We start from the raw sequence: 115343 nt of genomic DNA on the forward strand, positions 1-115343 counted from the left end.
CGGATGCGGCTCAATGACGGCCGGGTACTGCCGGCCTTCATCGGGCAGGCGCTGCGCGGGGAAGACCTCACCGTCTTCGGTGACGGCTCACAGACCCGTTCATTCTGCTACGTGGACGACCAGGTGGAGGGCATCTACCGCCTGCTGCACAGTGATTACCCCTATCCGGTAAACATCGGTAACCCGGATGAAATCACCATCAAACAGTTCGGCGAGGAAATCATCAAGCTGACGGGCACTTCCCAGAAGCTGGTGTACAGGGAGCTGCCGGTAGACGACCCCAAGCAGCGGCGGCCGGATATCACCAAGGCCAGGGAGCTGCTGGGTTGGGAACCCAAGGTAGGCCGTGAGGAGGGGCTACGCATCACGTATGCGTATTTCAAATCCTTGCCAGACAAGGAAATCGAGCACAAAGACTTCACCTACTATAACAAACGATAAATGGCTGAAATATTAGTAACAGGGGGTACAGGCTATATTGGATCCCATACCGTAGTCGAGTTGCAGCAGGCGGGCTATACACCCGTGATCATCGACAATCTATCCAATTCGGACATCGGCGTATTGGAACAAATCCGTAAAATTACCGGCATCAAACCGGAGTTTCATCAGTTCGACCTTTGTGACGAGGCGGCAGTCAGGCAGTTCATTGCCGATCATCCCAGCATCACGGGGATTATTCATTTCGCCGCATATAAGGCCGTAGGAGAGTCTGTACGCGAGCCACTGAAATATTATCACAATAACTTTTTTTCGCTTATCAACCTGTTGAATGCCTATCAGGGCAAGCCTGTGAATTTCGTGTTTTCGTCCAGCTGTACAGTGTATGGTCAGCCCGATAAGTTGCCTGTCACGGAGGCAGCCCCCGTGAAACGGGCAGAATCCCCCTATGGGAATACGAAGCAGATCGCTGAAGAAATATTGGCTGAGACCGCTGCGGCCCTCAACAACTATAACATAATATCCCTCCGGTATTTCAATCCGGTGGGTGCCCATGAAAGTGCGCTTATTGGTGAGTTACCACTGGGCGTGCCGCAGAACCTGGTGCCATTCATTACACAGAGCGCCATCGGCAAGCGGGGCCCCATCACGGTATTCGGAAATGACTATAACACGCCGGATGGATCAGCCATCCGTGATTACATCCATGTGGTCGATCTGGCTAAAGCACATGTAGCAGCCATCAGGTTACTCGAAAAAGGCAATCCGAACGGCAACTACGATGTCTTTAATATCGGTACCGGCAGGGGCAATTCCGTGCTGGAAGTTATCAAGGCATTTGAGGGATCTACGGGTGTGAAGCTTAACTATCAGATAGGTCCCCGTCGTGCTGGCGACGTAGAACAGGTATGGGGCGATGTATCCAAATCGGCCACCGAATTGGGGTGGAAAGCGGAGCTGGGTATCGAAGAAATGATGCGTTCGGCATGGAAATGGGAGCAGTATTTGAAGGATAACCCCCTAAAGGATTAATTTTGCAAGGTGAAATAATTCAGGTAAGCTTCTTGCGCCTGAAAAATGTATGTCATAAATGAAGAAAATCATCATAACAGGTGGCGCCGGCTTCATCGGATCGCATGTGGTGCGCCGATTCGTAACGACTTATCCGGACTACCAAATCATCAATCTCGATAACCTCACGTATGCCGGTAATCTGGCCAATCTTCGCGATGTAGAAGATCGACCAAATTACCGGTTTGTCAAAGGGGATATCACCGATGCACAATTTATCGATGGTTTGTTTACCGCAGAACAACCGGATGCTGTCATCCACCTCGCGGCTGAATCGCATGTAGACCGCTCGATAAGCAACCCGATAGACTTTGTATTGACCAACGTGGTGGGCACAGTCGTGCTATTGAATGCTGCCCGGAAACATTGGCAGGGCGCTTACCCTGCGCATCGGTTTTACCATGTATCTACAGATGAGGTATACGGAGCTTTAGGCGATACCGGTATGTTCACGGAGGAGACCAAATACGATCCGCATTCCCCTTATTCGGCCTCCAAGGCTTCTTCGGATCATTTTGTACGCGCCTATCACGATACTTATGGTATTGATACCGTCATTTCTAACTGCTCTAACAATTATGGGTCGCATCATTTTCCGGAAAAGCTTATCCCGTTGGCAATCAATAATATCAAGGGCAACAAGCCCGTGCCGGTATATGGTAAGGGAGAGAATGTGCGCGATTGGCTGTGGGTGGAAGATCATGCTCGTGCAATTGATGTGATTTTTCACAAGGCGGCATCGGGAGAGACCTATAATATTGGCGGGCACAACGAATGGAAAAACATAGACCTCATTCGATTGCTTTGCAATATTATGGATCGCAAATTGGGGCGGGCAGCAGGTGAATCAGCCAAGTTGATTACCTTCGTGAAAGACCGTGCCGGCCATGACCTTCGCTATGCGATCGACGCAACAAAGCTGAAGCGGGATCTCGGTTGGGAACCTAGTTTGCAGTTTGAAGAAGGGCTGGAAAAAACAGTCGATTGGTATTTAGCCAATGAAGAGTGGTTGCAAGACGTTACCTCTGGGCACTATCAGCAATACTACGAAGAGCAATACACAAGCCGTTAACGCGATGGGATAATTCCGTTGCTGATGAGTAGGTTGGCGTCGACCTGCTTGTCTATCCGGATGTAACCCGGATAATTGATTTGTTTATTGCCTAATGCAAGCGTGGGTTTGATACTGAAGGTTAAGTTGATTTTTTCATCCGTTGCCCCGCTTTGTGCACGTTGGATAAATGAAAGCAGCTTATCCAGTGTCTGCTTGTCTGAAAGGAATTTATACACATTGGTCTGCAATTTTACCGGTACGGTGATTGTTTCCCCTGGGCGTATTGCTATCGGTAAATCCGAAGTGCCGTCAAGCACTTCCTTATCTTCGATCGCTATTTTATAGGCAAATTGGTTGATTCCGGCGAGGTTACTCGTCGGGTTGGTGATTTGGATATTCAGTATGCCCGAAAGTGGAACATCTCGGTTTAAGAACCCCAACGCTACACCGGGAAGGCGGCTTACATCTACCCGACCATTTGCAACAAACTTATTGATGTCCGTACCAGCCAAAAATACACTATCAGCAGATACAAACTCATAACGGCATTTTTCCAAGGCCTTCAATGCTTTGGCTTGTTTATCCAGCGTGCATGACGCGGTAAGAAACAATATGCCGATAATCATTAGCGAAGCCTTAATGATGCGGTTGGGCCAATCGGCTTTTACTGTCCAGCCATTTGTCCGTATTGTCTTGTCTTGTTTACGCAATGTCACGCTTTCCATACAATTTCCTATGCGTTTGCAAAATAGTAAAAAAGGAGCGATCTTTATCTATGATCGCCCCTTTTTACTAAAATTACCGGCTGCAATCCGCGGTCCAAGTGCCGCGGTCGTTCGTTACCAGCATGTTGAGTGAACTTGCTGTAATGGTAATGCCCGTGAGTCCGTCTCCAATACTGACATAGGTATTGTTATCGCCACTTTCGAAGCGCACACCGGTAAGATCCGGTATACCGCTACCGAAGACAAAGGTATAAGAATCACCGACTTTTGTTACCGTTACACGGCCATCTTCATCAGCGATGGTCCGCTCGTTGTCGTTGAAGGTTATTGTACCTTCGTAGGTGCCTACAAACAGGTCCCTATCAGCAGGATCAGTATCCTTGTCACATGAAACTAAAAACATCAAGGCAGCTATTACCAATCCTCCAAACATGATCATTTGATTTTTCATCTGTATAACCTTTCTTTTTTGTTTTACAGGAAAAAAGGCAAAGCTCATGCCACAGGGCCAGACTGCTCCCCGACTGCTGTTAGACTGCTGCGCGGCGCAGGGCTATCTAAGTGCCGTGGGCTGGCTGTCAGCTCGCTGTTTTGCGCGCCCTTACCGCAAGCCGACCGCAGGCTGATAGCCAACTGACTCCTCCGTGCTGCGGTGCGTTGTAGCTTCAGGTAGTCGGCGGTCAAACCGTGAAAGACGTATGAAAGTTTCGAAAAACAAATCGCACGGCTCAGCCTGCTTTTAAGCGGTCAAAAATCACGCTCGGTACTGGAGTGTTCAGTGTGTGTCTGCCTGATTCGTTTTCCATTCACGATAAAGAAATAAATCAGGAAGCCCAGTGCAATAAACGTACCTTCGATGCCATAGGGCAGGGGCGAATCGTATTCGTACGGCACATATTCGAGCACGATAAGTCCAATGCCCGCAAACAGCAGGATAAGCCCCCACTTCAGCGAACTTGCCTTATTGTCTGCTCTGCTGGAAAACAGCCCTTTGATGAATCGCTCGTCGGTGAGGCCTGAGGCGACAATACGCGAGCGCAGACGATATTTTAATATCGTTTCGATTATGTATGCGACAGTGAAGAATACGATTCCTGTCAACAGGATTGGTACAAGATGGACATTCATGTCAATTAAATTTTAATGTTGCCCGTGTGACGATTCGTAACCGAAGAAAGTTGCAATTATTTTAATTTTCTTTTTTTGAAACCTGTGGTTATCCGATATCGTCTAACGGGCAATGATGTATTCGGACCACGAACTGATTGCGAAAATTAATGCAGGGAACCTGCATGCATTCAGGTTGCTGGTTAGTATGAATGAGCGATTGGTGTTGAGCATGGTACGGCGGGTGATCAAGGACGAGGAAAACGTGAAAGACGTCTGTCAAGAGGTATTTATTAAGGTGTATAAAAATCTCAAACACTTCAAGCAGGAAAGCAAGCTTTCTACTTGGATTGCTCGGATTGCTTATCACACCAGCTTGGATTACCTTAAAAGTGCAAGGCATAGGGAGTCGCTCATTGACCGTACCGAAGACTACCGCGACACGCTCGCAAGCACAGCGCATCCCGGACAGACCTTGGATCAAAAAGAAATGCGTACTTTTATTTTGAAAATGATTGACCAGCTGCCGGAAAATTATCGGCTAGTGGTTAATCTTTTCCACATCGATGATTATTCTTATCAGGAAATTGTAGAAATCACGGGCTTGTCAGAAGGTACGATAAAGAGCCACTTGTTCCGGGCGAGGAAATTGCTAAAGGACAAATTGGCTTACCTGGTAAAATAGGAGAAGCTTATGAAATTGACAAATGAACAATTGAGCAAACTGCTACGAGAACAAGCCGGAGCCGAACAACGGCCGCTCACCGCAACAGATATTGATGCTTACACACAGCTCTTCGAATCGCTTGCTCAGGAAGCACTAGCGGCAAACCAGGAACAGCCCGTCGGGCTGTTGGATGAGGTGATGGCAGAAATCGTTCTGCTACAGGAAAAAAAGGATCGTCGTACGGATGCGCTTAACCTTATTTTGGGCGTCGGCTGTGGATTGATAGCGATAGCCGTGTTTTATTACGTGGTGGACTTGCCGCGGTTTAAAGCCGCCTTGCTTTGGTTGTGGGCTTATTTGCCAATCATTGGATTTGCAATCCTTGCGGTATGCGCCATCCAGTTTGCAGATCGGAAGTGGGTATGGAAAAGGTGATAGGGCTTCCCGGTATGTGCCCTTCGATGACATTTTTCAGTTTAATATCGCCAATTTTTTCCGTACCTTTGCCCCGTTTTTAGACGTGGGTATAGGTGACATTTTAGCGAGGTATCAGCAAAGCGACAATATACGCGCTTTAGCGAAGGCATTGCACGGCAAAAACCCGAGAATCCGGCTGCGCGGACTAATCGGGTCAGCAGATGCGATGGTAGCGGTGGCATGTTATCAGCTGCAGGAGCGCCCCATGGTTTTTGTGTTGCCCAACCACGAAGACGCTTCTTACTTTCTGAGTGATTTGGAAGGTTTGCTGGATAGACAAGTGTTATTTTTCCCAGCATCTTATCGCAAAGCCTTTGACTTCACGCAGACTGACAGTGCGCACGTCTTGCAGCGTGCCGAAACACTCAGCACGCTTAATCATACGACCGAACTGCCCAAAATGGTGGTCACCTATCCCGAGGCATTGGCCGAGAAGGTGATCAACCGGAAGGATTTGGAAAAGAATACGCTTGAAATCACCCAAAGTAGCAACCTGGATATCGAATTTATAAACGAATTTTTGCAGGAGTATGAGTTTGAGCGTGTAGACTTCGTATACGAGCCGGGGCAGTATGCCATCCGGGGTGGCATTGTGGATATCTTTTCGTTCTCCAATGATCTGCCCTACCGCATCGAGTTTTTCGGCAATGATATAGAAAGCATCCGCACATTTGATGTGGAGAGCCAGCTTTCGGTGAGCAAGATACATACCGTGACGATTGTGCCGAACGTCCAGGCCAAGTTCCTCACCGAGGGAAATATCTCGTTACTGGAATACATCTCGGCAGATTCAGCAATCTGGTTTGAAGATGTGCAGTTCACACTGGATGTGATGGCCAAAGGCTATAAGCGTGCAGGCGAGTTGTGGAAGGCTCTCCCTGATGCAGACAAACAGCAAAATCCGGAGTGGATAGACCCACGGTACAGTTTCATCGACGAGAAGAACCTCGCGGCTATGCTGCACGACTTTGCGGTGGTGGAGTTTGGTAAGCAGTTTTTTTACCAGCCAACCGAAACTATTGCGTTTGATCAGCGGCCGCAGCCGTCCTTTAATAAAGACTTCAGCTTGCTCATCCATAACTTTAAGGAAAACGAGAAAGCGCAGATCCAAAACTGTATTTTTGCCGACTCACCCAAACAAATTGAACGCCTACTGGCCATCTTGGAGGACTTGGATAAGTCGGTGACATTTACGCCTATCAATACGGCGTTGAGGGAAGGATTTTTGGATGTCGAGCTGGGGATTGCTTGTTATACGGACCACCAAGTATTTGACCGCTATTATAAATACAAGCGAAAAAAAGGATATGAGCGATCGCAGGCAATTACACTCAAAGAGTTGCGTGAGCTAAAACCGGGTGATTATATCACTCATATCGATCATGGCATCGGCAAATATGCGGGGTTGGAAAAAGTCGAGGTCAATGGAAAGATGCAGGAGATGATTCGACTGGTGTATGCCGACAATGACCTGCTGTATGTCAATATCAACTCGCTGAACCGTATTTCCAAATATACAGGCAAGGAAGGGACAGTGCCCAAAATGAACAAATTGGGGACTGATACGTGGGACAAGCTCAAGAAAACCACTAAAAAAAAAGTTAAGGACATCGCGCGGGATCTAATTAAGCTTTACGCCCAGCGCAAGGCACAGACCGGCAACGCCTTTAGCCCTGATACCTACTTGCAGACCGAGTTGGAAGCGTCTTTTATCTATGAAGATACGCCCGACCAAGAGAAGGCAACGGCAGATGTGAAGCGTGACATGGAATCGCCCCACCCGATGGATCGATTAGTGTGTGGTGATGTGGGCTTCGGCAAGACGGAGGTCGCCATTAGAGCAGCATTTAAAGCCGTAGCGGATAGCAAACAGGTGGCGGTACTCGTACCGACGACGATTTTGGCTATGCAGCATTACCGTACATTTTCCGAGCGGCTTAAGGGCTTTCCGTGCACGATTGACTATATCAACCGGTTTAAGACTACCAAAGAGATCAAGGAAACTTTGGCCCGGCTGGCCGATGGTAAACTGGATATTATCATCGGTACGCATCGCTTGGTGAGCAAGGATGTCAAATTTAAGGATCTCGGCTTAATGATCGTGGACGAAGAACAAAAGTTCGGGGTAGGCGTCAAGGAGAAGCTCAAGAAACTTCGTGCCAATGTGGATGCGCTCACACTCACCGCAACACCGATACCGCGTACATTGCATTTTTCGCTGATGGGCGCACGCGACCTGAGTATCATCAATACGCCGCCGCCCAATAGACAACCGGTGCAAACTGAGCTGCACGTTTTTAATGAGACCTTGATACAGGAAGTCGTTTCTTATGAAATTGAACGCGGTGGGCAAGTATTTTTCATCCACAACCGCGTGGCTGACCTGCCGCAGTTGGGCAATCTTATCAAGAAACTGGTGCCTGATGCCCGTGTAGGCGTGGCTCACGGGCAGCTGGAAGGCGATGCCCTGGAAGATGTAATGCTCAAATTTATCAATCACAACTACGACGTGCTGGTAGCTACTACCATCATTGAGGCCGGGCTGGATATCCCCAACGCCAATACGATCATCATCAACCATGCCCATATGTTTGGCTTAAGCGATTTGCACCAGATGCGTGGCCGTGTAGGGCGTACCAATAAGAAAGCGTTTTGTTACCTGCTGAGCCCGCCGCTTTCCACGCTTACTTCGGAGGCATATAAGCGACTCAGTGCGATTGAGGAGTTTTCCGAGTTGGGCAGTGGCTTCAACGTAGCCATGCGCGACCTCGATATCCGAGGCAGTGGCAACCTGCTGGGGGCTGAACAAAGTGGGTTCATCGCCGAAATTGGGTTTGAAATGTATCATAAGATATTGGATGAGGCAATACAGGAGTTGAAAGATGACGAGTTTTCGGATTTGTTCGATGACGTAAAGCCGCGCGAGTTCGTGCCGTTTACTCAAATTGATACCGATCTGGAGGTGCTTATTCCGGATGAGTATGTGACCAATGTCGCCGAGCGCTATAATCTGTACAACGAAATTGCTAAATTGGAAAACGAGCAGCAGCTCGATGCATTCAAGCAGTCGCTTCGGGACCGTTTTGGACCAGTACCACGCCAAGTGGAAGAATTGCTCAATACCTTGCGCCTCCAATGGTTGGGCCGGGAAATTGGATTGGAGAAAATCTCCTACAAAAACAATTTGCTGCGGGGTTACTTTGCTACCAATCCCGGCTATTTCGAAAGTGACCGCTTTGGTAAGGTGCTCCAGTTCGTGCAGCAAAACCCTACTATTTGCAACCTGAAAGAAGTAAAGGGCGCTCTCCGCATTGCCTTTGAGCATGTGCCTGATATAAATCACGCCATCGATATTTTGAGGGACATGGCAGCTTAAACGGAACTGTCGCCGTCACGTTGGTAATAGCGAGTATGACCACTGTCTCTGGGGGCTATGTGCCGGCGTAGTTCAGGCACGAGCATAAGTAATGCGCTTCCTGAACCGATTGACCAACAATAATCCCGCGATGAAACCGCCGATATGAGCGGCATAGGCTACGCCTCCGGCTTGCTCACCGCCTAAAGCGCCGAGGCCATTGCTGACCTGAAACAAAAACCATAAGCCAATCGCTACAATAGCTGGGACAGAAAAGACCAGGAAAAACATCCAAATGGTGATGCGTTTACGAGGAAAAAGTACCATATAACCCGCAAGGACGGCCGAGATTGCCCCTGACGCACCTAAACATGGGGTCAATAGATTCTGACCAAAAAACAGGGTGGTGAATACATGGCTTAGGCCGCTCAGAATACCGCATAACAAATAGAAAATCAAGTACCTGAAATGGCCAAGTCTATCCTCTACATTGTCTCCACATATCCAAAGGTAGAGCATGTTTCCGGCCAAATGCCCTATACCCCCATGCATAAACATGGCTGTAATGAGTGTCAAAAATACCGGTATATCGGTGCGTTGCAATCCGGGCATTTCAAAAGACGTGCCCGAAATCGGGTCAACGACGAGCTGGCTTTCCGTAACAATGTCTTTTCCTGTCAATATCTCTGCAGGGATAGTGGCATAGGAAAACGTGAACTGGATATTATAACCGAAACCTTGGAAAAAGACAAAAACAAAAATGTTTATGCCAATCAGTAAATAATTGATGAAGGGGAATGATCTCCGGTCGTGATTTTCGTCTCCTATGGGCAGTAGCATATAAAATGTCTAACAGGACGAAGATAAAGATTGTTTGTTTACGATATGCGATGGTGCTCATTTTTAATGAACTTTCGCGCATCAACGTTTGGGTGTTGATCTGAAGAAGGGTTTTGGTTGACTTTTTGACGTTATCATGAAAAATGGTGACATCGATTAAAATTCTTATTTGTATTATCGCAAAAAAACAAGTTATGACTATACAAGTTAATTCTGACAAAAACATCGAGGTAAGCGAAAGTTTTATCAGCAAGATTACGACGAGTTTGAATGATTCGCTATCACATTTTGCCGAATTTGTTACCCGTCTTGAAGTCTTTCTGGCTGATGAAAATAGCGGCAAACAGGGGAGTAACGACAAACGTTGTACGATAGAAGTGCGCATCAAGGGCTTGAACCCTGAAGCCGTAACGGCGACGGCAGACAACATTGATGTGGCGTTTAAACAGGCATCAGATAAAGTGATTCAGCTCTTAAGGACGCGTACGGATAAAATGAAGAGTCACTCGTAGCCCAGGTTGGTGCTTCTTCCCGATAGGGAGCCTCGGTGGTATTAATCATCAGGAAGAAGCTATACACGTACCCCTAGGGGAATATCGAAGTAATGGATTTCCTGTCAATACCCTTGGTCAGCCCGGCCGTTGGCATGGGTATTTGAGCTGTGAAGAGCCCGGTATACGAACGTTGTTCAGTTGAAGACCCACCCAAAAGCGATAGCATAGCGACCGGCGACAAATGTCCGTTAGACAAAACAGTACCGCCGGACGAATAAATTCTTTAAATTTGAATATGTCGTTTAAATAGCGGGTTCTTTTAACTGATTCATAAAACTATGGAACAACAACACGTCACTGGGGGTACGCTGTCTGGAATATTCAAAGATGAAAACAACATACCGGAAGCATACATTGTCCCTGAAATTCATCAGCGGGAATATTTATTAAATGGAAAGCTAGTGCCTTGGGACGGTGCTGTTACGAATATTTATTCTCCGATATGTATTCCTACTTCGAATGGACTTGAACGGAAATTATTGGGTAGTGTACCGGATACTAGTCCAAAGGAAGCTTTAGAAGCGCTGGACGCCGCTTTTGCCGCGTATGATAACGGGCTTGGTCAATGGCCGACGATGTCAGTGGAAGGGCGGATTCAATGCATGCAGCAATTCGTCTACCTTATGGTACAGCAACGTGACGTGGTCGTCAAACTGTTGATGTGGGAAATCGGAAAAACACTACCAGATGCAGCCAAGGAATTTGATCGTACGGTTGATTACATAAACGATACGATTGACGCATTGAAAGATCTGGACCGGGAGTCGTCACGCTTTCAACAAGCTGAGGGTACCATTGCCCAGATAAGACGGGCTCCGTTGGGGGTGGTGTTAAGCATGGGGCCGTTCAATTACCCACTGAACGAAATATTTACAACGCTTATACCGGCGCTTATCATGGGCAACACCATACTCTTTAAGTTGCCTAAGCACGGTGTTTTAGCCCATTATCCACTACTTAAGGCGTTTAAGGAAGCGTTTCCAAAAGGAACGGTGAACACGTTGTACGGCAAGGGCTCCGAAATTATTCGACCAATCATGGAAAGTGGCAAGGTCAGTGTGCTGGCCTTCATCGGATCAAGCAAGGTGGCCAACGGACTTAAAAAATTGCATCCAAAAGTAAACCGCCTACGTGCGATATTGAGTCTCGATGCAAAAAATGCTGCAATTGTGACTAGACATGCAGACATCGATGTAGCGGTAAGCGAATGCATATTAGGTGCACTTTCCTTCAACGGGCAACGTTGCACTGCACTGAAACTAATATTTGTTCAGAAAGAAATAGCAGCCAAGTTTGTCGAAAAGCTGAATGCCGCTGTGTCAGCGCTGAAGCCGGGATTGCCATGGGAGAAAGATGTGAAAATCACTCCCCTTCCTGAACCGAACAAACCGGCTTATCTCCGTGGGTGTATTGACGATGCGTTGGCTAAAGGTGCTCACGTAGTTAATGAAAACGGTGGGTATACCCAGGCCTCCTTTGTATTTCCCGCCGTGGTGTATCCCGTCAATGAAAAGATGAGACTATATCATGAAGAACAATTTGGCCCTGTGATTCCCGTAGTGCCTTTTGATGGCATCGAAGAACCTATCAAATACCAGGTAAATGCTTCGCACGGTATGCAGGTAAGCATATTCAGCGAAGATCCGGTTGAAGTGGCCAAACTCATCGATTCTTTTGTAAACCTTGTCAGCCGCGTGAACATCAACTGTCAGGCGCAGCGGGGACCCGACGTCTTTCCGTTTACAGGCAGGAAAGACAGTGCGGAAGGTACGCTATCGGTATTTGATGCCTTGCGGTCATTCTCGATACGTTCATTGGTAGCGACTAAAGTAACGGAGCCTAATAAACAACTGTTTAATGCCATTGTCCGGGAACATAACTCCAACTTTTTGAGTACGGATTATATTTTTTAGGGTTTCAGTTTGATCCGTAGGACGTACATGTCGTTGGTCACGTAGACGGTTTTTTCATCGGCAGATAAGGCCACATTGGATGCTGCTTCATCTAATTTTATTTTTCCGAGTACTTTTCCCGCTGAGTTGAATATCCATATGCCCCCGGGACCGCTCGCAAATACGGTCCCGTTTTTATTAATCTTCAGCCCGTCGGGAAGGCCTTTCAATCCATCCCGTTCATCAGTAGCACTATAAAATAAAGTGGGCGATGCCAATATATTATCTTCAGCATCAAGTACATACCAGTTGGCCGCATTGGGGTCGGAACAAGCGACCAGCAATTTTTTTTGATCGGGAAAAAACGCGATTCCGTTCGGCCTTGTGATGCTATCGGCCAATAGGATCACTTCACCATTCGGCTTTACTTTGTATACGCCGTTAAAGGGAATTTCTTTAGCTGGGTCGTCGTCATTTTGCGCTAGCAGTCCATAAGGAGGGTCAGTAAAAAACAGTTCGCCAACATGGTTATATACCGCATCGTTCGGACTGTTGAAGCGCTTGCCGTTGTAGGTGTCGGCCAACGTTGTAAACGTAGCTTCGGGCTGGTCTAGTCTTGCGTTCATTCTGGCCATCCGCCGATCGCCGTGTTGGCAAAGAACAAGGTTCCCTTCGTTATCCAGCAGTAAGCCGTTGCTGCCCGGCTCTTTGCGCTGACTGGGCTTCGACCCGGTATAGCCGCTGGGCCGCAAGTAAACTTCCGTGCCGTTTTCTTCCGTCCATTTATAAACCGTGTTGGTTGGCACGTCTGAAAACAACAGCATTTGCTCGCTTTCTACCCACAGTGGCCCTTCGCTCCAATCGAAGCCTTCCGCAATGATTTCAGCCTTTGCATCGGTGTCAATGATGGTATCCAATGCTGGGTCAACGCGTTCGATATGACCGGTGGTTTTGTATTTCATTCGTTCGGATTGTTTTGCATTGTTACAAGCCATTGCTATGGCTAAAACAGTCAAGATAAGAATCGGTTTCATCTTTTATTTAATTGTGTCGCCCCTCCGATGTATACGACTAGCTCAACAAAGGTAAGCAGTAAAACGTTAAGTAGGTAGAAACCAATGCCAATTGGCATGCAGCATGTAACATATCGGCGAACGCACGACCGCCGGAGATAAAAAAAAATACGATGGAGATTTTAACCTTCTTCTGTATCTTCGGTTTCGACTATCATTTTGCAATCGGAACAGGTGCATTCAACTGCCCCGGTTCCGGGATAATACCTTTCCCTGCAATCACAGCTTCCGGTACAATCGATTATGGTTGTATCCATAGCCGCCATTTCCACCCCGTTAGCACTGATTCCGTCCACTAAGGCCCTCACAACCATAAACGTGGACTCGATACCGTTGCTCCCTTCATAGGTGAAGGTCTGGATATCCACTTTTTCGTCCTTGAAATAGTCAACTTTTGTAACTGCAATTTTGTCGGACGGGGTACCAAAAGTATTTAGGAAGCTTTTTTTCGCCAAATCCTCGATGTTCCGGAATCCCTTGCTTAAGGTTTCATTTTCTGATTCCGTTATGGCCGCGGTGGTCACATGCATTTCACATGCAGTGCAGCTGCATTGGGACCAAGAATCATCGCCGTCACTCAAATCTAAGTCAATTTCCCCTTCAATCCGGCACCTATCACTTGTACATTGCCCCCTGCATGAAATTCCGGTCGATTGGTTGGTAACGAGGTTATCCCTGATTGCGATTTCCTTGGTATCACCATCATCAAGTTTGTAGGAGACCAAGTAAAACCTTGCATCAGCCGATTCGTAAAATTTCACTTCCTCGATTTGGGAAACCTTAGCTGATAGTTTGTCTTGGTCTAAATGGGTTTGGACTTTGTTGAGCAACCCCCTGTCATCAACCAAGAGGAAGTTGCTTGAAAGTTCGTTCAGGGAGATGATGTTGCCATCATCGGTTTGGTCACCTTCTTTGCTGCAAGCCAAACATGCAAGCATTGCGGCAATTGAGTAAATTAAGATTCGGTTTTCCATATACTATGTTTTTATGGGTTAATGGTAATTGTCTCACTGCCGGAATTTTTGGGCCACTTGTTACGTTAAATGCCAAGACTGCCGATAACAACAGTAAAGGTAACCAAAAAAAAAAAACACCAAGTGGTGACTTATTTGTAAAAATAAATTTTTTTTTATTTTTTTAGCTGCAATCCGCAGCGTTTATTAACTCCAAGTGAGGCAACATAATTCGACCGTCTTCCCCTGCATGGCCGTGGTCAATCAACAATTATATCAATATCGAAACAGGAGCGACGGAAAGAGCTTATGCAAAAGGCTTTTGGCGCTCCGAAACAATAAACTGTTTTGAAGAAAGTAGACTAATGTTTCCCGATTTGGGAACTAATGGCTGCCTTTGTATAGCATGAGGATATTTTCAGGAGTACGCTTGGCAACGGCATGCCATAGCGAGCAACCGTTAAAAGCATGGTATCAGGTGCGGAGTATGACAAAGATTGAAGCAACTAACCTATAAAGGATATGGAAATTAACCCCATCAAAACAGGGCAGGATTACCAAACCGCTATGCACGGTTGGAAGCCATCTTTGATGCAAAGCCGGGGACACCGAAAGGAGATGAATTGGAAGTGTTTGGGGGACTTATCGACATTGCTCCCTTTTTTGCTACCTATTTGCAAAACAAAAACGCAACCACTTGTTTTTCAAATGATTGCGTTTTAAACTGGCGGTCTGGACGGGACTCGAACCCGCGACCCCATGCGTGACAGGCATGTATTCTAACCAGCTGAACTACCAGACCTACTTCCCGTTTGGGACTGCAAATATAGCGTGTTTTCTCTATTTGCAAACATTTTTTTTAAAATAATTAGAGCGTTGCCCCCTCCTTCATTTTCTCTGCATTTTCTGCAAATTGAAGCGCATCAATAACCTCCTGAATATCACCATCCATGATGGCTGGAAGGTTGTACATCGTCAGCCCTATGCGGTGTTCGGTAACCCGACCCTGTGGAAAATTGTATGTCCGGATTTTTGCAGAACGGTCGCCGGTGGAGACCATGGTTTTGCGTTTAGCGGCAATATCGCCGTGTTTTTTCTGCACTTCAAGCTCATACAGTTTTGAACGCAGCATTTCCATGGCCAATTCACGGTTCGCCAGTTGCGAGCGCTCCACTTGGCAAACGACAACAATGCCCGTAGGTTTATGAGTGAGCTGTACCTTGGTTTCTACCTTATTTACATTCTGACCGCCTGCGCCGCCTGATCGAGATGTCTGCATCTCAATATCCGCTGGATTGATTTCTACATCCACTTCCTCCGCTTCAGGAAGTACAGCTACTGACGCGGCTGATGTGTGCACACGCCCTTGGGTTTCTGTATCCGGCACACGTTGTACCCGATGTACACCAGATTCATATTTTAGTTGTCCATAGACATCCTCGCCAGTTACTTTCAGGATCACCTCCTTGTAACCACCCGCAGTACCTTCGGTTACATCCATGACTTCTGCACGCCATCCTTTCTTTTCGAAATAGCGAGTATACATGCGGTAGAGGTCGCCGGCAAATAGCGCTGCTTCATCGCCCCCAGTACCACCGCGGATTTCAAGGATGGCATTTTTAGCGTCTTCCGGATCTTTCGGGATGAGCATCAAACGAATCTCTTCTTCCTTCGCCTCTTTTTGCTCCAAAAGAATATCCAGCTCTTCCTTAGCCATTTCGCGCAGCTCCTGGTCTTTCTCATTGGCAAGGATATCCTTATTGGTGTCGATGTTGCTGACCATATTCTTATAGATATGATACTGCTCTACGATTCTTCCCAAATCCTTGTATTCTTTATTGAGCTGAGCAAACCGTTTCATGTCGTTGATGGCTTCAGGACTGCTTAGTTCGCGCTCTACCTCTTCCCAACGATCTTTTATCGCTTTTAACTTTTCTAACATACGTAAAGTGTTTGGTGCTTGCGCTTCGCCTTAGCTCCTGCTTCACCCCAACAGTGCAACGAGGGCCGGGAAACGAAATCACAAAAATGTGTACAAAAGTACGCTTTTTTACCGGTTTTTTTAATGGATGAAAAATCGGCGGGATGCCAGACTTAATGCGGTGATACTGCCTTAAGCCCCACGATGGAACCGATAAGGGTAGTGATAAACACCAGTCGCCATAGTGTAGCTGGTTCTTTAAAGAATATGATTCCGACCAACACGGTGCCCACCGCTCCAATACCGGTCCACACGGCGTAGGCCGTGCCGAGCGGCAGCGTTTGGGTAGCCCGTATTAATAGGGCCATGCTTAAGGTAAGGCAAAGGGCAAAGCTGCCATACCACCAAACGGACTCCATGCCAGTTGTTGTCTTCGCTTTGCCGAGGCTTGCCGTAAAGCCCACTTCAAAAAGCCCGGCAATAATTAAGATGATCCAATTCATAATATACAATTATAGCGATGAGGTTAGCCATTTTTTTAATTCCAATCTTTCACCATCAAATACCGCATAGGTATTGTGGTTTATCCATTCGCCGAGGTTTACATACCTGCTGCCGTTGGGTAAGTCAACCTCTAAAGGCAGGTGGCGGTGGCCAAAGACAAAATAGTCGTAGTGCCGATTCGCAAGGATGGACTTGGCATATACAATCAACCACTCGTTGTCTTCCCCGAGAAATACTTCATCGGTTCCGGAAGCGGCACGGCTGTGGGCAGACCATCGCTGGGCGATACCTATTCCCAGATTGGGATGCAGCCGTGCAAAAAGCCATTGGCATGCTTTGCTTCTGAATATTCTCTTCAGTAGTTTGTACTTGTTATCGCCGGGACCTAATCCGTCGCCATGGTGCATGTAAAATGTTTTCCCTCCGCGCTCGATGATCAATTCGTTGTCAACGATGTCAGCGCCGATTTCATGTTTTAGATAACCAAACATCCACATATCGTGGTTGCCTTTGAAGAGTGTTACTTTGATACCCAGATCTGCCAGTTCGGCCAGCTTGCCCAAAAACCGGATGTAACCCTTGGGCACCACGGTAGCATATTCAAACCAGAAATCGAAAATATCGCCCATCAGGTAAAGTTCGGCTGCATCGGTTTTGATGGCGTCCAGCCAACGGACAATCCTGGATTCTCGTTCGCGCGTCGTCGAACGGGGATGAGCGCCTAGGTGGAAATCTGAAGCAAAATATATCTTGTCGCGTATCGCCATGTGCAGCCAAACATAGCTAAAAATGGATTCAAACGCAAAAAGATCAATCGCGGGCTTCCGTATGCCGGAATGCCGCCCGCTATTTGCAAATCAAGCACAATTTATCTACGTTTGTAGTAAAGGAATCCACGATGGATTTAAACCATTCCGTATGAACAAAAACGTCAACATCCTTGTGCTGGCCACACTGGTGACAGCCTGTCAAAACCAAAAGACCATTGATCCTGCCCCAGCGATTACATTACTACCCTATCCGGAGACTAGAAAAGGCGATGTGGTAACTAATCATTTTGGTGTCCCAGTGCCTGATCCGTACCGTTGGCTCGAAAATGATACTGCAGCCGATACGAAAACTTGGGTGGATGCAGAGAATGAAGTCACGAATAATTATCTCAAACAGATTCCCTACCGTGATGCAATTTATAAACGGTTGGAGAGACTATGGAACTATGAAAAATTCTCTGCACCGTTCAGGGAAGGGGATTATACTTATTTTTACAAAAACGACGGCTTGCAAAACCAAAGTGTTCTGTATCGCCAAAAAGGGGAAGACGGCGAAGTAGAGGTTTTCCTTGATCCCAATAAGTTTTCGACAGACGGCACAACTTCTTTAGCTGGTATCGCATTCAGCAAAGATGGAAGCTTGGTTGCTTACCAAATTTCGGAGGGCGGGTCCGATTGGACGAAGGTCGTAGCGATTCGGGCAGACGATAAAACCGTAATTGGCGACACCTTGGTCGATGTGAAGTTTAGCGGCCTTGCCTGGCGGGGTAATGAAGGATTCTACTACAGCAGCTACGACAAGCCGAAGGACGGAAGCACACTTTCTGGTATTACCGACCAGCATAAGCTGTATTTCCACCGGCTTAATACACCCCAAAACGAAGATATACTCATTTTTGGAGGATCCAGCACGCCACGACGTTATGTCGGCGGATACCTAACAGAGGATGAGCGGTTTCTCATTATTTCGGCAGCGAATACAACGAGTGGAGGGGAGTTGTATATTCAGGATCTATCCAAACCGGAAAGCCCAATAGTAAATGTGGTAGATAATTTCGAAAAAGACCATGCCGTTATCGATAATGACGGCAATAAGTTGTTTATTTACACTAATCTTAATGCGCCGAATGGGAAAATCGTCACGGTAAACGCGGAGGATCCCCGACCTGAAAAGTGGGTGGATTTGATTGCAGAAACGGATAACGTACTTAGCCCAAGGACCGGCGGTGGCAAGCTATTTGCACATTACCTCAAGGATGCCACATCTTTGGTGCAGCAATATGATCGGACCGGTAAGCTGGAGCGCACCATCGAATTGCCGGATGTGGGGTCGGTTGGCGGGTTTGGCGCTAAGGCGGAAGATAAGGAACTGTATTATTCGTTTACTTCTTACGTGTATCCGCCCACGATTTTTAAGTATGATATCGCATCGGGCAAATCGACATTATATAAAGCTTCGGGAGTGGATTTCGATCCAACCCAATATGAGTCCAAACAGGTGTTTTATACGTCCAAGGATGGAACCGAGGTGCCCATGATCATCACCCACAAAAAAGGGCTGGAATTGGATGGTAATAATCCAACCTTACTGTATGGATACGGTGGCTTCAACATCAGTCTTACGCCGTCATTCAGTACTTCAAACATTATTCTTCTCGAACAGGGTGGTGTATATGCCGTGGCCAACCTGAGGGGCGGTGGTGAGTATGGCGAGAAATGGCACCTTGCAGGCACTAAGCTCCAAAAGCAAAATGTATTTGATGATTTTATTGCGGCGGCCGAATACTTGATCAGCGAAAAATACACATCGCCGGAAAAACTTGGCATTGCAGGCGGTTCGAATGGCGGGCTGCTTGTGGGGGCTGCTATGACACAACGGCCTGAACTATTTAAGGTGGCTTTCCCTGCTGTGGGCGTGATGGACATGCTGCGTTATCACAAATTTACGGCAGGCGCAGGTTGGGCGTACGATTATGGTACGGCCGACGATAATGAGGAGATGTTCAGGTATCTCTATGCGTATTCACCTTACCACGCGCTAAGGGAAGGTACGGCCTATCCTGCTACGCTTGTTACTACGGCAGATCATGACGATCGTGTCGTGCCTGCTCATTCCTTTAAATTTGCGGCGCGCCTGCAAGCATACCATGCGGGATCAAATCCGGTATTGATCCGTATTGAAACCAAAGCAGGGCATGGGGCGGGCAAACCGACGGCCATGGTCATTGCCGAACAGGCAGACAAGTGGGCCTTTCTATTCCAGAATACTGGAACGCCTTATGTTGAGTGACATATGGGATGATGCTGGCAATGTATAAATATATATAACAACATGGAAATTCAACGGGACGATAACGGCAAAAAAGGCCTATTCAGGGCAATCATTGATGGCGAGGAAGTCGGTCTTATGACTTATACTTGGGCGGGCAGCAATAAGTTTATCATTGATCACACCGAGGTGAATCCTGACTTTTCAGGTAAAGGAGTAGGCAAGCAATTGGTGATGGCGGGCGTGTCTTTTGCACGGGAAAACGGTCTTCGCGTTATGCCGTTGTGTACTTACGCTAAACGTGTATTTGACAGGACGCCCGCGATAAGGGATATACTGTTTTAAGGCAGTAAGCTTAACGCTTACTGTTACTTCAGTCCCAGCGCCAGTCTCCTCCTAAACGTAACGCCTCTTCCAGGTTGTTGTCGACCATCAATTGCTTGACTTCAGCATCAGAAAGTCGCTTGACCGGGATTTCATTGGTATTGGCCAAACCATATACCAGCATACTGCAAAACCGCACCGTGTTTTTCATCTGCTGTTCGTTTACCAACTCAAAGACGTCACAATCCGCATGGTAGCAATTGAGTGCTTCGCGACTTAATGTGCTGCCGTCTGCCCCTCCTGTGGGAATGCCTTGCAACATAAACGGCTGGTGGTCGCTGTAAAGTCCAGCGGTAGCTGAAAACGTACCTTTAAACGTTGTGTCAATCCGAGCTGCGCTATGGCCGATTTCTTCAAATAGCGCCCTGTTTCCCTCAAGTGTTGCATAAAAGCCCTTTGGGTCGTTGGTCATGTCAAAATTGAGCATGAAACGGATTTGGTCGAGTGTGCCATTGCTCATAGCCTGTTGAACATAGGCCTTTGAGCCAAGTAGTCCCTGTTCCTCACCCATGAACAGCACAAATTCGATAGTGCGCTTCGGTTTGATACCCAAAGCCATAAACGTCCGCGCCATATCAAGTACCGAAAAAGCTCCTAAACCATTGTCTACCGCGCCTGGGGAGAGATCCCAGCTATCCAAATGGCCGCCCACTACGATTTTCTCATTGGGCAATTCGCTGCCGGTAATCCGGGCGATTACATTGCGGGCTTGCATCTTGCCTGCTTTATTCTTCATCTCGATGGTCGCCTCCTGCCGGCCTTCGGCAATGCGGGCTTTGAGCCTATTGCCCTCTTCAAGTCCAACGCATAGTGCGGGAATAGTCAGCAGGTCTCCGGTAATGGAGGCTGTCCCAGTGAGTAACGTGCCACCGGCCACACTATTAAATAGAATGATGCCCTTGGCTCCATATTTTATGGCAAGCGCAGCTTTGGCAGATCGGTGTAAATTTTTAGTGCCCTGGGGTGAATTGGGAAGCAAATGTAGTGCCGCAAGGACGATCTTTCCCTGAGCCCGCTCCGGATTGGCTGCATAGTCACTCTCCAATCCATTGCCCATATCCACCAGTTCGCCAGAGACCTGGGCGGACACAGGCGTGCTGGCCAATGCGACTGCTTTTACCGGTTGCAGATTTCCTGGCGACCCTACTCGCAGATCGAGACTTTCACGGGCCCAGCCGTTGATGGCGAATGGTTGAAAAGCCACCTCTTCAAATCCGTAGGCTTTAAGCAAGTCAAACACATATTGCTCGGCTTTGGCGCCATTGGGTGAGCCGGTGAGGCGGTGGCCGATTTGTTGTATCGACTCACCAAGACGGACATAAGCCTCGGAATGGCTCAACACTTCGGCATTAATCTGCCTGAATGCCGTTTCCAAGTCAGCCTGTTGCTGTGCAAATAAATTATGTCTGCTAAGCAGGCAGGTGAATAGCAGCAAGGTAAAGCTGCCTTTTTTCATTATATAACTGATACGCATGTGTTTGATTAGCTTTGACGCACGAATGTACGATTTTACTTTAAAACGCGTTTTTTCCAGCTTCATTTTTAGGGTGTTGCTTTTCTTTTTTAGGAAAAATAAGTGATGCGACCACGCTGACGGCTAATATCGAAATGATGATAATCAGTGAATGAGAAGTGGTGAAACCCCAGTCGTCAAGCCAGTGATGGAGCAGCATCTTCGCACCGATAAACACCAGGAGAAAGGAAAGCCCAGTTTTTAGGTAATGGAATTTGTGGATAATATTGACCAGCAGGAAAAACATGGAACGTAATCCCAGAATGGCAAAAATGTTGGAGAAAAAGACAATATAGGGATCTTTCGTGACGGCAAAAATAGCCGGAATGGAATCTACAGCAAATATCAAGTCGGTAAACTCGATGACCAATAGCACCAAAAAGAGTGGCGTGATGTATTTTTTTCCGTTTTCCCTGTGAAAGAACTTGCCGCCGACGAATGTAGGATACACGGAAAAATACCTAGAAGCAAATTTGACCACCTTGTGGTTTTTGGGATCAATTTCTTCCTCTTCGCTGCGATGTAAAAACATGTTAATTCCGGTGTAGACCAGGAAGAAGCCAAAAAGGTAAAGGATCCATCCAAACTGGCTAATCAACGCTGCCCCCAAAAAAATAAACAGGAAGCGCAGCACGATAGCACCAATGATGCCCCAAACCAATACCTTATGGTAATACTGTGCCGGCACCCCGAAAGAAGTAAAAATCAATACCATGACAAAGATGTTGTCTACTGATAAGGCGTATTCTACCACGTATCCGGTGATGTACTCGAGCGCAAGGTTCTTATTATACAACGCAAGGCTGGCTTCAAAATCACCTGGTATCAACCGGATATTATGGAGGTGTCGTTTTGTTATCTCCGTTAACCGATCGAAATCTTGGATATCATGGAGTTCGTAGCCCCATATCCGTAAAACCACGTAGAAGCCGAGGGCAAAGGTCACCCATATCGCACTCATTATCGCAGCTTGTCTAAAGCTCACCGGTTTATTACTTTTACTGAAGAGGCCCAGGTCTATGGCCAGCATTAGTATGATAAAAAGTAGAAAACCTCCAAAGAACAGGATTTCGTGACTCATGGTTATTTATTTCGTTCAGTTGTGTATCTTACAAGTTGCTCCAACCCGTCTCGATATGGACTGGACGGGAACTGGGCGAGGATGTCAAAGGCTTCCTGTTGATAGGTCAGCATTTGCGAAGTAGCATATTCCATGCCGCCATTGGCTTTGACAAAGGCGATCACTTCGTTCACCTTTTGATGATCTTCGTTGTGATTTTTTACTAAATTGATGATATAACGCTTTTCAGACTTGCTTACTTGTTTCAATGCATAAATCAACGGTAGGGTGATCTTTTTTTCTTTAATATCATTTCCCAACGGCTTTCCTACGTCATCAATCCCAAAGTCAAAAAGGTCATCCTTGATTTGGAAGGCTATGCCTACCTTTTCGCCGAACAAGTGCATTTTATTGACGGTTGAACCATCGGAACCTGCCGACGCCGCGCCGCATGCACAGCATGAAGCAATCAGGGAGGCGGTCTTTTGCCGGATAACCTCGAAATACACGGGTTCTTCTATATCCATGCGTCTGGCTTTTTCAATCTGGAGCAGTTCGCCTTCGCTCATTTGTTCAACGGCATGGGTAACGATTTCGAGCAATTTAAAATCGCTGTTGCGGATAGAGAGCGACAGTCCTTTGGCCAGCAAAAAGTCACCCACGAGCACGGCAATCTTGTTTTTCCACAATGCGTTTACTGAGAAAAAACCCCGCCGTACATTGGCATTATCCACTACGTCGTCATGCACCAGCGTTGCGGTATGCAAAAGCTCAACCAACGCAGCTCCCCGGTGTGTGGCGTCGTTGATGGCCCCGCAGAGCCCTGCCGAAAAAAAGACAAACATGGGGCGCATTTGTTTGCCTTTTCGTTTGACAATATAATGCGTGATACGATCGAGCAAAGGAACCGAACTGCGCATCGATTCTTTGAATTTGTCCTCGAAAATTGCCAATTCGGCGGCAATGGGTTTCTGTATTTCGCTTAGTTTGAGCATGTAAAACGGTCGGCAGCCACGGATAAAACCTGTTGATTAAAAACCGGCGCAAGATACTAAGATATTTTCATAACCTATAGCAGGGCTACCGATTCTTCCAACTCGTCATACCATTCCTGGCCATATTTGCGGATAAGCGGGTCTTTCAGAAACGTATACACGGGCATCTGGAGTTCCCGGCCAAGGGCACAAGCTGGTTGGCAAATGTGCCAGCGGTCATAGTGCAGTACGTCAAACTCAGGGTATGCCGTAGTACGGATAGGGTAGAGGTGGCAGGAAATAGGTTTTTTCCAACTGATTTCCCCTTTTTCGTACGCCTTTTCAATAGCACATTTGGTGATGCCGTTTTCCCAAGTCACATAGGCGCATTCTTTATGGCCATCTACACAAGGTGTCGTGAGATCGCCGTCGGCGTCGACGACGTGCGTGCCGAATTCTTCGACCGCGGCAATGCCCTTTTTCGTCATATAAGGTTTCACCTTGGGATAAATACCGTCCAGTACAGCCAATTCGTCTTCTTGCAACGGAGCACCAGCGTCGCCTTCCACGCAACATGCACCGCGGCACTTGCTCAGGTTGCATACAAATTCTTCTTTAACCAATTCTTCACTGACCAATACGGAGCCTACTTCAATCATCATGGTCGATTCACTTTATTTGGATACACCCTGCACTTTTTGTCCTAATGGATACTTCAATCCTGTGGCCTCGCTCAGCTCCAACGTAACGGAGCCTATCAATATTTCCACTTGTGCTTTTACCGGGATGCGGTTCCCATCGTTGGTGACCCATAAATACAGCCGGCTATCTTTCCTGAATATCCTTCCGGGAGTGATTTCGGGGCTGAATTTCAAACATTCGAGCGTGCCTAACGGTGTTTTCACGCTCTCAATACCAACGTATTCAATACCAAGCGTGGCAATTTCATCATTCAGGAAATAGGTCATGGTAAATGATTGCCCGGGTTTGACGTTGGATAAGTCCAGGTTTCGCGAGAAGTAATAAGCAGAAAGCAAATCGAATGTCTGGGCGGATTCGCTTTTGAATGTTCCCTTATTTCCCTGTACTGTGCGATTCCGATGGTCGAAACGGACGATATCTGTGCGGCGATAATTACCTTCCCGAATATTTTCTGTATAATAATGCGGTAAAAACGTTCGGGAATCGATATATGAATCATACCGGTTATCTACCGTGTAAAAAATGCTGAATGCATTGGATGTACGCCCCCTTGCCGAAAGGTGAAAACTGTGAGGGCTGCTGAATTTGATTTTTGAATCTTCAACAGTCAACGTACCGGTAGCGGCAGATATCACGCCATAGCGTAGCCGGTAACGGAGCTCCTCTCCTGCTTTGAAAGCAGATTCTTTTAGATAGGGGAGAGATTGCGCATTGGCAAACAGCGCCACGCCAAAGCAAAAGCAGATAAAGGCGAGCGTTCTCTTCATGCGCTATTCCTTACAAATAAAATGCCGCTTTTAACCATACGTTTACGCCTTACGCTTAAATACCGGTACGGTAGAACACGGTTCGCCATACATGATACTTTTCGCGACTTTACTCAACATAGCGGTAAATTTGACAAAGGCCGATTCGGGAACCTCGATATCACCACACCCTTTGACCACCACACGCTGGTCCCGGTATACTTCCATGTCTACATGTGCTAATGCTCTTTCATATAGCAGGGTTTCCATCGTGGCGAGATCCCCAAAAACAACCTCTTCAGCATAAGGTGCCAGACGGTTAGCCAATAGCATATAGGCCCATGTCGGAACAATCGCATCCGCCGTACAGGTAATGGCCACATATTTTCCCGTATATTGCGCCCAATCATGGGTTTTGACAAACTCCCTGAAATCCTTTTCCCGCAGGATGAGTCCATGAAATAAATTGTCTTTGATATCGTAGAGCACCCGATCGCCCTGGGGAGCAAAATGAGCAAGGTCTACGGTGACCAAGCCACTTTGAGCAACTTTATTGACGATAGTTTCCTGTATTTCCATAATCATAAAAAATCCGGATAACGTCTGCCGCTATCCGGATACAAAGTTACGAAAAATAACGTTCGATGCAGATTTACTAAAAGAACCTCGCTCGGTTGTCCTCAATATCAGCTTTATCTTGCAGCGCACGGAACGCTAGCGACCAGGTGCGCTGAGCCAGCGACTGTGTCATTTGGCGCTTTTGAGCACTCAAATCAGTCGGAGCAGCTGGATTGACAAATCCGGTGACCTCAACAATATACACCCCTTGGGAGCCTCTTATGGGTTTGGAAGGCTGCTTAGGTTGTAATCCAAAGACGGTACCAACAACGGCATTTTCCTGCGCTACTCCTGGTATTACTGGGTTTGCGAATACAATGTTCTCCGCCAGCGTAGGTGTCTTACCTAATTTCTGGCCAATTTGAGCAAGGCTAGTGGCGCCGTTGGCAGCTTCCGTTGCTTGGGCGATCAGCTTCTTGGCTTTTACCCGGTTGCGTACTACGCTTTCGATATCGCTTTTGACAGCCTCCAGCGGCAATTGGCCCTTCTTGTGAATATCAGTGACCCGCGCGACGATATATTTTGTGTCAGATTCGTACACTTTGTCCGTAACATCGCCCTTGTCAGCCTCAAATGCCCAACGAACAAGCTCACGGGGTACTTCAGTGCCGCTCAACATCGTTTCCATCGCCGTGATATCATTGGCCTTCAATACGGATAGCCCTTGCTGTGTAGCGGTCTCCTGAAAATTGTTTGAACGGAGCGCTCCGAAAAATTGGTTAGCTTTACTATAAGCGGCATCCATCGTCTCCCGGCCACTATTGATTTGTTTGTCAATGATGGCGGCTTTCACCACACGGGATGAGCCTATTTGGTCCTCTACTTTGATGATATGGATGCCGAATTGAGACGTAGCTATGACAACGTCTCCTTTGCGAGCATCAAAAGCGGCGTTTTCAAAAGCAGGGACCATCTGTCCCCGTCCAAACGTGCCGAGTTCCCCGCCGTTAATTTTGCTTCCTTCGTCAACGCTGAACTGTACCGCCAATGCAGCAAAGCTCTCGCCTTTTTCAATGAGTCCTTTAATGGAGTCTGCCTTCGCTTTTGCGCGGTCCGTTCCGCCCTCTGTAGCCGGGTTAAGCAGAATGTGGCTGGCTTTTACCGAATCAGGGCCAACCTTCGTCTCCACTATTTTGGCAATTTCAAACCGGCCGTTGGAAAGTACGGGGCCAACTACGGTGCCCAACGGTGCATTAAACACCAATGTATCTAGTGCAGGCGTGAATTCGCCTTGTTTACGAAAGATGTATGGATATTTGGTGTCTGAATTGACTGCAGCGAACAAGGAATCTGTAGTGGATTCGGCGAGTTGCGCTTTCAACTCGTCGATGGTTGTTCGTACCCGTGCGGTATCCTGTGCAGTTGGACTTGCATCGAAGACAACAAATTCAAGGCTACGGGTTTCTTCAGGGTTCTTAAATACACCTTTGTTTTCGTTGTAATATTCCTTATAATCTTGCTCAGTAACGGTTACGGCGCTGTCCGCTACACTGTCGTAGTCCAAAAGCACATACTCAAAATTAGCCAACTTGTTTCGTTGATTGTACTCTTCAGTAGCTTCCAGTGAAGTTATATAAATGCTGTTGTTTATCAGGTTGGTATACTTAGCACTTAACCGTTCGTCAATGACATTTTGCAATAAAGCCTCCCATTGACCGTGAGCCTCGTGGCCTTGCGGAAGTGTACCTACCTGAGAAATGAAGGAGGTAAGTTGAGCGCGGTCGAATTGCCCGGTCTGCGGGTTTCGGAAAGCTTGCTGGATTTGCATAGCTGGATTGTCGCCCTGTACAAGGTCATTCAATTCAGTCCGTCCTACAGCAAGTCCGATTCGTTCCACCTCACGCTTCAATAACTCGCGATTAAGGTATTGGCCCCATACCTGTTGTACGGCCCATGATCTCATCTGCGGACTCAGTGTACCTCCTCCCATTTGTTGACGAAACATCTCTGAGGTCTGGTCTACTTGCGCATTGAATTCATTAATGTCGATAGATTCACCATTAATACTGCCAACTTGGTTTTGATGGCGCGCCCAAAATGGTGTCCCATAGTTAATTACGTCTCCCAACAAAAACGCAAAAATCGCGAAACCGATAAAAACAACGATAATCACTCCCGCACGGTTGCGCAAATAATTCATTAATCCCATAGCCTGTATAAAACTGTTTCTGTTAAGCTGTTATTTATTATGTCAAATCTTGTTTTCAGGTGGTTGTCCCCCGCCTTTTTCAAAATGAGGCGCAAGATACGATTTTTATCAAAAAAAGAATAAAAACTTCAATAAATCATCTCATTCGCAGCTGTTAAGGGATTTGGAGCACTGGTCGTTACCGAAATGTTGGACCCTGCCCTTCCTCAAATATGTACAACCCCGTTGAGTTCTGTACCTCGATGTTTTCAAAATTGCCGTCTGATTGAAAAGAAGAACCCATGAAGTTTCCGCGCCCGTCCTTGAAATACGCTTCAATGGATACGTGGTTGTAAAATATATTTGCTTTCTGGTCGTAGATGAGTTCCTCTGTTTTAATGATTGACCCGTCTGCCCGCGTAATCACGACATTACCCCTGAACTCGGTGAGTTCTTGCACCTCTTTTTGGATGGCATAGTCCGACGTAATACGCTGGGTTTCTTTGCCGATGTCGTCAAAGAAAATGATGGTTACGCCTTTTTGGAATTCGTAATACGGCTCTTTTACATTGTAGTGTCGCATTTCCGGGGCGGTCATCCTTGCTTTGACTTTAGCCGAATCACTATAGACGACGGTTACGCCCTGTGATATATCCACCGGTTCCTCGGCTTGAATCGCCGCGATACGATCAACCTCTTTCAGGTCCGTTTCGCATGAAGTCAATACCGCCGCCACGGTAAGCGTGGCAGCTGCAACATGTAAAATATTATTACTCAACACGTTCATGATCTGCCATCATGAGAATTTGTATTAGTCATAACGCCTGCGTTGAAACCAACGCTCATTCAGGGTAAATCCTAAATTAAAATTGATATAGCGTTCGCGCACAAGATTGTTCGAGAGTGTACCTCGCTGACCCAGCTCAGAAGAAAAGTTGATTTTGTAAAATGCACCTCCAAACAGCGATGGCAAAGGAAAGCCAAAACCTACGGTCAGTGCCATCTGCTTGATATCTTGGTTTTCAATGTTGATGTATGACTTATTATATTTAAACCCCAGCCGGTAGTCGATGACATTGAAATAGCTCACAGACGTGATGTCAGGAGTAATTTGGCCGCCAACAGCGAAGCCATAGCTATCGGAGAGCGCTGGATTATGATCACCGATACGGTAGCTGCTCCATTTTGCGTAATTGACATCTCCTCCCACCATCCACTTATTGCCTTTAGCGATGCTGAATCCAACGCTATGTTTCATTGGCATGGTGATCCGCTGCTTTTGGCCTTCATACGTATGAATGGAGTCTAAGGGCAGGTTTTCAAAGTCATCTTCAACGCTCGTAGGCGTACGCGTGATCACGCGTGAGGCTTGGGTGTTCAGCGGCGTGCCAGCCGTACCAGCGTACCCTACAGTAAGGCTTACGTTATTGCCCAAGAGTTGGAAGTACTGGGCGCCATAGTCAAAACTGAAGCCATTTACATATTGCGTACTGTCTTGTCGTACATGTAAAGCGCCTATGTCGTTGGGGAATTCGACCGAATTGATACTTTCCAATGTGCCGAAGATATAAGAGACATTTGCACCGACACTGAAATTGTTGTTGATAGCGATGCCATACCCCAAGTAGGCTTTTGTCGTGCCACCTGCTCCGGCATATACGGTACGGATGGCCGTGGTGTCAATTGCACCAGGGATTGCATAGCTAAAGCCAACGTCGGAAAACGGCATGATACCGAAGCTCAGACCACCCGGACGGCCCAGTGGGATACCGAAATTAATGTGGCTTAGCGAAAAATTGTAAGAGTTCTCAGCGCGTTGGTTCCTGCTTAATTGCGTAATATTGCCAAAGACGCCTACGTCTACAGTAGTAAATTGAAGGGCAGAATACGCGGCAGGATTGGCGACGTTGATATTTCCATAACCGCTTTGGTAGCGGACGCCAGTAGCGATACCGCCCATGGCACGGGTCTGTGGCAAAAGGTCACCGCGAATTTCTCCCAATCCAAATCGAGAATACGGCGAACTGGTGGTTGAGCGCTGCGCATACACCAAGGTAGAGGTCAGGAAAAAAACGGGGAGAATAACAACTTTCAGAATATGATGCATGGTACGATGAGAGTGCTTCGGGATGCGGTGCTGCATAAATAAACTTAGTTACGATAGTGCAGTATGAAGGATAGATTCAAAAATGCCTAATCCGTCCTCATTTCCCAATACGCAATCTGCGGCGCGCTCCGGATGTGGCATCATACCGAATACATTACGTGCCCGGTTGCACACGCCCGCTATGTTGGCTATAGAACCATTGGGGTTCGCCGCCTCAGTGATATTGCCGGCAGCATCACAATAACGGAACAATACCTGATCGTTGTCGTTTAACGACTTCAAAGTGTCGGTGTCAACGAAATAATTGCCCTCACCATGAGCGACGGGAATTTTATAGGCTCGGTCAAGATCCAATTGTGCCGTAATTAGGGAATTTGATGTTTGTGCCTTCAGGTAAACATTCTCGCAGATAAACTTCCGTTGTTTGTTGTGCAGCAGTGCACCGGGAACCAGCCCGGCCTCGGCGAGGATCTGGAAGCCATTGCAAATACCTAACAGATAACCACCTTTATTGGCATAGGCGATGATTTCCTGCATAATTGGAGAAAAACGCGCTATCGCCCCTGAACGGAGATAATCCCCGTAGGAAAATCCACCCGGCAATACAATAAATTCGGCCCCCTGCAAATCATGGTCTTTGTGCCATAGGCGCACCACCTCTTGCCCCATTATGTGTTCTAAAACGTAAATGATATCCTCATCGCAGTTAGAACCCGGAAATATAACCACACCGAACTTCATGTGAATATGTTAAATGATACAATCTATAAATAATGCGGTAACTAAGTAATATACTGTCTGTTGGTCAAACCTGCGTCCACAGGGTTGCCTATCCGCTGAAAAAGTATGCAAAGCTATCTAATTTTTAGTTGTCACGGGACATCCTTTTTGTTAAAAAAGGTTAAAACCCTGTTTGTAAATTGGTTAGATTGGATGTAAACAGGTCAGAAAAACTGAAAATAAATAATAGTCAGCAATAACAGTGCAAATACGCTTTCATAAAACCATCGCGTGGTTGCATAATTAAAATAATAGGTCATGTATATGGCTATTGGCGGTACAGCGAGTAGGAAGTGGTTTGCTGCTAGATCTGCATTGAGGTAAAAAGAAATAATGGACAGGATAAACATGCAGAATAATAGCTGGAAGGACTTGCGTATATGTACAACGCTTTTGAAGAGATTCTGTCGCAAGGAAAGAATAAATAATATCATGATGATTACTACGGGAAGCAGCACTAAGTAGTCGTAAATGTCTATGTGTATAGAAGTGGGAAAAGCATAAGTTAATGGAAGCCAGATTTCGTAGAATGCGTCCATCCGGTCAAACCACAGATACACCACCCCCAATAGGAAATATACGGTAGCAAAACCAATGGGAGGTGCTAACCACTCGCGCCAATTGAATGGGCGGAAAATGATTAGACTGCACCAGAGCAATAACAACATGATGATGAACGGAAAATAAACCAAACTACCCAGCGCCACAATCATACCCAAATCAAACATCAAAGGCTTTATTTCGGTACGCCGATAAATACTGAGTAGTTTGTCAAGCATCCAAATGCTGAGAAAGTTGCAAATTAAAATGGGAGACAGTACTAAAAAGGGTAATATCAGGCTGGCAAGTGTCATAAACATCAATGCTGCCAAAAAACTAGGCCGACCTACCAAATTGAAGTGGTTCACCACCTTATTGATGAACAGGGCCTGTGCAATAGTAAGCACTAACGTAATGATAACATTCGCTTGGGGCGAGATGTTTTCGGCAGACAGTTTGCCGGTGAAATTACTTATTGCCGGCTCAAAGAATACAGGCACTAAGTTCTCCGGTAAGTGCGTAAACACGCCCAGGCATAGGACGAGCCCTACAACCGACAATAAAAATATATTTAAAGGCGTATATTTCCGAAACTGATTAATCATATTGCAAGCGCCACTTCCACGCTACAATAATAAGAAGACGGATTGGATATTTGATGCTGACATTGGATAAATAGTCGGCCGCGCCAATTTCTGCACCTAAACAGCAGGTTCAGATTTGAATAGGTCGAGTAGCCGTTTGATGTCGAGCTTGCCGTTTAGGTCGTCGTTCTCCGAGGTGTCCGCGTCCAGGTCAGCCAAGTCGGACAGCGGGTAGTCCGCAGCGTGATAGCGGTATATCTGCCAAGTGCCTTTATGGTATTCCAATGCTGTCAGGTTTTCTACCCAGTCGCCGGAGTTGAGGTAAGTGACCGTACCCTTTTCAGTTTCGATTTGTCGGATTTCAGGCTGGTGAATGTGGCCGCAAATGACATACTCGTATCCCTTTTCAATAGCCAGTTCGGCGGCCGTTACCTCAAAATCGTTGATGAATTTGACGGCGTTTTTTATGCTGTTTTTTATCCGCTTAGATAAGCTCATCTTTTCCCTGCCCAGTTTGGTGAGCATCCAGTTGACGAAACTGTTTAGCAAGATGAGGCTATCATATCCGATGGCTCCTAAGCGTGCGAGCCATTTGGAATGTTGCATGGTTACATCGAAGATGTCGCCATGGAAAATCCAAGCTCGTTTTTTGCCGATAGGTAGCGAGAGCTTGTTGGTCAACGTGAGCGAACCTAACTGGAAGTCCGTAAATTTGCGGAGCATCTCGTCGTGATTACCTGTCAGGTAGGTTACCGGCACTCCTTCGGCTACAAATTTAAGAATTTTCCGAACGACCTTCATGTGTGACTCGGGCCAATAGCGTTTGCTGAATTGCCAGACATCGATAATGTCGCCGTTGAGTAGCAGCTGCTTTGGTTTAATGCTTTTGAGGTAGCGCAAGAGTTCCTTGGCGTGGCAGCCATAAGTGCCGAGGTGTACATCAGACAAGATGACAAGGTCTACATCCCGTTTATTCATACGTAGTGTATTAACAATCTTCCCTGTCTTCAAACCGTACATCGATGTACTTGGCAAATAAATACAACAATCCGCCTAAGCAAAGGATGGTGGCGCAAATCGTTATTTCCAACAGGTATGCCATATTACCTGCAAAGTAAAGGTGCCGACATTACCTGAATGTTAGTGACGGATTAATTTTATGATTGATTTTCAATAAATTCAATCCCACCGGACGCTAAGGCGCTTGGTTGTTGCTATCATCGCCCGTAGCGTCTTCCCGTTCTACGGTAATTGAGCATTCGCCAATCAATGCGGCGAGCGCACCTATTGCTGCGAAGAGGGGGGCTACAATAGTGCCTACTACCCCCACGGTGAGCGGAAAGCTCATGATCTCCTTTCCTGCTTTGTCTGAGATGGTAATTTTGCGGATGTTTCCTTCCGCAATCAGTTCTTTTATCTTTTTAAGCAGATTTTCACCGTTTATCCGAAATGATTCTTTTGATGGCATATCCCGCTATTTATATAAGTGTCGTATCAAATTTAACAAATAATTGGGTGGAAATTCCATCGCGTGTTATAAAATTTGCTACCTTGCCTACACACGGCAACATGCGAAATATGAGGAGGCAACGTAAGATCATTCACGTTGACATGGATGCGTTTTACGCTTCGGTAGAACAGCGCGATTTCCCCGAATATCGGGGGAAACCGCTTATTGTCGGTGGTTTGCCAGAAGGGCGTGGAGGAGTCGTAGCTACCGCAAGTTATGAAGCGCGCAGCTATGGTGTCCGGTCAGCTATGCCCTCTAAAGTCGCTCAACGCCTTTGTCCGGATGCGCTGTTTGTTTATCCCCGGTTTGATGCATATAAAGCGGCGTCCCGGCATATTCGTGAAATCTTCCATCGGTATACCGACATTGTCGAACCGCTGTCATTGGATGAAGCTTATTTGGATGTCACCGATGATAAACAAGGGATAGGATCTGCGCTCGTTATCGCTAAACGGATAAAACAAGCTATCCGGGAAGAGTTGCAACTGACCGCATCTGCGGGTGTTTCTATCAATAAATTTGTGGCGAAGATTGCGTCAGATATGCAAAAGCCAGATGGCCTTACGTTTATTGGCCCTTCAAAAATAGAGGCCTTTATGGAAGAATTACCGGTGGAAAGATTTTTCGGTGTGGGCAAGGTCACCGCTGCCAAGATGAAAGCGATGGGGTTCAATATAGGGGCTGACCTCAAGAAACTTTCTGAAGCCGAGCTGATACGCTACTTCGGCAAACCCGGGCGGTTTTATTATCAGATTGTTCGGGGAATAGATCATCGAGAAGTGCAGCCCCATCGGGAGGCAAAGTCGGTAAGTGTGGAGGATACTTACCAGCAGGATCTTACGGCTGTCGATGACATGTTGGCTGAATTGGGACGACTCACGGTTAAGCTGGTCTCCCGCTTACAAGGCGCGCAGTTGAAGGGACGTACGATTACGGTTAAGTTCAAATTCCATGATTTTAGCCTGATGACACGTAGTCACACGCTCCAAGAGCCGGTGAATGATGAAGGAAGCCTTTTTCACATCGTGAAGCGCATCATCGGTAAAGTGGATTTACGGGGGCGGAAAATACGCCTGCTTGGAGTGGGGGTGTCTAATCTTGAGAAACAAGACGGTGCGCGCAGAGAAAAAACAATCGATGCCCAGTTAAAGCTATTCGCTGCCCCTTCTTCAGATGATGCGCAGCCGTCAGACTTATGATTTTAAGCTTGTTGAAGGGCCTGTAAATAGTCCAGCCATATTACTTGCGCCGTATTGATTTTTTTGCGTGCTTCTTCAAGTGAAAACCACCCAGCTTTATCTATCTCTGGAAATGTACGCATACTGCCCGACTTGGGTGGCCATTCCAAGGCGAAGGTATTGCTTACCACTACCGACGGGTCAATATCATATTGTCCTGCCCAAGCCATAACGACTTTGCCTCCCTTTTGCTTTACCGCGGGCAATGGAACGGGGCTGTCTATGGCCGGTGCTATGCCTGTTTCTTCTTCAAATTCGCGCACCGCAGCATGAAACGGTTCCTCATCATCTCCGTATTCTCCTTTCGGTATAGTCCACGCGCCGTCGTCTTTCTTGGCAAAAAAAGGTCCGCCCGGATGGACCAGAAATACTTGTAATTCCGGTTTATACCGATAGATCAAGAGTCCTGCGCTTCGCTTTCCCATTGTGGTCGCATACATCAAGGTAAGGGCCGCTCAAATTACCGATGCCCTCGCTAGGCCGGCGTATGAGTTTTTGGCCGCCTGCGTTTTTTTCTTTTCTTCGGTTTTAGAGGTATTGGTTTATCAAGTTGTTCGTCTTGTATGGCCTTAGTAGCTGTCACAAAGGGATGATCGACATCCAATGGAATCTGCTGTTTCGTCAATCGAATAATTTGCGATAGGTATTCTAACTCTTCGGGCGCGCAGAATGAGAAGGCACGGCCGCTTTCGCCCGCCCGGCCTGTCCGTCCTATGCGATGCACATACGTTTCCGGCTCGTTAGGCAAATCGTAGTTAACCACCAGTTGAAGACGCTCGATATCGATGCCCCGAGCAGCGATGTCGGTAGCTACCAATGCCTGAATTTTTCCGGCTTTGAATGCTGAAAGTGTGTTTTGCCGTGTTTGTTGTTTCTTGTCGCCATGAATGGCGCCCGCAGAAATGCCGTTTTTCTTTAACTTTTTAGCAATTCTATCGGCTCCAAATTTCGTCCTTGAAAAAACGAGTATGTTGGTATCGGCAGCTTCTTTTTTGATTAAGTGAATCAGCAGGTTAGCTTTATCCGGTTTTTCCACTGGGTAGACTACTTGTGAGATTTTATCTACCGTTGAGGCGACCGGCGTCACAGCAATCTGTTGTGGGTTTCTCAGCATCGTATTCGCAAGCTTTATGATGTCAGTGGGCATGGTTGCTGAGAATAGCGATGTATGGCGGTTAGCCGGGATAAGTTTGATAATCTTTCTGACTTCCTTAATAAAGCCCATATCGAGCATCTGGTCTGCTTCATCCAGCACAAAAAAAGCGACGTTTTGCAACGAAAGTTCCTGTTGCGCAATCAAGTCAAGCAGGCGTCCTGGGGTGGCCACAAGCATCTCAGGCTTTTTTTTTCAGTTCACTGATTTGGCTATTTATCGATACACCGCCGAACACCACGGTATGACTGATATGGGTGAAGCGTGTATATGCTGCTATGTTTTCGTCTATTTGGATGGCTAGTTCCCGTGTGGGGGCGACAATAAGTGCCATTGGCCCATTTGATGGCATGTTTGGTGCGTATTCAAGCAAATGCTGGATAATCGGCAGGGCAAATGCAGCTGTTTTGCCAGTGCCGGTCTGAGCACAGGCGAGTACGTCGATTTTTCTAAGGATGATCGGAATGGCTTGTTGTTGGATAGGGGTAGGTAGATGGTAGCCTGAAACCTTCAGCGCCTGTAATAGTGGTTCGGCAAGATTTAAATTCGAAAATGACAAGTTTCAACGTTTTATGACTAACTAATAATCCGCCCAAGTCTTTCAGCACATCACGAACACGGTACCGCGTAAAGATGCATATTTTCAATCGTTGTAGCAAACTCGAACCAGTAAATTGTTTACGCTTAACTTATTGTGGCGAATCCCCGTCCATAGCTGGAACGGGGATTTTTGTTGTGCACGATGCTTTTTGTTGGTTCAGAGGCCGATGCTCATGGAGATGCCCGTCTTTACGCAGGCTGGATCGGCTAATACTTTCACGCGCTTGCGTGGCTTAAAGGATCAGTATGAGCGCCAAAATGATTAGAATGATAGCGCCTACGGACAGGTAAACTCCGCCAGAGCCAAGTGCACGCGCCTTTTTGTTCATGTCACGAAGCTCTTTTTTAAGGGCTTTACGTTCCTCCTTGCTCAGGTTTGTTTTATCCATGGCTTTGATTTCAGCCACCCGGGCCCGCATCTCAGCGAGTTTTGTTGCCGTAGCAGCCTCCGTCTTATCCATTGTCTTGCCCGGATGCTCATCGGTCATCTTTGCCGATACCGGTACACCGAATGTGAATGACAACATTACCATTGCCAGCAAAGCATATGTTTTTGCCTTCATATCTTGACACTTAAGTTTAACTTTGTATCGTAGACAGCGAAAGCGATAAATTGTTTGCCGTTGTGAAAAAAAACACGGCGCTTACTTTTGTAATGCTTCGAGTACATTGCGGATCAGGCCATCCATTTCCTTATTTTCAATCCAGCGGGCTACCACGACCAGATCATGTTCGGGATCGCAGTAGATCATATTGGTGCCATTGCCGATGTGTACCCACGAGGTTTCAGGGGCAGAAGGAAGTAGTTTTTTGTCCGTATTCAAAAACCAGTTCATATAGCCATAGCCTGTATTGGCTGCCGTTGGTGTCAATGCCTGCTTGATCCACTGCTGACTGATGAGTTGTTTGCCGTTCCAATTGCCATGGTGTAGTGTGAGCAAGCCGAACCTGGCCATGTCGTATGCATTGATGAATAGGCCGCCTCCCCAGTGCCCTCCGCCACTTACTGATTGAATAGCCTGCCCATTGAGCACAATCCATGAATTGTGATATCCTGTCCAGTGCCAAGTATTGGATGCACCAATCGGATCCATGATGTATTCCTTTAAGACATCGGGGAGTGGTCTTCGCCAGATGGTGGTTGCCGCCAGGGCCAGTGCATTGACCCTTACATCGTTGTATTTCCATACCGCACCAGGCTCGTGACGATCTCGGGTTTTCCACTCATCAATATTGCCTTGTGGTCTGTCTGCCCAATCGGGCTTGTCCCATAGTGTGCCCTCCCAATCGCTTGTTTGTCTCAGCATGACCTCCCACGTCAGCTTACGGTTATGTTTCGATTCAAACGGGTATATGAACTCAGGAGGTGTATTGCCTCCAGGGCCAAAAATTTCTATGGGCGGTATAGCGTGAGCGATTGTGTCTAAGGTACTGCCAATCAGATGACGGTCGACCGCCAGCCCTACGACGGTAGATAGAAAGCTCTTCGTTACGCTATGCGTCATATCCACGCGCGACGGATTCCCCCATTCTGCTACGATATATCCTTTGTAAATGATCAGTCCGGTTGCTCCGCCGCGATCTTTCAACGGTCCAATCGGATCACTCAACGGTTCCCGGCCAAAGCTGTGGATTTGCGCCAACAAGCCTTCGCGCACGGTCTTTGCCTCGTGTCCCGTAGCAAACTCGACCGCTTGGTCAATCGCCGCAGCATTCAGCCCAAGCTGCGCGGGAGATTGGCGTTGCCATGCAGACGGTGGCGGAAAATAAATTGTTTGTCCGATAGCCAACTGCCCGCAGCATATGGAGGCGGCTGAAAGAAATAATAACCAAGAAATCCGTGCTTTCATGGGCTAAAAATAGGTGATTTTTGGCGATTTTGTTTTTTTATTTGAATGTTAGCTACAGATGCATCCAACCCTTGCTTTATCAATGCCAACGGACGCCAGTCGTTTCATAGATGAGACCATTCATACTTGCCGATATATGGGTGCTTATCGCCCAGGAAATGACCAGCCATATGCTCCAACTTGGCGTAGTTTTTTTCACTAGACTTTTCGGACTTTTACCGCTAATGCGTTAGCCGGATTGGTTTTAAAGAGCAGCGTCAGCTCGTTGTCGGTAAACTGTGCTTTTTTCAGGGCAGGAATGAGATCGGTGAACACGGAAACATACGGACGGAAAACGCCGCCGCGCGGAGTCCCTACCTGATACCAGCCGGCATCGTGTGATAATAAAATCCGATGCAAAAGGTGTTGCTTTTTCATGTCAATCAAAAACGCCAAGTAACGGTCCGTCAGTTGCGGATATAAGCCGTCAAAGGCAATCCAACCGCCCGCCTTTGCGGCCTGAATGTGTATGGCCCTGTCTGCTTCATTTTGTGCATGCGTCCATACCCAGGCATCGGCCTTTACGCCTATATCTTCGATGATCGTTAGCTGTTCAAGTGCAGCCTTTCCGTCTCCGGTGTGCACAAATATAGTTAATCCAGTTTCCAGATGGGCGAGCGCAGCCGCTCGGATTAGCTTTTGCTGTGTTGCCGATAATGGATAATTGTCGACCCCTGTTTTGATAATCCCAGGTCTAATCGGCGTCTCGCCGATGCCCTCCCTCCATTCAGTTGTCCATCGTGCGGCCAACTGCTCAGCAGACTCCGTGTAGGCATGGGGAGGGAGGTATTTCTCTCTGGCGGCACCATAGTATCCTGTATTTGTAATGATGTGCATTCCGCAGGCGTCTGAGAGCCGTTGTAATAACTTTACATTTCGGCCCAGCCATTGAGGTGTACAGTCGACGAAAGTCCGGGCTCCGTAGAGATACGCTTGTTTCAGGTAGGGCAATACGGTGTCGTACACCTCATCTTCGACGTAGCGTGCTGGATTCACTTGATCGGCACCGATGAAATCAACTAAGGTATGTTCATGTGGCAATATAAAACCAGCCTTCATGCGTGATATTGGTCCATTGACCGTCATAAGGTAATCACTCGCTGATAAGAAGTGTTGCAAACGGTCATGCACACTTACACAAGGCAACGTAACCCATATCCCATTCCGAATGAAATCTCTTCGCGTTATCATGGTTTTTTGTAAACTTGGATAGTATTCGAATACAAGATGCATTAAATTGCGAACTTTTGCAAGTGCCTGCCTTGAAAAAGCTGTATCAGCATCGATGAGGTAGGGGCTGGCATAAGGAATAACGTTTCCGTTGCCCCGTAATTAACTGGTGATGTGTATCTTTAGCACGTGAAAATGAACGCAGCAGCTATATATGACGGGCTATCCAGATTGAGCGGCATCTTAAATGGTCCGCTCTATTACGACGGCAGCGCCCAACACCAAGCCATACTAAGAGCCTATTCTACGGACGCTTCGGTATACCAAGAACGTCCGTTAGCCGTCGTTATTCCAAAAGATCCCGATGACTTACGGGAGTTGATCGCGTTTGCACGCAGACATGGGATTACGCTCATTCCCCGTACGGCAGGCACTTCGTTGGCTGGGCAAGTAGTTGGCGACGGTATCGTGGTGGATATGTCTAAGTATTTCAATCGTGTATTAGAGGTAAATCCAGAAGAACGTTGGGTACGTGTACAACCCGGCGTTGTACGCGATGACCTTAATGCTTATCTTCGCCCTTATAACCTGATGTTCGGCCCGGAGACGTCTACTGCCAATAGGGCGATGGTGGGAGGAATGATAGGTAACAATTCTTCCGGCTTACATTCTATTGTGTGGGGCGATACACGCAGTCATCTGCTATCAGCCAATGTACTACTGGACGATGGCTCGGAAGTCGTGTTTGAAGCGCTGAATGAACAGGCGTTATTCAATAAACTGGTGTTGGATAATCGTGAAGGGCAGATCTACCGCCAGACCATAGACTTGCTGTCCATACCTGCAAATCAGCGAGCTATCAAAACAGGTTACCCCAGACCATCACTCACCCGACGGAATACAGGGTATGCGTTGGATATGCTCATTGACGCTTCGCAACCGTTCAATTTCTGCAAATTGCTTGCCGGGTCAGAGGGGACGCTGGGTATCCTCACCGAAGCCAAGCTTAGCCTCCTGCCATTGCCTCCTAAGGAGGTGGGATTACTGTGTATCCATTGTCATACGCTTATTGAATCGCTGCATGCCAACATTATAGCACTGCAACATCATCCTGCAGCCTCCGAATTGGTAGATAAGTACATCATGGATTTCACCAAAGGCCATCCCACGTACCAGTATAACCGATTTTTCATTGAAGGTGATCCTGAAGCACTGCTGATGGTCGAATTCCGGGGTAATAGCTTGGCTGAAGTCCAACGGAAAGCGGAAGCATTGAGCGCTGATTTGTTGGCAAAAGGCTTAGGTTATGCTTATCCTCTAATTACGGGGCATCGGACCAACCTGGTATGGGATGTGCGCAAAGCTGGCTTAGGGCTTATACGTAATCTACCGGGCGATATCCAACCTGTGAACCTAATAGAGGATTGCGCGGTATCTCCAGAAGATCTGCCAGCGTACATTACAGATTTGCAGCGTATTTTGGAACGCCATGGCCTCAAAGCTTCCTATTATGCACATGCCGGCGCCGGTGAATTGCACGTAGAACCGCTTATCAATCTAAAGACCACCGAAGGGCGAGAAACCTTCCGAACGGTACTTGCTGAGACGGCTCAATTGGTGAAAAAGTACAACGGCTCGCTTAGTGGAGAACATGGAGATGGACGGCTGCGCGGTGAATTCATCGGTGCTGTATTGGGCAGTGAGGTTTACGGATTATTGAAACAAGTGAAAGCTATTTTTGATCCGCAGGGTGTCTTCAATGCCCATAAAATTGTCGATACACCGCCTATGGACAAGTTCCTGCGGTACGAACAAGATACTTCTACGATAAAAGTGGAAACGGTATTTGATTTCAGCAGGCAGGAGAGTATCCTGCGGTTAGCCGAAAAATGTTCAGGATCTGGAGACTGCCGTAAAACCCATATTGCCGGAGGCACCATGTGCCCCTCGTACATGGCCACCCGAGAAGAAAAAGACACTACCCGTGCGCGGGCTAATATGCTGCGGCAATTTCTCACCGGTTCGCCCAAAGCCAACCGATTTGATCACCCGGAAATTAAGGAGGTAATGGATCTTTGCCTAAGCTGTAAGGGGTGTAAGACAGAGTGCCCTTCTGGTGTGGATATTGCCAAGATGAAGGCTGAATTTCTTCAGCATTACTACGATGCCAATGGCACGCCGTTCAGGGCACAGGTAATCGCCAATTTTACGAGATCTCAGCGGCTGGCTTCCTATTTCCCCAGGATTTACAACGCCATGATAAATAGTAAGCTTTTAGCTGCTTTGATTAAAGGAACACTTGGCTTCGCCCAAGGGCGATCGTTGCCGGAAGTGGGGCATGTAAGGTTACACAAGTGGATCAAACGGCAACTGCGCGTCAATCAGTCCGGTGACCGTCCTGCCAGGTGGAAAAAGCAGGTGTATCTATTTTGTGATGAATTCACGGATTACAATGATGTACATATCGGGCAAACGGCATACCACTTGCTCACGGCATTGGGCTATGAGGTACGGCTTGCCAAACATACGGAAAGTGGACGAACGTATCTTTCAAAAGGATTGGTACGTAAGGCGAAAATTATCGCCAACCGAAATGTCCAGTACCTGAAGGACGTAATCACGGCGGACACCCCTTTGATTGGTATTGAGCCGTCGGCTATCCTCACATTTCGCGATGAATATCCGGAGTTGGTCGATGAACAATGGGTGGCAGACGCTGCCCGCCTTGCAAAGCATGCCTTGCTCATCGACGAATTTATCCTTCAAGAAATGAATGCGGGAAATATCGATTCAGCTTATTTTACCGACCAGAGTCGGATAATTAAGCTGCATGCGCATTGCTACCAAAAAGCTTTCCATTTGGTAGATTCCACCGTAAAGGTGCTTTCATTGCCTAGCGGATACCAAGTAGAAACCATTCCATCTGGTTGCTGCGGTATGGCCGGTTCGTTCGGTTATGAAAAGGAACATTATAACGTGTCTATGAAAATAGGTGAGCTCGTGTTGCTCCCAGCGGTAAGAGATACGCCTGGCGAAGTGATTATCGCTGCGCCGGGAACCAGTTGTCGCCATCAAATCAAAGATGGTACAGGTAGGAAGGCATATCACCCCGTAGAAATCCTTTGGGAAGCATTGAAACGTTGAAAAGTAAAAAAATAGCAATCAGTCTGCAAAAAAATGAGTCAAGTGCCTGGAGAATTTTAAGGTGGAGAGATCTTCCCGTTTTATCGGTTTGACGAGATAACCGGCAAGCTGGTCATAGGTCATTGCTCGTTCTTTGTCAGCCTTGTCAATCGATGATGTGACGATGACCACGCGTATCTGATTACGGTAAGGCAATAAACTCAAGGCGTCCAGCACGTCCCATCCACTCATGACCGGCATATTGATGTCAAGGAATAGCAGGAATCGCTTGTCTGCAGAAATATGCTGTTTTAATCGCATGAGTGCTTCCTTACCACTTGTACAAATTTCTGGCTCCCTCGCGATGCCCGTGTTATTGAGCAAAACCTTGGCCATCGTGTTAAACATCTTATCATCATCAATTACCATGACATGTAGCTCCATTGTATAATGTTGGTTTTAGGTGAAATTGATCTGTTCAGCTTTGTTTGTGATTGCTTTTAAAATATCGTCCAGCTCAATTGCTGAACCGGAGATGGAGTCTAGTAATTCTTCATTTTCGATGCCGGATTCTGGAAAATTTTGAATCAAATCGACGAGTCCCATAATACGTGCCAACGGTGCCCGTACAACATGCGACTGCATCCAAGCAATTTCTTGTAGTTTCCTGTTTTGCGTTTCGATAGCCTCGATATGATTCAGCTTTTCAGTGATGTCCTGTGCTAAGATAAGTGCTGAAGCGCGACCGTGGAAATTAATAACAGCGCGTTGCACTTCTACATGAATGATTTCGCCATTTTTTTTGCGGTGGATATAGACATCTTGATTGAATAATTCATCATGTTCTTTGGAGAATGTGTTATTCCCCTTTGGCTTTGATTGCTTTTGGGCAGGTTTAATATCATTGATCGATAGGGTTAGAAATTCCTCTCGGCTATAGCCATAGTGCTTAACTGCAGCGATGTTGACGTCCAAAAAACGAAGGGTTTCCAAATCGTAAACCCACATGGGTTGTGGGCTGAGGTGGAATAAATTGCTGTATTTGGCCTCGGATTCTTCCACCTCTCGGAGATGTTGCTCCAATTGATGGTGCATTTCTTTCAGTTTTAACTCTTTCTGCTTCATTCCGGTAACATCAAGGCATGCACCTATCATTTTGACAGGCACGCCCTCTTCATCGACGATGCTTCTTACCCATGTTCTTAAATACCGGGTATCACCGTCAGGGCGTACGATACGCTCTTCAAAGACACTGTCATTACCGGTTTTATGTACTTGTTTTAAGATGTCTACAATGCGGCTCTTATCATCATCATGCAATACGGCCAGGTATCCTTGGAAGGTTGGGCGACAGTTGGTGTTGGCAAAGCCATAGATCTCGCGCAGTACGTTTGACCAACGCACCTTGTTGGTTTCAGCATCCCACTGCCAATTGCCAAAACGCGCCAATTCCTGTGCTTGATCAATCATGGCGGACGCTTCCTGGGCCAGATCGGCGTTCCTGCGGTTTTCCAGGATCATCTTTAACAGTGTCGCAGTGCGTTCGATGATAGCCGATTCTTCTGCATTCGGGGACTTTACCTGTTTATAATAAAGACCGAGGACGGCCATCACATGGCCATCCGAATCGATAATCGGATATGACCAGCAAGCCTTGAACCCATGGGCAAGGGGCAAATGCCGGATGTTTTCCCATTTGGAATCAGTAGCAATATCGCTGACAATGACCGGCGCTTTGAGATAGACCGCGGTGCCGCAGGAACCGGTATTGTTGCCTATTGTACGGTTGTGTATAGCTGCTGAATACGCTTGCGGTAACGAAGGCGCAGCCAAGTGAAGCAATCGCCCGTCATGTACGCGGTGTAGCGAACAATAAATGCCTTGGAAAAGCGCTTCAATACCCAGCAGGTATTCAGCGAGTATCGATTTAATGGGCGTATCCCGGCGAGCAATGAGTTCCAATATGTTTTTTTCGAGACGGTCAAGGTCGGCAAGGCGCTTGGTTTCGGTGATATCGACCATGACTCCTCGCAGCCATCTCGGCTGGCCAGACTTGGTGATGACTGATATGACATTCTTCACCCAAACGATATCTCCATTTTTTTTTACTGCCCGGTAGTCGACGGTATGGTTCGCCAATTTTTTCGTTTGCTGACGATGGTATTTAATCACGCGTTCCCGATCGGATTCGTGGACGTGCTTCGTCCAGAAATCGGGTTCGGAAAACCAGTCTGTGGCAGTGTAACCCAGCATCCTTTCCGCCTTTTTGCTGACAAATGTCAGTTCATAAGGCGCTACGCTGGCTTCCCACACAATTCCGTCAATCGTTTGAATCAGGTTTTGAAAATTCCGATCGGAAGAAACCAGTGCTTCTTCGGTATTCCGCTTCTTGGTGATATCTTTGGAAGTCCCGTAAATCCGTACACACACACCATTTACCATGTCGGCTTTACCGACGGTAGACAGCCAACGTTTCTGGCCCTTAGCGGTGGTGAACGGAAGGGTAAGCCGGAAAGGGGTGCCGAGCCGGCTAGTTTTTTGAAACGCCCTTACAACGCTTTTGCGACTTATTGAGTCAAAAAAAGATAAGGCGGATTCAAAATCGGGTTGAAATGAAGAATCGACCTGTAGAATCGTTTTTAGCCGGCGTGATAAGGCAACAGTCTTATGCATCATATTGACTTCCCAACTACCCGATTGGGCCATTTGTTGGGTTTGTTCTAACAGCCGCTCATGACGTTTCGCATCGGTTACGTCGGTCATCGATCGGATAATAAGCTTGATTTCTCCTTGTTCATCCAGCACGGGGGCGTTCGATACATTAAGGTATTTGATATCGAAGTTGGTAGGTGAACCGGCCAGTGGAAACGCAAATTTTTGAGTCGTCGGTTTACCTGGTTTTTTTTCGGTAAGTACCTGGTCAAACGTAGCCTTCCATAATTTGTTGTCCACGCACGGGTTACAGGGGAAAATATCAAAAAAACCTTTACCAACCAGTTCCTCACGCGTAGTAGCACTCAGCGCTAAGTAGGCATCGCTAGCATTGACGACAGTAAATACTGGTGCGTCTGGAAGCAGAACTAAGCATGGTGTCGGCAACGCCTCAAACACTGCCGAATAGTGCTTTTCGCTTATCATAGCTGTAACTGGTATTACATTATTTTTAAGTAGAAAGACCGTTTAATTGAATAACCATGCGATTACGGAAATAAAGTTAAAGTCTTTTTTATTAAAATCCTAACTTTTCATTTGTAAATAAATTTGCGTAACAGGCTATAGCTGCTTGTTTAATAGGGGGCGAGAAACCGCAGCACGCGGCTGTTGTGATGTAGAAGGCTAGGAAAAAGGAAAAGGACTATCCAAAAAGGAGGTGTTTCGGATAGTCCACATCGGAAGTGTATTATGGCCAGATACCTAAATTTTGGTAAGAGGCGGCAATCTTGTCAATTGCGCCTACAAAGGCCGCGGTCCGTAAAGTATCGATGGCGTTATTGGAATTTTTTATGGCCCTGATTTCATGGTAAGCACGGATCATGGTGTCTTCTAATCCGGAGTTAACCAGCTCCAATTCATCGGCGCCTTTCACGATGGTCATGCGCTGAGCCGGGGTTAGCGATTTGCCCGTGATAGCTTCGACCGTATTGACCAAATTAAGGTTTGCCATTTCCTCGTAGCGTTTATCCATACGCCCAAAGGCTACATGGGACAAATTTTTCAACCATTCGAAGTAAGACACAGTCACACCGCCGGCATTGCAATACATATCGGGAATAATGATGCCGCCTGCTTTGACGAATGCGGCTTCAGCGCCGGGTGTGGTGGGGCCGTTTGCACCCTCGGCAATAATCTTGGCTTTAATTCGGCCAATATTTTCCTCAGTCAACTGGTTTTCGAGCGCTGCCGGCACCAAGATATCACAAGCTTGCTCTAATCCTTCAGCAGATGTCGGAAATTCAAGGGTAGCCTTTTTGTAGCCCAATATGGAGCCGGTATTTTTGCGATGTTCGAGGATGGCATCCGGGTCTAATCCATCCGGATTAAACAGTGCGCCGTCGTACTCGCATATCCCTACGATGATGGCGCCAAACTCCATTAGTACCTTGGCGGTATTGTATCCAACATTACCTAGTCCCTGTACGATTACTTTTTTGCCGGCGATACCTGGTGTGAGGCCGATTTTCTTCATGTCTTCAGCCACGTCTACGCATTCGCGTATGGCGATGGCTACGCCCCTGCCGGTAGCTGCTTTGCGGCCATTGATCCCGTGTAATGACAGGGGCTTACCTGTCACGCAGCCAAACGAATCCAATTGTCCCGGATTCATCGTTGTATACGTGTCGGCGATCCAGCTCATTTCCCGCTCTCCGGTTCCATAGTCCGGCGCTGGCACGTCAATAGCCGGCCCGATAAAATTCTTTTTGATTAATTCAACCGTGTATCGCCGGGTAATATTTTCGAGTTCAGCTACCGAATAGTTTTTGGGATTGATGGCTATTCCGCCTTTGGCGCCTCCAAACGGTACGTTGACAATGGCACATTTATAAGTCATCAGGGCTGCGAGCGCCATCACCTCGTCTTCATTTACTATTTCGCTATATCGAATACCTCCTTTGGTAGGCGACATGTGCTGCGAATGTTCGACGCGCCACGCGTTGATTACTTCCAGTGTGTCGCCTCTCCGGAACGGGAAACTAAAACGATAAATGCTGTTGCACACTTTGATCTGGTTAAGCAAACCCTGGGGATGCTTGGTGAATTGCGCTGCATGATCAAAAAAGGCGGATACGTCGTCAAAAAAATGGGGTTCCTGCGTTGTTTTTGCTATTGACTTAGCCATAACAATAGTTAATTATTAGTTGGTAACGTTTAAATAAACAAGCAGCCTAAAGATGTCTCGCGAATGCATTAGTGTTTTTGTTGCTTTTCCAAACGCGAAAGTTTCCTGTCGATGGTAAACAAGTAAACAGCCAGCCCTAAAAAGAGCACCACCAATACGGCTACCACTACATAAATCTTGCCTGAGCTACGTAAACCCGTGGCCATTTCAACCCCGGTGTTCGATTGCGCAAAACTACATATTAACCCATTGATAACTAATAGCAAAGAAAGAATTATCTTTTTCATATTGTTTTGCAATAAACATTGTCAATTTTTCTCGTTTAATCGTTTTATAATTGTCATAATGCCAACATTTATTCGACTGCGGCATAATGCTTATATTCCAATCTGCGGATACGATAGCGCAGGGTCATTAACCATATGCCGATAAGTATCCAACCCAACGACGCAGGGTATAATACGGCTTTCATGGAGCCGTCAAGATCAAACTGCCCGAATCCCGAATTCCCGCCGGCGCCAGGGTGGAGGGAATCGGTGGTTTTAGGTAGGATATACATCAATACAATCATGATAGGAAAAGCAAACACGTTGTAAACGGCGGATATTTTCGCCCGTTTTTGCTCTTCCTCCAACGCATTGCGAAGTACTAAATACGCCAGGTACATCAATGTAGCAATAGCGGAGCCGTTCAGCTTCGGATCATTGGGCCAGGGATCGCCCCACGTAAAATTAGCCCACAACATACCGCTGAGCAGTCCGAATATACAAAAAACAATACCTACATTGACGCTTTCCACTGCGACCAAGTCATCCTGCGGATTGCTTGTAGACAGGTATTTGATACTATAGATGACCGAGATGGAATAGAGGGTAAACATCGCAAACCACATGGGGACATGGAAATACACATTGCGGATGGTTTCATGTACAATGGGAAGGGCAGGTACCGGTCCCAGTATGCCCATAATAATACTATATAGCAGCAACAGAATTCCAAGGAGCTTCCACCAGGCGTGTTTCATCGAACGTTAATATTGAACAAAGATCTTACAAATCAATCTCGCCAAAGGTAAGGAAATAACAGTAAAGAAATGGCAATTGTCATCATGTTGATGGCAACAAGGACAACCAGTTCATCATAACTAGCGCTGCGATCCAACCCATTCATCGCATTTTTAGAGACTTTAATGAGCACCAGAAGCAACGGAATAATGATAGGGAAGCTAAGTATCGCCATCAGCGTGCTGTTATTTCCTGCCTTGGCGCTAATACCAGAAACCATGGTAAAAACACATGCGAAACCAGTGCTTCCCAATAATACGGTGACCAAATAAAGCGCCGGATCACCAAGCGGATTCCGGAAAATAATGCCATATACGAGATACGCTATCGCTGACAACAATAGCATCATCAGAATATTATAAATGATTTTTGAAAGGATTACGGCTTTGGCGCTGGCTAGTGTGTAGTAGTACAATTGGCGGCCGCGACTCTCTTGAACGAAGCTTTTGTTGATTGCGTTGACGGAAGCAAACAGAAGAATAATCCAAAACAGAGCATTCCACGTAGTAGGATCCACGGATTTAAATGCTTGATAGCAAACAAAAACCGTGGATACCACATAAAGCAAAATACCGTTGAGGGCGTATTTGGAACGCCATTCCAACACGATATCCTTATGGATGAGGGCTTTGACCTCTTTGAGCAGACTCATTCCCGCAAAGATACAATTCGCGGCGTATTTTGCGGGTGAACTAGATACTATATTTCTTCTTGCACCTTATGTTGAGCGGTTTTTACGGCATCGCCTGCTTTGTCTACACCTTCCTTGGCCAATTGGTCGGCCTTATGGATAGCCGACTGGCCTTTGCTTCGTGCTTGAGCACCCAAATCGTTGATTTCACGCGTAGCCCGATCGGCCATTTTTGACGCTTTATTTAAGCCTTCTTTCGTGCTTTTCCGAATGGATTGGGTAAGCTCACGTATTCCTTCTCCTGCACGATCCAATTGTTTGCGGCCTTCCTTCGTGCCTAGCAGCAACCAAGCGACGGTACCTGCTGCAAGCCCAACCAACGCATACGTAGCAATACTGTTTTTCGTGTTCATCTTGTTGTCCTTTTATTATCGTTATCACCGTTTTTATAATTAAGAACAACGGTACACAAAAAAAGTTTTAATAGACTATTTATCTGCGAGCTGAAGTTTATAAAGGTGATGGTACAACCCTTCCCCCATTTCCATGAGTTCTTGATGAGTACCGGAAGCGACCACCTGCCCGCATTCAACCACTACAATTTGGTCGGCTTCACGAATTGTGGAGAGGCGATGGGCAATAATGATGGAGGTGCGGTTTTTCATCAATTCTTCCAAGGCTTGCTGAACTTGCCGTTCGGATTCGGAATCCAATGATGATGTAGCCTCATCAAGAATGAGGATGGCTGGATCTTTAAGTAATGCTCGGGCAATGGCGATGCGCTGGCGCTGCCCGCCCGACAATTTCACGCCGCGTTCACCCACCAAGGTATCATAACCTTCAGGGAAATCCATGATGAAATCATGGGCATTGGCCCGCTTAGCGGCCGTAATGATCTCGTCGGCATCAGCATCAAGCCTTCCATAGGCAATGTTTTCGCGGATAGTACCGCCGAAGAGCAGTACGTCCTGTGGCACAATGGCGACTTGATGACGGATATCGGTCAATGGGTAACTGCTTGCTTCGCGGTCATCAAACAGGATATGACCGCTATCGGGTTTGTAAAATTGCAATATCAAAGCAGCAATCGTGGATTTGCCTGTGCCGCTCGGTCCTACAATAGCAATTTTTTCGCCGGCTTGCGCGTGGAATGACACGTTTTTCAATACGGTGATTTCACGTCGAGAGGGATAAGCAAACGTTACATTTTGGAAGGCAACACTTCCAGCTATTGGATTTTTGATGGTTTTCTCCTCTTGCAATAAACCGATGTCTTCTTGCTGCTCGTCTAAAATTTCGATGACACGCTCACTGGCGCCTATTGCTTTTTGAACGTTGGCGTATAGTTCGGGGAAACTGCCCATAGATCCAGCAACGAATATCGAGTAAAGAATATAGGTAGTGAGGTCCCCCACAGAAATATTGCCCGTGGCTACCAGGGCCGATCCATACCAAATGACCGCCACCACGGCACCAAAGAGGCAGAAAATAATGAAAGAAGCAAAGATGCCGCGGTATGTGGCGCCCTTGACGGCAAGTTTGACTACAGCATGAAGCGCTTTGGAATAGCGGGCAGCTTCGTAAGCTTCATTGACGAACGCCTTTACATTGCTGATACCCTGCAGCGTTTCCTGCACAACCGTGTTTGATTCAGCAAGTTTGTCTTGCGCTTTACGTGATAATTTACGGATAAACCGCCCGAATACGACGGCAATCACGACGAGAATAGGTAAAATGCTTAGGTTAAGTAGCGTGAGTTTGCCCGAGACGACAAATAGCAGGCACACACCGCCGCTCAACAAGATAATCTGCCTGATGATTTCGGCCAAGGTCGTCGTCATCGTATCCTGAATCTGTGCCAAATCTGCCGAAAGGCGGCTATTTAACTCACCGACTCTTCGGTTGGCAAAGAAATCAAGCGGCAGCGTGATTAGCTTATAATAGGAATCACGGCGAATATCCGCTAGGGACTTTTCAGCGACCTCGACAAAGAGGCGTATCCGAAAAAAAGATACCACCGACTGGACGAACAGGATGGCGAATGCAACAGCGCCGATTGTGCGGATATCTGCCGGTATCCAAGCGTAACTTCGCTCGCCTTGGGCTGCATCAATCATGGCACCCAGAAGCGCAGGGAAAGTGAGTGCGGTTAGGCTCGACAAAAACAGAAAGACCATACCAACGATGAATTTCAATCGATAAGGTTTTAGGTAGGCCAACAACTTGGCGGCTTTCCTAAGCGTAGTTTTGGTGAGTTTTGGTTTGGGCAGATCCTCTGATGGCGTATCCCCACTATTTAACCGTTGTCTTGCCATGTCCTATAAATAAAAACTATAGGCACAAAAGTATGGACAATAATGCGTTAGCCATATCACGTTTTCGTCAATTTTTGGCGTTTGATAAAAACATAGGCACCGCCACCTAATAACGTTAGTCCCAGTAGTATCACCAGGCCTTCATATAATTGGTTGGTCTTTTCCAGTGCGCTGATTTGACTGGCCAGTTGTTCTTGTTGCTGCTGCAGTTTGCTAATTGTCTTAATGTAACCATTAATACGGCCGTCATATTCGGAAGCTTGCTCAGCTATTTGCGATTTTTCAAACTCCTTATAATCGAGCAACGTTTTTGTTTCGTAGAATATATCGTTGTCCATGAGTACAATCTGCTTTAGGATATCAATGGAGGCCTGCATGTCTTTCTTGGTTTTAAGGCCAAAAATTCCGGTACGTCTTCTGAGGCTTTCATCGAACTGGCCGAATCGTTCGCTGCGCTGGGCCAACAATTCGTTTACCTTTCGGCGTTGACTTTCGTACCCTACCGTGTCTGTCGTTTGCTGCCGGGCAAACGACGGTGCGAAGGCCAATAGTATGAGTAGTAGGCTACAGCTTGTAGGTATGAGGTAAGCAAAACAAGCGCTTGTCCGTCTATACATGCGTATAATAATTCTATTCAAAAAACCGCTCATTACAATCACTTTTCCCTGTCAAATTATTTACGAAATTCCACGCGGATGATGTCTCCCTTATGCAGTCCGAGCAGCCCACTTGCGTTGCCTTTGTTGATGGCTATTTCTAAGTAATTGCTGATGCCGAACAAACAAAGCTTCTCACCTTCAGGTACCTCGTTGTAATGCCAGCTCATCTGGTCAATGGTCTCATTGCGCCTAAAATACAATACAAAATTGCGTCCACGCTGCACTTTGTTAAACAGTTCTTTGCTGATGTTGCTAATGACGTTGCCAAACGAATCGACGAAGACAACACTGCCTCTCAAGCTGTCTTTTTCAACTACAGGTTGTACCAGGGTACGATCTACCACAGCATTTACGGGATCGCCGATATCAGTCAGCTTGCCGCCTTTTGCGAGGTGGCATGCCGCCTTGGCAAAAATGTCCGTCAACGGGAAATGCAGGTACTTTAAGTCTTGAATGATATTAAGTTCCACAGCGTCAGTCGGCGGGCCATCCAATATCAGTGAAAAAATACCGTTGTCTGCTCCGACAAAAAAGTGACCGTTGTACGCTAACGCCAGATAGCGTGTGTTTTGATTGAACACAGAGTCGATACCGATAAGGTGAACGGTGTTTTCCGGAAAATATGTATAGGCATTTTTTAATACGAATGCCGCATATTGAATGTCAAAAGGGGGGATCTCATGGGAAATATCGACCAATTGTACTGCCGGAAATTGGCTAATGATGCTGCCCTTCAGTGCAGCCTGATAAAAATCTTTATTCCCCAAATCTGTTGTTAAGGTAATGACACCCATACCCGCCTTGATTGCAACCGATGCAAACTTAGATAAAGTTGGTATCATTTTAAAATTGTCTGCAAAGTAGATTTTTAATTTCAGCGATACGAATTGCAATTTATCGCTATATTTGAAGGCGGCACTTGACTAGGCCTTAGGCAATAGGCTGCAAGCGGTGAGCTTACAGCCTACAGCATAAAGCTTAAAGCATGAAAAGCGTAAAGCAAACTGGGAAGAATTTGAGCGAGTTAAATATTACCTTAGAATATGTGAATCCCGCTGTACTATGGGGAGCGCAAAATGAACATTTCGAGGTGTTCAAAAAACAATTTCCGAAACTGAGGATTGTTGCCAGGGGCAATGAGGTGAAAATACTGGGGGACGGGCGTGAGATTGCAGCGTTTAAAGAGCGTTTTGACAAAGTGATTGCCCACGTCGAGCAGTATAACAGCTTAACCCTAACCGATGTGGAAACCATACTTGGAGCACCGGCGTCATCGGATGTGTCGAGGAAAGCGGATCATGCTGTGGCAAGCAGCAATATCGGCGGTGAGCCTATTGTCTTCGGGCCTAATGGTATTGTGGTCAAGGCACGGACAGCTAACCAGCGGCGGATGGTTGAAAGCATCATAAAAAACGATATTTTGTTTGCTATCGGCCCGGCTGGAACCGGTAAAACATATACCGCGGTCGCACTTGCTGTTCGTGCACTGCGCAACAAGGAAATAAGGCGTATTATTCTGACAAGGCCAGCTGTGGAAGCGGGCGAAAACTTGGGGTTCCTACCAGGTGATTTGAAGGAAAAAGTAGATCCGTACCTAAGACCGCTTTATGACGCATTGGATGATATGATTCCTGCCGAGAAACTGAAGGTCTTTTTGGAAAACCGGACGATAGAAGTTGCTCCACTTGCCTTTATGCGAGGGCGCACGTTGGACAATTGCTTCGTTATCCTAGACGAAGCGCAAAACGCCACCGATATGCAGATGAAGATGTTTCTTACGCGGATGGGACCAACCGCGAAGTTCATCGTTACGGGAGATGTGACACAGATTGACCTTCCCAAAAAACAGCAGTCGGGGTTGCAAACCGCACTGAAATTACTTGATGGCATTGAGGGTATCGATATTATTTACCTAAGTGGCGGGGACGTGGTGCGGCACAAGCTGGTGCGGCGCATACTGGAGGCCTACGGAGATATTTGATGTTAGAAAAATGAACACGATAAAAGAGACAAATTTCCATTTTCAGAACCAAACTGCCTTTTACCGCGGAAAGGTGCGGGACGTTTATACAATTTCAAATAAGTACTTGGCCATGGTTGCTACTGATCGGATCTCCGCTTTCGACGTTGTACTTCCTCGGGCCATTCCCTATAAGGGTCAGGTACTCAATCAAATAGCGGCAAAATTTCTTCGGGCTACAGAAGACATCGTGCCCAATTGGATCATGGCAGTGCCGGATCCCTGCGCGACGATCGGTCTCCTCTGCCAGCCGTTTAAAGTAGAAATGGTTATACGGGGTTACCTCTCCGGTCACGCTTGGCGGGAATACCAAACTGGCAAACGCACGATCTGCGGCGAGCCGCTCCCCGATGGTCTCCGGGAAAACGATCGGCTACCAGCCCCCATCATTACACCAACGACCAAAGCAGCTGTGGGCCATGATGAGGATATTTCAAAGGAGGAACTATTGAGGCAAGGGATTGTATCGGCATCGGATTATGCGCTATTGGAGCAATACACACACGCGCTTTTTAAGCGAGGTACCGAATTAGCTGCCGAACGAGGGCTGATTTTGGTGGATACCAAATACGAGTTCGGTAAATTGGATGGAAGAATATACCTCATCGATGAGATCCATACGCCCGATTCCTCGCGTTATTTCTATGCGGATAGCTACGAACAATTGCAGCAGGAAGGAAAGCCGCAACGGCAATTGTCTAAGGAATTTGTCCGGAAATGGTTAATAGAAAATGGGTTCCAGGGGAAAGACGATCAAAAAGTTCCTGAAATGACGGATGAAATTGTATCTTCGATCTCCGAAAGATACATTGAGCTCTTCCAACACATCACCGGAGAGCAGTTTGCGTATCCGTTGGAAATGGATGTGCTGGAACGGGTAGAGCGCAATGTCGTAGCTGCACTGCAAGAGCTAACTAGTTAAAGATGTGATTTAAATTTATTGCCATCATGAAATTCACCATTGATAAACACGAAAAATATGTCATCATCCAACCTCATGTGGAAGTATTGGATGGCGACTCAGCGCCCAAGATTAAAGCTGAATTTCTCTTACGCAATAGCGGAGGACAACGCAATATTGTGCTGGACTTGTCGTATGTAAAAGAGGCCGATTCTTCGGGTTTACGTACCGGGCTGTTGGCTCATCGCCTGTGCAAAGCAGCGGGGGGGGTGTTCATTCTGGCTTGTGCAAACCAGCAAATCAAAAACCTGATTTCGGTATGTAAGCTGAATGATGTGTTGACCGTGGCACCAAATACTGCGGAAGCAGAAGATTTAATTTTTTCAAAAGAACTGGAAAAGGATCTGAGGGGTGCCGTGGAAGAGGGATGAGATTTGAAGTATTGATTTTAGGGAGTAGTTCTGCTACACCGATATATGGCCGCCACCCAACGGCGCAACTCATCAACGTCAATGAACAATTATACTTGGTCGATTGCGGTGAGGGTACACAAGTGCAATTGATTAAATATGGCATTAAGAGCAATCGGATCAAGCACATATTCATCAGCCATTTACATGGCGACCATTACTTAGGGCTGATAGGTCTCCTTTCTTCTATGCATTTGGTGGGGCGTAAGGAAGAAGTGCATGTCTACGGTCCGGCGGCATTGGAAGAGATTATTAACATTCATTTTTTACACTCGCAAACGGTGTTGCGGTATCCATTGTATGTACATGCTACGCAAGATGAATCCGCGGAAATGATTTTTGAGAATGAACACCTTCAAGTAAGCAGTTTCCCCCTCGACCACCGAATCGTATGCACAGGGTTCCGATTCGATGAAAAAAAGCGGTTGCCGACGATCGATCGTGCAAAGACCGAAGCGTTGGGCGTCCCTACCGCGTACTTACCCCTTATCAAGCGTGGACATGACTATACGGCACCTGACGGAACAGTACATCGCTGGCAGAATTTGACCCTTGACCCCCCTGTTCCAAGGAGCTATGCATACTGCTCCGATACTGTGATGACGCCGAGCTATCTTCCATATATTCGAAAGGTGGATTTATTGTACCATGAAGCTACATTCCTCCATAATATGCTTGACAGAGCGCGGGATACCTATCATACGACCGCATTGCAGGCTGGTGAAATTGCCGTAGAGGTACAGGCGAAAAAGCTACTCATCGGACATTATTCGGCACGATATAAAGATTTAAAACCGTTGCTGGAAGAAAGCAAGACGGTATTTGAGGCGACACAGTTAGCTTTAGAGGGCAGTTGGTATAGCGTATAAAATTCAGTTGAAGTTATTGATGGCTAATTCATTTGATTTAACGAATCTATTGAGGGATAACATCCGAAAACTAATCCCTTATTCATCAGCTCGAGACGAGTTTAAAGGAGAGGCGTCTGTATTGATGGATGCCAATGAGAATGCATATGGTTCCCCCTTGGACCGGAGCTACAATCGTTATCCAGATCCGCTGCAGCACCAGTTAAAGCTGAAATTGAGCGGCATCAAAGGAGTGCCTGCCCGGAATATTTTTCTGGGGAATGGCAGCGACGAAGCAATAGACCTTTTATACCGGGCGTTTTGTCGCCCGGGTATTGATAATGTCTTGCTCGTGCCTCCAACATACGGTATGTATGAAGTGTCGGCCAATATCAATGATATAGCGGTCAAGAAGGTAAGCCTTACCCCCGACTTTCAGCTTGATTTGGATGGGATCGCAGAGGCCATCGACGACAATACACGGATGATTTTCTTGTGCTCGCCAAACAATCCCACCGGCAATTCCCTGCGTCGGGAAGATGTGGAAACTATTTTGGCGAATTTCGGCGGACTGGTCGTGATAGACGAGGCATACATCAACTACTCAAGGCAGAAAACCTTTATCCAAGAACTAACCGAATATAGCAACCTGGTGGTGTTGCAGACGCTATCTAAGGCTTGGGGCTTAGCCGGATTACGGCTTGGGATGGCTTTCGCAAGCGAGGAGATAATCGAAGTGTTTAACAAGATAAAGCCACCTTATAATGTCAATCAGGCTACGCAGGAATTGGTATTAAAAGCGCTGGATAAGCTGGAAACGGTGAATGCATGGATCAGGGAAACCGTCACTGAACGGGAACAGTTGTCGGAGGAACTACGGAAATTGCCGTTTGTCTTGCATGTTTATCCATCAGATGCCAATTTCATACTGGCGAAAACGACCGAACCGCGGCAGGTGTATGAGTATTTAGTAAACAAGGGCATCATTGTACGCGACCGCTCCAAAGTGGAGCTATGCGCCGGATGCTTGCGCATAACTGTGGGGACGCCTGATGAAAATAAGATGCTGATCGCGGCGCTGAAACAGTATCCCTGAGATTAGGATGCTGTCACGGCAGCTATTGAAATGAAGAAAATTTTGTTTTATTGCATGACAATTTTACCTAAGTTTGGCGGGGTCAATACGATCTTAATAGGGGAGGCAAATAGTTAGATCCATGCCTGATACGATTAAACGATTACTTTTCATAGACCGCGATGGTACGTTGATTCTCGAGCCAGAGGACGAACAGGTTGATTCGTTTTCCAAGCTCAAGTTTTACCCGGGAGCATTGCAATATTTGCCGCGGATTGCGAGCGAACTGGATTTTGAATTGGTATTGGTGACCAACCAGGATGGGTTGGGCACAAACGCGCATCCGGAAGAACACTTCTGGCCGGTGCACCATTTTGTCATCGACACCTTTGCCGGAGAGGGGGTTGTATTTACCGCCCAACATATCGATCGAACCTTTCCGCATGAAAATGCGCCCACACGCAAGCCTGGGACAGCTCTGCTTACGGCTTATTTCGATAAAGATAGGTATGATCTCGCACACTCCTATGTGATTGGTGATCGCGTAAATGATGTGAAGTTGGCGCAAAACCTTGGATCGAAGGCCATTTGGTTGCGCAATAATGACACACTCGGTGCCGCTGAAGCCCATCAAATCGACGAATCGGTGGTGGCATTGGAGACCGCTGACTGGAAAGCTATCTATGAATTCTTGAAATTGGGTGCGCGTATAGGGGAGCATCGTCGCAAGACCAATGAAACCGATATTTACATCAAGCTAAACCTTGATGGCAAGGGCAAGGCTGACATTTACACCGGGTTGCCCTTTTTTGACCATATGCTCGATCAGATAGCTCGTCATGGCCAAATCGATCTCACAGTACGTGCCAAAGGCGATTTGCATATCGACGAACACCATACCATCGAGGACACAGGGATAGCCCTGGGAGAAATTTTTGCCGAGACATTGGGTGATAAACGAGGTATTGAACGTTATGCGTTTACCTTGCCGATGGACGATTGCTTGGCACAGGTCGCCATCGATTTTGGTGGACGAAACTGGATTGTGTGGGACGCCGAATTCAAACGGGAAAAAATCGGGGATATGCCCACGGAGATGTTTTTCCATTTCTTTAAATCGTTTTCGGATGCCGCAAAGTGCAACCTCAACATTAAGGCAGAAGGTGAAAATGAACATCATAAAATAGAGGCGATTTTCAAGGCGTTTGCCAAGTCCATTAAAAAGGCCGTGCGTAGAGACGCCGAACATATGGAGTTGCCAAGCACGAAAGGGGTATTGTGAGGCTGGATAAATAGAGCATGAACAGGAGCGAAAAATAAGGGCTGTTCTTGTTCTTTGATTCTTTCGTCCTCAATTCAAAATAATATGACAGGAATCATTAATTACGGAGCGGGAAATATTTTTTCACTGACGGCTGCCCTGGACCGGCTGGATATTCCGTATGGAATGATCAATGAGGTAGACGAACTGGCGATTTACGACCGCATCATCATTCCTGGAGTTGGCCACGCGGGTGCAGCAATGCGAAAGTTGAGGGAGTCCGGACTGGCGTCATCAATTAGCCGCATTACTAAACCCGTCTTGGGAATATGCGTTGGCATGCAACTGCTTACGGCTTATTCCGAAGAAGGCGACAGCCCGCTGTTGGATATTATTCCGTTGAATACGTTACACTTTGAAAAGCGGATAGCTGAAAAAGTCCCCCATATGGGTTGGAATAAGGTGTTTCATGAAAATGGCTGTCCGATATTCGACAATATAAAAAAAGATGCCTACTTTTACTTTGTTCACTCTTATTTTATTGAATATAATGCTACTTTTACAGCCGCTTTTGCTCGTTATGGACTGAAATTTTCAGCTGCCATACAGGACAGAAATTTTTATGGCGTACAGTTTCATCCTGAAAAATCTGGGGAGGCAGGTGAGCGGTTATTGTTGAATTTTTCAAACTTATATTAACAATCAACCTTTAAAAGAAGTATGTATATCATTCCGGCAATAGATGTATTGGACAAAAAAGTCGTCCGCTTACGTGAAGGCAATTATGATGATGCCACCATATATAGCGTAAGTCTTGAAGAAATGATTGAAAAGTACCAGTCCAACGGTACTGAATTTGTCCATATCGTAGATCTCAACGGCGCGAGGGGAGATCTTTCCAATCAGGCATACCTGCTCGATATTGTTCGTCAAACCGATATGAAAGTTCAATACGGTGGTGGCGTGCGCAGTATAGAGAAAGTAAAGGAATTAGTGGATGCCGGTATACATCGCGTGGTCATCGGTACACAGGCAATTACAAATCCTGAGTTTTTGGATGAGCTTAGCAAGCTCAATCAAGGCAAACGGAAGTATGCAGACCATGTCGTGATTGCCATTGACGTGCTGGATGAGGTCATTAAATATTCCGGTTGGATGGAAAGTTCGCCGGTTAAGTTACTGGACTATATTGACAGATGCCTTTCATTGGGTTTTTTCCGGTTCCTATGTACCGATATCAATAAAGATGGCAAGCTAGGCGGGGCAGGAGTAGATTTGTACCGGAAATTGCTGGATCATTCGCCTATCATTAAGCTGATTGCTTCCGGAGGCATCAGTTCAATGGAAGATATCTATGCGTTGGATGCTATCAAGGTGGAGGCATGTGTGGTAGGTAAGGCTATTTACGAAAACCGGATTACGATCGAACAGATTAAAGAGTGGAATCTCAAATCCCTCATTCGTTTCTAGATAGTCATGTTGGCCAAACGCATTATTCCCTGCCTGGATGTCAAAGATGGGCGGACCGTAAAGGGGGTTAACTTTGTTGACTTACGCGACGCCGGCGATCCGGTGGAGCTTGCTTGGCAGTATTCAAGGCAGGGGGCTGATGAGTTGATCTTTCTGGATATTACCGCCACACACGAACGGCGTAAAACCACAGTGGAACTTGTCAAGGCGGTAGCACGGCAAGTGAATATTCCCTTTACCATAGGTGGCGGTATCAATGAACTGGCCGATGCGGATATCTTACTGCATTCAGGTGCAGATAAAATATCCATCAATTCGGCGGCTGTGCGGAATCCTGCGTTGATTAACGAGTTGGCAGATGCCTTCGGTATACAGTTTGTAGTGGTAGCCGTGGATACACGAAATGTTGGCGGAAAGAATTTTGTGCACCTTAACGGAGGTCGCCTGAAAACCGACATCGAGACCGAGGACTGGATTAAGGAAGCTGAAAACCGAGGTGCGGGGGAAATTTTGTTGACATCCATGGATCACGATGGGACCAAAAATGGGTTTGACTGTGCGTTCTTGAAGAAAATTAATGATAACTTATCCATTCCGTTGATCGCATCGGGGGGTGCGGGAAACAGGCAGCATTTCGTGGATGTGTTTCAGCAAAGCAATGTGGACGCTGCACTGGCGGCTTCTGTATTTCATTACGGAGAGATTTTGATTCCCGATTTGAAAGCGGAGCTACGACGGCATGGAATTGAAGTAAGGTAATTTCTTTGGATATGTTGGATTTTGAAAAAAGCGGGGGCCTTATTCCGGCCATCATACAGGATGCGCAGACCTTGGAGGTATTGATGCTGGGCTACATGGATGAAGAAGCTTGGCGAAAAACCCAAATCGAGGGGCGCGTTACTTTTTTTTCACGAAGTAAAGGACGGCTGTGGACAAAAGGAGAGGAAAGTGGACATTTCCTCCATGTAGTGAGTACACATATTGATTGCGACCGTGACACCATATTGGTCAAGGCCAAGCCTCAGGGCCCTACCTGTCACACCGGGAGCAGAAGCTGTTTCGGTACGGACTATAATCAAAATTTTATCTTTGAGCTGGCAAAAATCATTAATAGGCGTTACGAATTTCCGACGGCTGATTCTTATGTAAATCGATTACGGGAGCGGGGGTTGAATAAAATCGCCCAAAAGGTTGGCGAAGAAGCAGTGGAAACCGTAATAGCTGCGCTGGCTGAGGCGGAGGTGGACTTTATCAATGAAACATCCGATTTGCTGTTTCACCTCCTTGTATTGTTGCGGGAAAAGAACATATCGTTGGAGACTATCGCTAAAAACCTGGAAAGCAGACATCAATAAGCGGGCGGCGGCCGAAGTCCGGTGTCGATGGGCTGGTAGGCATGCTATTACTTGTGAATCGAATGAAACTTGAAGTCTACAAGTCGGGTATATTGTCGGGGCACCAAAATCCGATTTTTGCCATTGAAAATGGCCCTGAACCCCATATCCTATTTACAGCGGGCAATGATAAAGGAGTGGTACAATGGGATTTAGAGAAGATGGCGTTCGAGCGCATTTTATATCCATTGCAATTTTCGGTATACGCACTTCACTTAATTGCCCATACACCGTTATTGGCCATCGGTATGCGCGATGGCAAAGTAGCTGTCGTCGATACGAGCGTACAACGGCTGGCAGCCAAACTTGAACACCATCAGCGCCCTGTGTTTGGCATCAAGACCTTCAGTACCAAGCCCGAGATGGTAGTTTCATCGGAGGATGGGACGGTTTCCGTTTGGAATACGGATACTTTTAGGCTCCTGTATCACTTTCAGGTTTCGGCACAAACCGTGCGAACCATTGCTATCAGCAATGATGAAAAATGGGTGGTATTTGGTACCAAGGACGGAAAAGTTAAGTTGTACAACGCGCTTGACTATTCCTTGGCTATGGAGCTGCCCGGTCACACGATGCCCGTCACCTCACTTTGTTTTTCACCCGATGGACGTTTTTTGCTTACCGGTGGTCGCGATGCACAGTTGAACGTGTTGGATGCCGTAGAAGGATTTTCGCTCGCTAAGGCATTTACCCCGCATTTGTTTACAGTCTATGCTATTAAATACCATCCCACACTGCCAATTTTTGCTACGGGCAGCCGGGATAAAAGCATCAAGATTTGGGGCGCAGATGATTTCAGATTATTGCGAATAATCAATGTTGAGCGGGGATTTGACAGCCATGTTCTTTCCATTAACGATATGGTCTGGAATAGCTATAGAAACCAGCTTGTGTCGGTCAGCGACGATAAGCAAGTGATGGTTTGGGAGATCGCCCCTCAACAGTCGGACAAGTTAAGATAATAAGTTTACGATTTGCGCCAAATAACGCGCATCGACCTCATCGAAATGGTTGAGGTATTCACTGTCCACATCCAGCACAGCAACAACTTCCCCCGCGCGAGTGACCGGTACAACGATTTCCGATTTAGACAGCGAACTACAGGCAATATGGCCCGGGAAAGCGTCGACATCCGGCACAATGATGGTTTCTTTGCGTTCCCAAGCGGATCCACATACCCCCTTACCTTTGGCGATGCGTGTGCAAGCCAGCGGCCCTTGGAAAGGTCCGAGTACCAATTCGTCTCCTTTAACGATATAGAAGCCCACCCAGAAGAAATCGAACTGGGCCCTGAGCACCGCTGATAGGTTGGCCATGTTGGCCACGAGGTCTTCTTCGCCTGCTACCAGCGCTTCCAGCTGAGGGAGCAGCGCTTGGTATTGTTCTTCTTTAGTGCCAGAAGCAAAATTAAATTCTTCAGCCATGGTGTATGATTTTAGCGTGTTACTTTGCAGTTGTTTCGGGCGATTTGCTGTTGATAATAACCGCGCGGACATAGTTGCTGTGTCTTCCTGAAGGCGCAACCACTATAGCTTTAAATACCCGCTCTTTGCCTTTGGGTACAACCACTGTTACTCCGTCTCGGTATTCGAGGTCGGTATCTGTGGGGTTGAAGTTGTTAATGGTGTAATAGATCTTGCCCCCTAAAACCGAAGGTTGAAGCCCTTTGAATACATATTCGCTGGCATAAATGACGGTGTCTTTCAGCCCGATGACTTCCGGGACGCGATACACCGTTTCCGTTTGGTCTATTTTGGCGAGATGTGCCGGCACGCGCACTTCCGAAAAATCTTTCCAGTTTTTGCGATCAGGGGTTGTCCATGCGATTTCCGAGAGGGCATATAGGCGCGGTAATAGCATGAACTCCACTTTTCTGTCGGTTTCCATGTATTCGGTCCACATATTTGCTTGTACACCAAGGATGTGCTTTCGCTCAGCTTCCGAAAGTGCTTTGGGGGTTGGGTCCGCTGCGTACACTTTTTCCAATGGAGCGTAACCGCCGATATTCAACGGTTCACGGTGTGTGTCGGGCCCCTGTTTGTTATCGAAATAAAGCCCATAGGTATGAGCCGTCATAATGACGTCATGACCTTGCTTAGCGGCAGCCCTGGCGCCTTCGTCGCCTCGCCAACTCATCACCGTCGCGTTGGGCGCTAAGCCTCCTTCCAATATTTCATCCCAGCCAATGATACGGCGCCCCTTGGCGTTGATATATTTCTCCATCCGTTGGACGAAATAGCTCTGCAGCTCGTGTTCGTCTTTCAGCCCTTCATTTTTCATGCGCTTTTGGCAGTATGGGCAAGCCTGCCAGCGCGTCTTAGGGCACTCGTCTCCCCCGATGTGGATGTATTCACTGGGGAACAGTTCAATAACCTCATCAATGACGGCTTCCAAAAAGGCAAAAGTCTCTTCTTTGCCTGCACAGAATACATCATCGAATACGCCCCAAGTCTCAGCGGTTTTATAAGGCCCCGGGTTATCACCACATCCCAAATACGGATAGGATGCCAGCGCAGCTAACGCGTGGCCGGGCATCTCAATTTCGGGGACAACATTTACATAGCGTTCCGCAGCGTAGGCAACCACTTCCCGGATCTCGTCCTGCGTATAGAATCCGCCGTAAGGTGTCGCATCATAGTCGCCCTGCTGTTTGTTGTTGCCGATGAGTGTTTGCGCACGGTAGGCGCCTACCTCGGTCAGTTTAGGGTATTTTTTAATCTCGATGCGCCAGCCTTGGTCTTCAGTAAGGTGCCAATGGAAATTGTTAAGTTTATAGGCCGCAATAAAATCGATATATTTTTTAATGAATTCGATAGGAAACAGGTGTCTGCACACGTCGAGGTGCATGCCGCGGTAGCGATAACGTGGTTCATCCCTGATGGTGACAGCAGGAATGGCCGGTTGGGCATCGTCCTCTTTTGGCAGCAATTGCGTCAATGTCTGCATCGCATAAAACAGCCCAGCGTTTTTACCTTGCAGGTGTACCCGGTCCGGCGCTACAACCAGTGTGTACGCCTCGTCATTCGGTAGCCCTTCGGTTCCTTTCGAGGAAAAATAGATAACGGATTCCCCCACTGCCTCGCGTTTGACGGGAAGGGTGATCTGCAAGGCTTCCCGGACATAGTCACCGAAAAATTCAGCTACTTTTTTGTCAGATTCGCTGTCGTATCCGATGGTGGTCGACGCATTGATGACAAATCGGCCCGGTTGTACCGAGATTTCCGCGGGAGCCGGGATGATGGTAAGATTCGGTGCCTGTTGTTGAGAACGAGCAACGAGGGTGCACAAAGCGATAATGAAGATTGGCGATAGGTGTTTAGCAAGCATATTTAGCTATTTTTTAACGTAGACAACCTGTATTCGGCGCCAAATATAGCAATCGCATTGTATAATGTTTCACATGCAGTGCATTTTGAAGGTGGTCCGAATAATGGCAAATTTTGGAAATTCGCTAAAACGTTTATTTTTGGCCTACCATATCAGAGGCTATGAAGAAAGAACGCGCCGAAGGCCAACTATCGGGGGTTAAGGAGATTGCCCGGCGAGCTGGAGTGTCGATTGCCACGGTAGATCGTGTGATCCACAACCGAAAAGGTGTATCGGAAGCCACCCGGCAGCGAATCAATGAGATTATTGAAGATATTGGCTTTCAGCCGAATATTTTAGCCAGTAGATTGGCTTCAAAGAAGACAAACCGATTTGCGGTCCTGATTCCCAACGCCAGCGAGACAGACTATTGGGAAGCACCCCGTAAGGGGGTTGAGCGAGCCTATCAGGAAATCAAGCAGTACGGTATTCAATTAGAACAGTTCCTTTTCGATTTAAATGACAAAACGACCTTCGCTAAGCACGCAACCACGATTTTGGATGGTGACTTTGATGGAGTGGTGCTGGCTCCGTCCTTTGTAAATGAGGCGAGAAAGTTTACGGCGGCCTGCGAATCCAGAAAGATTCCTTATGTATTCGTTAACTCAGATGTGCCCGGTGCGGAGAGCTTGGCGTATGTTGGCCCTCATTTGTTCAAAAGCGGACGCTTGGCAGGGCAGTTGATCCGTTTCGGCGTCAAAAGTGGTAAGGTGCTGCTCGTGAATATTTCTAGGGAAATCGACGCTTATCACCATTTATTGAGAAAAGAAGAGGGATTCCGGTCATATATCAATAGAACAAACAAAAAGAATAGCGTCATCCATATCGAAAAAATTGACATCACGGTCACAAATGATAAGGCTGTTGGCGAAGCAGTGGGAGCTGTATTGGAGGCGCATGCCGACGTTGCCGCCATTTTTGTGACCAATTCACGCGTGCGTAGCGTTGCAAAGTACCTTCGCAAACGCCGGAAGAACAAGCTCACCCTTATTGGCTATGACCTGATCGAGGAAAATATTGGTTACCTTACGGAAGGGACAATTGACTTTTTGATAGGGCAGAAACCAGAAGAGCAAGGATATTTAGGGCTTATGGTGTTGTTCCAGGCCGTTGTAATGGGTAAAAAGATTGACAAAGAACAATACATGCCGATAGACATTATTACTAGGGAAAACGTCGAATTTTACAAAAATTGAACAATAATTCGTGTCTCCGCGGCCGGGTGCTTCCGGATATTTTTTCTCGCGATCACATGCGTTTGCGTAACTTTTTTCAAAATAAGTTGCAGAAATAAAAATTAATGCGGTATTTAGCGGGTACGTTACCGTTAACCATTATAGACCTCATATATTAATAGAGGCGAAGGCTGTAATTGTTTTGATGCGTTTCAATTCGTTTTCTGCGGGTACGTTACCGTTTGGGATTGTGCGGCAGATAGCGCAACTTAGATAAGATGCTTTACTTTAAATACATGTTTCTTTTTTCGGGTACGTACCCGTACTTAAATTCGCAAATAACTAAACTAAAATGATGTTGTATGATCAAGGGAAACAACAACCGTCTGCTGTTATTTTTTACCGGAAATAAAAAATTTGCAGCACTCATCATCGTTTTCATGGTCGGCTTGCTTACAGTGGATGATGTAGCTGGTCAGGAAAATACCGTTCGAGGCAGGGTGACAGACCTTGCGGACGGTCGCGCCATTGAAGGTGCGAATGTCGCTATCAAAGGGACTGCGGGGGGAGGCAGCACCGACGCTACCGGCTACTATATGTTGCAGGGCGTTTCAGCTGGTGATGTGCTTGTTTTTAGTTCTGTGGGTTATGATACAAAGGAAGTCACCGTTGGATCGCAGACAACGATAGACGTTGCTTTGGCTGAATCTATCAACCTCTTGGAGGAAACAGTCGTAGTCGGCTACGGTCGTCAGAAAAAACGCAATCTAACTGGGTCAGTCGTGTCCGTCGGCAGCGAGGAGATCGCCAAAACTGCACTGCAAGATCCGATTTCTGTACTTCAAGGACGTGCTGCGGGCGTTCAGGTAACGTCCAATTCGGGTGCCCCCGGAGGCGAAATGACGATCCGGGTCCGCGGTAATTCGTCGTTGAATTCGGGTAATAATCCGTTATTCGTGGTTGATGGAATCCCCATCGAATCCGGTTCGTTATCTTCCTTAAACGGTACAGAAAACTTCGGTTTGAATCCGCTGGCAGACATCAATCCCGGAGACATTGAGTCTATCGAAATCCTAAAAGATGCGGCTTCTACCGCCATTTATGGTTCGCGGGCGGCGAATGGCGTGGTCATGATCACGACGAAACGCGGCGCCGAGGGCAAAGCACAGGTGAATCTGACCGTGAATAGCGGTATCAGCGAGTTGACACGCAAGTTGAGCGTGTTGAATGCAAGCCAATACAGAGACGCTGTGATGGAGTCCTATATGAATATGGATAACCCTGAACAGCCGTACTGGACCGTGGTGGACTCGCTTAATCCGATGAATAACGGTGATGTAGATTGGCAAGACGAACTGATGCGAGCTGCTGGGCAATATCAGGTCAACCTGGCTATCCGGGGTGGTACCAAAAACACCCAGTATGCCTGGAGTTCCTCGTATCTCGACCAAGATGGTATTATCATCAACTCGAACTACAAGCGTATCACATCGCGGTTGAATGTAGATTTTAATGTTACGGATAAATTAAAAATAGGGCAAAGCATTTCTTACACAAATGGCCTGAACAATCGGATTAACGCAGGTGGCACTGGAAATCTAAGCGTCATACGCGAGTTGTTGGTGCGGCCGCCTATCATGTCTATGTACCTTCCCGATGGCTCATTGAACGGCTATTCTTTGGGAAGGCGTAACCCTGTCGGTATCGCGTTACATGCCACACATTTGAATAAGAGCAATCGGATCGTCGGTAGCCAGTATCTGGAATATCAGATTATTGAAGGGTTGAAGTTCAGGAGCAACCTGAATTTCGATTTCACCGCTATGAAAGAAGATGAATTCATGCCCTCGATCCTGGATTACCGCGAAGGGTATAATACCGGTGCTGTACGTAGCATCAATAACCTGACTTGGGGAAATGAGAATTTTTTCCAGTACGACCGCACATTTGGTGATGGGCATCATGTGGGAGGTGTTGCTGGGTTCAGCTTCCAAAATTGGCGATACGAACGGACAGGATTGAATGGATCATTTTTCCCAAGCGATGACATCCGTACGCTGAATGCTGCAAGCGTAATTTCCAACAAAGATGCAAACGGGATGGATATAAACGTGGCTTCGGAGCACGCGATGCTGTCTTATTTCGGAAGGGTGATGTACGACTACCAAGGTAAGTACCTCGCCGAGATAAATCTCCGGGCAGACGGCTCATCACGTTTCGGACGTGATAAGCGGTTTGGTTATTTCCCATCAGCGTCAGTAGGCTGGCGCTTCTCCGAAGAAGGACTCTTCAATGATCTGAGCTTCCTGAACGACGCGAAGCTCCGGTTTAGTATTGGGTCGACGGGCAATGAAGCTATCGGCGATTACACGTCACAAGGGGAGTTTCTGGTTGGGACAAACTATTTGGACTATTCCGGCGCTGCGCCGACTGTGATGCCCAATGCTGCATTGACATGGGAAACGACCACGCAGTATAACGCTGGGTTGGACATCGCCTTATGGGCCAATCGCCTAATCTTGAATGTCGACGCATACCTTAAGGATACCCGTGACTTACTGTACAGCGTGCCGATACCCAGGGAAACCGGATTTGCATCCATCACCCAAAACATCGGTAGTATCCGAAACAGGGGCATTGAATTTTTGGTGACAAGCCGGAACCTCGTTGGCGAATTCCAGTGGAGCACCAATTTTAATATCAGCGCAAATCGTAATAAGGTGATATCGCTGCCTGAAAATGTGCTCACCAATGGCTTTATCCAGAACGGGGCTTACCACATCCTGAAAGAAGGATTACCCATCGGGATTTTTTACGGGTGGAGGTTCGATGGTGTATATGCCCGGGACGAAGACAATGTCAATGGAGTCACTCACGGTGCACAAGGTCCTGTGTTCGCAGGAGGTGATCCCATCTGGCACGATCTGAACGGCGATCATATTATTGATCAGAACGATCGCCAAATCATCGGAAATGCCGAGCCTAATTTCTTTGGCGGGATATCCAATGATTTTTCTTATAAGAACTTTTCGCTGAATATATTCTTCCAGTTTTCACAAGGCAATGATATATACAGTGAGATCAATCATCAGCGCAATGCGATTGTCCGCTACAACAACCTTTCTACAGATGCGTTGCGGCGGTGGAGGCAGCAAGGCGACATTACCGACTTCCCGAAACTCATACGTGACGACCCAAAACAGTCTGACAGTAGGGTTCAAAGCAGGTGGGTTGAGGACGGTTCGTACATCAAGTTGAAGAATGTCAACCTCCGGTACCGTTTTGCGCCGAGCCTGATTGACCGGATTGGCCTGAGGCAATTGGAGGCATTCGTGACGGCAACCAACCTGATCACTTGGACCAAGTACACGGGCTTCGACCCGGATGTAAATTCATATGCCGGATTGCGCGTGGGCGTGGATGAAGGATCGTACCCGCAAAACCGGTCGTTTATTTTCGGAATCAATATTGGGCTTTAAATCACACACCGATGAAGACAATTATAAAGAAAATTGGGGCATTGACCGTCGTGGCGGTGATGGCCTCTTGTGCGGATACCCTGTTGGACAAGGAGCCGATCAGTAACTTTTCTGCGCAGGGTTTTTATAAAAATACCAGCGACGCGCAGGCGGGCGTTTATGGCATCTATAATGCATTCCAGTCGGCCTTTCGTTTGAATTTCGCCCTGTGGGGTGAAGGCCGCGCTGATGCTGTGGGTTCGAACGCTGTAGGGGATCCGGCCGCACTCCGGCAGAACACGTTGACTCCGATCATTAATTCTGCCAGATGGGACAACCTTTACACGGTAATCAGTAGGGCCAATTATGCGATTAAGTATATTCCGCAGGTATTTGGTGGGGCGGATAGTCCGTTGCGAAACCAGTTATTGGGACAGGCATATGCCCTTCGCGCCATCGCCTACTTCTATGCGGTGAGGGTTTGGGGCGATGTGCCGTTGATTCTTGAACCTTATGAAAGTATCGACCAGGAGCTATTTGTCCGCAAGACCGATCGCGAAGCTGTGTTGGACCAGATCGAGGAAGATTTGACGTTTGCTTCGGTTAATTGTGCTGCAAGCTACGGAGGCGAACGCGACAGGGTGCTGATCACGCGCGGCGGAGCAGATGCCTTTTTGACCCATGTATACATGTGGCGAAAAGACTATGCAAATGCCATCGCTGCCGCCGAGCGCGTTATGGATAATCCGCTATATTCGCTCGTGACCATGGGCGATTGGACGAATGTTTTTGCCATAGGCCTTTCTTCAGAGAGTATTTTTGAGGTAGGCTACAATGAAGTCCAAACCAATTCGCTGCGGATTTTGTACGCTCTGGGTTCAGATAGTTATTATTTCCCCAGTGAGCGGTTTATGAATTCATTTGAGGAGGGTGACCTTCGAAGGCCCCGTATCTACGACATTACGGCCGTACAGCCGCGTATGGTTTGGAAGTTTTTTGGCGAAGGATTCAATGATGAAAGTCCTGATCCTTCTGCGAATAATATTGTGCTGGTACGGTTGGCAGACATCATGCTGCTAAAAGCAGAGGCTCACGCGCGATCTGGCCAGCCGGAAGAAGCGCTGCCCCTCCTGAACGAAATCAGGGAGCGTGCGGGTTTGGCATCACTCGACCAAGCTACGGCGGAATCGTTGTATGGCGATATCGAGTCAGCTATTCTGCATGAACGATCGATTGAGCTGTCGTTTGAAGGGCATCGGTGGTTCGATTTGGTACGCACTGGCCGGGCGATTGAAATTATGCAGCCCATCAACGGGCTGCGTGATGAGGCCAATATCCTGTGGCCAATACACGAGGAAGCCATCAACCGTAATCCCAATCTGGAACAAAATGAATTTTATAGATAACCTCATTTTTGAGCTTTAAACGTATGATGATGCAAAATAATAAATTCATTAGGCAATTTTTGGTTGTTTGCATTGCCTTATTGGCATTGGCAAGTGGCTGTGAAGTCCAGGAGGACTTCACATATAAGCCCTCCGGGGTCGATGGAAAATTGGGTGTAACTGCATGGGAATTTATTCAGACCAGCAGTGATTTCGAACAGTTAAGGACTGCAATTATACGTACAGGACTTCAAAACCTGTATCAAGATGAGGAAAGGACCTTTATTGTGCCCAACAACAACGCCTTCAGCACATACTTGCAAAATAGCGGTTACGGCTCTATTGACGATATACCCTTACCCATATTGCGCAATATGCTGCGGTACCACGTCGTCAGGGAACGCATTATCTTTACTGATCCGGACATCGTCCGTGATCGTCCCCTTCCCTATGAGACCGAAAATGGACAGCTAATGTACCTCTCACGCAATAACAATTATGTAGGCTTGATTAATCAAGGGACCTCAAGGCAATGGGAGATCCGTACATCCAACTTGGAGCCAACCAATGGGGTGATGCATGCTGTCGATTTCATCGTCTATTTCTCCGCTCCAGCGATTGATAACAGTACGGAGACCACCTTGGATCGGGATACGATCTATCCGTTGCATGATTCGTTTGTAGCTGGTGATAGCCCTGGTGAATTATATGGGAATACGAACTATGGGGCGAATCCACTTCTTAGGCCGAAATATGCTAGTCCAACAGGCAATTCGGCCTACGACAGGGTTGCATATCTAATGTTTGACCTTGAGGATTTTGAAAAACCGGGTATCGTCGTGGATATGCAACTCAGACTGGCGGTCAGTTTCACCACCGGAGATGGCTATACATTGGATCTTTACAAAGCAGCAAACAACAATTGGACGGAATCAACTATCACATTCAACAATGCTCCCGGTCGCGCTGGAGATCGTATTTCATACGTTACTACGTCTAAAGTGGATGCCTTCAATTTTGATATTACAGATTTCTACAAAAATGAGTCACCGAGTGGAAGGGTTTCCTTTACGGTGGAGAGTGGTGCCGCTCCTGCTGGCAACAAAACTGATGATTTGGCCTCAAAAGAACATGCCACGCTGGCGCCACCCATGATCATCGCAACATTGGCAACAAATCAAAATGAGTTGGTTGTAGAGACAAATGAACAGGCCACGGTTTCGAACGGTGGCTCGGTAGTCATCAATACGGACCTCTTGGAGATAGCCGGTGCCGATGCTGGCGATATCATCTATACTGTGGAAACTGCACCCTTAAAAGGTTGGCTCATAAGAGGCGCCGATATTATTGGGCAGGGTGGAGAGTTTACGCAGGCGGATCTCCAGTCATTGAGCCTGCTTTATATTCACGATGGTGAGAGCAGCGGAGAGGATACCATGGTCTTATCTGCGAGGGATAGGACAGGTGCAGAGATAGAAGATATCCGGGTATCCATTAATATACAATAACTCGACTGTATGGGACCATTTTTTAAAGTATTTAAAACGTTAAGTATTGTCATGGTCGTTTTGTGTTCATGCGGCGACAAGGCGCTACCAGAAGATGCTCCTACGTACACCACCCGTATCGTTCAGTTTTCTGGATTCGATTGGGTCGTACGCACATCGGGCCAAAACCAAGAAGGCCCCGGGCCAAATTATTTTTCGGATTCGGAAGAAAACGTATGGGTGGACAATGACGGTCGCTTGCACCTGAAAATCATCCAAAAGGGTGGCAACTGGTATTGTTCAGGCGTCTCATTGCGCCGTTCCCTGAGCTACGGTAAGTATGTTTTCTATGTGTCGAGCCGGGTCGATGAACTGGATCAGAACGTAGTGGCAGGATTGTTTACGTATATGAACGATGAAGAGGAAATTGATATTGAGTTTTCCCGTTGGTCAGCGCCAGATAACGAAGACGCCCAGTTTGCCGTGCAGCCCTCGCATCTGCCCGGCAATAAAGTGCGGTTTGATCTGAATCTAACCGGATCCTATTCAACACATGCTTTTGATTGGCAGCCTGATCGGATCGATTTTGTCAGCTTACGCGGACATGGTTTAACACCAACAACAGACAACTTGATTCACCAGTGGACGTACACGGGCGCAAATATTCCGCCTGACAGTGAAGAACGATTGAAGATCAATTTGTGGCTATTCAGGGGGCAATCGCCAGCTGATTTGAACGAGCAGGAGCTGATCATTGAACGCGTCGACTTTATAGCGAATTGAACTAATTTCGTGCAAAAGAACAAGTAAGAAAAGGTATTATGTGTAATTTTCACCTGATTAAATTTTTGTTGGTATTTCTGGTACTCACCGGTGCGTCGTCCAGTCAGGCCACTCCGAAAGAAGTTTCGGATGATTTCGAGATTAAGGGCTTTCACCTCGATTTGCGCATTCAGGTCATGACGCCCCAAGCGCTCAAATCTTTTGCAAAAGAACTTGCTGATTTCGGCATCAACACCTTGGTAATGGAATGGGAGGGAACCTATCCCTTTAAAAAGCACGCGATAATCGCCAACCAGTATGCGTATAGCCGCGAGGAGGTAAACGACTTTATCGCTTACTGCGATTCATTGGGAATCAGTGTTATCCCGCTCCAACAAACGCTTGGGCATGTTGAATATATTCTGCGTCATCCACGGTATAGCCTGCTGAAAGAAGACCGTAAAGATATCTCTCAGCTCTGTCCCATGGAGACAGATGCCAGCAAAGCGCTTTTCAAAGAATTGTTCGCCGATCTGGCTGACACCCATCATTCAGATTATATCCATATCGGAGGGGACGAAACCTACCTGTTGGGGCATTGTGAAAAATGCGCCCGAAAGGTTGCTGAAGCAGGCAAATCCAAACTTTTTGTCGATCACATGAAAATGATAGCACAATTGGTGGTTGATTTGGGAAAGACACCTATCATGTGGGCAGATATCATATTGAAGTACCCCGAAGCGGTGGCAGAGTTACCTGATGAAGTCATATTTGTCGATTGGAATTATGGGTGGAAAACTAACCATTTTGGCGACGTTGCAGCACTTCAACAACAAGGGTTCACGTTTTGGGGAGCTCCATCCATCCGCTGCCATCCGGATAACTGGTACGTCACCGATTGGATGACTCACTTCAATAATCAACGTGATTTTATTCCGTATTCGCGAGAGGCGGGTTATCGCGGAATGGTCATGACCTCGTGGTCTACAACCGGCGTCTATGGTTTCATATGGGATGTAGGATATGATGTGATCGACATGATACAGGTACGGAATACCTATCCTTTGGCCGGATTCCGGATCTTGATTGCCAGTTATGCTCAAGCATTGGCATCTTCTGAACCGCTGGACGCGCAGGCATTTGTATACACGTATGGCAAAGACCGTTTTGGACTGACGGCAACGGAGGCCGACGCGCTTTGGTCATTTTTCGCGGCACCGCCCGTGCTGATCACGGATGGCAAACCTGCCGATGGCAGCACCATTGAAATGCTTATTCAAAATTATACAAAGGTACAGCAAGGGGTAAATACCTGTAGCCCCAAGCGAAACCAGCGAGAGTTTGAACACTTCAAGCTGATGGTCGATCTGCGCATGCATTACCTGGCTTATAAAGCTATTGAAGCAAAATACAATGCAGCGGATTTCGATCCGGCGCAAACCCCGGAATTGCTTACGGCAATTCATGCTATATTAGCTGATGCCGATGTACTTAACCAGCGGTTCGAAGGGTTGATGTCGGGTTTTCTTTATCCAGCTGAGATCGCCGAACAAAATCGGTGGCGGGTTGAGCAGGTTCACGTGCTTTATCACCGATTGGCCAAGTTAAAAGATGCCGAATAATAACAAGTGTGTATCGGCATGAAAAGATTGATTGTTCCGTTTATTCCGGTAGCCGGCGTGCCATCACCACGGGAGGTCATGCCGTTGCTGGAGACCGTGCAAAAAACGCCCATTGATGTAAATCCTTGGCCGCAATTTGTCCACGACGTGGAAGCAAATGTCACAATAGCTCACAATGGCAATGCGATTTTTTTGAAGTATGACATTGTGGAAGCGCACGTGACGGCAAGAGCCACTACAAATGGAGCTGTTCATCAAGACAGTTGTGTCGAATTCTTCGTTTCGTTTGACGGTATCCTGTATTACAACTTGGAATTCAATTGCTTGGGTTGGTGCAAAGCCGCTTATGGCGTGATGGGGCCCGCAAGGAAGTTACTACCTGAGCACACTGTCAATTTAATCGCCTCGGCGACAACGATGGATGTGGCGAGTGTTGGCAACAAGAAGCGGTTTGCGTGGCAGATTGTGTTGGCCATTCCTGCAGCATTGTTCTGTTATCACAATATATCATCATTTAAGCGAGTAAAAGCGATAGGGAATTTTTATAAATGCGGTGACGGATTACCGACAGTACATTACCTGTCATGGAATCCGATTCGGTTTGAAACACCCAATTTTCACCGGATAGAAGATTTTGGACAAATTGAATTTGGGGCTTGAATGGTCGTGTTATGAAAAAAGAGGAGTCAGTAAACGTCAATACCTTATCACGCCAAGAAACGGTTGTGTCGATTACGATCATCGCCGGAATGTTTTTCATCTTCGGCTTTCTTTCTTGGATCAATGCAATCCTTATCCCGTATTTTAAGATCGCTTGCGAGCTTACGCATTTCCAATCGTACTTAGTGGCCTTCGCATTTTACATTGCCTATTTCGTTATGGCGGTACCCTCGTCGTACCTGCTTAAAAAGTTGGGGTTCAAACGGGGGATGATGGTTGGTTTTTTTGCGCTGAGCTTGGGGGCATTTATTTTCGTACCGGCGGCGATGATGCGGACATATGGTCTATTCCTTCTGGGCTTGTTCACCATTGGTATTGGACTTGCTATTTTACAGACGGCTGCCAATCCCTATGTGACCATCCTTGGTCCCAAGGAACGTGCGGCCCAGCGCATCAGTATCATGGGAATCTGCAATAAGGTTGCAGGCATCTTAGCACCCCTATTTTTTGCGGCGGCAGTTCTTCGGCCTACCGATCAAGCGTTGTTTGATAGTCTGGCATTCATGCATGAAGAAGCGCGTGGAGCAGCGCTTGACGAGCTGATCCGCCGGGTAGTCGTACCCTATTCGGTAGTGGGTACCTTGCTGCTGGTTATCGGCATAGGTGTTCGCTACTCCCCGCTGCCGGAAATTGATGCCGAGGAAGAGCATGGGGAAGTGGCCGTGGCAAACAGCAGCAAAAACAGCGTGCTACAATTTCCGCACTTGGTGCTGGGCGCTTTGGCCATTTTCATCCACGTGGGCGCTCAGGTGATTTCTATCGATACCATCATCAACTACGCGGGGTCGATGGGGATATCGCTCATGGAAGCGAAGGCCTTTCCGTCTTATACACTCGGCATGGCTATCGTAGGGTATTTTTTGGGTGTCTTAGTCATTCCGCGTTGGATTAGCCAGACGAATATGTTACGACTGGTGACGGGCCTCGGTGCCGTGTTGTCATTGTTGGTCGTGTTCGTCAAGGGAGATGTCACCTTATTCGGTTATCATACCGATATATCCATTTGGTTTGTGGTGCTGCTTGGCATTCCCAACTCGCTGACGTGGGCCGGGATATGGCCGTTGGCACTAGATGGTTTGGGTAGGTTCACCAAGGTGGGCGCATCGCTGCTAATCATGGGCCTGTGCGGCAATGCTGTCTTGCCAATGGTATATGGGTATTTTGCGGATAGTGCCGGTTTACGTGAAGCGTACGGGGTGTTGCTGCCATGTTATCTGTACTTGATCTATTATGCCATATGGGGGCATAAACTAAGGAGTTGGCGTAAATTAGAGCGTAGAAAAACCTTTTAGATGGGCAAAGCATATAAAAAAATTATAAATGGCCGGATTATTACCCCGAACCGTGTGATAGTGGATGGGCAGCTGCTGTTGAGCGAGGGAAAGATTGTGGAGGTGTCCGATGGCAATATCGACGCGCCAAACTCGGAGATAATTGATGCGAAGGGGAGTTATGTCGCACCGGGATTCATCGACATGCATGTACATGGCGGTGGTGGTGCCGATTTCATGGATGGCTCCATAGATGCCTTTCTGACGGCGGCCAAAACACATGTACGCTATGGCACTACGGCGCTCCTGCCCACCATCCTGACCAGTACGAAAGAACAAATCATCCAATCGCTGGCTTTGTATGAGCAAGCCGCAGCCCGCGCTATCCAGGGCTCGCGATTTTTGGGTGTGCATATCGAAGGGCCATATTTTGCCATGAAACAGCGTGGTGCGCAGGACCCACGCTATATCCGCGACCCCGACCCAGCTGAGTACATGGAAATCTTGGCGAGTTCGTCGTCCATTAAGCGCTGGAGCATCGCACCCGAACGCGCGGGGGCAATAGCATTTGGCCGCATGCTACGAGAGCGGAATATCCTACCGTCCATCGCGCATACCGATGCTTTGTATGCGGATGTCTTGAAAGCCTTTGATAATGGCTATACGCTGGTGACTCACTTGTATTCCGCCATGTCTGGTGTTACCCGGCGAAACGCCTATCGCTATGGCGGGGTGATTGAAAGTGCCTACCTCTTGGACGATATGGATGTGGAGATCATCGCAGACGGAAAACACCTGCCCCCGGAATTGCTTCAGTTGGTTTATAAGATAAAAGGAGCGGATCGCACGGCTTTGATTACGGATGCAATGCGTGCCGCCGCAATGCCGGAGGGCCCCAGCGTGCTGGGTAATATCGCGGACGGTATGGCCGTGCTCGTGGAAGACGGCGTGGCCAAATTGCCGGATCGTACCGCGTTTGCCGGTAGTATCGCGACCGCAGACCGCTTAGTACGGACCATGGTTGCCGGCGCGGGTATTCCATTGGTTGAAGCGGTGCGGATGATCACAGCCACACCGGCCCGGATACTCGGCGTCGATCACCACGTAGGCGTATTGGCCAACGGAAAAGACGCTGATGTGGTCTTGTTTAATGACGATATCGAAATCCGATTGACCTTGGTCAACGGCGATATCGTCTATAAGCACGAGACGTATTATGGTAGGAATTATTTCTGTTGAACGATGAATAATAGAATCGACGAATTGTCGGTTGTTCGCAGCAACGACCGACAGGAGATGGGCAAGGTTGCAGCCAACGCCGTTGCGGAAACCGTCAAGCGGTTACAAGCGAATCAGGATACTGTGAACATTGTCTTCGCAGCGGCGCCCTCCCAAAATGAATTTCTGGAAAACTTGGTAGACAGCAGCGGTATTAACTGGAATCGTGTGAACGCGTTTCATATGGATGAGTATCTCGGTCTCCCTGCAAATGCCCCACAGCGGTTTGGCTTTTTCTTGGAACAACGGTTGTTTGCTAAATTGCCTTTCCGAGCGGTCAATTACCTGAATGGAGATACCATTGATCCGCTGGCCGAATGCCAACGGTACGCCGATTTGCTGACTCAGTATCCCATTGATATCGTCTGTATGGGCATTGGAGAAAACTGCCACATCGCTTTCAACGACCCACATGTGGCCGATTTTGAAGACCCAATGCGTGTCAAGGTGGTTGATTTGGACCTGGCTTGCCGTAACCAACAAGTTCACGACGGCTGTTTTTCGGATATCGAAGATGTACCCACTCATGCCTTGACCTTAACAGTGCCGGCGTTAATGGCGGCCGCCAATATCTTTTGTATCGTGCCCGGACCTACCAAAGCCCAAGCCGTTTATCATACCCTTACCGCAGAAGTCGCATCCGCTTATCCTTCGACAGCGTTGCGAAGACATCCAAATGCCATACTGTTCCTTGATGGGGATAGTGCCGCACTTGTTGCCTGAGGGCACGGGGTGCCAGCCCGCACAGGTGTATAATTGAAAAAAGTGCGTTATACCGCTTTGGATGCGCACTTTTGTTTCAGAAAATTTTTACATTAGCTCCCATTATATAATATGCTCCTTTGATCGGGTATACATTCTGTAAGCCAATATTCGTTTTAAACCAAGATTATGGTCAATGCTTCAGCGTCGCCTGCCGTAACAACCAATAAGAAAACACTATGGAAAGTGATTGGTGCATCTTCTTTAGGTACATTGATTGAATGGTACGACTTTTACATCTTTGGCAGCCTTGCCATTGTCATTTCCACCAAGTTTTTCCCTCCGGACAATCCTACCGCAGCCTTCCTTTCTACATTGGCCACCTTTGCGGCAGGGTTCGTGGTGCGTCCGTTCGGAGCATTGTTTTTCGGTCGCCTGGGTGATATCATCGGCCGTAAGTACACGTTCATGGTTACCTTGCTGCTCATGGGCCTGGCCACATGCGCAATCGGCTTGGTGCCCGGTTATGAGACCATCGGTTTTGCGGCGCCGATTATCGTATTGGTGCTGCGCTTGTTGCAAGGCTTGGCCCTGGGAGGCGAATATGGCGGTGCGGCCACGTATGTCGCCGAACATTCCGAGCCGCATAAGCGGGGATTCCGTACTTCGTGGATTCAGACTACCGCTACCTTCGGCCTGTTTATTTCGCTCGCGGTGATTATGCTGACAAAAAGCAGTATGTCGGCTGAGGCATTTGACGATTGGGGGTGGCGCGTACCTTTCTTGATTTCCTCGGTCATGGTCGTGGTATCTTACTTTATTCGTCGGAATATGGATGAGTCGCCACTGTTCAAAAAGGCAAAAAATGAAGGAAAAACATCCACCAACCCACTTCGGGAATCTTTCGGCAAGAAATACAACTTCAAGTTTGTGCTGTTGGCACTTTTCGGTGCTACGATGGGGCAGGGGGTCATCTGGTATACGGGCCAGTTTTATGCGTTATCTTTCCTCCAAAGCGTATGTAAGGTCGATTTCGACCAAACTAATTTTATCATCGGGTGTGCTTTACTGGCAGGAACCGGTTTTTTCGTCTTTTTTGGGTGGCTATCCGATAAAATCGGCCGGAAACCCATCATGCTGGCCGGTATGCTGTTAGCTGTGCTGACTTACCGGCCGATTTATGACCGGATGTACCGGTTAACGGATGTAGAAGCAAAACAGGAGCTGATGGAGCAGCGGCGCACGGTTGGTCAGACGTTGGTTAAGGTGTATAACGACGGCAGTACCGCCACGGTAGTCAGTCAGGGAGACGCCGTCACCCAAACCGTAAAGGTAGGGCAACGCGCTTTTTTCTTCCTCGCGCTGCTGGTATTTATTCAGGTCTTGTACGTCACCATGGTTTACGGACCCATTGCAGCTTTTTTGGTGGAGATGTTTCCGGTGCATATTCGTTATACCTCCATGTCATTGCCCTACCATATCGGGAATGGAATTTTCGGGGGGCTTTTGCCTGCGGTTGCCACCTACTTGGTTACCAAGGCGCAAGCCGCAAATATGGCGCAGCAGGCATCCGGTGCTTTACCCTATGACAAGCCATACTTAGAGGGGCTTTGGTATCCCATTATCATTGCGAGTGTCAGCTTCATCATCGGGTTATTGTATATCAAAAACAAAAACCAGGATGTGCAGTAATACGTAGTAATAGCGCAAATTTAACATGAATACGATAAAGCGAATATTGGGCATTGTTTGGATTGTATTGGGGCTGGCAGCAGGCTATTACCTAATCGTTAGCCAAGCTATTCCTCAATTTACCAGTGGCAAGGGCGAAGATTTGGTGCCGGCCGTTATCTATACCTTTATCCTGATGCCCATCATTACGGGAGGATTATGTATATTTGGTTGGTATGCACTCACCGGCGAATATCGTGACGGCGACTGACCGGCAAATAAGGAGATTGACAGATGAACATCCAAATCAGGAAATTATCGCTCAAGGATTATCGCGGCCTCATCGACTCCATGACACAGGCGTATGGTGGTGTAGGTGGGCTGTGGACACGCAATCACATCAAGGATCTCATTACGTTATTTCCTGAGGGCCAGCTTTGTGTCGCCGTAGATGGCCGTGTTGTAGCGTGCGCTTTGGCGATCATTATCGATAGCCAGAAAACCGATATTACTGATCCTTACCGCGAGATTATTGCCGGGGGCACCTTTTCCACGCACGATCCCGAGGGTGATCTGCTTTATGGTATTGAAATATTCGTCCATCCGGAGTTCAGGGACTTGCGGCTCGGCCGGCGGCTTTATGATGCCCGCAAGGAACTTTGCGAACATTGGAACCTCAAGGGCATCCTGGTGGGCGGCCGGTTGCCCAAATACCACGAACACGCCGGTGAACTAACACCAAGGCAATACATCGAGAAAGTGAAGCTGAAGGAAATTTATGATCCGGCATTGACGTTCCAATTGGCCAATGATTTCCACGTCAAGAAGATTTTAAAAAACTACCTGCCCGGTGATACCGAATCGCTGGAATATGCTACCTTGCTGGAATGGAATAATATTTATTACGAGCCGCAGACCAGAGCGGCATCCCAGACGAAGCAGACCATCCGTCTGGGGTTGGTGCAGTGGCAGATGCGGACGTTCCAGAATGTCGAGGCGTTTTACGAGCAGGTCGAGTTTTTCGTTGATGTGGTAAGCGGCTATGGCGCAGATTTTGCCTTGTTCCCTGAGTTTTTCAATACACCCTTAATGGAGCCTTACAACCACTTGCCAACTACGGAGGCGATGCGCGAACTGGCTAAGCTTACGGAAGATACCAAACAGCAAATCCAGCGGCTGGCCGTTTCGTACAATGTAAACATCATTGCGGGCTCCATGCCGTTTCTGGGCGAGGAAAACAGGTTGTACAATGTCTCCTACCTGTGCCAGCGGAATGGCCGGACAGACGAATACCGGAAGGTACACATCACGCCCAATGAAACCAGGTACTATGGCATGTATGGGGGAGATCAAGTGCGTGTGTTCGATACCGACTGCGGAAAGGTAGGCATATTGATTTGCTATGATGTGGAATTTCCGGAGCTGGGCCGCATTTTGGCTGACCAGGGGTTGCAGATCATGTTTGTACCGTTTCTTACCGATACCCAGAACGGTTATACCCGGGTGCGCAATTGTGCGCAAGCGCGGGCCATTGAGAACGAGTGTTATGTGGCCATCGCCGGATCGGTAGGCAACCTCCCCAAAGTGAATAACATGGATATCCAATATGCCCAATCGGCTGTTTTTACCCCTTCGGATTTCGCTTTCCCCACCAATGCGGTGAAAGCCGAGGCGACACCGAACGCCGAAATGGTATTGGTAGTGGATGTGGATTTGAATTTACTTAAAGAACTGAATCGGTACGGCACTGTCCAGAACCTCACGGATCGCCGCCGTGATTTATACCGGGTTTCATTAATAAAATAATCTTCCGGGTGCTACCGCCTACTGGAGCATCAACCTTAAGTTAAAACCGAAATTGGTATATGACGTGGCGAAGGTCTGTGAAGTATAGGGCCGAACGGCGTTACTGTCAAAGAAAATCCGGATATTGAACCGCTGGTTGATTACATAATCCACCGAAGGCCGGCAGGAAATACTTCTGTTGCCGGCAGACACTTCTGATTCGTTGATATCTGACCGGTAAATTAAGGTTTTTAGGTCGTTAATAGCCACATCTAAGCGGAAATTCAGGTCGTTATTCATTTTGAAGTTGCTAAACCATCCGAACGGCATTTGAAAACCGGTAGCCCGGTAACCTGCGCCCAATATAAATGATTGGTCGCTCAGCATCGCCAGTTGGCTGTTTTGTAGGCTGAGATTCAATGTGCGAGCTCTACGGTATTCCGCATTGGCCGTCAGGTTATTTTTGAATCGTGCGTCAAAACCCAGCAACGGCACAAACTGTTCGAAGATGGAAACCTGTTGGAACTGAAATTCCGGCAGGAAATTGTTATTAACATCCCGCTCGGAAGGGAAGCCATTAGCCTCGTTGTACCGTATGAGCGAATTATAACCGTTAATGGAATACCGGGTGTTATAACCATGCCGGAGGGTGAGTGAGGTAAGCACCTCGCTGAATAGCGGCAGTTTGCCTAATCCATTGTACGTGACGTTCCAGTTTGGAATCGGTATCTCCGGAAAATTACCCAGTCTGACACGCCTGGCATCCTTGCCCCGGTAGGCCGCAAGGAAAGCGTTTACTACGACGTCTTGTGCCGTACGGCCATAGCCGTCCGAAAAACCGGCATTTTGCCCCGAAGAGTTGGGGTTCAACTGGCCGAGCCGTTGGGATACGGTCTGACGGTTGCGCTCAAACTCACGGAAAAGTGCATCATGGTTTTTGAAGGCGGTACCAATGGTCAGGTATGAGATGCTATAGTTGCCGGTCGTGACCGGGGTCAGGCTTTGGAACGCATCGTCCTGCGTCGAATATTGAAACGATGTCGTGTAGTTCCGGTTATTGAGTTTTACCGCCGTCAGCTCGATATTCAAATCGCGAAGCGGTTCGAGTATGGCCCGTACGGAGATATCCTCCGTTAGCGATGTCATATAAAGCTGTGTCTGCAATGTATCTGTCGTAATCCAGCCGTTTACTGCTGCGCGCTGACGGATATCACGTTGGCTTCCGAACAGGAACCCCCAGCCAGGAGCATTATGATCAAAGTCATAGCCCAAGATGTTGGTCTGCGGTAAATAGCCCGGCAAAAAGGTATTTTGTACCCGTGTATAAGCAGCGTTGACGTTTTTGATGCTGGTAAGCAGGCCAGTGAAAAATGCGGCGGTACCGCTGGCGTCTAGTCCCGTGTTGTTTCGTATAAAGCCAAATTTGTTGTACAAACCAGCCATATTGAGTGTGGGATTTACTTGGATATTACGCGAATTTTGGATGCTATTACCCATGCTGATATCCTGGCTACGTATTGATAAAAGTGGCTCCGTCTGCCAGTTGAATTGTGTCCCATAGCGTGCGTCCACATTCACCCAGTCCAGTCCCGGTAGTTTATGGATAGGCAACGTATAGGTGATGTTCATCATGTGGCTATAATCCGTTGTACGGCCTAACCGCCAGAAATTTTCCCAGAGTGTATCACGTTTTAATCCATTTATGCGTCCATCCGGCTCATCGACAATCGCATAGTTGGTGGCATTGAAGTCGAGCTTCAATGATTTGGAAAGATTCCAACTGATACCATAGATGCGGTTCATCGTGAAATTTTTATTGTACAATGTCCCCATGGCGGGCAGGAAATTGTCTGCCGAGTTGTTTGCCCGTAAAGTATTTTCGTTGTATATGCGATTGACGTCGATACGGAAATTGAGTAACGAAGGCATGAGGTTAAAATTGAAATCGCTGAGGATACCTAAGTGCCTGTTTTTGATGAACTTTCTAAACGGTTCAAACGTCAGGTCATCACTGCTATTGAATGTGTAATCCACGACAGCACGATAATTCTTTTGAAGCGCTACTTCCGTGAGGTAATCGCGGTGGTAGTGTTGCGAATACGCATACGTGGCGCTGAAGTTTTCGATGTCCCATGGGCGTATGGGCTTATCGATGTTCGTACGTACTTTACGTACGTTGGTGAGGTTAAAGCTTCTGCGGATGGTAAAATCCTGGGTTACCCGAAGCAGCGAATCGCGTTGGTTTCGCGAAAGATTGGCCAAAGCACTGTTGAGTTCGATATCCGGCATGAGCGGGTTATATTCCGGTGTGCCCACTTGGCGGGTATAGCTGAAAAAGAGCGGTATGCGCAAACCATAATCAGCGGGGAAAAACTTACCCAGTTCGGCATTCGTAACCAGATCGAAGTACATATCGTCACTACGGCTGCGTTCGCCGACACGTTGTTCAATGGAGCCGAAACCGATCGTGCTCTTACTTCCGGACACCGTTACATTGGCAAAATCGGCCAATTGCGCATTCATCCTGGCCGTAGCCGCCCAGCCTCCTTTATTGTCAAAATCAGTAAGTCGCAGTTCGTTAAACCAGAAGATTCCCGATTTATCGAGCCCATCATCATTGGGTGTACTGACCTCGGTGCCGCGCAATGGGTTCATTACGCCAAGCATGTAGAAGCGTACTTTACTGATATCGGGTTGCCCGACGATCGTCACACGATTTTCACCGTCAAAGAAGGTAAAAGGAACGTCGATAGGCCAAGGTTGGCCATTACGTGTCGCCCGGTTTCGGGCTTGCTTGGCCTCTTGGAAGATGCCGATGCGGATATTCATCCGATTTTCCTGGGGCCATATGAGTTCAGGATCATTGGTGCCAGGCGGTGTAATTTTCAGCGGGATGTCGTATTGGTAGTAGTTATACTGATCATCCGTACCTATCCGTATGAAGGCGCGGAAATCGCCGTCATGCAGGTATTGTCCTTCGGCGTGGATAAACATCTCCAGGCGGCCGTAGGCTCGGAAATCATTAGTTGCGGTGCGGTAAGCGGCACGGCCGTAGCCGTCGCGCAGATTCTTCACGTCCAGGGAGAGCGATTGTTCATTGAGCTGCACGTTGTTGTTGAGGTTACCCCAGTCGAGCTGACGTTGGATTCCCGGAGGTACTACATAGGGAATGGGTTGTCGGTTACCGTTTTGTTCGATGTTGAAGGCGGCAACCTCAACCGTAGAATTATCCAGGGATACGTTGCCCATGCTCGGGTCCGCGATGACCTTGGCGTTATTGTTCTCTGCATTGTACCGGCGCCACTCGCCCCGTACCAGTTGCATCTGTGCGAGCCGTACCACTGCGGTGTCAGCAAAATCGGTCATAAACATGCGGATAAACCGGATGGATTTGAAATCACGGATGTTGCCTACGCGTTCCTGGTATTGGGCAATCGGGATACGGAATTGGTACCATCTTACCTGCTCAGTACGTCCGTTTGGCAATTTGACATCGGCGGTATGCATATCCGCAATATAGTTTTGCCCGACCTGCATGTCCTGCGGCCGAAGCGATATCCGGTACTGATAGTACTCTTCCGCCTCGTTCATGTTATTGTCGCGGTTGATATCTTCGCCGTCAGGGAGCAGGGTAGAGGCAGACGTTTCGACGCCGACAGACTGCTCAGGGGTCCGGGAGTTTCCTTCGGGGCCATTGAAGCGCTCGTACCGTTTCAGGATGCCGGCGTTTTGATTGTCAAGCTCGGGTCCCCGGAAGTACTGGAAGTTGTCGCCCGACGGGTCATTGGCAAGCTCCTGCAAAGCACCGGGATTGAGTAACCCCTGCATCCGGGATAGGAAGTCGCCATGAAAACTGCGTTCGTCGACGTCATTGAGGCCATCCAGTCCGATGTCCTGGCGGGCGCGGGCGGCGGGGTCATTGTCGAAGGCCTGGATGACGGGCTGATTACGGGGTACTCTTCCCCAATTCGTTTCGTCAATCTGTGAAAGGTCCCCGGATGGCGACATGCCGTTTTCCATTGCCTTCCGGCCGTCTTTCAAGATATCCTCTGAGATGTTACCGAGATTGAAATATAATTCTCCACCCCTTGACCCGGGGTTGGTGAGAAAGGGATCCATCATCCATAGTTCAATGAACTCAATATTCTGGGCCTCGAAGTCAGGGGCATCAATCTTACGGAACATTCCGCCCCAGCGACCCCGTGGGTTGGTCAGCGTACCGTCTGGGTTGACGCCCGTGGTCGTATAGTTATAGGGACCCCGTATGGTGGGATAGAAGGCCAGATCCAGTGTAGAAAGAAACAGTGGCAGACCGGTAGTTGACTCACGGTAAGGGAATACTTCCTGTTCGAGTACTTCGCGTACACGATGCTGTGACAGCTCCGCGCTATTAATGTTGCTGGGTGTGAGGTTGATATTACGGTAAAAGATCGGATCAATATTATAAAAGGCCAGTCGTGCGCGGTTAAAGCCGTATTGCAAATCATCCATCAATTGCGATTCGGGAAAAAGCTGTGGGGTACCGGAAAGTTGCCAGTTATACGCCCCTTTAAGGTCAATAAACGAGCGGCTGTTTTCAAAGTCATCGATATAGGTGATACCGCGCTGTGTACCTGCAAAATTCAACGCCCGTGGATGTCCGGGTAGCAACTGGGCAAATTCGCCGTAGAACGAGACCGATGAAGGTTCTTTCGTATCCAAAAATGGGATTTTATCGACCATTCTGGTGAGCCAGCGCGAAGGTGAATTGTACGTGACGTCGAATCCCCACATCGTATTGGAGATAGGTTCCTCGCCGATGTTGACCTTTTGGGTAAGGGGCCGTTCGGTCAGGTTCATGATGGTCCCGCCCAATTGCAACTTGTCGTTCACCAAATAATCTAGCCGGCCACCAACCATGGTACGTTGCTGTAGTCCAAACAGCTGATTGTTTTCCATTTTGATGCGGATGGGCTGGCCGGATTGCAACAAGGCTTGGTTGAGGATACGAACACGGCCGATGTCATAGTCGACCATGAAGTCTACCCCTTCCTGAAGCGGTGCCGGACCAGCAAATACCTGCACAGATCCGCGCGGCACATTGATTGCGCCAAGTTGGAATTCCGTGCCGACCTCTGACTCATATGAGCCCTTGATGAGGTATCGGTTTTGGTTGGGGAAATACTGTTGGGCAAGCACTTTGGTAGAGTCGTATAGTGCCTGAAAAGTATACTTGTCTATCAGCGCCTGTTCGGCACCAGGCACAAATTGGTTCGCCAGGTCGCTACCAAACGGTTCTACCAAGGGAAACATGACGCGGCCCCGCTCGGGATCGATGGTAATGCCCGGGAGAAAGTCAAAAAAGCCATCGGGTTGTTGCGCGTTCTGTGGATTAAGCCTATCCAGTCCGGTGAGCTGTATCCATAGCTTATTCTGGGTGTTTTGCCCTTCATACATGGCGGGGCGCTCCACGCCGCTTTCGTCTTCGATGCGGAAAATATTGAATCTAAAATTTGTTTGGCCTACGCCATAGGCTCCGATAGAATAAATGTTTTTCATCATCAGATCCCATATGGGCAGGTTGGTTTTGAGGATTTCGTTTTTCAACAGCTTTGCCACAAGCATCCGCGGTTGTGACGGAGTTACCGGTACATCCGTTGAAAATTCCCCTACTTGGTATTCACGGCCGCCTGCTGTATAGCGGTATGCGACTGCCAGTATTTGGTCGTTGTTTAGCGGCATGTTAAGGGAGATGAAACCCAGTCGCCGGTTTACCGTATATTCCGTGCCTTCGCGTAGCTTACGCGCATAAGTCATCTTGGCATAGTTGTCGTTTGCGCCGCTGCCCTGGAAAAACTGCTGCGCCCCGTTTGATTGCGTATAGCGTGCGTCGTCAGGTAGTGCCTGTAGCAATGTGTTGGAATAAAATTGCACAGGTTCGCCCGGGATACCGGTGGATGGATAGCGGGTATTCCCCGGGCTTATGAGCATGGTGTTATAAGGCTGATACTCGCCCAAATCCATCAGCGCCAGTACATCCCGTGAATCATCCACCGAATTGCTGCGGTTGCTTATCCAGACTTCGATTTGTGTGATGTTTACATCTGTGGTAAGAATGGGGGCTAGCGCCATAGCCCGGTTAAAGTTGTCTCTGAAATAATGTGCTAAGAAATAATGTTGGTTATCCTCATACTCATCTGCTTTTAGGGCGAACTCACTTTCCTGTGCACCGTTTTTAATGGTTATTTCCCGTTGTTGCGACCGTTGTTGGGAGAAAATACCCGTCACATTCAACCGCCCGAACTGCAGTTGCGTTTTAAGGCCGAATAAGGCCTGTGTGCCACTGATGAGGGTCGTGTTGAGTGGCATGCTTACATTCCCCAATTCAATCCGTTTGATGATGTCATCGTCCTTTCCCGTGTAGTCGAGACGAATCTGATTTTCGAAATCAAATTGCGCTTCCGTATTGTAATTTGTGGTCAGTTTCAGGCGGTCGCCAATTTGACCCGTCAAGTTCATTTGGATACGTTGGTCAAAATCAAATCCCCATTGCCGGCGTTGCCGCTCGTTGAACATTGGATTTGCATTTTTATTATGCTGCGCCATGATGCTGATGTCGGCACTGCCACGTGGAATAATGTCAATGGTATTTCCGCCGAAAATCTTTTCAAAGGCCTCACTTTCTACATAGATGGTAGGGATAAGCCGGTCTTGCCGATAGTCGGTCAGTTGTTTGTCGGAGAGCTCACGCCAGTAATTGCGTTTCAGTAGTTGGCTCTCATACTGTTGGTATTCATCTATGGTAAGGTATTGGGGAGGCCGGTAAAGCCGGCTGCCGAGCTTCTCGCGGATAATGTATTGGCGGGTTACCGGATCGAATACTATCTCCCGGTCGATATTGGACGGCAGGCCAAGGTCAATCCCAGCCTTTCTTTGATACAGATTGAGGAATGGAAGGTCTCTGAACGGATACCGGAGTTTGGCACTATCCTGCTTAGATGGGGCAATAGGCGTCTGCGCGGCGGCAGATACCCCGATACACAAAAACAGCAAGAGTGTCAAAGACAAGCGAGGCCGTATCGTTCTTTTCAACTAAGGTTCCTTTAAATAGCTAAGATGATGTTTTTTCGGCAGCCAATTTATGTAAAATTCCTTATAGTTTTTTAAGCGCTTCTTTGATAAGTGCTTCTACCGTCAGGCCGGGGGCTCCCCGCAAGATGTTTGCCAATACCTTTTCAGCTTGCGCACGTACAAATCCGAGCATGACTAACGCGCTGAGCGCTTCTTCGGGTATGCTCTGTTGTTTATACGTTGCTATCAGCGCGTCCGGCCCCTGCTTTTTAAGTTTGTCCTGCAGTTCCAGCACCATACGTTGGGCCGTTTTTGGTCCAATTCCCTTAATACGTTGAATCAATGGCACGTTGCCTTGGATGATGGCCGCCTGAATCTCTTCCGGAGTAATGGACGAAAGAATCATCCGACCCGTATTGGGGCCTATACCTGACACCGAGATAAGATGCTCAAACAGCCGCCGTTCACCCTCTTCGGCAAATCCAAAAAGGGTGTGTGCATCTTCGCGTACCTGAAAACTGATATACAATTTGCACTGTTCGCTATCTTTGATTTGCGCGTACGTATGTAGGGATATGTGCACGTGATACCCGATTCCGCCTACATCGAGTATCACGTGCGTAGGCGCTTTGTAAGCTAATTTCCCGTTTAGGTATTCGTACATGATTGCATGCTATTTCTTTTTCAGAGTGACGGGTTCGCGAGACTGCACATCAACCACCGCGATGGTCACCATATTGACAATTTCGCGTACAGAGCTATCCAATTGTAATACATGCACGGGCTTGTTCATGCCCAGCAAAATGGGGCCCACAGCCTCCGCATTGCCAATTTCCTGCAGTAACTTATACGCGATGTTGCCGGATTCCAGGTTCGGAAATACCAAGGTATTAGCTGGGCTTCCCTTCAAATTACTGAACGGGAAATTGGAAGCAAGCAGGTCGCTGTTCATCGCAAAGTTGGCCTGCATTTCGCCATCAACCAAGATGTCCGGATGCCGTTCATGGAGGATGCGTACCGCTTCCCTTACCTTGATTGGCACATCTCCATCATTCGAACCGAAGTTGGAATAGGAGAGCAGGGCGATGCGTGGCGATATATTCATCTTTTTGACGGCGTCATGAAGGAGCAGCGTGATGTCTACCAGTTCTTCCGCCGAAGGGTTCGCATTGATGGTGGTATCCCCGAAGAATACAGGGCCCTTGGGTGTGAGCATCATATACATTCCCGCAATCTTGCTATCCGGCTGCGTGCCAATGACGTGTAACGCAGGTCTTATCGTATTCGCATAGTTTTTAGTAAGTCCGGATATGAGGGTGTCAGCCTCTCCGAATTGTACCATGCTGGCGCCAAAATAATTCCGATCCAGCATGAGCTTCTGCGCATCGAGGTAAGAGATGCCCCTACGCTGACGTTTCGTGTATAGAAAATCCACATATTTAAGGAATCGTGGGTTACCTTTCTCCTCCAATGGGTCGATAATGACCACATCGCCCAGTTCCAAGAGGTTTTCATTGATTAGCTGCTGGATTTTCTGCCTGTTGCCCAACAAGATGGGAATCGCAATCCCCTCATCTTTTACAATCTGGGCAGCGCGGAGCGTCTTATAGTTGTCGGCCTCCGCAAACACCACTCGCTTGGGGTTGCGCTTAGCGGCTTCACTGAGGTTGCGCATGATGCGATCATCCTGGCCTAAGCGTTGGCGTAATTCTTCGACATATTTGTCCCAGTCGGCTATTGGATTCCGTGCCACGCCGGAGTCGATGGCCGCCTTTGCGACGGCCGGCGCCACCTCGGTAATCAATCGGGGATCGGTGGGCTTGGGAATGATGTACTCCGGCCCGAACTTCAGATTTTGCGTATTGTATGCTTGGTTTACTGCCTCCGGAACCGGTTTTTTAGCCAATTCGGCGATAGCCTTTACCGCTGCGACTTTCATTTCCTCGTTGATGGTCGTTGCCCGTACATCCAATGCGCCCCGGAAAATATAGGGAAATCCAAGGACATTATTTACCTGATTCGGATAGTCGGAACGGCCCGTGGCCATGATGACATCCTTGCGTGTCTCTATGGCAAGGGGATAGGCGATTTCAGGGTCAGGATTTGCCATGGCAAATACGATGGGATTTTTAGCCATGCTTTTGAGCATTTCCGGCGTCACTACGTCAGCAACCGACAGGCCGATGAATACATCGGCGCCTTTCAGGGCTTCTTCCAGCGTATCAATGCTTTGTGAGGTGGCAAACTCAGCTTTCGTGACATCCAGGTTTGGGCGATCTTGGCGGATACAGCCCTTACTGTCGAGCATTACGATATTTTCCTTGCGGGCACCCAGCGCCACGTACATGCGTGTACACGAAATAGCAGCTGCACCAGCACCGTTGACTACAATTTTTATTTTTTCGAGTTTCTTTTTCTGCAAGGCACATGCGTTGATAAGCGCTGCGCCTGAAATAATCGCGGTGCCATGTTGGTCGTCGTGCATGACGGGGATATTCATCTCCGCTTTAAGCCGGCGCTCTATTTCGAAGCATTCAGGGGCTTTGATGTCTTCCAGGTTGATACCGCCGAAAGTGGGTTCGAGGCATTTGACGATGCGTATAAATTCATCCACATCTTTGGTGTCGAGCTCAATGTCAAACACGTCGATGTCGGCGAATATCTTAAAGAGCAATCCTTTGCCCTCCATTACCGGCTTTCCAGCCTCGGGGCCGATATCACCCAACCCCAATACGGCAGTGCCGTTACTGATGACGGCTACCAGATTGCCTTTTGCTGTGTATTTATAAGCGTCTTCTTTATTTTCTGCTATTCGCAGACAGGGTTCCGCTACGCCGGGAGAATAAGCTAATGATAGATCACGTTGTGATTGCGTAGGTTTCGTTGGTACAACGGCGATTTTACCCGGCCTTCCTTTTGCGTGGTAGTCCAGGGCATCTTGCTTTCGATTTGTTTTGCTCATATTTTACTTTGGTTTATGCAGCAGCAATCCTGTGCAAAGGTAATATTTTATGGAAGAACAAGGATGAAAAGAAAAAAGAACGAAAATATCCGGCTCATTTAAGTGCATCCAGAAGCCTAAACATCCGTTGGCGCATTGGCGTGGCCGTACCCTGGTAGTTATTGACCAGGAGCGCGAACACCAAGGGGGTGCCGTCTCCGGATGTTTGATAGCCCACATAGCCCAATACGCCGCCAATGGTACCGCTTTTCATTTTCATGCCATTATACACAGGAAGACTTTCAAAAAAGCTTGCAAACCAGGGTTCTTGCTTAGCCGATGTCAGAATGCGGGCCAACGCATGCGTTGTCACACGGTTTTCAGGAGATAAGCCGCTGCCATCCTTTATCCGAAGTTCCCCCGCAGGGATGCCCAGTTTATTGGCCCAGAATTTTTGCAGCGATTCGGCGGCATCTCGTGTATCGATTTTGCCGTCCGTTCGAGCGGCAACTGCTTTCAATAACGCTTCACCGTAGAGGTTGATGCTTTTCTGATTGAACCAATATACCAGTTCCCCCAATGTGGGCGACCGGTGGGTGTGCAGGATAGAACCGCCGCTGGGCACGTTGTTCCCTCCTAATAACAAAATGTGGGCGGTAGTCGGCGTGCTGGTTTGGCGGATGCCTGCTTCCTCCAATTTGCGGTGCAGCTGGTAGGCCGCATCGTAGGCACCATCGGGCAGGGCAATATAAATTGTCTTTTTTAAGTCAATGCCATAGGTGCCTCGAAGGTATATCCGGGAAGCATATGGGGCCGAAAACGCATATACATGGTCGCCTGTCCCCCGGCCCCCGGTGGTGGTTTCGTTGACGAGCTGCAGGTAAGAAATATCTGCGGTAGTGCCAGCAATACGGGTGAGCGACCCGGTAGCGGTACCGGCAATGAAATTGACACCCACTGCGTTTTCACGCCAATTGAGTGCAGATACTCCCGCACCGTAGTAATTACCCATATCCTGCCACGTCCACCCACCAGGGGCCGTTTGGCCATTATATGACCGATCATCCGCGATGATCTGGCCATCGATGGAGCGGATGCCTGCCGCCTTAATGGCCCGCAGCCATGCCGATAGCAACAGTGTATCGGAGGTCTGCGGGAAACGGTCACTACCCAGTGAAGGGTCGCCACTACCATGGATGATAATATTGCCTTTTAATGTTCCGGAGGCATCGATTTGCCCGGTATACGATAAGGTTGTTTCGAATGTATATGTAGCACCAAGCGTTTGGTATGCTGCGGCAGCCGTAGCGGTTTTAAGTGTAGACGCAGGGGCCATGCCCAGCTTTTCGTTTTTTGCAAAAATCACTTGGCCTGTATTGGCATTGACGACCGTAAGCGAAGCTACGCCATTCGCTAAACTTTCATGGGCTTCAAACGAACGGAAAGCAGCGGCAATTTTTTGCGGCAGCGTTTGACCGGCGGTGTGAAGTGTCGTGATAAAGGCGATAAGCAGCGTAAGTAATGTGTGTTTCATCAGTGGCAATTATTTACAGGGCTAAAATAGCCAAAAATTATACCAGTGACCGATCATCAATACATTTTGCTAACCAAAACTCCATATGCGGTAACCAAATGCGAGCCAACAAAAAGGCGGCTGAGCTGTTTCCTAACACAAGAGAGGAAAATACAATGGCTATCATTGGTGAAATTATTAAAAGAGCAATAGACGTAACCGGTTATATCAGTGGCCATCCGTCGCCTGCAAAAGCGCAACAGAAAGTGCTGCGAGATTTGCTTGAAAAAGCGAAATATACCGCATTCGGGAAAAAGTATCGTTTCGAAGCCATTCTTGCAGACACCGATCTGGTCAAGGCCTTCCAGCAAGCCGTACCCATTTATGACTATGACAGGTTATACGCAGAATGGTGGCATTACCTACGCGAAGGGTACCAGAATGTAACATGGCCCGGAGGGCAGCGTTATTTTGCATTGAGCAGTGGCACGACGACCAATAGCAAAGCTATCCCTGTAACGGACGATATGCTGGAGGCGATTAAACGCTCCGGCATACAACAGATTATGAGTCTAAAGAATTTTCACCTTCCTGGCGATTTCTTTGAGAAGCAAATTATGATGCTGGGCAGCAGCACGTCATTGACGCCTAATGGCGAATTTCTCGAAGGCGAAATCAGTGGTATCAGTGCCGCAAATATACCGTTGTGGTTCAGACAGTTTTATAAACCAGGTGCACGGATTGCGGCCACGCCAAACTGGGAAGATCGGGTACATAAGATTGCAAAGTATGCCCCGCGGTGGGATATTGGCAGCATGACTGGTATTCCTTCGTGGTCAGAGTTGCTGCTCAAGGAGATCATTCGTTACAACGGAGCCGACACCATACATGACATCTGGCCCAACCTGCTGGTGTATACATCAGGTGGGGTGGCATTTGAACCTTATAAAAAGAGTTTCGAGACATTGACAGCCAAGCCGCTTATCTACATTGATACCTATCTTGCTTCTGAAGGGTATCTGGCTACCCAGAAGCGGCCCGATACGCAATCCATGGCTTTGATTGTAGATAACGGCGTATTCTTTGAGTTTGTCCCTTTTACGGAAGAAAACATGGATGAGCACGGATGTGTACGACAAGACGCAGAGGTACTGACGCTCGAAAATGCGCAGCCCAACGTACAATACGTGCTGTTGATTTCAACAGTGGCGGGAGCATGGCGGTACATGATAGGCGATACGGTGATGATCACGGATACCGAAAGGGCAGAAATTATCATTACAGGTAGAACAAAGCACTTCCTGAATGTCGTAGGCGAACAGCTCTCGGTACATCAAATGAACGCCGCCATGAAAAAGCTGGGCGAACAGTTCGACACGGAGGTGCTGGAATTTACCGTAGCCGCTGTCCGAACCGGAGAAAGCTATGTAAACAAATGGTATCTCGGAACGAACAAGGCTATCGAGGCCACCGCCGTCGCTTCATTTTTAGACCGCGAATTAGCGGAAAACAATAAAAATTATAAAGTAGCACGGAGTAAGGCCCTGAAAAGCGTAGAGGTCGAGATCGTACCGGTAGACCATTTCTATCAATGGAGCAAAGTAACCAAGAAAATGGGTGGGCAGACCAAAATACCCCGCGTCATGAAGGAAGAAGAATTCCGCGAGTTCGAAGCATTTATCAGTACGTTAGTCTCTTAAACATCCAGTTAAGGGAACGTCTAAGAGGTAGGGGGGTGTTCTTTTAGCTCCGCCTCTGCTTCCCGTACCACTTCTTCCTCTTCTGCTAGAATTTCATCCTTTTTGCCTTCATCCTCCTTTTCCAGTTCGGCAACCAGTTCAACGATGTCATCAGGGGAGAGGTATAAGGCGGCAATTTTGTCTTTATAAGCCTGCGGCAGGTCAGTATGATCCAGAATGAACGACTTGGTTGCCAAAAGGTAGTCACCCATTCCGCGGTTTACGGCAAAGGAATCGGCTACACGTTCGGCTTTACGTATATATTTTTTTGATAGCCAATAGGAAATTCCAAAGCCCATAAGGCCCCAGGTGCTCCTACCTTCATAATCCATAATATGGCCTAATTCATGGCCAATCCAACCAATCAGGACACTATCCGGAATCTGTCGGATGGTTTCAAAGCTGTGTTCAAGTTTAAAAACCGGATTGATGAGGATGTCATATGTACGTTTTTTACGCTTTTTAAACAACGAGCCAATCACGGGACGAGCAGCCATGACCGAACTTTTCAGTTTCCGGGTGAAAATAAAGCGGATACGCGTGTCTTTTAATTCCGGATAGTGAGCCAACGCGGTCAAGACCTGTTTTTCGATAACAACTGGAATCACCTTGTTGTTGCGATAGCCAAGAAGCTCTTGGAGGGGTGGTTCTTGTTGGGCGACATGGGGTGTGAGTAACGCAAAAAGTAAAAACCTCATGTGATTATCAACAGTTTTGCTACAAAAAGGTTTGTTGCGTCCTGACCCGCTTTAAATGATCCTTCGGGTAATTGCTGAATATTTCCTAATTTGTGCCTCAAAATATAGTTCAAACATGACCCCTAATGAAAAGTTGGCTGCTATCCGCGGCCTAATGAAAGCACAAGGTATCGACGCATATATTATCCCTTCTTCTGATCCTCACATCAGTGAGTATCTACCGGAGCATTACAAGTGTATGGCTTGGGCTTCAGGCTTTACGGGCTCGGCCGGTACGTTGGCGATTACTTCCGCGTTTGCCGGGCTGTGGACGGACTCCAGGTATTTTGTACAAGCCAGTGAGCAGCTGGCGGGCAGCGGATATGAGTTGATGAGGCTTAAAGTACAGCATGCCCCTGAATATGCCGACTGGCTGGCCGGGCACCTTCCCGCCGGCGCTGTGGTGGCATTTGATGGCATGCTGACATCGGTATCGTTGGCTAAAACGGTGCAGGACAAGCTGCTATCCGGAGGGATGGAGGTGCGCTCGAATATGGATCTGCTTACCCCGCTATGGGCAGACCGGCCGGCGTTACCAAGTGCTCCGGCATATCTGTTGGATGCAGCCATTACTGGCGAATCAACCTCGGCGAAACTTCAACGATTACGTGACGAAATGGAACGGCACCGTGTAGGAACCCATTTTATCTCGTCTCTTGATGATATTGCTTGGCTTTTTAATATCCGAGGCAGTGATGTAGCCTGTAATCCGGTGGTGTTGGCGTTTGCTCTTGTGACAGCCGATACAGCCACGCTATTTGTCGATGGCCGAAAGCTGACAGATACCGACCGGGCATCGTTAGCAGCATCAGGAGTGGCCGTGGATGACTATGGGCATGCCGCCGATGCGTTACGCGGTTTAAGTAAAGACAGTGTTATGCTGTTAGACCCCAGGCGTACATGCTTTGCCCTTTACAACATGATTCCGGCAACGGCTTTTGTTGTCGAACAAACGAATCCTACCACGCGTTTTAAGGCTGTAAAAAATGATGTAGAAATCGCGCACACCCGGCAAACGATGATTAAGGATGGCGTGGCGCTCACAAAGTTTTTCAAATGGCTTGAAGAGGCTATCGATGGTGGCTCCATCACCGAAATCTCGTTAGCTGAGCAACTCCGTCAGTTTCGTGCGGAGCAAGATGGGTTCGTGGGCGAAAGTTTTGATACAATAGCCGGGTACAAGGCACATGGTGCATTACCTCATTACAAGGCTACTCCAGCGAGCGACAGTGTATTGCGGCCAGATGGATTATTGTTGGTCGACTCCGGTGGCCAATACCGTACCGGGACCACCGATATTACCCGGGTAATATCGTTAGGTAATATCACGGCAGCTGAGCGAGCAGACTATACCTTGGTGCTCAAAGGAATGATTGAGGGAAGTACAGCGGTCTTCCCTGCAGGCGTCCGTGGCTATCAAATCGACGCCATCACGCGTAAACCACTTTGGGACCACTTGCGCAATTATGGGCATGGTACAGGACACGGAGTCGGTTTTTTCCTCAATGTACATGAGGGGCCGCATACGTTCAACGGGGCTGCTATCGATGTGCCCGTTGAACGGGGAATGATAACGTCTATCGAGCCGGGCTTATACCGCGAAGGATCATACGGCATTCGCATTGAGAACCTCGTATTGAGCGTTGATCATACCGACACCGCATTCGGGTCGTTTATGGCCTTTGAAACGTTGTCATATTGCTACATCGATACCCGCCTTATTGATAGGTCATTACTTGACGCTAAACACATTGACTGGTTGAATGCCTATCACAAAACGGTGTACGAGAAACTCGCTCCTTACTTAGATCAAGAAACGCGACATTGGCTGGCCGGAAAGACAGCAGCGATCTCGTAGGGGCTTAAAAATGGAAGGCCGATTACCAGGGCGGTAATCGGCGTCTTCCTACCTATTAAAACAAACCAAAATCTTATCGACCGACCAAATTAATGATAAATTGCCGGTCTATCTCGTATCAAAAATATCGATTTCTTGTATCGCACATGGTTTCCATCAAGGATGTGCTGAAATTTCAGGGTCTGTGATGGGAAACCTCTCTTTATCGGTTGACCGTTGAGACAAACATACGACAAAAATTAAATATTTATCGTTAAAAAATGTTAAATTGTTTGATTAAACGCGTCAGTATCAAATTTTTATAATTGTATGTTGTCTGTAAACCTGATGTTTTAGGTGACTTAATAAAAAAATTTAAAAAGTATTTTCTTTTGATTTTTTATGAAGTTTACGTTTGGTTGTTCGGCTCTGCCTAGGGTGTGATTTCAGGAATCCGGCTACTAGCCGTGCCAATGCATTGGTCTACTATAGCGGATCACTTATTTATATGGGGGGCTGTCACTAAGCTATTGTTGCGGCGTTTCTAAGTGCCCATTTTCGATTACAAGGCTTGCCGCGCCCAGCAGTTCTGCTTCATAGCCAAACTGTGATACCACTACATCCGTATGCTCCACCAGTTTTGGAATGCAGAGCTCGTTGATGGCGCGTTGAACCGGATCGAGTAAGATCTTACCCGCAGCTGCACCTCTGCCGCTCAGAACAACTCGTTCGGGATTCATGATATGGATAAGTGTGGCTACTCCTTTACCGATCATAAAAGCGGCGTCAGACAGCGATGATACCGCGAGTTGGTCGCCGCTGCGTGCTGCGTCGATAAGGTGGTCGCCCTCAGTTTTGGTGCGGTCTTCAAAAAGCGTAGCCAATCGGGATGAAGTCCCTTCAGCGAGCGCCTCTTTTGCTTTCTCAACAGCAACCAAGAGGGAAGCGTCAACTTCGAGGCACCCCCGTTTACCACAGGAGCAAATCTTATTGGTTTGGGACAAGGGTATGTGGCTGAATTCTCCGGCATACCCGTTATGGCCGCGGAATAAACTGCCCTTGACGATCATGCCTAGGCCAATGCCCCATCCGATATTGACGACCATGACGTCTTCCATGTCTTTGGCAGCCCCGAAATGTAATTCTGCAATGGCGATGGTGCTCGAATCGTTTTCGATAAAAACGGGCATCCCCAACCGCTGGCTAAGCCTGTCGCGCAACCCGAACTCACCATCATCGGTGAGGAAAGTGGCATTTATCCCGTTTTCGACATCGATGAAGCCAGGCATGCCGATACCTATCCCGATCAGGTGCGCTCTTTTTATATCAGAGGCATTGATATACCGTTCGATGGCGAAGCACAACTGCTGGAAAGCGTTAGGGTTGTCACGCAAAGGCAGGGACAACGTCGCTTGGGGGTACACGGTTTCGTTTAGCAAATTATATAGCGCGATACGGGTGATAAATTGGTCCATTGCTACGGCAACGATGTATTTCTTCGTTTTCTTGTTGAGCCGGTATTTCACTGCTCGCCGTCCGCCCGTTGATGGGGCCAATCCGCTTTCAATAACGATTCCTTCCTTTGCCAGGCTGGCAATCGCATTGGTAACAATCGGTATGCTTTTTTGCGTATAGGTGCTCAGCTCCGCTAACGAAAGCGCCCCTCGGTAATAGAGCAATTTTAAGATGGACGTTCGAAGCGGTTTCTCTCGTTTTTCCTTCACGGATTTGTTATTCATGTGATCGCCTATAATTTGATGCTGATGCCATAATTCCCTTTATCAATGCGAAGCGACTCTCCAGTCATCCTGAAAAAATCTAGGCCATAATTTGAAGGGTTTGAGTAAATAGGCCGTCAGTGACGCGATAGCATACAGGTTGCAAGCAGTCGGTGTAACCGGCGCTGCTGTAAGCAGCTGAATCAGTGGGTAACAAATTGAAGGTTTCATAAGAATGAACTAGGCAAATTTAGTGAATTAAACGGTGCCGAATCGGTTAATTTAAGGAAATTCAGTTATTTTTACACAGGTAATCGCTATGGCACGGAACAGTATCGATCGATTTTCTAGCAGGGCACAAAACTACGACAGGTTTAGACCGAACTATCCGGCCGAACTGGTCGGTTTTCTGCGTGACCATATCGGGTTAGCAGCCACACATACCATCGCGGATATCGCGGCGGGTACAGGGATATTTACCGAACAGATAGCGGTCTGGGGCAATCCTATTTATGTGGTGGAGCCCAACTCGTTCATGCGCCGATTCGCGCGTCGGCGACTGGCGGCATTTGATAATTGCGTATTTGTTGATGGCTCCGCCGAATCAACAGGGTTAAACGCCGGGTCCGTGGATCTCATTGTGGCAGCGCAGGCCTTCCATTGGTTCGATTTGAGAAAGACCAAGATAGAGTTTTTACGTATTGGCAAGGATAGTACCTATATCGCGATAGTCTGGAATACCCGCAATTCAGAAAGCAAGTTTGAGGCGGAGTACGAAGCGCTTATTCATCACTATTCCGTGGATTATCTGCAGGTCAGCCAACGCAAAATGGGGCCGCCGGACGTGTTGGCGTTCTTTGCGCCCGAGGTGCCGACATACCAGGAATTTGTCCATACCGATCGTTTGACCTTTGAACAATTACAAGGACGCACGCTTTCCTATTCATACATGCCCGATGAAAAATCACCGGTAATCGGTGAAATGCTGGACGCGCTGGCTGGGCTATTCAACGCCTATCAAGAGGGGGGCGAGGTTCGGCTGTCCTATAAAAGCCGGTTATATATTGGTAAATTACCGACCGTTGATAATACGGGTGCGCTGCCAAAAACATTTGGAGCCTAATCAAAAATAACGTACCTTTGCAGCCTATATTTTTTAACGCTTTAATATTATTCAAGTAATGTATTTAAGTAAAGAGTACAAAGCGGATATTTTCGCTGAATTTGCCGGAGGTGCAACCAACACAGGTTCTGCCGAAGGCCAGGTGGCTTTATTCACCAAACGGATTGCTCATTTGACAGAGCATTTGAAAACGAACAGGAAAGACTTTGCTACCCAACGTTCTTTGCAAAAGCTGGTAGGTAAACGCCGTTCTTTGTTGAAATACCTTTACAACAAGGATATCGAACGTTACCGGTCCATTATCAAAGCACTGGGCTTGCGTGATATTATCAAATAGCTTTCAGGTAAAATTTTCTATGAAGCCATCCCATACACGATATGGAGATGGCTTTTTTTTATTCGTGAATACTGCGCATTTTAGCTAAGTTTGTGCAAAATTAAAAGGTCTAATATATAAAGTGATGTGCTTCTAAAAGACGAACGGCACATCGAATGGAAACAACAAATGAGTTACAACGAAATCAAAACAACAATCGATATGGGCGGAGATCGCCAAATCGAGATTTCAACTGGAAAATTGGCCAAACAGGCCGATGGTTCTGTGGTCGTTAAGCAAGGGAAAACCATGCTGCTTGCTACCGTGGTTTCCGCACAGGAAGCCAAACCTGGAACTGATTTCTTGCCGCTTTCGGTAGATTATCAGGAAAAGTATGCCGCTACCGGGCGCATTCCCGGTGGTTTTTTACGTCGCGAGGCACGCTTGTCGGATTATGAAATTCTTATTTCCAGATTGGTGGATCGGGCCCTGCGGCCTTTGTTCCCGGAAGATTATCACGCGGATACCCAAGTGATGATTTCGCTGATATCGGCGGATAAGGATATCATGCCGGACGCATTGGCCGGATTGGCCGCTTCAGCGGCAATCGCGGTATCGGATATACCGTTTAACGGCCCTATTTCTGAAGTGCGGGTGGCTAAGATTGATGGCCAATTGGTGATCAACCCGCTGTTGAGCGAATTGGACCGGGCCACACTGGAATTTATCGTTGCAGGTTCCGCGAATGACATTGTGATGGTTGAAGGAGAAGCAAAGGAGATATCTGAGGCTGAAATGGTGGAGGCTATCGAGTTTGCACATAAGGCCATCCAGAAACAAGTGCAGGCACAGGTAAAGCTTGCCGAGAAAGTGGGGAAAACCGTTAAGCGTGAGTACAACCACGAGCCGAGTAACCCTGAACTGCGCGAACAGATTTTTGCAGCTACCTACGACAACGTATATGCCGTAGCGAAATCCGCGTCAGCTAAGCATGAGCGCAGCGAACAGTTCAAACAAATTGGAGAGGCCTTCATCGAAACGGCTTTCGGTGAAGAGGAAATCGATGAAGAAACCGCGTTTCTGATTAAAAAATATTATCACGATGTTCAATATGAGGCGGTGCGCAACCTGATATTGGACGAAGGTATTCGCCTTGACGGCCGTGATGTACGCACAGTACGTCCTATATGGAGCGAGGTGGATTATCTCCCAGCTGCCCATGGATCGGCCATCTTTACGCGCGGCGAGACCCAGTCGCTTACTTCGGTAACATTGGGTGCCAAGGACGATGAGCAGTTGATTGACGGGGCCTTTATTCATGGGTACAATAAGTTTATTTTGCATTACAATTTTCCGGCGTTCTCAACCGGAGAAGTGCGTCCTAACCGGGGGCCAGGCCGTCGCGAAGTAGGGCATGGCAACTTGGCCATGCGTTCATTGAAGCAGGTATTGCCCACCGGCGATGAGAACCCCTATACGATTCGTGTCGTGTCTGATATTCTGGAGTCAAACGGCTCATCGTCCATGGCTACCGTATGTGCCGGTACGTTGGCGCTTATGGACGCCGGGGTCAAAATCAAGGCTCCCGTCTCGGGCATCGCCATGGGGCTGATTACCGATGAAAAGACCGGCAAATACGCTATCCTAAGTGATATCCTGGGAGATGAAGATCATTTAGGTGATATGGACTTTAAAGTGACGGGCACGGCCAGAGGTATTGTAGGTTGCCAGATGGACTTAAAGATTCATGGGCTGAAATGGGAAGTGCTCATCCAAGCATTGGAGCAGGCGAAGGAAGCCCGGCTGCATATTCTGAACGAAATGGAGAAAACGCTTGCCGCACCCCGTGCCGACTACAAGCCGCATGCGCCGCGCATCGTCAGCTTTACCATCGATAAGGAGTTTATTGGCGCTGTTATTGGGCCAGGTGGAAAAATCATTCAGGAGATGCAGCGTGAAACCGGTGCCACCATTGCGATCGAGGAGATCGATAATAAAGGAGTGGTACAGGTGTTTGCTGAAAACAAAGCCTCCATCGATGATGCTGTGCGCCGAATCAAGGCCATCGCTGCTAAACCCGAAGTAGGCGAAATCTATGAGGGAAAGGTAAAATCTATCATGCCGTTTGGTGCGTTTATCGAGATTTTGCCAGGGAAAGACGGGTTGCTCCATATTTCGGAAATCGACTGGAAGCGGTTTGAAACGATGGACGGCATCTTCAATGTAGGCGATATGGTCACTGTCAAACTGCTGGATATCGATAAACAGGGCAAGTTGAAGCTTTCGCGCAAAGTATTGCTGCCCAAACCGGAGAAGAAAGAGGCTTAACGGCTTTCTAAGCATTATAAAAAAATGCCCTGGAAACCAGGGCATTTTTTTTTTGTTAGTTTTTAATACGACGGGCGTGCCGTCGTCTAGTTCTAACAAAAATGTCTAATATGAAAGCAATATTAATCGGGGCCGCTGCGATGTTGGCCCAGTCTCTCTTGTTTGCGCAAGATAAGCAAGACCCCAGCCACCGATTTGCTATCGGACTTTTGGGGCATTATCATACGGAAAATTACCGTTTAGGGCTCAGCGGTCATTTTAAATGGTTATTGCCTACAAATCATGCCAGCGGCGACCGTTTCCTTTTTTCCGCAAAGGCCACCCATACCGGCCCGGCAGATGGACCTTTTTTCACAGCTTTTGACAACGGAAAATACGATAACATCAGTTCTGTGTATCTCATGGTGGGACATCGGGTCAATCTGTTTGACAAAGGCTGGCGATCTGCTACAACTGCGCCCATATCTAACAATGCCGCTTACCTGGAGTTTAATGCAGGTGGTGCCTACAATGGGCTGCATCGCCGTTTTGGAGTTGCGCTGAATCCGGTCATCGGCTATGCATTTAACCAGCGGTTTGAGCTCAACTTTGCTTATCAGGCGTTGTTGGTGGGATCCGGCTCGCCGAGTCAGAGTTATCTAGAAGCCGGATTCGGGTACCGGTTTTGATCGCTACCGGGCCAGGTTTCCGGTTTTTGCCCGAAACGTTTGCTTGGCTTTGGGCCCATTTTGAAGACCAATTCGCCCCCATTGAGCATATCTTGATGTCGTAAATAAGTGTTTTCGTAGGGCTTGCCATTCAGTGTGGCTGATTGGATATAGCTGTTTTTCTCGCTATTGTCGAGTGCACGTATTGTGAACTGTTTGCCGTTTGGTAAGGTGAAGATGGTCTCATCGGCGATAGGACTGCCAAATACATACTCCCCGCTGGCGGGGTTGGCAGGGTAGAGCCCCGCAATGCTCCATACAGCCCACGCACTCATCTGTCCGGCATCTTCATTGCCTGCATAGCCGTCAGGGCCGTCATGGTACATCGAGTCCACAATTTGGCGTACGCGGTCTTGTGTTTTCCAGGGTTCGCCGATATAGCTGTACATATAAGCGATGTGGTGGCTTGGTTCATTGCCATGTGCATACTGGCCGATAAAGCCACTTGCATCAGGTGAGATGTTATCTCCATGCATCTCCGAAGGAGCTGAAAACAATTCGTCCAATTTGGTACTCAGCCCTTCGTTGCCGCCGTATAGATTGGCCAATCCGCGTACATCGTGGGGTACAAAAAACGAGTGCTGCCAAGCGTTGCCTTCGATGTATTGGCTTTTGTCAAAGTCATGCTCAGACCAAAACGGATCGAACGGTTCGATAAATTGTCCGTCGCTGTTTTTGGCGCGCATAAAGCCGGTCTGTTTATCGAAGAGATTGGCATACGATTTAGCACGGTTCATGAATGTGGCATAATCTGCTGTTTTGCCAAGCTTTTTGGCAACTTGGGCAATGCACCAATCGTCAAATGCATATTCCAGCGTGATGGTCACGCTTCCTCCGGCTTTATCTTGTGGTAGATAGCCGTATGCTATGTAATCCGGCACGCCGCGAATAGCCTGATGAGCACTTTTCAGCATGGCCTGATACGCCCGTTCGGCATCCAGCCCCGGCCAGTCTTTGAGGATCGCATCGGCCAACACGGGGATGGCATGATATCCGGTCATGGTGTTCGTTTCCCAAGTACTGAGATCCCACACAGGGAGCAACCCATTTTCGTCATGGAAAGCAAGCATGCTATTAAGCATGTCCGTGTATTTATCGGGTTGCGTCAGCGTGAACAGCGGTTTTAATGCACGAAACGTATCCCAAAGTGAAAAAAGCGTATAACGACTGGCACCGTTGGGCATCGTATGGATATCACCATGTGCATTTCGGTATTCGCCGTCAGCGTCAGCATACAACGTTGGCGACAGGGCCGTATGGTATAACGCCGTATAAAAGACGCGTTTCAGCTCGTCGCTTTCCGAACGGATTTTGATTTTTTGCAGTTCGGCTTCCCATTTGTCTTTGGCGGTCTGGCGCGCGGCGTTGAACCGGTCTTTTTTAGCATGATTCAATTCATTTAGGGCCTTCTCATAACCGGTCATCGATAGGGCAACTTTCAATTCAATTGTTTTATGCCGGCTTCCGTCAAAAAGGAGTTGAGCGGATACGCCTTTGCCTCGCTCATAGGTTTCGGCCATATCGGTCATGGTTGAAGCCGATTGTCCGTCATGGAGGATAGTTTTGACGAATGGGGCTGAGGTTCTTGCAGCAAAATACACGCGTTGGATTTTGGCCCAGCCAGTAGAATAGCGGTAGCCGACCAATGTGCTGTCGTTCAGGATGCTGATGTGGGTTTCGGTCGGCGTATCCCAATTTTGGCGAAATGCAAGATCAAAACGTACCACCGGAGTGTCAATTTGAGGATACGTATACCGGTGGTAGCCAATGCGCTCCGACGCGGTAAGCTCGGCTTGGATACCATTGTCCAGCGTTACCTGGTAATACCCCGGAGAAGCCCGCTCGTTGTCATGGCTGAAAGGTATCTTCACGCCCTTTGTGGTGTCATCAAGTGGTGCTTCCAATGGCATCACCGATATGTCCAGCCAATCGCCGATGCCCGTACCGCTTAAATGCATATGGCTGAAGCCTGCTATTAAGCTGTCGCTGTAATGATATCCACTGCACCAGTCCCAACCGCTCCGGCCATTATCCGGACTTAATTGCACCATCCCAAAGGGAACGGCCGCTCCCGGAAAGGTGTGTCCATGGCCACCGGTGCCGATAAACGGATCGACGTAAGAGATTAAAGAGTCCTGAGCCCATGACAGGGTACTTATCGTCGCAAATAGTAGCGAAGTGCTTAAACGCCTTAGCATGTCTGTTTCAGAAAAAATTACCATTTTAATTCGCTGTAAAGCTAATTTTTTATTCTAAAACAGGAACTATTTTTATGAATTATTTTGTATTCTTTATTAAAAATTCCATACGTTTGTCCGGAAGCTAAACATTAAGCTTTTTTGCTAAAACTTTTAATACCTACACAGCATATAGCCCACAGCTTACAGCCTGGAGCGAATAGTTATTATGAAGAAAAAAATACTTATCAGCGACATTGCAAAAGATTTAGGCGTGTCGGTTACGACCGTATCTTTTATCCTTAACGGCAAAGCAAAAGAGAAGCGCATCAGCGAAGGGCTGACCAAACGGGTGTTAGCGCATGTACAGAAAGTCGGGTATAAACCCAATGAATTAGCCAAGAGCCTACGGACGGGTAAGACAAAAATCATCGGCCTTGTTATTGAAGATATCTCAAATCCTTTCTTTGCAAACATCGCTCGCCTTATCGAAACCAGGGCTTATAGCAAGGGGTATCGGATTATTTATTGCAGTACGGATAACCAGCCGGATAAAACAATCGAACTGATTCAGCTTTTTAGGGATCGCCATGTGGATGGTTACATCATTACGCCCTCTGAAGGGGTCGACGATACCATTCAATCGTTGATTAACAGCCAGCTTCCTTTGGTCTTGTTCGATCGGTATATTCCCGGTTTGGCAACCAATTATGTCGTCTCCGATAATGTAAGGGGGGCATATGACGCGACAGCCCATCTTGCACAGCAAGGCTATCGGCGTATTGCGCTGGTTACGTTATATTCTTCCCAGACGCAGATGCAGGATCGGATGAATGGCTATATGCGGGCAATTGATTCCTATAAGCTGCAACCTTACGTCAAGAAAGTCAATATGGGGGATGATGAAGAGACGACCGTTCGTGATTTTCACGCATTTTTGCAGGACCAGCAGCCGGATGCTATCTTTTTTGCCACCAATTATCTGGCGATTACCGGGCTGAAAGCCCTGAAGCACTATCAAACCCCCTTACCGGGGGTTGTATCCTATGACGATCATACGCTCTTCAAGTTGTTTACGCCCACGATTACGGCCGTTTCGCAGCCGATTGAAGCGATTGCAGACGAATTAATCAATGTGCTGCTCAATCAACTTGACGGAAAAATCAAAGAGGTGAAGCAGATCGTATTGCCGTCGGAGCTGATCGTCAGGGAGTCTTCGCGGGGACGAATTTCATCGACAACGAGTTGACGCAATGACGCGTATTTTTTGCGGTAAAACGTTCGCCGAGAAAGACATGGCCTAAATGCCCGCCGCAGTTTGCGCATATGATCTCCGTGCGCCTTCCGTCTGCATCAGGTAGGCGTTTTACGGCACCCTCGATTTCATCATCGAAACTCGGCCAACCGCAATGCGATTCAAATTTGTCCGCCGACCGGTACAAGGGGGCATCACAGCGTTTGCATGCGTAAATTCCCTCGGCTTTGTTGTGCAGCAACTCTCCGGTAAACGGCCGTTCGGTACCTTTGTGGATGATGACATATTCTTCCTCAGGCGTCAGTTCGTTATATTTCGCGGTATCCATTTTATTTTTAATTGAAGTATCCTTGGATTGATTGGACCGGTGCTCGATATCCCGTTGCGCAACGGTTTGCCCACATGCAATATAAAAGAACGAAGATGTCAAAACAAGCCAAATATAGCGCATCACGTCATTCACTTTCTTGGGATAATTAACTTATCCACCCATGCGAATATACATAATATATAACAAAAGGTTTTCATAATCGTTTGTTAAATTTCCAACGCCATATCGCCAGCAAGGTGTCCGCCGTACACCCGTAGAAGAGTATAAAAAATTATAATAAAAAAACAAAATTCATAAAATTGTTCTTATGCTCAGTAGCTACTCGAAAGTTCTACCAAAATACGCTATATGTCCTTTAATCGCCTATTTTAGGCAATTTAGAACGATTATAAATTATTAAATTCGGTCATCCAATTGTCACCGATACGCCAATAAGTTATACTTTTGTGGCATTATTAAGAGGGTGTAGTTCCATTGATTCAGATAACCCAAATTTTTACATTCATCATAATCTGTATAAAGTGCTCAATATGAGAAATATCTCATTAGTTTTTGAAAGAATTGCCAAGCCGATATCCGTTGCGTTGGTGTTGTTGTTTTCGGTTTCGTCATTGCAGGCTCAGGATGCAAAGGAAGGCGAGACGATTTTCAAGGCCAATTGTTCTTCTTGTCACAAGGTATTTGGTAAGTTTTTGGGCCCAGAGTTGGCTGGAGTGAATGAGCGGCGTGACGAGGCTTGGTTGTTGAAATGGATCCACAATGCACCTTCGATGATTGCGGCAGGCGATCCCATCGCATTGGAGTTGGATGCGCAGTATCCTTCGGCGGCTATGACCGCCTTCCCTCAGCTTTCTGAAGACCAGATAAAGAGTATTCTTGTCTACATTACGTCTGAAGAGGAAAAGAAAGCGGCTTCCGATGCTGCAGGCGGAGGCGCTTCGGGCGGTGGTGCAGGTGGTGCAGCGGCAAGTGGTGATGCCAGCAGCTTCATGATCATCGGGTTAGTAGCGGTAGTAATCTTGGCGTTTGTAGTCATTTTAGTCCTCAACAAGGTTATCCGTACACTGGAGCGTGTCATTGCAAGCAATAAAGATTTGATTCCTGAGCCTGCCTTGGTTGAAGGGCCAAAAACGGATTACGTTGGCAAGCTAAAGAAGCTGGCCAAGAATAAGAAGCTGGTATTTTTTGCCGTACTTATGCTGATTGTTTTTCTTGGATCCGCTGGCTGGAAAACACTGTGGAACGTCGGTGTACATGAAGGTTACCAGCCGGTACAGCCTATTAAATTTTCGCACCAATTGCATGCAGGCGTCAACCAGATTGAATGCCAATACTGCCATGGCGGTGCCTATAAATCAAAGAATGCTTCCATTCCATCGGCAAATGTGTGTATGAACTGTCATAAAGCCATAACAGCAAGTGACAAATACGATGGTGAGTTGTCTCCGGAAATTGCCAAGATATACCGCGCATTGGATTATAACCCAGAAACGATGGAATATGGCCCCAACCAACGTCCCATCGAATGGGTGCGCATCCATAACCTGCCTGATTTTGCTTATTTCAATCACTCGCAACACGTGGTGGTAGCCGGTGTTGAGTGCCAAACATGCCATGGCCCGATTGAAACGATGGAGGAGGTATACCAATATTCTCCACTTACCATGAAGTGGTGTGTGAATTGTCACCAAGAGACTGAAGTTAATCATGAAGGCAACGCCTACTATGATCAGTTGATTGCCGCACATGAAAAATTGAAAAAAGGTGAAAAGGTGACTGCAGCAATGCTGGGCGGCTTGGAATGTGGCAAATGCCATTATTAATAATAGATACATATTTAGACATACGCAATCTTAGATATAGCTTAAATGGATAGCAACAAGAAATATTGGAAAGGTTTGGAAGAATTGCATCAGACGCCGGCTTTCGTGTCGAAAAGCAAAGGTGAATTTGCCGAACCGGTTCCTGTAGAAGACGTATTGAATGAAGCTGGCTTAAGCACAAAAACTCCCCGTCGCGATTTTCTGAAGGCATTGGGATTTGGACTGGGGGCCGTTACGTTGGCCGCTTGCGAACGTACACCCGTACATAAAGCCGTTCCCTATCTGATAAAACCCGAGGAGATAACCCCCGGAATTCCCAACTTCTATGCTTCCAGCTTCAAGGGGCAGAGCGTGTTGGTAAGGACGCGGGAAGGACGGCCTATCTTACTCGAAGCGAACCCCGCAGCAGTTGGACTCAACTGCGGCACGGATGCTTCGGCACAGGCTTCGGTATTGGATTTATATGATATGTCCAAGCTAAAAGGGCCTAAGTTCAATGGAGCAGATATTTCTTGGGACGAATTGGATACCCATGTAGTTACGGCATTGGATGCTGCCAGTGCAGCCGGTAAGCAAATTCGTATCATATCATCAACAATAAATAGCCCGTCAACCCTGGCAACGGTGGCTCGGTTTACCGACAGGTATCCCACCGCCCGGTTAGTGGAAGTGGATGCTGTATCGTATAGTGGTATTATAAAAGCCAATCAACGTAGTTTTGGAAAGGCTGTGGTGCCTCATTACCGCTTTGACAATGCAGATGTGATTGTGAGTGTGGCTGCTGATTTTCTCGGTACTTGGTTAAGTGGGGAAGAACATACGCAACAATATGTTTCCAACCGGGATTACAAGAGTTTGCAAAACGGCAGAATGTCCCGCCATATTCAGTTTGAAGGCGGTATGAGTCTTACCGGTACCAATGCAGACGTGCGTGTCGCTATCAAGCCTTCAGAGGAAGGCCCCTTGCTGATCGCACTTTATAACGTCATTACCGGTGGCAATTTACCGGGTGCGTTGAGCACAAACCAAAAGGCCCAAACGGCATTAAAACTGGTGGCCCAAGAGCTTCTGCAGGCACGCGGCCGCGCCGTCGTGGTTGCAGGATCAAACGACGTAGCAATACAAACGCTGACCAATGCCATCAACGTGGCGTTGCAAAGTTATGGCAGCACGATTGATCTTGATAACCCGTCCTATCAGTATAAGGGCGATGATGAGGCTTTTGCCGCATTTTTGGCCGAAGCAAATCGGGGTGACGTGGATGTGGTGTTCTTTTTAGATAGTAATCCGTTATACGATTATCCGAATGCCGGTGCCGTAAAGGAAGCGCTTGCCAAGATTAAATTCAAATTGTCGTTTGCCGACCGCGAAGATGAAACAGCTTCCGAATCGGATGCCATTGCACCAAACCATAATTTCTTGGAGTCTTGGGGCGATGCAAACCCACGCGGCGGTTATTATACGATCGTGCAGCCTACGATCAATCCGGTATACAACACACGCCAAGCCGAACAAAGCCTCTTACTATGGGCAGGCGAAAAGACTGAATATTATACCTTTGTCAGGAACAATTGGGAGCAGAATATCTTAGCGGGCAGCAGTAAGTCTTGGAAAGACGTTTTGCAGACTGGTTTTGAGCATAAAGGTGACCAGCCTGCATCGACTTACAACGTCGATACGGCATCACTTGCCGCGGTGGCTAATACCATCGCGACCAACAGTAAAGCGTTAGCAAAAGATATAGAAGTACAATTATATCAAAGCGTTGCGCTTAAAGACGGTAAACAGGCAAATAACGCCTACCTGCAGGAATTGCCCGATCCGGTATCCAAAGTGACGTGGGACAACTATGCCGCCATCAATCCTAAATTCGCCGAATCATTAGGATTGGGCGAAAACAGCTTGGTGACCGTAGAAGGAGAAAACGGTTATAAGGTGACATTGCCCGTGCTGATGCAACCTGGTCAGGCAATGGGTACCGTTTCCATCGCTGTGGGGTATGGGCGCACCAAAGCCGGTAAAGCAGGAAATAATGTAGGGCAAAATGCCTATCCTTTTGCGAAGCTGGTAAATGGTACGCTGCATTTTAACACAACAGCTAAGCTGACCAAAGCCCGCGGAACCTATGAATTAGCTCAGACGCAGACGCATCACACGATTGAGGGCCGGAACGTTATCCGGGAAACCACCTTCACTCAGTACAAGGAAAATCCAGGCCATAATGCCGGAAGATGGACGGATAAGCACAAGACCTATGATTTGTGGGATAAATACGAACAGCCCGGTCATAAATGGGTGATGGCTATCGACCTCAACGCATGTACAGGGTGCGGTTCGTGTATAGTCGCTTGTAATATCGAAAACAATATCCCGGTAGTAGGGCGCGATGAAGTGCGCCGCCGCCGCGAAATGCACTGGTTGCGTATAGACCGCTACTACGCTATCGAGCAGGATGGTAAGTCGTATACCAAGGAGGATGATATCCGCGATTTGGATGACATGGAAAATGTGTCGGTGGTGCACCAACCGATGATGTGCCAGCACTGTGAACACGCTCCTTGTGAGACGGTCTGCCCGGTAATTGCCACCATGCACTCTTCAGAGGGGTTAAACCACATGGCATACAACCGTTGTTTCGGTACGCGTTACTGCGCAAACAACTGCCCGTACAAAGTACGCCGTTTCAACTGGTTTAACTACTGGAACGATTCTCGGTTTGACAATTACCTGAATAATGAGTTTACCCAATTGGTGTTGAATCCGGATGTTGTTTCCCGCTCACGTGGGGTGATGGAAAAATGCTCGATGTGTATCCAGCGTATCCAAGCAGGCAAGCTGAAGGCCAAAATGGAAAAACGGCAGTTGCGGGATGGTGACATCAAGTTGGCTTGTTCTTCAGCATGTTCAGCAAATGCCATTATTTTCGGTGATGCCAATGATCCCAATTCGGAAGTTTCGAAAGCATTGAGAAACGAGCGGGTTTACTATGTGCTGGAGGAGATCAATGTGCAACCCGGCATCGGCTACATGACGAAGGTAAGAAATACGTATGAGGCTTAATCATTTTGAAACCGGCCATGACAGCGCCTTTCGCAACAGGCAAGTGTCATAGCAGGTTCCATAAGGCCAAATGAGAAAAGATAATTTACGAATGAAATAATAGACTATGTCATCGCATAACGAATCAATATTAAGAGAACCATTAGTTACCGGAAAGGATATCACCTATGCAAAGGTGACGGATGATATCTTGCTGCCGGTGGAAAATAAACCCAACAAGGCTTGGTGGATAGGGTTTATCATGGCCGCATTGGGTGCCTTGCTGTGGGTGGTGAGCGTCGGCTATACGTTTTGGACTGGTATCGGTGCATGGGGATTGAATAAGACCGTTGGCTGGGCGTGGGATATCACTGATTTCGTCTGGTGGGTAGGTATCGGTCACGCCGGTACACTTATCTCCGCGGTGTTGTTGTTATTCCGGCAAAACTGGCGCAACTCCATCAACCGCTCAGCAGAAGCGATGACAATTTTTGCGGTGATATGTGCCGCTACGTATGTGGTAGCGCACATGGGCCGCCCCTGGCTGGCATACTGGATTTTTCCGCTACCCAATCAGTTTGGATCGCTTTGGGTAAACTTCAACTCACCATTGGTATGGGATGCGTTCGCAATCTCTACTTATTTCACAGTATCCTTGGTGTTTTGGTATTGTGGTCTATTGCCGGATATCGCCTCTGTACGTGACCGTGCTGCGGGCTTAAAAAGGAGGATTTATTCCATCCTGTCGTTTGGCTGGAATGGCTCTGTAAAGACGTGGCAACGTTTCGAAATCGTATCACTTATACTCGCTGGTATCTCTACCCCGCTGGTACTTTCCGTACATACGATAGTTTCCATGGACTTTGCAACCTCAGTCATCCCTGGTTGGCACACGACCATCTTTCCGCCATACTTCGTCGCTGGGGCAATCTTTTCCGGATTTGCCATGGTGCAGACCCTGCTGTTGGTGATGCGTAAGGTGCTCAACTTTGAGAACTATATTACGATGTTCCACATCGAGTCGATGAACAAAATCATCATGGTGACGGGCTCTATCGTAGGTATCGCTTACCTGACTGAGTTGTTCATCGCATGGTATTCCGGCTCCGAATACGAGATGTATGCATTTGCCAACCGGATTGCGGGGCCTTATGCGTGGGCTTATTGGGCGATGATGACCTGTAACGTGATTTCGCCGCAACTTTTCTGGTTCAAAAAGATACGGACAAGTATTCCCATTTCCTGGGTACTTTCCATCGTAGTGAATATCGGAATGTGGTTTGAACGTTTCGTGATTATCGTTACGTCCTTGCACCGCGATTACATTCCTTCAAGTTGGGCGATGTTTTACCCAACCTGGACGGATGTCGGTGTGTTCGTCGGATCCATAGGTGTATTTTTTACCCTGTTCCTGCTGTTCCTGCGGTTCCTGCCAGGTATTGCTATCGCGGAGGTGAAATTGCTGTTGAAGAGCGCGAGCTTACAACAGAAGACCAAACTGGTTAAGGAAGGCCACCTCGATCCCGAGCAGGTAGCGTTTTTCAGAGATTCACTGTCAAAGTATGATTCAGTCAGTGAAGAAGACATTAAGGAGTTAGAAACCAAGTAGCAATGAGCAATATCAAATATATCATCGGAAGTTTTGCAGACCCGGACGAGCTGATGGACGGGATTGACAAGCTGCAGGCCAACAACATCAGCATTTACGATTGCTTCACACCGATGCCAATCCATGGCATCGAGGCGAAGTTGGGCGTGAAGCCATCGCGCCTACCTATCGCGGCATTCTGCTTTGGTTTGTTGGGCGGAACACTGGGTTTCAGTCTGTTATATTACACGATGACCTACGATTGGCCCATGAACATCGGTGGCAAGCCTGCTTTACCGTTGCCTGACTTCGTGCCGGTGACGTTTGAGTGCACGATTTTAATTACTGCCTTGGGTATGGTTGCAACGTTTTTCTACCGAAACCACCTGTTTCCGGGCAGGGCTCCGCGGGTAATGGATTTGCGTGCCACGGATGATCGGTTTATCATTGCTATTGATGCCAATGATAATGTAGACCATGAAAAGATTGAAGGGCTGTTGAAAGAGGCCGGAGCCGTAGAAGTGAAGTACAATGAACGCAAATATGTTAGCTATGAATAAGATGAGATTTCTTAGCGCTGTAGGCGCAGCCGTTGCGATTGCGGCTGTGGTAGCTTGTGGTGACAATACCACACGCAGCACGGGCTGGGAATTTTCGCGAAATATGTACGACCCGTTAGGGTATAATCCTGATCAGCCGAACCCCAACTTTAAGGATGGCAAAACGGCTCAGATTCCGCCGCCGGGTACTACGCCGGTGGGATTCGAACGGTTCCCTTATTCGGCAAGTACAGAAGATTATGAACGCGCGGGCGCAGAGCTGGTCAACCCCCTCCAACGGACCCAGGAAACGCTCGCTCAGGGAGAAGCATTGTATCAGGTATATTGCGCGGTTTGCCATGGACCCGAAGGACGTGGCGATGGGCCGATTACGAAGGACAGGAGACTGGAGTCCAAGTCCGAATCCCGGCAGTTGGAAAACTATCCTCCGCCGCCATCATAC

96 protein-coding genes and 1 tRNA gene (1 of these 97 running past the window's edge) are annotated in these 115343 nt (G+C 47.7%); 48 read left to right on the plus strand and 49 right to left on the minus strand.

What is annotated here, in order from left to right:
- The 3 genes from B5X72_RS13780 to rfbB form a co-directional block, all read left to right on the plus strand.
- Positions 1-441: GDP-mannose 4,6-dehydratase (locus tag B5X72_RS13780; RefSeq protein ID WP_139378693.1), on the plus strand; the 441-nt coding region annotated here is incomplete at its 5' end.
- On the plus strand, positions 442-1473 hold the full coding sequence (galE, locus tag B5X72_RS13785) for a UDP-glucose 4-epimerase GalE (protein WP_079717507.1): 1032 nt from the start codon (positions 442-444) through the stop codon (positions 1471-1473).
- Between the two features lie 58 nt (positions 1474-1531).
- Positions 1532-2584 carry a dTDP-glucose 4,6-dehydratase gene (gene rfbB, locus B5X72_RS13790; protein WP_079717508.1) on the plus strand — a complete coding sequence of 351 codons (1053 nt, stop codon included), beginning with the start codon at positions 1532-1534 and terminating at the stop codon, positions 2582-2584.
- On the opposite strand, the gene B5X72_RS13795 is transcribed toward rfbB, so the two are convergent.
- From B5X72_RS13795 to B5X72_RS13805, 3 genes are all read right to left on the minus strand, one after another.
- Entirely contained in the window at positions 2581-3291 is a 711-nt protein-coding gene (locus B5X72_RS13795) for a hypothetical protein (protein WP_079717509.1), read from the minus strand. The two genes, rfbB and B5X72_RS13795, sit on opposite strands and share 4 nt — an antisense overlap.
- 73 nt (positions 3292-3364) lie before the next feature.
- Complete coding sequence (locus B5X72_RS13800; RefSeq protein ID WP_079717510.1) at positions 3365-3742, minus strand: hypothetical protein; 378 nt, start codon at positions 3740-3742, stop codon at positions 3365-3367.
- Between the two features lie 296 nt (positions 3743-4038).
- On the minus strand, positions 4039-4419 hold the full coding sequence (locus B5X72_RS13805) for a DUF6249 domain-containing protein (RefSeq protein WP_079717511.1): 381 nt from the start codon (positions 4417-4419) through the stop codon (positions 4039-4041).
- 112 nt (positions 4420-4531) lie between these two features.
- Between B5X72_RS13805 and B5X72_RS13810 the strand changes: the two genes are divergently transcribed.
- The 3 genes from B5X72_RS13810 to mfd all read left to right on the plus strand — a co-directional run bounded on the left by B5X72_RS13810 (position 4532) and on the right by mfd (position 8918).
- The gene (locus B5X72_RS13810; protein WP_079717512.1) at positions 4532-5083 is read left to right on the plus strand and encodes an RNA polymerase sigma factor; all 552 of its coding nucleotides are present in this window, start codon (positions 4532-4534) and stop codon (positions 5081-5083) included.
- A 9-nt stretch (positions 5084-5092) separates the two neighbouring features.
- The gene (locus tag B5X72_RS13815) at positions 5093-5500 is read left to right on the plus strand and encodes a hypothetical protein (protein WP_079717513.1); all 408 of its coding nucleotides are present in this window, start codon (positions 5093-5095) and stop codon (positions 5498-5500) included.
- Between the two features lie 85 nt (positions 5501-5585).
- On the plus strand, positions 5586-8918 hold the full coding sequence (gene mfd, locus B5X72_RS13820; protein WP_079717674.1) for a transcription-repair coupling factor: 3333 nt from the start codon (positions 5586-5588) through the stop codon (positions 8916-8918).
- Between the two features lie 72 nt (positions 8919-8990).
- Here mfd and B5X72_RS13825 read toward each other — a convergent pair whose 3' ends face one another.
- Positions 8991-9737 carry a rhomboid family intramembrane serine protease gene (locus B5X72_RS13825; protein WP_079717514.1) on the minus strand — a complete coding sequence of 249 codons (747 nt, stop codon included), beginning with the start codon at positions 9735-9737 and terminating at the stop codon, positions 8991-8993.
- 194 nt (positions 9738-9931) lie between these two features.
- Between B5X72_RS13825 and B5X72_RS13830 the strand changes: the two genes are divergently transcribed.
- The gene (locus B5X72_RS13830; protein ID WP_139378694.1) at positions 9932-10249 is read left to right on the plus strand and encodes an HPF/RaiA family ribosome-associated protein; all 318 of its coding nucleotides are present in this window, start codon (positions 9932-9934) and stop codon (positions 10247-10249) included.
- Between the two features lie 320 nt (positions 10250-10569).
- The gene (locus tag B5X72_RS13835) at positions 10570-12204 is read left to right on the plus strand and encodes an NADP-dependent glyceraldehyde-3-phosphate dehydrogenase (RefSeq protein ID WP_079717516.1); all 1635 of its coding nucleotides are present in this window, start codon (positions 10570-10572) and stop codon (positions 12202-12204) included.
- Here the strand turns inward: B5X72_RS13835 and B5X72_RS13840 are convergent.
- From B5X72_RS13840 to B5X72_RS13870, 6 genes are all read right to left on the minus strand, one after another.
- The gene (locus B5X72_RS13840; RefSeq protein WP_139378695.1) at positions 12201-13145 is read right to left on the minus strand and encodes an SMP-30/gluconolactonase/LRE family protein; all 945 of its coding nucleotides are present in this window, start codon (positions 13143-13145) and stop codon (positions 12201-12203) included. The two genes, B5X72_RS13835 and B5X72_RS13840, sit on opposite strands and share 4 nt — an antisense overlap.
- A 233-nt stretch (positions 13146-13378) precedes the next feature.
- Positions 13379-14230 carry a hypothetical protein gene (locus B5X72_RS13845; protein WP_139378696.1) on the minus strand — a complete coding sequence of 284 codons (852 nt, stop codon included), beginning with the start codon at positions 14228-14230 and terminating at the stop codon, positions 13379-13381.
- Between the two features lie 704 nt (positions 14231-14934).
- Positions 14935-15011 (minus strand) — tRNA-Asp (locus B5X72_RS13855).
- A 66-nt stretch (positions 15012-15077) separates the two neighbouring features.
- Positions 15078-16151, minus strand: a complete 1074-nt coding sequence (gene prfA / locus B5X72_RS13860) for a peptide chain release factor 1 (RefSeq protein ID WP_079717520.1) — start codon at positions 16149-16151, stop codon at positions 15078-15080.
- 152 nt (positions 16152-16303) lie between these two features.
- Positions 16304-16633: a DMT family transporter gene (locus B5X72_RS13865; protein WP_079717521.1), complete on the minus strand. Its 330-nt coding sequence runs from the start codon at positions 16631-16633 to the stop codon at positions 16304-16306.
- Positions 16634-16642: 9 nt separating this feature from the next.
- Positions 16643-17401: a UDP-2,3-diacylglucosamine diphosphatase gene (locus tag B5X72_RS13870; protein ID WP_079717522.1), complete on the minus strand. Its 759-nt coding sequence runs from the start codon at positions 17399-17401 to the stop codon at positions 16643-16645.
- A 151-nt stretch (positions 17402-17552) separates the two neighbouring features.
- Between B5X72_RS13870 and B5X72_RS13875 the strand changes: the two genes are divergently transcribed.
- Entirely contained in the window at positions 17553-19694 is a 2142-nt protein-coding gene (locus tag B5X72_RS13875; protein ID WP_079717675.1) for a prolyl oligopeptidase family serine peptidase, read from the plus strand.
- A gap of 42 nt (positions 19695-19736) precedes the next feature.
- A complete protein-coding gene (locus B5X72_RS13880) occupies positions 19737-20018 on the plus strand; it encodes a GNAT family N-acetyltransferase (RefSeq protein ID WP_079717523.1) in 282 nt (93 codons plus the stop codon).
- A 28-nt stretch (positions 20019-20046) separates the two neighbouring features.
- Here the strand turns inward: B5X72_RS13880 and B5X72_RS13885 are convergent, their stop codons facing one another.
- The 13 genes from B5X72_RS13885 to B5X72_RS13945 form a co-directional block, all read right to left on the minus strand.
- Positions 20047-21513 carry a M20/M25/M40 family metallo-hydrolase gene (locus B5X72_RS13885; protein WP_139378697.1) on the minus strand — a complete coding sequence of 489 codons (1467 nt, stop codon included), beginning with the start codon at positions 21511-21513 and terminating at the stop codon, positions 20047-20049.
- Positions 21514-21571: 58 nt separating this feature from the next.
- Complete coding sequence (locus tag B5X72_RS13890) at positions 21572-22651, minus strand: TerC family protein (protein WP_079717524.1); 1080 nt, start codon at positions 22649-22651, stop codon at positions 21572-21574.
- Between the two features lie 2 nt (positions 22652-22653).
- Positions 22654-23625 carry a polyprenyl synthetase family protein gene (locus B5X72_RS13895; RefSeq protein WP_079717525.1) on the minus strand — a complete coding sequence of 324 codons (972 nt, stop codon included), beginning with the start codon at positions 23623-23625 and terminating at the stop codon, positions 22654-22656.
- 74 nt (positions 23626-23699) lie between these two features.
- A complete protein-coding gene (locus tag B5X72_RS13900) occupies positions 23700-24263 on the minus strand; it encodes a DUF3109 family protein (protein WP_079717677.1) in 564 nt (187 codons plus the stop codon).
- Between the two features lie 15 nt (positions 24264-24278).
- Positions 24279-25073: a DUF3108 domain-containing protein gene (locus tag B5X72_RS13905; RefSeq protein ID WP_079717526.1), complete on the minus strand. Its 795-nt coding sequence runs from the start codon at positions 25071-25073 to the stop codon at positions 24279-24281.
- A gap of 42 nt (positions 25074-25115) precedes the next feature.
- Entirely contained in the window at positions 25116-25631 is a 516-nt protein-coding gene (locus B5X72_RS13910; RefSeq protein ID WP_079717678.1) for a DUF2480 family protein, read from the minus strand.
- 76 nt (positions 25632-25707) lie between these two features.
- Positions 25708-27810 carry a peptidylprolyl isomerase gene (locus B5X72_RS13915; protein WP_245826939.1) on the minus strand — a complete coding sequence of 701 codons (2103 nt, stop codon included), beginning with the start codon at positions 27808-27810 and terminating at the stop codon, positions 25708-25710.
- 187 nt (positions 27811-27997) lie between these two features.
- Positions 27998-28585 carry an LPS export ABC transporter periplasmic protein LptC gene (gene lptC / locus B5X72_RS13920; protein WP_079717528.1) on the minus strand — a complete coding sequence of 196 codons (588 nt, stop codon included), beginning with the start codon at positions 28583-28585 and terminating at the stop codon, positions 27998-28000.
- 24 nt (positions 28586-28609) lie between these two features.
- Positions 28610-29941 (minus strand): BamG family beta-barrel-assembly machinery protein, encoded by a 1332-nt coding sequence (locus B5X72_RS13925; protein ID WP_139378698.1) that lies wholly within the window; start codon positions 29939-29941, stop codon positions 28610-28612.
- A gap of 12 nt (positions 29942-29953) precedes the next feature.
- Entirely contained in the window at positions 29954-30646 is a 693-nt protein-coding gene (gene purQ / locus B5X72_RS13930) for a phosphoribosylformylglycinamidine synthase subunit PurQ (protein ID WP_079717530.1), read from the minus strand.
- A 203-nt stretch (positions 30647-30849) separates the two neighbouring features.
- Positions 30850-31785 (minus strand): DUF6427 family protein, encoded by a 936-nt coding sequence (locus B5X72_RS13935; protein WP_245826940.1) that lies wholly within the window; start codon positions 31783-31785, stop codon positions 30850-30852.
- A gap of 141 nt (positions 31786-31926) precedes the next feature.
- Positions 31927-32787, minus strand: coding sequence for a UDP-2,3-diacylglucosamine diphosphatase (locus B5X72_RS13940; RefSeq protein WP_079717532.1), 861 nt, complete (start codon positions 32785-32787; stop codon positions 31927-31929).
- Positions 32788-33004: 217 nt separating this feature from the next.
- Positions 33005-33277: a DUF4342 domain-containing protein gene (locus B5X72_RS13945; RefSeq protein ID WP_079717533.1), complete on the minus strand. Its 273-nt coding sequence runs from the start codon at positions 33275-33277 to the stop codon at positions 33005-33007.
- A 110-nt stretch (positions 33278-33387) separates the two neighbouring features.
- Between B5X72_RS13945 and dinB the strand changes: the two genes are divergently transcribed.
- Entirely contained in the window at positions 33388-34518 is a 1131-nt protein-coding gene (gene dinB, locus B5X72_RS13950) for a DNA polymerase IV (protein ID WP_139378699.1), read from the plus strand.
- Positions 34519-34520: 2 nt separating this feature from the next.
- Here the strand turns inward: dinB and B5X72_RS13955 are convergent, their stop codons facing one another.
- The 6 genes from B5X72_RS13955 to B5X72_RS13975 form a co-directional block, all read right to left on the minus strand.
- Complete coding sequence (locus B5X72_RS13955; protein ID WP_079717679.1) at positions 34521-34982, minus strand: NUDIX hydrolase; 462 nt, start codon at positions 34980-34982, stop codon at positions 34521-34523.
- Positions 34983-35032: 50 nt separating this feature from the next.
- A complete protein-coding gene (locus tag B5X72_RS13960; protein ID WP_139378700.1) occupies positions 35033-35890 on the minus strand; it encodes a DEAD/DEAH box helicase in 858 nt (285 codons plus the stop codon).
- Position 35891: 1 nt separating this feature from the next.
- Positions 35892-36269 (minus strand): DEAD/DEAH box helicase, encoded by a 378-nt coding sequence (locus B5X72_RS20615; protein ID WP_139378701.1) that lies wholly within the window; start codon positions 36267-36269, stop codon positions 35892-35894.
- A gap of 274 nt (positions 36270-36543) precedes the next feature.
- A complete protein-coding gene (locus tag B5X72_RS13965) occupies positions 36544-36873 on the minus strand; it encodes a hypothetical protein (protein WP_079717535.1) in 330 nt (109 codons plus the stop codon).
- An 81-nt stretch (positions 36874-36954) separates the two neighbouring features.
- Positions 36955-38160, minus strand: a complete 1206-nt coding sequence (locus B5X72_RS13970; RefSeq protein WP_079717536.1) for a serine hydrolase domain-containing protein — start codon at positions 38158-38160, stop codon at positions 36955-36957.
- Between the two features lie 198 nt (positions 38161-38358).
- A complete protein-coding gene (locus tag B5X72_RS13975; protein ID WP_176146211.1) occupies positions 38359-39390 on the minus strand; it encodes a phosphotriesterase family protein in 1032 nt (343 codons plus the stop codon).
- 174 nt (positions 39391-39564) lie between these two features.
- On the opposite strand from B5X72_RS13975, the gene B5X72_RS13980 reads away from it, so the two are divergent.
- A complete protein-coding gene (locus B5X72_RS13980; RefSeq protein ID WP_079717538.1) occupies positions 39565-42513 on the plus strand; it encodes an FAD-binding and (Fe-S)-binding domain-containing protein in 2949 nt (982 codons plus the stop codon).
- Between the two features lie 18 nt (positions 42514-42531).
- Here B5X72_RS13980 and B5X72_RS13985 read toward each other — a convergent pair whose 3' ends face one another.
- From B5X72_RS13985 to B5X72_RS14030, 10 genes are all read right to left on the minus strand, one after another.
- Positions 42532-42936 carry a response regulator gene (locus B5X72_RS13985; protein ID WP_079717539.1) on the minus strand — a complete coding sequence of 135 codons (405 nt, stop codon included), beginning with the start codon at positions 42934-42936 and terminating at the stop codon, positions 42532-42534.
- Between the two features lie 15 nt (positions 42937-42951).
- Positions 42952-45630 carry a PAS domain S-box protein gene (locus B5X72_RS13990; protein WP_079717540.1) on the minus strand — a complete coding sequence of 893 codons (2679 nt, stop codon included), beginning with the start codon at positions 45628-45630 and terminating at the stop codon, positions 42952-42954.
- Positions 45631-45892: 262 nt separating this feature from the next.
- The gene (locus tag B5X72_RS13995) at positions 45893-47329 is read right to left on the minus strand and encodes a Glu/Leu/Phe/Val family dehydrogenase (protein WP_176146212.1); all 1437 of its coding nucleotides are present in this window, start codon (positions 47327-47329) and stop codon (positions 45893-45895) included.
- A gap of 68 nt (positions 47330-47397) precedes the next feature.
- Positions 47398-47616: a CcmD family protein gene (locus tag B5X72_RS14000; RefSeq protein WP_079717541.1), complete on the minus strand. Its 219-nt coding sequence runs from the start codon at positions 47614-47616 to the stop codon at positions 47398-47400.
- Positions 47617-47684: 68 nt separating this feature from the next.
- Positions 47685-48353 carry a cytochrome c biogenesis protein gene (gene ccsA / locus B5X72_RS14005; RefSeq protein ID WP_079717542.1) on the minus strand — a complete coding sequence of 223 codons (669 nt, stop codon included), beginning with the start codon at positions 48351-48353 and terminating at the stop codon, positions 47685-47687.
- Positions 48354-48385: 32 nt separating this feature from the next.
- Complete coding sequence (locus B5X72_RS14010; RefSeq protein WP_079717543.1) at positions 48386-49045, minus strand: heme exporter protein CcmB; 660 nt, start codon at positions 49043-49045, stop codon at positions 48386-48388.
- Positions 49046-49092: 47 nt separating this feature from the next.
- Positions 49093-49437, minus strand: coding sequence for a hypothetical protein (locus B5X72_RS14015; protein ID WP_079717544.1), 345 nt, complete (start codon positions 49435-49437; stop codon positions 49093-49095).
- 75 nt (positions 49438-49512) lie between these two features.
- On the minus strand, positions 49513-51339 hold the full coding sequence (locus B5X72_RS14020; protein WP_079717545.1) for an ABC transporter ATP-binding protein: 1827 nt from the start codon (positions 51337-51339) through the stop codon (positions 49513-49515).
- Between the two features lie 56 nt (positions 51340-51395).
- The gene (locus B5X72_RS14025) at positions 51396-51956 is read right to left on the minus strand and encodes a hypothetical protein (protein WP_176146213.1); all 561 of its coding nucleotides are present in this window, start codon (positions 51954-51956) and stop codon (positions 51396-51398) included.
- 56 nt (positions 51957-52012) lie between these two features.
- Positions 52013-52792, minus strand: a complete 780-nt coding sequence (locus B5X72_RS14030; RefSeq protein WP_079717681.1) for an SAM hydrolase/SAM-dependent halogenase family protein — start codon at positions 52790-52792, stop codon at positions 52013-52015.
- A 221-nt stretch (positions 52793-53013) separates the two neighbouring features.
- Here B5X72_RS14030 and B5X72_RS14035 point away from each other — a divergent pair, with 221 nt between their 5' ends.
- From B5X72_RS14035 to B5X72_RS14085, 11 genes are all read left to right on the plus strand, one after another.
- The gene (locus B5X72_RS14035; protein ID WP_079717682.1) at positions 53014-53979 is read left to right on the plus strand and encodes a PhoH family protein; all 966 of its coding nucleotides are present in this window, start codon (positions 53014-53016) and stop codon (positions 53977-53979) included.
- A 10-nt stretch (positions 53980-53989) separates the two neighbouring features.
- A complete protein-coding gene (locus B5X72_RS14040; protein ID WP_079717547.1) occupies positions 53990-54940 on the plus strand; it encodes a phosphoribosylaminoimidazolesuccinocarboxamide synthase in 951 nt (316 codons plus the stop codon).
- A gap of 26 nt (positions 54941-54966) precedes the next feature.
- Complete coding sequence (locus B5X72_RS14045; protein WP_079717548.1) at positions 54967-55350, plus strand: STAS domain-containing protein; 384 nt, start codon at positions 54967-54969, stop codon at positions 55348-55350.
- Complete coding sequence (locus tag B5X72_RS14050; RefSeq protein WP_079717549.1) at positions 55347-56258, plus strand: ribonuclease Z; 912 nt, start codon at positions 55347-55349, stop codon at positions 56256-56258. The genes B5X72_RS14045 and B5X72_RS14050 overlap by 4 nt, the downstream gene beginning before the upstream one ends.
- 19 nt (positions 56259-56277) lie before the next feature.
- The gene (gene hisC, locus B5X72_RS14055; RefSeq protein WP_079717550.1) at positions 56278-57333 is read left to right on the plus strand and encodes a histidinol-phosphate transaminase; all 1056 of its coding nucleotides are present in this window, start codon (positions 56278-56280) and stop codon (positions 57331-57333) included.
- 121 nt (positions 57334-57454) lie between these two features.
- Entirely contained in the window at positions 57455-58594 is a 1140-nt protein-coding gene (hisB, locus tag B5X72_RS14060) for a bifunctional histidinol-phosphatase/imidazoleglycerol-phosphate dehydratase HisB (RefSeq protein WP_079717551.1), read from the plus strand.
- Positions 58595-58678: 84 nt separating this feature from the next.
- The gene (hisH, locus tag B5X72_RS14065; RefSeq protein WP_079717552.1) at positions 58679-59272 is read left to right on the plus strand and encodes an imidazole glycerol phosphate synthase subunit HisH; all 594 of its coding nucleotides are present in this window, start codon (positions 58679-58681) and stop codon (positions 59270-59272) included.
- A gap of 21 nt (positions 59273-59293) precedes the next feature.
- Positions 59294-60043, plus strand: a complete 750-nt coding sequence (locus B5X72_RS14070; protein WP_079717553.1) for a 1-(5-phosphoribosyl)-5-[(5-phosphoribosylamino)methylideneamino]imidazole-4-carboxamide isomerase — start codon at positions 59294-59296, stop codon at positions 60041-60043.
- A 6-nt stretch (positions 60044-60049) separates the two neighbouring features.
- Positions 60050-60802 carry an imidazole glycerol phosphate synthase subunit HisF gene (hisF, locus tag B5X72_RS14075; RefSeq protein ID WP_079717554.1) on the plus strand — a complete coding sequence of 251 codons (753 nt, stop codon included), beginning with the start codon at positions 60050-60052 and terminating at the stop codon, positions 60800-60802.
- A gap of 11 nt (positions 60803-60813) precedes the next feature.
- Positions 60814-61398, plus strand: a complete 585-nt coding sequence (hisIE, locus tag B5X72_RS14080) for a bifunctional phosphoribosyl-AMP cyclohydrolase/phosphoribosyl-ATP diphosphatase HisIE (RefSeq protein WP_079717555.1) — start codon at positions 60814-60816, stop codon at positions 61396-61398.
- A 62-nt stretch (positions 61399-61460) separates the two neighbouring features.
- On the plus strand, positions 61461-62399 hold the full coding sequence (locus tag B5X72_RS14085) for a WD40 repeat domain-containing protein (RefSeq protein WP_176146214.1): 939 nt from the start codon (positions 61461-61463) through the stop codon (positions 62397-62399).
- Here the strand turns inward: B5X72_RS14085 and B5X72_RS14090 are convergent.
- Positions 62391-62861: a GAF domain-containing protein gene (locus B5X72_RS14090; RefSeq protein WP_079717557.1), complete on the minus strand. Its 471-nt coding sequence runs from the start codon at positions 62859-62861 to the stop codon at positions 62391-62393. The two genes, B5X72_RS14085 and B5X72_RS14090, sit on opposite strands and share 9 nt — an antisense overlap.
- Positions 62862-62880: 19 nt before the next feature.
- Positions 62881-64764 (minus strand): family 20 glycosylhydrolase, encoded by a 1884-nt coding sequence (locus B5X72_RS14095; protein ID WP_079717558.1) that lies wholly within the window; start codon positions 64762-64764, stop codon positions 62881-62883.
- Positions 64765-64925: 161 nt separating this feature from the next.
- Between B5X72_RS14095 and B5X72_RS14100 the strand changes: the two genes are divergently transcribed.
- The 13 genes from B5X72_RS14100 (at position 64926) to B5X72_RS14160 (ending at position 82140) form a co-directional block, all read left to right on the plus strand.
- Complete coding sequence (locus B5X72_RS14100) at positions 64926-65999, plus strand: LacI family DNA-binding transcriptional regulator (RefSeq protein ID WP_079717559.1); 1074 nt, start codon at positions 64926-64928, stop codon at positions 65997-65999.
- 341 nt (positions 66000-66340) lie between these two features.
- Positions 66341-69457, plus strand: coding sequence for a SusC/RagA family TonB-linked outer membrane protein (locus tag B5X72_RS14105; protein WP_139378703.1), 3117 nt, complete (start codon positions 66341-66343; stop codon positions 69455-69457).
- An 11-nt stretch (positions 69458-69468) separates the two neighbouring features.
- Complete coding sequence (locus B5X72_RS14110) at positions 69469-70842, plus strand: RagB/SusD family nutrient uptake outer membrane protein (RefSeq protein WP_079717560.1); 1374 nt, start codon at positions 69469-69471, stop codon at positions 70840-70842.
- Positions 70843-70865: 23 nt separating this feature from the next.
- On the plus strand, positions 70866-72329 hold the full coding sequence (locus tag B5X72_RS14115; protein ID WP_079717561.1) for a CBM96 family carbohydrate-binding protein: 1464 nt from the start codon (positions 70866-70868) through the stop codon (positions 72327-72329).
- A 9-nt stretch (positions 72330-72338) separates the two neighbouring features.
- The gene (locus tag B5X72_RS14120) at positions 72339-73091 is read left to right on the plus strand and encodes a glycoside hydrolase family 16 protein (protein ID WP_079717562.1); all 753 of its coding nucleotides are present in this window, start codon (positions 72339-72341) and stop codon (positions 73089-73091) included.
- Positions 73092-73129: 38 nt separating this feature from the next.
- Positions 73130-74692 carry a DUF4838 domain-containing protein gene (locus tag B5X72_RS14125; RefSeq protein ID WP_079717563.1) on the plus strand — a complete coding sequence of 521 codons (1563 nt, stop codon included), beginning with the start codon at positions 73130-73132 and terminating at the stop codon, positions 74690-74692.
- Positions 74693-74710: 18 nt separating this feature from the next.
- Complete coding sequence (locus B5X72_RS14130; protein WP_079717564.1) at positions 74711-75352, plus strand: carbohydrate-binding family 9-like protein; 642 nt, start codon at positions 74711-74713, stop codon at positions 75350-75352.
- Positions 75353-75363: 11 nt separating this feature from the next.
- A complete protein-coding gene (locus tag B5X72_RS14135) occupies positions 75364-76704 on the plus strand; it encodes a sugar MFS transporter (RefSeq protein ID WP_079717565.1) in 1341 nt (446 codons plus the stop codon).
- Positions 76705-77922: an N-acetylglucosamine-6-phosphate deacetylase gene (gene nagA / locus B5X72_RS14140; RefSeq protein WP_079717566.1), complete on the plus strand. Its 1218-nt coding sequence runs from the start codon at positions 76705-76707 to the stop codon at positions 77920-77922. It begins immediately after the preceding gene.
- Between the two features lie 3 nt (positions 77923-77925).
- Positions 77926-78684, plus strand: a complete 759-nt coding sequence (locus tag B5X72_RS14145) for a glucosamine-6-phosphate deaminase (RefSeq protein ID WP_079717567.1) — start codon at positions 77926-77928, stop codon at positions 78682-78684.
- A gap of 168 nt (positions 78685-78852) precedes the next feature.
- Complete coding sequence (locus B5X72_RS14150; RefSeq protein ID WP_079717568.1) at positions 78853-80355, plus strand: MFS transporter; 1503 nt, start codon at positions 78853-78855, stop codon at positions 80353-80355.
- 25 nt (positions 80356-80380) lie between these two features.
- Positions 80381-80605 (plus strand): DUF6814 family protein, encoded by a 225-nt coding sequence (locus B5X72_RS14155; RefSeq protein WP_079717569.1) that lies wholly within the window; start codon positions 80381-80383, stop codon positions 80603-80605.
- Between the two features lie 23 nt (positions 80606-80628).
- Positions 80629-82140 (plus strand): carbon-nitrogen hydrolase family protein, encoded by a 1512-nt coding sequence (locus B5X72_RS14160; RefSeq protein ID WP_079717570.1) that lies wholly within the window; start codon positions 80629-80631, stop codon positions 82138-82140.
- Positions 82141-82158: 18 nt separating this feature from the next.
- On the opposite strand, the gene sov is transcribed toward B5X72_RS14160, so the two are convergent.
- The 4 genes from sov to dacB form a co-directional block, all read right to left on the minus strand.
- Positions 82159-89190, minus strand: a complete 7032-nt coding sequence (gene sov, locus B5X72_RS14165; protein ID WP_245826941.1) for a T9SS outer membrane translocon Sov/SprA — start codon at positions 89188-89190, stop codon at positions 82159-82161.
- A 61-nt stretch (positions 89191-89251) separates the two neighbouring features.
- Complete coding sequence (gene ruvA, locus B5X72_RS14170) at positions 89252-89833, minus strand: Holliday junction branch migration protein RuvA (protein ID WP_079717571.1); 582 nt, start codon at positions 89831-89833, stop codon at positions 89252-89254.
- 9 nt (positions 89834-89842) lie between these two features.
- Positions 89843-92131 carry an NADP-dependent malic enzyme gene (locus B5X72_RS14175; RefSeq protein WP_079717572.1) on the minus strand — a complete coding sequence of 763 codons (2289 nt, stop codon included), beginning with the start codon at positions 92129-92131 and terminating at the stop codon, positions 89843-89845.
- Between the two features lie 94 nt (positions 92132-92225).
- Positions 92226-93644, minus strand: a complete 1419-nt coding sequence (gene dacB, locus B5X72_RS14180; RefSeq protein WP_079717573.1) for a D-alanyl-D-alanine carboxypeptidase/D-alanyl-D-alanine endopeptidase — start codon at positions 93642-93644, stop codon at positions 92226-92228.
- A gap of 98 nt (positions 93645-93742) precedes the next feature.
- On the opposite strand from dacB, the gene B5X72_RS14185 reads away from it, so the two are divergent.
- Positions 93743-95323: a GH3 family acyl-acid amido synthetase gene (locus B5X72_RS14185; RefSeq protein ID WP_245826942.1), complete on the plus strand. Its 1581-nt coding sequence runs from the start codon at positions 93743-93745 to the stop codon at positions 95321-95323.
- Between the two features lie 20 nt (positions 95324-95343).
- Here B5X72_RS14185 and B5X72_RS14190 read toward each other — a convergent pair whose 3' ends face one another.
- The gene (locus B5X72_RS14190) at positions 95344-96060 is read right to left on the minus strand and encodes a hypothetical protein (RefSeq protein WP_176146215.1); all 717 of its coding nucleotides are present in this window, start codon (positions 96058-96060) and stop codon (positions 95344-95346) included.
- 115 nt (positions 96061-96175) lie between these two features.
- On the opposite strand from B5X72_RS14190, the gene B5X72_RS14195 reads away from it, so the two are divergent.
- The gene (locus tag B5X72_RS14195; RefSeq protein WP_079717574.1) at positions 96176-97957 is read left to right on the plus strand and encodes an aminopeptidase P family protein; all 1782 of its coding nucleotides are present in this window, start codon (positions 96176-96178) and stop codon (positions 97955-97957) included.
- 506 nt (positions 97958-98463) lie between these two features.
- On the opposite strand, the gene B5X72_RS14200 is transcribed toward B5X72_RS14195, so the two are convergent.
- The gene (locus B5X72_RS14200) at positions 98464-99675 is read right to left on the minus strand and encodes an ROK family transcriptional regulator (RefSeq protein ID WP_079717575.1); all 1212 of its coding nucleotides are present in this window, start codon (positions 99673-99675) and stop codon (positions 98464-98466) included.
- A gap of 298 nt (positions 99676-99973) precedes the next feature.
- Between B5X72_RS14200 and B5X72_RS14205 the strand changes: the two genes are divergently transcribed.
- The 4 genes from B5X72_RS14205 to B5X72_RS14220 all read left to right on the plus strand — a co-directional run bounded on the left by B5X72_RS14205 (position 99974) and on the right by B5X72_RS14220 (position 104089).
- Positions 99974-100777: a class I SAM-dependent methyltransferase gene (locus B5X72_RS14205; protein WP_079717576.1), complete on the plus strand. Its 804-nt coding sequence runs from the start codon at positions 99974-99976 to the stop codon at positions 100775-100777.
- A 58-nt stretch (positions 100778-100835) separates the two neighbouring features.
- A complete protein-coding gene (gene rpsO / locus B5X72_RS14210; protein ID WP_079717577.1) occupies positions 100836-101114 on the plus strand; it encodes a 30S ribosomal protein S15 in 279 nt (92 codons plus the stop codon).
- A 168-nt stretch (positions 101115-101282) separates the two neighbouring features.
- The gene (pnp, locus tag B5X72_RS14215; RefSeq protein WP_079717686.1) at positions 101283-103421 is read left to right on the plus strand and encodes a polyribonucleotide nucleotidyltransferase; all 2139 of its coding nucleotides are present in this window, start codon (positions 101283-101285) and stop codon (positions 103419-103421) included.
- Between the two features lie 110 nt (positions 103422-103531).
- Entirely contained in the window at positions 103532-104089 is a 558-nt protein-coding gene (locus B5X72_RS14220) for a hypothetical protein (RefSeq protein ID WP_139378704.1), read from the plus strand.
- Here B5X72_RS14220 and B5X72_RS14225 read toward each other — a convergent pair.
- Positions 104056-106326: a GH92 family glycosyl hydrolase gene (locus B5X72_RS14225; RefSeq protein ID WP_139378705.1), complete on the minus strand. Its 2271-nt coding sequence runs from the start codon at positions 106324-106326 to the stop codon at positions 104056-104058. The genes B5X72_RS14220 and B5X72_RS14225 overlap by 34 nt on opposite strands.
- Before the next feature lie 208 nt (positions 106327-106534).
- Between B5X72_RS14225 and B5X72_RS14230 the strand changes: the two genes are divergently transcribed.
- Positions 106535-107554: a LacI family DNA-binding transcriptional regulator gene (locus B5X72_RS14230; protein WP_079717579.1), complete on the plus strand. Its 1020-nt coding sequence runs from the start codon at positions 106535-106537 to the stop codon at positions 107552-107554.
- On the opposite strand, the gene B5X72_RS14235 is transcribed toward B5X72_RS14230, so the two are convergent.
- The gene (locus tag B5X72_RS14235; RefSeq protein ID WP_079717580.1) at positions 107511-108011 is read right to left on the minus strand and encodes a methionine-R-sulfoxide reductase; all 501 of its coding nucleotides are present in this window, start codon (positions 108009-108011) and stop codon (positions 107511-107513) included. The genes B5X72_RS14230 and B5X72_RS14235 overlap by 44 nt on opposite strands.
- A gap of 410 nt (positions 108012-108421) precedes the next feature.
- Here B5X72_RS14235 and B5X72_RS14240 point away from each other — a divergent pair, with 410 nt between their 5' ends.
- The 5 genes from B5X72_RS14240 to B5X72_RS14260 form a co-directional block, all read left to right on the plus strand.
- Positions 108422-109714: a c-type cytochrome gene (locus B5X72_RS14240; protein WP_079717581.1), complete on the plus strand. Its 1293-nt coding sequence runs from the start codon at positions 108422-108424 to the stop codon at positions 109712-109714.
- A gap of 45 nt (positions 109715-109759) precedes the next feature.
- Complete coding sequence (locus B5X72_RS14245; RefSeq protein WP_079717582.1) at positions 109760-112774, plus strand: TAT-variant-translocated molybdopterin oxidoreductase; 3015 nt, start codon at positions 109760-109762, stop codon at positions 112772-112774.
- Positions 112775-112880: 106 nt separating this feature from the next.
- On the plus strand, positions 112881-114362 hold the full coding sequence (nrfD, locus tag B5X72_RS14250; RefSeq protein ID WP_079717583.1) for an NrfD/PsrC family molybdoenzyme membrane anchor subunit: 1482 nt from the start codon (positions 112881-112883) through the stop codon (positions 114360-114362).
- A gap of 2 nt (positions 114363-114364) precedes the next feature.
- Positions 114365-114901, plus strand: a complete 537-nt coding sequence (locus B5X72_RS14255; RefSeq protein ID WP_079717584.1) for a DUF3341 domain-containing protein — start codon at positions 114365-114367, stop codon at positions 114899-114901.
- Positions 114894-115343 carry the 5' portion of a c-type cytochrome gene (locus B5X72_RS14260; protein WP_317043116.1) on the plus strand. The gene runs 177 nt beyond the window's last position, so only the first 450 of its 627 coding nucleotides appear in the window; its start codon is at positions 114894-114896; its stop codon lies off the right edge, out of view. The genes B5X72_RS14255 and B5X72_RS14260 overlap by 8 nt, the downstream gene beginning before the upstream one ends.

Source organism: Parapedobacter luteus, from assembly GCF_900168055.1.
Lineage (GTDB): Bacteria > Bacteroidota > Bacteroidia > Sphingobacteriales > Sphingobacteriaceae > Parapedobacter > Parapedobacter luteus.

Bases quoted from the DNA above. Each gene is read 5' to 3' on its own strand.
- galE (WP_079717507.1), top strand. From the start codon at position 442: ATGGCTGAAATATTAGTAACAGGGGGTACAGGCTATATTGGATCCCAT.
- rfbB (WP_079717508.1), top strand. From the start codon at position 1,532: ATGAAGAAAATCATCATAACAGGTGGCGCCGGCTTCATCGGATCGCAT.
- B5X72_RS13795 (WP_079717509.1), bottom strand. From the start codon at position 3,291: ATGGAAAGCGTGACATTGCGTAAACAAGACAAGACAATACGGACAAAT.
- B5X72_RS13800 (WP_079717510.1), bottom strand. From the start codon at position 3,742: ATGAAAAATCAAATGATCATGTTTGGAGGATTGGTAATAGCTGCCTTG.
- B5X72_RS13805 (WP_079717511.1), bottom strand. From the start codon at position 4,419: ATGAATGTCCATCTTGTACCAATCCTGTTGACAGGAATCGTATTCTTC.
- B5X72_RS13810 (WP_079717512.1), top strand. From the start codon at position 4,532: ATGATGTATTCGGACCACGAACTGATTGCGAAAATTAATGCAGGGAAC.
- B5X72_RS13815 (WP_079717513.1), top strand. From the start codon at position 5,093: ATGAAATTGACAAATGAACAATTGAGCAAACTGCTACGAGAACAAGCC.
- B5X72_RS13825 (WP_079717514.1), bottom strand. From the start codon at position 9,737: ATGCTACTGCCCATAGGAGACGAAAATCACGACCGGAGATCATTCCCC.
- B5X72_RS13830 (WP_139378694.1), top strand. From the start codon at position 9,932: ATGACTATACAAGTTAATTCTGACAAAAACATCGAGGTAAGCGAAAGT.
- B5X72_RS13835 (WP_079717516.1), top strand. From the start codon at position 10,570: ATGGAACAACAACACGTCACTGGGGGTACGCTGTCTGGAATATTCAAA.
- B5X72_RS13840 (WP_139378695.1), bottom strand. From the start codon at position 13,145: ATGAAATACAAAACCACCGGTCATATCGAACGCGTTGACCCAGCATTG.
- B5X72_RS13845 (WP_139378696.1), bottom strand. From the start codon at position 14,230: ATGGAAAACCGAATCTTAATTTACTCAATTGCCGCAATGCTTGCATGT.
- prfA (WP_079717520.1), bottom strand. From the start codon at position 16,151: ATGTTAGAAAAGTTAAAAGCGATAAAAGATCGTTGGGAAGAGGTAGAG.
- B5X72_RS13865 (WP_079717521.1), bottom strand. From the start codon at position 16,633: ATGAATTGGATCATCTTAATTATTGCCGGGCTTTTTGAAGTGGGCTTT.
- B5X72_RS13870 (WP_079717522.1), bottom strand. From the start codon at position 17,401: ATGGCGATACGCGACAAGATATATTTTGCTTCAGATTTCCACCTAGGC.
- B5X72_RS13875 (WP_079717675.1), top strand. From the start codon at position 17,553: ATGAACAAAAACGTCAACATCCTTGTGCTGGCCACACTGGTGACAGCC.
- B5X72_RS13880 (WP_079717523.1), top strand. From the start codon at position 19,737: ATGGAAATTCAACGGGACGATAACGGCAAAAAAGGCCTATTCAGGGCA.
- B5X72_RS13885 (WP_139378697.1), bottom strand. From the start codon at position 21,513: ATGAAAAAAGGCAGCTTTACCTTGCTGCTATTCACCTGCCTGCTTAGC.
- B5X72_RS13890 (WP_079717524.1), bottom strand. From the start codon at position 22,651: ATGAGTCACGAAATCCTGTTCTTTGGAGGTTTTCTACTTTTTATCATA.
- B5X72_RS13895 (WP_079717525.1), bottom strand. From the start codon at position 23,625: ATGCTCAAACTAAGCGAAATACAGAAACCCATTGCCGCCGAATTGGCA.
- B5X72_RS13900 (WP_079717677.1), bottom strand. From the start codon at position 24,263: ATGATTGAAGTAGGCTCCGTATTGGTCAGTGAAGAATTGGTTAAAGAA.
- B5X72_RS13905 (WP_079717526.1), bottom strand. From the start codon at position 25,073: ATGAAGAGAACGCTCGCCTTTATCTGCTTTTGCTTTGGCGTGGCGCTG.
- B5X72_RS13910 (WP_079717678.1), bottom strand. From the start codon at position 25,631: ATGGAAATACAGGAAACTATCGTCAATAAAGTTGCTCAAAGTGGCTTG.
- B5X72_RS13915 (WP_245826939.1), bottom strand. From the start codon at position 27,810: ATGAATTATTTGCGCAACCGTGCGGGAGTGATTATCGTTGTTTTTATC.
- lptC (WP_079717528.1), bottom strand. From the start codon at position 28,585: ATGAACGTGTTGAGTAATAATATTTTACATGTTGCAGCTGCCACGCTT.
- B5X72_RS13925 (WP_139378698.1), bottom strand. From the start codon at position 29,941: ATGCAGCACCGCATCCCGAAGCACTCTCATCGTACCATGCATCATATT.
- purQ (WP_079717530.1), bottom strand. From the start codon at position 30,646: ATGAAGTTCGGTGTGGTTATATTTCCGGGTTCTAACTGCGATGAGGAT.
- B5X72_RS13940 (WP_079717532.1), bottom strand. From the start codon at position 32,787: ATGAATAAACGGGATGTAGACCTTGTCATCTTGTCTGATGTACACCTC.
- B5X72_RS13945 (WP_079717533.1), bottom strand. From the start codon at position 33,277: ATGCCATCAAAAGAATCATTTCGGATAAACGGTGAAAATCTGCTTAAA.
- dinB (WP_139378699.1), top strand. From the start codon at position 33,388: ATGAGGAGGCAACGTAAGATCATTCACGTTGACATGGATGCGTTTTAC.
- B5X72_RS13955 (WP_079717679.1), bottom strand. From the start codon at position 34,982: ATGGGAAAGCGAAGCGCAGGACTCTTGATCTATCGGTATAAACCGGAA.
- B5X72_RS13960 (WP_139378700.1), bottom strand. From the start codon at position 35,890: ATGCTTGTGGCCACCCCAGGACGCCTGCTTGACTTGATTGCGCAACAG.
- B5X72_RS13965 (WP_079717535.1), bottom strand. From the start codon at position 36,873: ATGAAGGCAAAAACATATGCTTTGCTGGCAATGGTAATGTTGTCATTC.
- B5X72_RS13970 (WP_079717536.1), bottom strand. From the start codon at position 38,160: ATGAAAGCACGGATTTCTTGGTTATTATTTCTTTCAGCCGCCTCCATA.
- B5X72_RS13975 (WP_176146211.1), bottom strand. From the start codon at position 39,390: ATGATAACGCGAAGAGATTTCATTCGGAATGGGATATGGGTTACGTTG.
- B5X72_RS13980 (WP_079717538.1), top strand. From the start codon at position 39,565: ATGAACGCAGCAGCTATATATGACGGGCTATCCAGATTGAGCGGCATC.
- B5X72_RS13985 (WP_079717539.1), bottom strand. From the start codon at position 42,936: ATGGAGCTACATGTCATGGTAATTGATGATGATAAGATGTTTAACACG.
- B5X72_RS13990 (WP_079717540.1), bottom strand. From the start codon at position 45,630: ATGATAAGCGAAAAGCACTATTCGGCAGTGTTTGAGGCGTTGCCGACA.
- B5X72_RS13995 (WP_176146212.1), bottom strand. From the start codon at position 47,329: ATGGCTAAGTCAATAGCAAAAACAACGCAGGAACCCCATTTTTTTGAC.
- B5X72_RS14000 (WP_079717541.1), bottom strand. From the start codon at position 47,616: ATGAAAAAGATAATTCTTTCTTTGCTATTAGTTATCAATGGGTTAATA.
- ccsA (WP_079717542.1), bottom strand. From the start codon at position 48,353: ATGAAACACGCCTGGTGGAAGCTCCTTGGAATTCTGTTGCTGCTATAT.
- B5X72_RS14010 (WP_079717543.1), bottom strand. From the start codon at position 49,045: ATGAGTCTGCTCAAAGAGGTCAAAGCCCTCATCCATAAGGATATCGTG.
- B5X72_RS14015 (WP_079717544.1), bottom strand. From the start codon at position 49,437: ATGAACACGAAAAACAGTATTGCTACGTATGCGTTGGTTGGGCTTGCA.
- B5X72_RS14020 (WP_079717545.1), bottom strand. From the start codon at position 51,339: ATGGCAAGACAACGGTTAAATAGTGGGGATACGCCATCAGAGGATCTG.
- B5X72_RS14025 (WP_176146213.1), bottom strand. From the start codon at position 51,956: ATGTATAGACGGACAAGCGCTTGTTTTGCTTACCTCATACCTACAAGC.
- B5X72_RS14030 (WP_079717681.1), bottom strand. From the start codon at position 52,792: ATGGGTGTCATTACCTTAACAACAGATTTGGGGAATAAAGATTTTTAT.
- B5X72_RS14040 (WP_079717547.1), top strand. From the start codon at position 53,990: ATGAACACGATAAAAGAGACAAATTTCCATTTTCAGAACCAAACTGCC.
- B5X72_RS14045 (WP_079717548.1), top strand. From the start codon at position 54,967: ATGAAATTCACCATTGATAAACACGAAAAATATGTCATCATCCAACCT.
- B5X72_RS14050 (WP_079717549.1), top strand. From the start codon at position 55,347: ATGAGATTTGAAGTATTGATTTTAGGGAGTAGTTCTGCTACACCGATA.
- hisC (WP_079717550.1), top strand. From the start codon at position 56,278: ATGGCTAATTCATTTGATTTAACGAATCTATTGAGGGATAACATCCGA.
- hisB (WP_079717551.1), top strand. From the start codon at position 57,455: ATGCCTGATACGATTAAACGATTACTTTTCATAGACCGCGATGGTACG.
- hisH (WP_079717552.1), top strand. From the start codon at position 58,679: ATGACAGGAATCATTAATTACGGAGCGGGAAATATTTTTTCACTGACG.
- B5X72_RS14070 (WP_079717553.1), top strand. From the start codon at position 59,294: ATGTATATCATTCCGGCAATAGATGTATTGGACAAAAAAGTCGTCCGC.
- hisF (WP_079717554.1), top strand. From the start codon at position 60,050: ATGTTGGCCAAACGCATTATTCCCTGCCTGGATGTCAAAGATGGGCGG.
- hisIE (WP_079717555.1), top strand. From the start codon at position 60,814: ATGTTGGATTTTGAAAAAAGCGGGGGCCTTATTCCGGCCATCATACAG.
- B5X72_RS14085 (WP_176146214.1), top strand. From the start codon at position 61,461: ATGAAACTTGAAGTCTACAAGTCGGGTATATTGTCGGGGCACCAAAAT.
- B5X72_RS14090 (WP_079717557.1), bottom strand. From the start codon at position 62,861: ATGGCTGAAGAATTTAATTTTGCTTCTGGCACTAAAGAAGAACAATAC.
- B5X72_RS14095 (WP_079717558.1), bottom strand. From the start codon at position 64,764: ATGCTTGCTAAACACCTATCGCCAATCTTCATTATCGCTTTGTGCACC.
- B5X72_RS14100 (WP_079717559.1), top strand. From the start codon at position 64,926: ATGAAGAAAGAACGCGCCGAAGGCCAACTATCGGGGGTTAAGGAGATT.
- B5X72_RS14105 (WP_139378703.1), top strand. From the start codon at position 66,341: ATGATCAAGGGAAACAACAACCGTCTGCTGTTATTTTTTACCGGAAAT.
- B5X72_RS14110 (WP_079717560.1), top strand. From the start codon at position 69,469: ATGAAGACAATTATAAAGAAAATTGGGGCATTGACCGTCGTGGCGGTG.
- B5X72_RS14115 (WP_079717561.1), top strand. From the start codon at position 70,866: ATGATGATGCAAAATAATAAATTCATTAGGCAATTTTTGGTTGTTTGC.
- B5X72_RS14120 (WP_079717562.1), top strand. From the start codon at position 72,339: ATGGGACCATTTTTTAAAGTATTTAAAACGTTAAGTATTGTCATGGTC.
- B5X72_RS14125 (WP_079717563.1), top strand. From the start codon at position 73,130: ATGTGTAATTTTCACCTGATTAAATTTTTGTTGGTATTTCTGGTACTC.
- B5X72_RS14130 (WP_079717564.1), top strand. From the start codon at position 74,711: ATGAAAAGATTGATTGTTCCGTTTATTCCGGTAGCCGGCGTGCCATCA.
- B5X72_RS14135 (WP_079717565.1), top strand. From the start codon at position 75,364: ATGAAAAAAGAGGAGTCAGTAAACGTCAATACCTTATCACGCCAAGAA.
- nagA (WP_079717566.1), top strand. From the start codon at position 76,705: ATGGGCAAAGCATATAAAAAAATTATAAATGGCCGGATTATTACCCCG.
- B5X72_RS14145 (WP_079717567.1), top strand. From the start codon at position 77,926: ATGAATAATAGAATCGACGAATTGTCGGTTGTTCGCAGCAACGACCGA.
- B5X72_RS14150 (WP_079717568.1), top strand. From the start codon at position 78,853: ATGGTCAATGCTTCAGCGTCGCCTGCCGTAACAACCAATAAGAAAACA.
- B5X72_RS14155 (WP_079717569.1), top strand. From the start codon at position 80,381: ATGAATACGATAAAGCGAATATTGGGCATTGTTTGGATTGTATTGGGG.
- B5X72_RS14160 (WP_079717570.1), top strand. From the start codon at position 80,629: ATGAACATCCAAATCAGGAAATTATCGCTCAAGGATTATCGCGGCCTC.
- ruvA (WP_079717571.1), bottom strand. From the start codon at position 89,833: ATGTACGAATACCTAAACGGGAAATTAGCTTACAAAGCGCCTACGCAC.
- B5X72_RS14175 (WP_079717572.1), bottom strand. From the start codon at position 92,131: ATGAGCAAAACAAATCGAAAGCAAGATGCCCTGGACTACCACGCAAAA.
- dacB (WP_079717573.1), bottom strand. From the start codon at position 93,644: ATGAAACACACATTACTTACGCTGCTTATCGCCTTTATCACGACACTT.
- B5X72_RS14185 (WP_245826942.1), top strand. From the start codon at position 93,743: ATGCGAGCCAACAAAAAGGCGGCTGAGCTGTTTCCTAACACAAGAGAG.
- B5X72_RS14190 (WP_176146215.1), bottom strand. From the start codon at position 96,060: ATGAGGTTTTTACTTTTTGCGTTACTCACACCCCATGTCGCCCAACAA.
- B5X72_RS14195 (WP_079717574.1), top strand. From the start codon at position 96,176: ATGACCCCTAATGAAAAGTTGGCTGCTATCCGCGGCCTAATGAAAGCA.
- B5X72_RS14200 (WP_079717575.1), bottom strand. From the start codon at position 99,675: ATGAATAACAAATCCGTGAAGGAAAAACGAGAGAAACCGCTTCGAACG.
- B5X72_RS14205 (WP_079717576.1), top strand. From the start codon at position 99,974: ATGGCACGGAACAGTATCGATCGATTTTCTAGCAGGGCACAAAACTAC.
- rpsO (WP_079717577.1), top strand. From the start codon at position 100,836: ATGTATTTAAGTAAAGAGTACAAAGCGGATATTTTCGCTGAATTTGCC.
- pnp (WP_079717686.1), top strand. From the start codon at position 101,283: ATGAGTTACAACGAAATCAAAACAACAATCGATATGGGCGGAGATCGC.
- B5X72_RS14220 (WP_139378704.1), top strand. From the start codon at position 103,532: ATGAAAGCAATATTAATCGGGGCCGCTGCGATGTTGGCCCAGTCTCTC.
- B5X72_RS14225 (WP_139378705.1), bottom strand. From the start codon at position 106,326: ATGCTAAGGCGTTTAAGCACTTCGCTACTATTTGCGACGATAAGTACC.
- B5X72_RS14230 (WP_079717579.1), top strand. From the start codon at position 106,535: ATGAAGAAAAAAATACTTATCAGCGACATTGCAAAAGATTTAGGCGTG.
- B5X72_RS14235 (WP_079717580.1), bottom strand. From the start codon at position 108,011: ATGCGCTATATTTGGCTTGTTTTGACATCTTCGTTCTTTTATATTGCA.
- B5X72_RS14240 (WP_079717581.1), top strand. From the start codon at position 108,422: ATGAGAAATATCTCATTAGTTTTTGAAAGAATTGCCAAGCCGATATCC.
- B5X72_RS14245 (WP_079717582.1), top strand. From the start codon at position 109,760: ATGGATAGCAACAAGAAATATTGGAAAGGTTTGGAAGAATTGCATCAG.
- nrfD (WP_079717583.1), top strand. From the start codon at position 112,881: ATGTCATCGCATAACGAATCAATATTAAGAGAACCATTAGTTACCGGA.
- B5X72_RS14255 (WP_079717584.1), top strand. From the start codon at position 114,365: ATGAGCAATATCAAATATATCATCGGAAGTTTTGCAGACCCGGACGAG.